At 67.5% G+C, this 110,880-nt stretch carries 108 protein-coding genes, 1 tRNA gene and 2 pseudogenes (1 of these 111 only partly in view); 48 read left to right on the top strand and 63 right to left on the bottom strand.

From position 1 onward, the window contains the following. On the top strand, positions 1-1,103 hold the 3' portion of the coding sequence (locus tag RT97_RS04760) for a phospholipase D family protein (RefSeq protein WP_042577627.1). The gene continues 697 nt to the left of window position 1, outside the view; the window shows 1,103 of its 1,800 coding nt (coding positions 698-1,800); the start codon falls outside the window, past its left edge; the stop codon is at positions 1,101-1,103. Between the two features lie 9 nt (positions 1,104-1,112). Here the strand turns inward: RT97_RS04760 and RT97_RS34065 are convergent, their stop codons facing one another. The 4 genes from RT97_RS34065 to RT97_RS04740 form a co-directional block, all read right to left on the bottom strand. Further along, positions 1,113-2,027 carry a copper chaperone PCu(A)C gene (locus RT97_RS34065; RefSeq protein ID WP_042577626.1) on the bottom strand — a complete coding sequence of 305 codons (915 nt, stop codon included), beginning with the start codon at positions 2,025-2,027 and terminating at the stop codon, positions 1,113-1,115. A 34-nt stretch (positions 2,028-2,061) separates the two neighbouring features. Then, complete coding sequence (locus RT97_RS04750) at positions 2,062-4,353, bottom strand: TonB-dependent receptor (protein ID WP_042577644.1); 2,292 nt, start codon at positions 4,351-4,353, stop codon at positions 2,062-2,064. A gap of 115 nt (positions 4,354-4,468) precedes the next feature. After that, entirely contained in the window at positions 4,469-4,852 is a 384-nt protein-coding gene (locus tag RT97_RS04745) for a DUF2946 family protein (protein ID WP_042577625.1), read from the bottom strand. 11 nt (positions 4,853-4,863) lie between these two features. After that, entirely contained in the window at positions 4,864-6,126 is a 1,263-nt protein-coding gene (locus RT97_RS04740) for a TraB/GumN family protein (protein ID WP_253278125.1), read from the bottom strand. Between the two features lie 64 nt (positions 6,127-6,190). On the opposite strand from RT97_RS04740, the gene RT97_RS04735 reads away from it, so the two are divergent. The 3 genes from RT97_RS04735 to RT97_RS04725 all read left to right on the top strand — a co-directional run bounded on the left by RT97_RS04735 (position 6,191) and on the right by RT97_RS04725 (position 8,513). Beyond that, complete coding sequence (locus RT97_RS04735; protein ID WP_042577624.1) at positions 6,191-6,604, top strand: VOC family protein; 414 nt, start codon at positions 6,191-6,193, stop codon at positions 6,602-6,604. Positions 6,605-6,696: 92 nt separating this feature from the next. Further along, a complete protein-coding gene (locus RT97_RS04730) occupies positions 6,697-7,302 on the top strand; it encodes a MarC family protein (protein ID WP_042577623.1) in 606 nt (201 codons plus the stop codon). Between the two features lie 8 nt (positions 7,303-7,310). Next, positions 7,311-8,513 (top strand): toxin-antitoxin system YwqK family antitoxin, encoded by a 1,203-nt coding sequence (locus RT97_RS04725; RefSeq protein ID WP_042577622.1) that lies wholly within the window; start codon positions 7,311-7,313, stop codon positions 8,511-8,513. A 138-nt stretch (positions 8,514-8,651) separates the two neighbouring features. Here the strand turns inward: RT97_RS04725 and RT97_RS04720 are convergent, their stop codons facing one another. The 3 genes from RT97_RS04720 to RT97_RS04710 are packed head-to-tail and all read right to left on the bottom strand — an operon-like array spanning position 8,652 to position 11,623. Further along, positions 8,652-9,626 carry a Bug family tripartite tricarboxylate transporter substrate binding protein gene (locus RT97_RS04720; protein WP_042577621.1) on the bottom strand — a complete coding sequence of 325 codons (975 nt, stop codon included), beginning with the start codon at positions 9,624-9,626 and terminating at the stop codon, positions 8,652-8,654. A 3-nt stretch (positions 9,627-9,629) separates the two neighbouring features. Next, positions 9,630-9,863, bottom strand: coding sequence for a hypothetical protein (locus tag RT97_RS04715; RefSeq protein ID WP_042577620.1), 234 nt, complete (start codon positions 9,861-9,863; stop codon positions 9,630-9,632). After that, positions 9,860-11,623: an FAD-dependent monooxygenase gene (locus RT97_RS04710; RefSeq protein ID WP_042577619.1), complete on the bottom strand. Its 1,764-nt coding sequence runs from the start codon at positions 11,621-11,623 to the stop codon at positions 9,860-9,862. The genes RT97_RS04715 and RT97_RS04710 overlap by 4 nt, the downstream gene beginning before the upstream one ends. A gap of 78 nt (positions 11,624-11,701) precedes the next feature. Between RT97_RS04710 and RT97_RS04705 the strand changes: the two genes are divergently transcribed. Further along, positions 11,702-12,484 carry a helix-turn-helix transcriptional regulator gene (locus RT97_RS04705; protein ID WP_042577618.1) on the top strand — a complete coding sequence of 261 codons (783 nt, stop codon included), beginning with the start codon at positions 11,702-11,704 and terminating at the stop codon, positions 12,482-12,484. On the opposite strand, the gene RT97_RS04700 is transcribed toward RT97_RS04705, so the two are convergent. The 3 genes from RT97_RS04700 to RT97_RS04690 all read right to left on the bottom strand — a co-directional run bounded on the left by RT97_RS04700 (position 12,481) and on the right by RT97_RS04690 (position 15,225). Further along, on the bottom strand, positions 12,481-13,740 hold the full coding sequence (locus RT97_RS04700) for a HipA domain-containing protein (RefSeq protein WP_042577617.1): 1,260 nt from the start codon (positions 13,738-13,740) through the stop codon (positions 12,481-12,483). The two genes, RT97_RS04705 and RT97_RS04700, sit on opposite strands and share 4 nt — an antisense overlap. Continuing rightward, positions 13,737-13,991: a helix-turn-helix domain-containing protein gene (locus tag RT97_RS04695; protein ID WP_042577616.1), complete on the bottom strand. Its 255-nt coding sequence runs from the start codon at positions 13,989-13,991 to the stop codon at positions 13,737-13,739. The genes RT97_RS04700 and RT97_RS04695 overlap by 4 nt, the downstream gene beginning before the upstream one ends. A 160-nt stretch (positions 13,992-14,151) precedes the next feature. Then, positions 14,152-15,225, bottom strand: a complete 1,074-nt coding sequence (locus RT97_RS04690; RefSeq protein ID WP_042577642.1) for a fumarylacetoacetate hydrolase family protein — start codon at positions 15,223-15,225, stop codon at positions 14,152-14,154. A gap of 132 nt (positions 15,226-15,357) precedes the next feature. Here RT97_RS04690 and RT97_RS04685 point away from each other — a divergent pair, with 132 nt between their 5' ends. Beyond that, positions 15,358-16,542, top strand: coding sequence for a DUF3108 domain-containing protein (locus RT97_RS04685; RefSeq protein ID WP_042577615.1), 1,185 nt, complete (start codon positions 15,358-15,360; stop codon positions 16,540-16,542). Positions 16,543-16,652: 110 nt separating this feature from the next. Continuing rightward, positions 16,653-16,931: a BTH_I0359 family protein gene (locus RT97_RS04680; protein ID WP_042577641.1), complete on the top strand. Its 279-nt coding sequence runs from the start codon at positions 16,653-16,655 to the stop codon at positions 16,929-16,931. Positions 16,932-16,977: 46 nt separating this feature from the next. Here RT97_RS04680 and RT97_RS04675 read toward each other — a convergent pair whose 3' ends face one another. Beyond that, positions 16,978-18,051 (bottom strand): AbrB family transcriptional regulator, encoded by a 1,074-nt coding sequence (locus RT97_RS04675; protein ID WP_042577640.1) that lies wholly within the window; start codon positions 18,049-18,051, stop codon positions 16,978-16,980. 87 nt (positions 18,052-18,138) lie between these two features. On the opposite strand from RT97_RS04675, the gene RT97_RS04670 reads away from it, so the two are divergent. Further along, positions 18,139-18,984, top strand: coding sequence for a ChaN family lipoprotein (locus RT97_RS04670; RefSeq protein WP_042577614.1), 846 nt, complete (start codon positions 18,139-18,141; stop codon positions 18,982-18,984). A 42-nt stretch (positions 18,985-19,026) separates the two neighbouring features. After that, positions 19,027-19,404: a VOC family protein gene (locus tag RT97_RS04665; protein ID WP_042577613.1), complete on the top strand. Its 378-nt coding sequence runs from the start codon at positions 19,027-19,029 to the stop codon at positions 19,402-19,404. Between the two features lie 70 nt (positions 19,405-19,474). On the opposite strand, the gene RT97_RS04660 is transcribed toward RT97_RS04665, so the two are convergent. Continuing rightward, the gene (locus RT97_RS04660; RefSeq protein WP_042577612.1) at positions 19,475-20,809 is read right to left on the bottom strand and encodes an aminotransferase class III-fold pyridoxal phosphate-dependent enzyme; all 1,335 of its coding nucleotides are present in this window, start codon (positions 20,807-20,809) and stop codon (positions 19,475-19,477) included. A 70-nt stretch (positions 20,810-20,879) separates the two neighbouring features. Between RT97_RS04660 and purU the strand changes: the two genes are divergently transcribed. The 3 genes from purU (at position 20,880) to RT97_RS04645 (ending at position 23,756) form a co-directional block, all read left to right on the top strand. After that, complete coding sequence (gene purU / locus RT97_RS04655; RefSeq protein ID WP_042577611.1) at positions 20,880-21,746, top strand: formyltetrahydrofolate deformylase; 867 nt, start codon at positions 20,880-20,882, stop codon at positions 21,744-21,746. A 64-nt stretch (positions 21,747-21,810) separates the two neighbouring features. Continuing rightward, entirely contained in the window at positions 21,811-22,515 is a 705-nt protein-coding gene (locus tag RT97_RS04650; protein WP_042577610.1) for a DUF2846 domain-containing protein, read from the top strand. Then, positions 22,512-23,756: a S1 family peptidase gene (locus tag RT97_RS04645; protein ID WP_052810543.1), complete on the top strand. Its 1,245-nt coding sequence runs from the start codon at positions 22,512-22,514 to the stop codon at positions 23,754-23,756. Before RT97_RS04650 ends, RT97_RS04645 begins: the two co-directional genes overlap by 4 nt. A gap of 40 nt (positions 23,757-23,796) precedes the next feature. On the opposite strand, the gene RT97_RS04640 is transcribed toward RT97_RS04645, so the two are convergent. The 4 genes from RT97_RS04640 to RT97_RS04625 all read right to left on the bottom strand — a co-directional run bounded on the left by RT97_RS04640 (position 23,797) and on the right by RT97_RS04625 (position 30,604). Beyond that, positions 23,797-24,171, bottom strand: coding sequence for a YXWGXW repeat-containing protein (locus RT97_RS04640; protein WP_042577609.1), 375 nt, complete (start codon positions 24,169-24,171; stop codon positions 23,797-23,799). A 130-nt stretch (positions 24,172-24,301) separates the two neighbouring features. Continuing rightward, positions 24,302-25,621 carry a GDSL-type esterase/lipase family protein gene (locus tag RT97_RS04635; protein ID WP_172672153.1) on the bottom strand — a complete coding sequence of 440 codons (1,320 nt, stop codon included), beginning with the start codon at positions 25,619-25,621 and terminating at the stop codon, positions 24,302-24,304. Between the two features lie 65 nt (positions 25,622-25,686). After that, positions 25,687-28,980 (bottom strand): carboxyl transferase domain-containing protein, encoded by a 3,294-nt coding sequence (locus RT97_RS04630; protein ID WP_042577608.1) that lies wholly within the window; start codon positions 28,978-28,980, stop codon positions 25,687-25,689. Positions 28,981-28,990: 10 nt separating this feature from the next. Further along, positions 28,991-30,604, bottom strand: a complete 1,614-nt coding sequence (locus tag RT97_RS04625; RefSeq protein ID WP_042577607.1) for an AMP-binding protein — start codon at positions 30,602-30,604, stop codon at positions 28,991-28,993. Positions 30,605-30,690: 86 nt separating this feature from the next. On the opposite strand from RT97_RS04625, the gene RT97_RS04620 reads away from it, so the two are divergent. The 3 genes from RT97_RS04620 to RT97_RS04610 all read left to right on the top strand — a co-directional run bounded on the left by RT97_RS04620 (position 30,691) and on the right by RT97_RS04610 (position 36,027). Next, positions 30,691-31,401 (top strand): TetR/AcrR family transcriptional regulator, encoded by a 711-nt coding sequence (locus RT97_RS04620; protein WP_042577606.1) that lies wholly within the window; start codon positions 30,691-30,693, stop codon positions 31,399-31,401. 21 nt (positions 31,402-31,422) lie between these two features. After that, positions 31,423-32,679: a branched-chain amino acid ABC transporter substrate-binding protein gene (locus RT97_RS04615; RefSeq protein ID WP_042577605.1), complete on the top strand. Its 1,257-nt coding sequence runs from the start codon at positions 31,423-31,425 to the stop codon at positions 32,677-32,679. A 129-nt stretch (positions 32,680-32,808) separates the two neighbouring features. Beyond that, on the top strand, positions 32,809-36,027 hold the full coding sequence (locus RT97_RS04610) for a bifunctional cytochrome P450/NADPH--P450 reductase (RefSeq protein ID WP_042577604.1): 3,219 nt from the start codon (positions 32,809-32,811) through the stop codon (positions 36,025-36,027). A gap of 191 nt (positions 36,028-36,218) precedes the next feature. Here the strand turns inward: RT97_RS04610 and RT97_RS04605 are convergent, their stop codons facing one another. From RT97_RS04605 to RT97_RS04585, 5 genes are all read right to left on the bottom strand, one after another. Continuing rightward, positions 36,219-36,992 carry an esterase/lipase family protein gene (locus RT97_RS04605; RefSeq protein ID WP_042577603.1) on the bottom strand — a complete coding sequence of 258 codons (774 nt, stop codon included), beginning with the start codon at positions 36,990-36,992 and terminating at the stop codon, positions 36,219-36,221. Positions 36,993-37,087: 95 nt separating this feature from the next. Beyond that, positions 37,088-37,723 (bottom strand): TetR/AcrR family transcriptional regulator, encoded by a 636-nt coding sequence (locus RT97_RS04600; RefSeq protein ID WP_042577602.1) that lies wholly within the window; start codon positions 37,721-37,723, stop codon positions 37,088-37,090. A 22-nt stretch (positions 37,724-37,745) separates the two neighbouring features. Next, complete coding sequence (locus RT97_RS04595; protein WP_042577601.1) at positions 37,746-38,243, bottom strand: phasin family protein; 498 nt, start codon at positions 38,241-38,243, stop codon at positions 37,746-37,748. 54 nt (positions 38,244-38,297) lie between these two features. Beyond that, on the bottom strand, positions 38,298-38,858 hold the full coding sequence (locus RT97_RS04590; RefSeq protein ID WP_042577600.1) for a hypothetical protein: 561 nt from the start codon (positions 38,856-38,858) through the stop codon (positions 38,298-38,300). A gap of 132 nt (positions 38,859-38,990) precedes the next feature. Further along, on the bottom strand, positions 38,991-40,685 hold the full coding sequence (locus RT97_RS04585; protein WP_042577599.1) for a WS/DGAT/MGAT family O-acyltransferase: 1,695 nt from the start codon (positions 40,683-40,685) through the stop codon (positions 38,991-38,993). Positions 40,686-40,864: 179 nt separating this feature from the next. On the opposite strand from RT97_RS04585, the gene RT97_RS04580 reads away from it, so the two are divergent. Together RT97_RS04580 and rocF are read left to right on the top strand one after the other, a co-directional pair. Then, positions 40,865-42,919 (top strand): prolyl oligopeptidase family serine peptidase, encoded by a 2,055-nt coding sequence (locus RT97_RS04580; RefSeq protein WP_042577598.1) that lies wholly within the window; start codon positions 40,865-40,867, stop codon positions 42,917-42,919. A gap of 35 nt (positions 42,920-42,954) precedes the next feature. Then, positions 42,955-43,866, top strand: a complete 912-nt coding sequence (gene rocF / locus RT97_RS04575) for an arginase (RefSeq protein ID WP_042577597.1) — start codon at positions 42,955-42,957, stop codon at positions 43,864-43,866. 10 nt (positions 43,867-43,876) lie between these two features. Here the strand turns inward: rocF and RT97_RS04570 are convergent, their stop codons facing one another. The 3 genes from RT97_RS04570 to RT97_RS04560 form a co-directional block, all read right to left on the bottom strand. After that, on the bottom strand, positions 43,877-44,527 hold the full coding sequence (locus RT97_RS04570) for a DUF2242 domain-containing protein (protein WP_437184089.1): 651 nt from the start codon (positions 44,525-44,527) through the stop codon (positions 43,877-43,879). A gap of 108 nt (positions 44,528-44,635) precedes the next feature. Next, a complete protein-coding gene (locus tag RT97_RS04565) occupies positions 44,636-45,292 on the bottom strand; it encodes a nucleoside/nucleotide kinase family protein (protein WP_042577595.1) in 657 nt (218 codons plus the stop codon). A 124-nt stretch (positions 45,293-45,416) separates the two neighbouring features. After that, positions 45,417-46,688 carry a Glu/Leu/Phe/Val family dehydrogenase gene (locus tag RT97_RS04560; RefSeq protein ID WP_042577594.1) on the bottom strand — a complete coding sequence of 424 codons (1,272 nt, stop codon included), beginning with the start codon at positions 46,686-46,688 and terminating at the stop codon, positions 45,417-45,419. 238 nt (positions 46,689-46,926) lie between these two features. Between RT97_RS04560 and RT97_RS04555 the strand changes: the two genes are divergently transcribed. Both RT97_RS04555 and RT97_RS04550 read left to right on the top strand, forming a co-directional pair. Further along, positions 46,927-47,391 carry a hypothetical protein gene (locus RT97_RS04555; RefSeq protein ID WP_253278124.1) on the top strand — a complete coding sequence of 155 codons (465 nt, stop codon included), beginning with the start codon at positions 46,927-46,929 and terminating at the stop codon, positions 47,389-47,391. 138 nt (positions 47,392-47,529) lie between these two features. After that, the gene (locus RT97_RS04550) at positions 47,530-47,997 is read left to right on the top strand and encodes an Lrp/AsnC ligand binding domain-containing protein (RefSeq protein WP_042577593.1); all 468 of its coding nucleotides are present in this window, start codon (positions 47,530-47,532) and stop codon (positions 47,995-47,997) included. Positions 47,998-48,009: 12 nt separating this feature from the next. Here the strand turns inward: RT97_RS04550 and RT97_RS04545 are convergent, their stop codons facing one another. Beyond that, on the bottom strand, positions 48,010-48,711 hold the full coding sequence (locus RT97_RS04545; RefSeq protein WP_042577592.1) for a YggS family pyridoxal phosphate-dependent enzyme: 702 nt from the start codon (positions 48,709-48,711) through the stop codon (positions 48,010-48,012). 51 nt (positions 48,712-48,762) lie between these two features. Here RT97_RS04545 and RT97_RS04540 point away from each other — a divergent pair, with 51 nt between their 5' ends. From RT97_RS04540 to RT97_RS04530, 3 genes are all read left to right on the top strand, one after another. Beyond that, positions 48,763-49,806 carry a type IV pilus twitching motility protein PilT gene (locus RT97_RS04540; RefSeq protein WP_013543830.1) on the top strand — a complete coding sequence of 348 codons (1,044 nt, stop codon included), beginning with the start codon at positions 48,763-48,765 and terminating at the stop codon, positions 49,804-49,806. A gap of 141 nt (positions 49,807-49,947) precedes the next feature. Beyond that, entirely contained in the window at positions 49,948-51,084 is a 1,137-nt protein-coding gene (locus tag RT97_RS04535) for a PilT/PilU family type 4a pilus ATPase (RefSeq protein ID WP_042577591.1), read from the top strand. A 67-nt stretch (positions 51,085-51,151) separates the two neighbouring features. Continuing rightward, positions 51,152-52,060, top strand: a complete 909-nt coding sequence (locus RT97_RS04530) for an NAD(P)-dependent oxidoreductase (protein ID WP_042577590.1) — start codon at positions 51,152-51,154, stop codon at positions 52,058-52,060. Positions 52,061-52,090: 30 nt separating this feature from the next. Here RT97_RS04530 and RT97_RS04525 read toward each other — a convergent pair whose 3' ends face one another. From RT97_RS04525 to RT97_RS04515, 3 genes are all read right to left on the bottom strand, one after another. Continuing rightward, positions 52,091-52,870 (bottom strand): BON domain-containing protein, encoded by a 780-nt coding sequence (locus RT97_RS04525; protein ID WP_042577589.1) that lies wholly within the window; start codon positions 52,868-52,870, stop codon positions 52,091-52,093. After that, the gene (locus tag RT97_RS04520; RefSeq protein ID WP_042577588.1) at positions 52,867-53,511 is read right to left on the bottom strand and encodes an SIS domain-containing protein; all 645 of its coding nucleotides are present in this window, start codon (positions 53,509-53,511) and stop codon (positions 52,867-52,869) included. Before RT97_RS04520 ends, RT97_RS04525 begins: the two co-directional genes overlap by 4 nt. 86 nt (positions 53,512-53,597) lie before the next feature. Beyond that, the gene (locus tag RT97_RS04515; RefSeq protein ID WP_042577587.1) at positions 53,598-53,972 is read right to left on the bottom strand and encodes a YraN family protein; all 375 of its coding nucleotides are present in this window, start codon (positions 53,970-53,972) and stop codon (positions 53,598-53,600) included. A gap of 48 nt (positions 53,973-54,020) precedes the next feature. Between RT97_RS04515 and rsmI the strand changes: the two genes are divergently transcribed. Beyond that, entirely contained in the window at positions 54,021-54,977 is a 957-nt protein-coding gene (gene rsmI, locus RT97_RS04510; protein WP_042577586.1) for a 16S rRNA (cytidine(1402)-2'-O)-methyltransferase, read from the top strand. On the opposite strand, the gene RT97_RS04505 is transcribed toward rsmI, so the two are convergent. The 5 genes from RT97_RS04505 to RT97_RS04485 all read right to left on the bottom strand — a co-directional run bounded on the left by RT97_RS04505 (position 54,974) and on the right by RT97_RS04485 (position 58,373). Continuing rightward, positions 54,974-55,702 carry a glutathione S-transferase gene (locus RT97_RS04505; protein ID WP_042577585.1) on the bottom strand — a complete coding sequence of 243 codons (729 nt, stop codon included), beginning with the start codon at positions 55,700-55,702 and terminating at the stop codon, positions 54,974-54,976. The genes rsmI and RT97_RS04505 overlap by 4 nt on opposite strands. Positions 55,703-55,774: 72 nt before the next feature. Then, positions 55,775-55,996, bottom strand: coding sequence for a hypothetical protein (locus tag RT97_RS04500; protein WP_042577584.1), 222 nt, complete (start codon positions 55,994-55,996; stop codon positions 55,775-55,777). A 223-nt stretch (positions 55,997-56,219) separates the two neighbouring features. Continuing rightward, the gene (locus tag RT97_RS04495) at positions 56,220-57,440 is read right to left on the bottom strand and encodes an MFS transporter (protein ID WP_042577583.1); all 1,221 of its coding nucleotides are present in this window, start codon (positions 57,438-57,440) and stop codon (positions 56,220-56,222) included. Between the two features lie 144 nt (positions 57,441-57,584). Further along, a tRNA-Arg gene (locus tag RT97_RS04490) sits at positions 57,585-57,659 on the bottom strand. A gap of 42 nt (positions 57,660-57,701) precedes the next feature. Beyond that, complete coding sequence (locus tag RT97_RS04485; RefSeq protein WP_042577582.1) at positions 57,702-58,373, bottom strand: TetR family transcriptional regulator; 672 nt, start codon at positions 58,371-58,373, stop codon at positions 57,702-57,704. Between the two features lie 179 nt (positions 58,374-58,552). Here RT97_RS04485 and RT97_RS04480 point away from each other — a divergent pair, with 179 nt between their 5' ends. The 4 genes from RT97_RS04480 to RT97_RS04465 all read left to right on the top strand — a co-directional run bounded on the left by RT97_RS04480 (position 58,553) and on the right by RT97_RS04465 (position 65,237). Next, complete coding sequence (locus RT97_RS04480; RefSeq protein ID WP_042577581.1) at positions 58,553-59,863, top strand: efflux RND transporter periplasmic adaptor subunit; 1,311 nt, start codon at positions 58,553-58,555, stop codon at positions 59,861-59,863. Between the two features lie 16 nt (positions 59,864-59,879). Beyond that, positions 59,880-63,044: an efflux RND transporter permease subunit gene (locus tag RT97_RS04475; RefSeq protein WP_042577580.1), complete on the top strand. Its 3,165-nt coding sequence runs from the start codon at positions 59,880-59,882 to the stop codon at positions 63,042-63,044. After that, positions 63,037-64,458 carry an efflux transporter outer membrane subunit gene (locus tag RT97_RS04470; protein ID WP_042577579.1) on the top strand — a complete coding sequence of 474 codons (1,422 nt, stop codon included), beginning with the start codon at positions 63,037-63,039 and terminating at the stop codon, positions 64,456-64,458. The genes RT97_RS04475 and RT97_RS04470 overlap by 8 nt, the downstream gene beginning before the upstream one ends. A 116-nt stretch (positions 64,459-64,574) precedes the next feature. Next, a complete protein-coding gene (locus RT97_RS04465; protein ID WP_042577578.1) occupies positions 64,575-65,237 on the top strand; it encodes a c-type cytochrome in 663 nt (220 codons plus the stop codon). A 68-nt stretch (positions 65,238-65,305) separates the two neighbouring features. Here RT97_RS04465 and RT97_RS04460 read toward each other — a convergent pair whose 3' ends face one another. The 3 genes from RT97_RS04460 to RT97_RS04450 are packed head-to-tail and all read right to left on the bottom strand — an operon-like array spanning position 65,306 to position 67,387. Beyond that, positions 65,306-65,869: a DUF2946 family protein gene (locus tag RT97_RS04460; RefSeq protein ID WP_042577577.1), complete on the bottom strand. Its 564-nt coding sequence runs from the start codon at positions 65,867-65,869 to the stop codon at positions 65,306-65,308. Positions 65,870-65,873: 4 nt separating this feature from the next. Next, on the bottom strand, positions 65,874-66,896 hold the full coding sequence (locus tag RT97_RS04455; RefSeq protein WP_042577576.1) for a YheT family hydrolase: 1,023 nt from the start codon (positions 66,894-66,896) through the stop codon (positions 65,874-65,876). Between the two features lie 38 nt (positions 66,897-66,934). Continuing rightward, positions 66,935-67,387, bottom strand: coding sequence for a YybH family protein (locus RT97_RS04450; protein WP_042577575.1), 453 nt, complete (start codon positions 67,385-67,387; stop codon positions 66,935-66,937). Between the two features lie 216 nt (positions 67,388-67,603). Here RT97_RS04450 and rutA point away from each other — a divergent pair, with 216 nt between their 5' ends. The 6 genes from rutA to rutF are packed head-to-tail and all read left to right on the top strand — an operon-like array spanning position 67,604 to position 71,899. Then, the gene (rutA, locus tag RT97_RS04445) at positions 67,604-68,716 is read left to right on the top strand and encodes a pyrimidine utilization protein A (RefSeq protein ID WP_042577574.1); all 1,113 of its coding nucleotides are present in this window, start codon (positions 67,604-67,606) and stop codon (positions 68,714-68,716) included. A 13-nt stretch (positions 68,717-68,729) separates the two neighbouring features. Next, the gene (gene rutB / locus RT97_RS04440) at positions 68,730-69,524 is read left to right on the top strand and encodes a pyrimidine utilization protein B (protein WP_253278123.1); all 795 of its coding nucleotides are present in this window, start codon (positions 68,730-68,732) and stop codon (positions 69,522-69,524) included. A gap of 24 nt (positions 69,525-69,548) precedes the next feature. Further along, positions 69,549-69,941: a pyrimidine utilization protein C gene (gene rutC / locus RT97_RS04435; RefSeq protein ID WP_042577573.1), complete on the top strand. Its 393-nt coding sequence runs from the start codon at positions 69,549-69,551 to the stop codon at positions 69,939-69,941. A gap of 5 nt (positions 69,942-69,946) precedes the next feature. Then, a complete protein-coding gene (rutD, locus tag RT97_RS04430) occupies positions 69,947-70,753 on the top strand; it encodes a pyrimidine utilization protein D (RefSeq protein WP_042577572.1) in 807 nt (268 codons plus the stop codon). Then, positions 70,750-71,346 carry a malonic semialdehyde reductase gene (locus RT97_RS04425; RefSeq protein ID WP_042577571.1) on the top strand — a complete coding sequence of 199 codons (597 nt, stop codon included), beginning with the start codon at positions 70,750-70,752 and terminating at the stop codon, positions 71,344-71,346. The genes rutD and RT97_RS04425 overlap by 4 nt, the downstream gene beginning before the upstream one ends. Before the next feature lie 16 nt (positions 71,347-71,362). Further along, positions 71,363-71,899, top strand: a complete 537-nt coding sequence (gene rutF, locus RT97_RS04420) for an NADH-dependent FMN reductase RutF (RefSeq protein WP_042577570.1) — start codon at positions 71,363-71,365, stop codon at positions 71,897-71,899. 1 nt (position 71,900) lies between these two features. On the opposite strand, the gene rutR is transcribed toward rutF, so the two are convergent. After that, on the bottom strand, positions 71,901-72,608 hold the full coding sequence (gene rutR, locus RT97_RS04415) for an HTH-type transcriptional regulator RutR (RefSeq protein ID WP_042577569.1): 708 nt from the start codon (positions 72,606-72,608) through the stop codon (positions 71,901-71,903). Positions 72,609-72,810: 202 nt separating this feature from the next. Here rutR and RT97_RS04410 point away from each other — a divergent pair, with 202 nt between their 5' ends. The 7 genes from RT97_RS04410 to RT97_RS04380 all read left to right on the top strand — a co-directional run bounded on the left by RT97_RS04410 (position 72,811) and on the right by RT97_RS04380 (position 79,692). Beyond that, positions 72,811-73,812, top strand: a complete 1,002-nt coding sequence (locus RT97_RS04410; RefSeq protein WP_042577568.1) for an isopenicillin N synthase family dioxygenase — start codon at positions 72,811-72,813, stop codon at positions 73,810-73,812. Between the two features lie 13 nt (positions 73,813-73,825). Continuing rightward, positions 73,826-74,212: a VOC family protein gene (locus tag RT97_RS04405; RefSeq protein WP_042577567.1), complete on the top strand. Its 387-nt coding sequence runs from the start codon at positions 73,826-73,828 to the stop codon at positions 74,210-74,212. A gap of 62 nt (positions 74,213-74,274) precedes the next feature. Further along, the gene (locus RT97_RS04400) at positions 74,275-75,378 is read left to right on the top strand and encodes a BMP family ABC transporter substrate-binding protein (protein WP_042577566.1); all 1,104 of its coding nucleotides are present in this window, start codon (positions 74,275-74,277) and stop codon (positions 75,376-75,378) included. 19 nt (positions 75,379-75,397) lie between these two features. After that, positions 75,398-76,933 (top strand): ABC transporter ATP-binding protein, encoded by a 1,536-nt coding sequence (locus RT97_RS04395; RefSeq protein ID WP_042577565.1) that lies wholly within the window; start codon positions 75,398-75,400, stop codon positions 76,931-76,933. Continuing rightward, on the top strand, positions 76,926-78,086 hold the full coding sequence (locus RT97_RS04390; protein WP_080898160.1) for an ABC transporter permease: 1,161 nt from the start codon (positions 76,926-76,928) through the stop codon (positions 78,084-78,086). Before RT97_RS04395 ends, RT97_RS04390 begins: the two co-directional genes overlap by 8 nt. After that, the gene (locus tag RT97_RS04385; RefSeq protein ID WP_042577564.1) at positions 78,086-79,021 is read left to right on the top strand and encodes an ABC transporter permease; all 936 of its coding nucleotides are present in this window, start codon (positions 78,086-78,088) and stop codon (positions 79,019-79,021) included. The genes RT97_RS04390 and RT97_RS04385 overlap by 1 nt, the downstream gene beginning before the upstream one ends. After that, positions 79,018-79,692: a cysteine hydrolase family protein gene (locus tag RT97_RS04380; RefSeq protein WP_042577563.1), complete on the top strand. Its 675-nt coding sequence runs from the start codon at positions 79,018-79,020 to the stop codon at positions 79,690-79,692. Before RT97_RS04385 ends, RT97_RS04380 begins: the two co-directional genes overlap by 4 nt. A gap of 4 nt (positions 79,693-79,696) precedes the next feature. Here the strand turns inward: RT97_RS04380 and RT97_RS04375 are convergent, their stop codons facing one another. After that, positions 79,697-80,446 (bottom strand): hypothetical protein, encoded by a 750-nt coding sequence (locus tag RT97_RS04375; RefSeq protein ID WP_042577562.1) that lies wholly within the window; start codon positions 80,444-80,446, stop codon positions 79,697-79,699. Positions 80,447-80,493: 47 nt separating this feature from the next. Between RT97_RS04375 and RT97_RS04370 the strand changes: the two genes are divergently transcribed. Genes RT97_RS04370 through RT97_RS04360 form a run of 3 tightly spaced genes read left to right on the top strand, consistent with a single transcriptional unit; the run spans position 80,494 to position 82,553 of the window. Further along, complete coding sequence (locus RT97_RS04370) at positions 80,494-81,093, top strand: LemA family protein (RefSeq protein ID WP_371127398.1); 600 nt, start codon at positions 80,494-80,496, stop codon at positions 81,091-81,093. Between the two features lie 12 nt (positions 81,094-81,105). Then, positions 81,106-82,020, top strand: a complete 915-nt coding sequence (locus RT97_RS04365) for a TPM domain-containing protein (protein WP_042577561.1) — start codon at positions 81,106-81,108, stop codon at positions 82,018-82,020. Between the two features lie 2 nt (positions 82,021-82,022). Further along, positions 82,023-82,553, top strand: coding sequence for a TPM domain-containing protein (locus RT97_RS04360; protein ID WP_042577560.1), 531 nt, complete (start codon positions 82,023-82,025; stop codon positions 82,551-82,553). Positions 82,554-82,673: 120 nt separating this feature from the next. Here the strand turns inward: RT97_RS04360 and pdeM are convergent, their stop codons facing one another. Beyond that, positions 82,674-83,357: a ligase-associated DNA damage response endonuclease PdeM gene (pdeM, locus tag RT97_RS04355; RefSeq protein ID WP_042577633.1), complete on the bottom strand. Its 684-nt coding sequence runs from the start codon at positions 83,355-83,357 to the stop codon at positions 82,674-82,676. Positions 83,358-83,434: 77 nt separating this feature from the next. Here pdeM and trxC point away from each other — a divergent pair, with 77 nt between their 5' ends. Further along, complete coding sequence (gene trxC / locus RT97_RS04350; RefSeq protein WP_042577559.1) at positions 83,435-83,881, top strand: thioredoxin TrxC; 447 nt, start codon at positions 83,435-83,437, stop codon at positions 83,879-83,881. A gap of 5 nt (positions 83,882-83,886) precedes the next feature. Here trxC and RT97_RS04345 read toward each other — a convergent pair whose 3' ends face one another. The 20 genes from RT97_RS04345 to RT97_RS04250 all read right to left on the bottom strand — a co-directional run bounded on the left by RT97_RS04345 (position 83,887) and on the right by RT97_RS04250 (position 104,995). Continuing rightward, a complete protein-coding gene (locus tag RT97_RS04345; protein WP_080898159.1) occupies positions 83,887-86,637 on the bottom strand; it encodes a ligase-associated DNA damage response DEXH box helicase in 2,751 nt (916 codons plus the stop codon). Continuing rightward, entirely contained in the window at positions 86,634-88,313 is a 1,680-nt protein-coding gene (locus tag RT97_RS04340; RefSeq protein ID WP_042577557.1) for an ATP-dependent DNA ligase, read from the bottom strand. Before RT97_RS04340 ends, RT97_RS04345 begins: the two co-directional genes overlap by 4 nt. Beyond that, entirely contained in the window at positions 88,310-89,437 is a 1,128-nt protein-coding gene (locus RT97_RS04335; protein WP_437184090.1) for a ligase-associated DNA damage response exonuclease, read from the bottom strand. Before RT97_RS04335 ends, RT97_RS04340 begins: the two co-directional genes overlap by 4 nt. Positions 89,438-89,508: 71 nt before the next feature. Then, entirely contained in the window at positions 89,509-90,030 is a 522-nt protein-coding gene (locus RT97_RS04330) for a DUF3617 domain-containing protein (RefSeq protein WP_042577556.1), read from the bottom strand. 77 nt (positions 90,031-90,107) lie between these two features. Further along, positions 90,108-90,806: a phosphatase PAP2 family protein gene (locus RT97_RS04325; protein ID WP_155403724.1), complete on the bottom strand. Its 699-nt coding sequence runs from the start codon at positions 90,804-90,806 to the stop codon at positions 90,108-90,110. Positions 90,807-90,855: 49 nt separating this feature from the next. Next, positions 90,856-92,022 carry a Gfo/Idh/MocA family protein gene (locus RT97_RS04320; protein ID WP_042577554.1) on the bottom strand — a complete coding sequence of 389 codons (1,167 nt, stop codon included), beginning with the start codon at positions 92,020-92,022 and terminating at the stop codon, positions 90,856-90,858. Between the two features lie 145 nt (positions 92,023-92,167). Beyond that, the gene (locus RT97_RS04315; RefSeq protein WP_042577553.1) at positions 92,168-93,130 is read right to left on the bottom strand and encodes a substrate-binding domain-containing protein; all 963 of its coding nucleotides are present in this window, start codon (positions 93,128-93,130) and stop codon (positions 92,168-92,170) included. A gap of 137 nt (positions 93,131-93,267) precedes the next feature. Continuing rightward, positions 93,268-94,296, bottom strand: coding sequence for an ABC transporter permease (locus RT97_RS04310; RefSeq protein ID WP_172672152.1), 1,029 nt, complete (start codon positions 94,294-94,296; stop codon positions 93,268-93,270). Then, a complete protein-coding gene (locus RT97_RS04305; RefSeq protein ID WP_042577552.1) occupies positions 94,259-95,812 on the bottom strand; it encodes a sugar ABC transporter ATP-binding protein in 1,554 nt (517 codons plus the stop codon). The genes RT97_RS04310 and RT97_RS04305 overlap by 38 nt, the downstream gene beginning before the upstream one ends. Next, positions 95,809-96,978 (bottom strand): ROK family protein, encoded by a 1,170-nt coding sequence (locus tag RT97_RS04300; protein ID WP_042577551.1) that lies wholly within the window; start codon positions 96,976-96,978, stop codon positions 95,809-95,811. The genes RT97_RS04305 and RT97_RS04300 overlap by 4 nt, the downstream gene beginning before the upstream one ends. 228 nt (positions 96,979-97,206) lie before the next feature. Next, positions 97,207-97,626 (bottom strand): F0F1 ATP synthase subunit epsilon, encoded by a 420-nt coding sequence (locus RT97_RS04295; RefSeq protein ID WP_013543863.1) that lies wholly within the window; start codon positions 97,624-97,626, stop codon positions 97,207-97,209. 18 nt (positions 97,627-97,644) lie between these two features. After that, a complete protein-coding gene (gene atpD / locus RT97_RS04290) occupies positions 97,645-99,045 on the bottom strand; it encodes a F0F1 ATP synthase subunit beta (protein WP_042577550.1) in 1,401 nt (466 codons plus the stop codon). A 126-nt stretch (positions 99,046-99,171) separates the two neighbouring features. After that, a complete protein-coding gene (locus RT97_RS04285) occupies positions 99,172-99,555 on the bottom strand; it encodes a hypothetical protein (protein WP_042577549.1) in 384 nt (127 codons plus the stop codon). 88 nt (positions 99,556-99,643) lie between these two features. Further along, the gene (atpG, locus tag RT97_RS04280) at positions 99,644-100,519 is read right to left on the bottom strand and encodes a F0F1 ATP synthase subunit gamma (RefSeq protein ID WP_042577548.1); all 876 of its coding nucleotides are present in this window, start codon (positions 100,517-100,519) and stop codon (positions 99,644-99,646) included. A gap of 33 nt (positions 100,520-100,552) precedes the next feature. Beyond that, on the bottom strand, positions 100,553-102,166 hold the full coding sequence (atpA, locus tag RT97_RS04275) for a F0F1 ATP synthase subunit alpha (RefSeq protein WP_042577547.1): 1,614 nt from the start codon (positions 102,164-102,166) through the stop codon (positions 100,553-100,555). A gap of 48 nt (positions 102,167-102,214) precedes the next feature. Continuing rightward, a complete protein-coding gene (locus RT97_RS04270; RefSeq protein ID WP_042577546.1) occupies positions 102,215-102,745 on the bottom strand; it encodes a F0F1 ATP synthase subunit delta in 531 nt (176 codons plus the stop codon). 8 nt (positions 102,746-102,753) lie between these two features. Then, entirely contained in the window at positions 102,754-103,224 is a 471-nt protein-coding gene (locus tag RT97_RS04265; protein WP_007830193.1) for a F0F1 ATP synthase subunit B, read from the bottom strand. 77 nt (positions 103,225-103,301) lie between these two features. Continuing rightward, positions 103,302-103,565 carry a F0F1 ATP synthase subunit C gene (gene atpE / locus RT97_RS04260; protein WP_007830191.1) on the bottom strand — a complete coding sequence of 88 codons (264 nt, stop codon included), beginning with the start codon at positions 103,563-103,565 and terminating at the stop codon, positions 103,302-103,304. A 70-nt stretch (positions 103,566-103,635) separates the two neighbouring features. Continuing rightward, entirely contained in the window at positions 103,636-104,505 is an 870-nt protein-coding gene (gene atpB, locus RT97_RS04255; protein ID WP_042577545.1) for a F0F1 ATP synthase subunit A, read from the bottom strand. 4 nt (positions 104,506-104,509) lie between these two features. Then, positions 104,510-104,995: an ATP synthase subunit I gene (locus RT97_RS04250; protein ID WP_042577544.1), complete on the bottom strand. Its 486-nt coding sequence runs from the start codon at positions 104,993-104,995 to the stop codon at positions 104,510-104,512. A 157-nt stretch (positions 104,996-105,152) separates the two neighbouring features. On the opposite strand from RT97_RS04250, the gene RT97_RS04245 reads away from it, so the two are divergent. The 4 genes from RT97_RS04245 to lipA are packed head-to-tail and all read left to right on the top strand — an operon-like array spanning position 105,153 to position 108,059. Next, positions 105,153-106,046, top strand: a complete 894-nt coding sequence (locus tag RT97_RS04245; protein WP_042577543.1) for a D-amino acid aminotransferase — start codon at positions 105,153-105,155, stop codon at positions 106,044-106,046. Next, positions 106,043-106,351 carry a YbeD family protein gene (locus RT97_RS04240; protein ID WP_042577542.1) on the top strand — a complete coding sequence of 103 codons (309 nt, stop codon included), beginning with the start codon at positions 106,043-106,045 and terminating at the stop codon, positions 106,349-106,351. The genes RT97_RS04245 and RT97_RS04240 overlap by 4 nt, the downstream gene beginning before the upstream one ends. A 12-nt stretch (positions 106,352-106,363) precedes the next feature. Next, on the top strand, positions 106,364-107,068 hold the full coding sequence (lipB, locus tag RT97_RS04235; protein ID WP_042577541.1) for a lipoyl(octanoyl) transferase LipB: 705 nt from the start codon (positions 106,364-106,366) through the stop codon (positions 107,066-107,068). Between the two features lie 7 nt (positions 107,069-107,075). Then, complete coding sequence (lipA, locus tag RT97_RS04230) at positions 107,076-108,059, top strand: lipoyl synthase (protein WP_042577540.1); 984 nt, start codon at positions 107,076-107,078, stop codon at positions 108,057-108,059. A 96-nt stretch (positions 108,060-108,155) separates the two neighbouring features. Here lipA and RT97_RS04225 read toward each other — a convergent pair whose 3' ends face one another. The 4 genes and pseudogenes from RT97_RS04225 to RT97_RS33585 form a co-directional block, all read right to left on the bottom strand. Beyond that, positions 108,156-108,944, bottom strand: coding sequence for a PoNe immunity protein domain-containing protein (locus RT97_RS04225; protein ID WP_155403723.1), 789 nt, complete (start codon positions 108,942-108,944; stop codon positions 108,156-108,158). Positions 108,945-109,098: 154 nt separating this feature from the next. Further along, the gene (locus RT97_RS04220; protein WP_042577539.1) at positions 109,099-110,070 is read right to left on the bottom strand and encodes a PoNe immunity protein domain-containing protein; all 972 of its coding nucleotides are present in this window, start codon (positions 110,068-110,070) and stop codon (positions 109,099-109,101) included. 133 nt (positions 110,071-110,203) lie between these two features. Beyond that, a pseudogene (locus RT97_RS04215) lies at positions 110,204-110,461 on the bottom strand (helix-turn-helix domain-containing protein); the annotation flags it as partial. Between the two features lie 117 nt (positions 110,462-110,578). Beyond that, a pseudogene (locus tag RT97_RS33585) lies at positions 110,579-110,880 on the bottom strand (type VI immunity family protein); the annotation flags it as partial.

The raw sequence follows: 110,880 nt of genomic DNA, 5'->3' as shown, positions 1-110,880 counted from the left end.
ACAACGAGCGCGCCTATCCGGTGCAGTCGCTGGTCTCGCGCGAGGAGTTCCAGGAGATTCGCGAACGCGCACGCAAGGCCGACAAGGAACTGACCGACGAAGCCGCGGCGACGAAGAAGGACGATCCCGGCGCAGCCGAAAGCAAACCCAAGCCGGACGGGCCGCCGACCGCCGAGCAGCGCGCCCGCGCCTGGGACGAGAAACCGCTGGACCTGCGCACCGCCACCTTCGTGTGGGCGCCGGCCGTGATGCTGGCCGACCAGCCCGGCAAGATCCCGGCCGACTCCGGCCCTGGCGCAACGCGCGACCCCGGCCTCGTGGTGAGCCAGTCCGCCGACGCCGCGCGCACCCCTCGTGCGCCTCGAGCCCCGAACGCGGCGCAGCCCGCGCCGGCCTTGCGCCGCACCGCATCGCTGGAGGCCGCGTCGGACGTGGCTGCCAGCGGCGACACCGTGGTCGAGGGCCTGCTTCAGTTGATCGGCCAGGCGCGCTCCGAGCTCCTCATCATCTCGCCCTACTTCGTGCCCGGGCAGGACATGAAAGACGCCTTTGCCGCGGCCCGCGCCCGCGGCGTGAAGATCCGCGTGCTGACCAATTCGCTGGCTTCCAACGACGCGCCGGTGGCGCACGTCGGCTATGCGCGGCACCGCGAAGAACTGCTCAAGATGGGCGTCGAGCTCTACGAATTGCGCAGCGAGCAGACCACCTTCGGCACGGTCTTCGGCTCCGGCTCCTCGGGCGGCGGCGCCGGCGGCAGCAGCGCCACCGGCGAATCGCGCGCGATGCTGCATTCCAAGGTGCTGGTGATGGACGGGCGGCTCCTGGTCGTCGGTTCGATGAACCTGGACCTGCGCTCGCAGCTTCAGAACACCGAGATCGCGCTGCTGATCCGCAGCGACGAGCTCTCGCGCGTAGCCGGCGAGCAGATCGAGCGCGGCATGCGCGAGCGCTCCTGGCACGTCGAACAGGTCAACGGCGCGCTGGTGTGGCACGCCCCCGCAGGCAGCGGCCTCGCGGACACCACCACCGAGCCCGACGCCAGCGCCACGCTGCGCCTGATGCTCCGGCTCTTCGGCCCGCTGGCGCCCGACCAGTTGCTGTAGCCGACCCCGTCAGTGCTTGTGCTGGTGGGCCGCCCCGCCGGCATCGGCGCCTTCGGGGGCGCCCACGGGCAGCGTCAGGTCCAGCGCGGTCTTCACGCCCTTGGCGTCTTCGAACTTCAGGGTGAACGGCACGGTCGCACCCTTGGCCAGCGCGCCCTTCAGGTCCATCATCATCACGTGGTAGCCGCCGGGCTTGAGTTCGACGGTCTGGCCTGCGGGGAGGTCCAGGCCACCCGCGAGTTCGCGCATCTTCATGGTGTCGCCTTCCATCTTCATCTCGTGCACCTCGGCCACGCCGGCCGCGGGCGTGGAGATGCCGACCAGCTTCGTGCCCGTGGGCGCGGTGAGCTTCATGAAGGCGCCCGTGCCGCTCTGGCCCGGCACCGACTGCCGCACCCAGCCGCCCTGCACGTCGACCGTGGCGACGCCCTGCGCGACCACGTTGAGCTTCGCAGCCGGCGCCTTGAGCCCCGCGGTCGAATTGCCCGACGCGGGCACCTCGGCCCAGTCGGCCGCGCCCACGTCGCAGGTCTGCAGCACCTTGAACCACAGCGTGCCCGGCGTGCCCGGCACCTTGCCGCGCAGCACGAACTCGCTGCGCTCCTTGCCGGGCAGCGCATCCTTCGGGGTTTCGGCGGTCCAGCGCACTTCGCCGTCGCCGGCGTTCTTCTGCACGTCCAGCTTCCAGCCCTTGCGCGCCTGGGCGTCGCTCAGCACGAAGCCCTTGGGCAGCCGCACCGCGAGGCCGGTGGTGGCCGATGCGCCCTCGCAGGCGTGGCCGACGCGGAACGCGGCGTTGTAGTCGCTGCCGACGGTGGCGCCGCCGGGCGGCAGGGTGACGTGGGCCAGCGCGGCGGCGGCGCCGGCCAGCATGGCGCAGGCGGCCAGGGTCTTGAAGGTGAAGGTGGGCGTGAGGATGTTCATGTCGGCATGTCCTTGCAAAGGATGAATGAAAGCGTCAAAGGTCGAACTTGAGTTCGGCCACGTAGGTGCGTTGCGGGTACGGGTGGAAGGCCCAGTACTTGTTGTTGTTCAGGTTGTCGATGCCGAAGGCCGCGCTCCACTGCCGGTCGATCCGGTAGCGGATCCGCGCATCGACCACGAAGAACTTCGAGAAGCCCATGTACGCGAAGCCGTTCGGGTCGCTGTTGTCGAGCGAACCATACTGCTTGCCGCTGTAGCGCATGCCCACGGTGTAGCTCCACTTCGCATCGGGCCGGTAGGTGGCCAGCAGCGCGGCGCGCACCTTGGGCACGCGCGGCTGCTCCCGGCCCACGCTGGCGAAGAAGCCGCTGTTGGCGGTGATCCTCGAGTTCGTGAGCGTGAGGCTTCCGCTCAGGTCGAGCCCCTTCACACCCACGTCGGTCGCGTTCAGCGCCATTTCCAGGCCCCGGGTGCGGATCGCGTCGACGTTCTGCACCGTGCTCACGAGGTTGTTGAGCGCCTGGCTGTACAGCGCATCCTTCGTGTTCTCGAAGAACAACGTGGTGCGCAGCGTGCCGTCCACGCCCCAGCCCGTGAGGTCGCGTTCGGCGGTGAGCTCGGTCGTCCATGAGCGCTCGGGGCGCAGGTTCGGGTTGGTGTTGACGATGCGGTTGCCGTCGATCGAGCCCTGGTAGAGCTCGCTCACCGTCGGCATGCGCACTGCGCGGCCGGTCGAGGCCTTGAGGAGCCAGTCGGGCGTGGCCTGCCAGGCGATGGCGGCCTTGGGCGAGTCGTAGCTGTTCTTGCGCGGCGCGAAATCGAGCAGCCGCGTCGCGTTGCCCAGTTGCCCGCCGTAGGCCTCCCAGCGCTCGTGGCGCAGGCCCAGCGTGGTCTTCCAGTCTTTTGCGAAGCGCCAGGTGTCCTGCACGTAGAGCGACTGCAGCCGCGTGTTGCCGTTGAAGGCGGAGAACGGCGTCACGGCCGGCCCGGCGATCCAGTCGAGCGTGTTGCCGACGCTGGTGCGAAGGCGTGCCGTGTCCTGCTGGAAGCCGAAGTCGACGACGTGCGCGCCTACGCCTTCGGCCGAGCCGGTGGGCCGCCACGTGCCTGCGGCCTTGAAGGTGTTCCAGCCCGAGCCGCCCATGTCGGTGGTGCGCCCCGGGCCGCCGTTGAAGGCGCCGGGCAGCGGGGTCGTCGGCGTGCGCGAGGTGTCGCTCGAATAGTCGAACAGGCTCGCCGCCACTTCCCAGTCGAACACGCCGCCGGTGTGGCTCTTCACCGAGAGGCCGTGCATGTAGTGGGTGAGCGCGGTCTCGGTCGGGGCCAGCGCAGCGCTGGGCGCATCGAGGTTGTAGGTGCGCCCGCCGATGTTCACGCGCCCCGAATACACGGGCTGCCCGGACGCGTTGCGCAAATAGGTGTCGACGCCGCCATGCGTGGTGTTGTTCCAGGCGCCCAGCGTGTAGGTGGCGCGGACGGTGGGCGAAAAGTCGTAGGCCACCTTGAGCTTGGCCTGCTCCTGCGTGGTGTCGTAGATCGTGGAGCCGCCCACCAGCCACCACGGCTGGTTCGACGGGTTCAGCCCGAGCACCGCGCCGGTGACCGGCGTGCCCGCATTGCCTACCGTGCCGGCGCTGAGCAGCCGGTTGCCGAACACCAGCGCCTGCCCCTTGCTGTGGGTGCGCGAGGCGCTCAGCCACCAAGACCAGTCGCCGCTGCGGCTGCCGAGAGACAGGTCCAGCTGCTGGCCCGCGGGCGACGAATGGCTGTTGTACAGGTCGAAGTTCGAGGCGAAGCCGCTCAACTTGACGTGCGCCTCCAGCTTCGTGGGCATGCGCGTCACGTAGTCGACCACGGCGCCCACCGAGTTGCCCGGGTATGCGGCCGAGAACGGGCCGTAGAGCACGTCGACCCGCTCGATCTCTTCCGGCGACACCATGCCCCAGCGCGGCGCGTAGGTGGCGCCGTTGCCCAGCGGGTTCGACAGCATGATGCCGTCCGCATAGACCATCGAGCGCGCGCTGTTGCCCGTGCCCGAGGCGCGGGTGGCGAGCACCGCGTGGTTGAAGTCGCCGATGTAGCGCTTGCGCACGACCAGGCTCGGCAGGTACTTGAGCGCGTCCTCGGCATCGGTCGCGTTGACGGTCTCGGCGATCTGCTCGTGCGTCACGCCCTCGATGGTGGTGGGAATCTGCGCCGGCAGCGAAGTCGGCCGGCCGCCGGTCACGGTGATCGCGCCCAGGGCGCGGCCGGTGCCGGCTTCATGCGCGTCGGCCGCCGGTGGCTGCTGCTGCGCCCACACGGGCGCGCTGAGGGGAAATGCCATGGCGATCGCCAAGGCGCGGGAATGCTTTTTCACTGGGAACCTGCTCCACGAACTTCAAGCCGGACGGGCCGCGGGCGCCCTCGATCGGGCGCACGCGGCTAGGGTTTGGAAAGCGTCAGGAGAGGTTCGGGGGCCCGCGTGCCGGGAGCGGCGCCGCGGTGGCCGCGGCAAGGCGCGCGGCGGGAATCGGCTGGACCACGCGGCCCAGCGGGAGGGGTAGGTCGAAAGCGGCCGCGGCCATGGCCGGCGGCGGTGCGCCGGTCAGCACGCACAGCGGGCAGTCCATGTGCGAGGCGCCCATTTCCTGCGCGCCGTCCTCGGTGTGCACCACCACCTTGATGGAGCCGGCGCTGGAGCACACCAGCTCCATGGCCTGCGGATGCACGACGGGCGAGGCCACCGCCACGCCCAGCGACAGCATGAACCACAGCAGCACCCAACGCCCGACCTGGCCGATCTGGCCAAGAAAGCGGGGGTGGTGGGGGCGCTGCAGGTGCATGGCGGTCGCGATTATCTGCGCACTTTGCCCTTGGGAGCCGCCGCGGCCGCGCGGGGCGCCGCTTTGGCCGGCGCCTTCGCGCCTTTGGGCGCCGGTGCGGCTTTCGAAGATTTCGCCCCGCTCGTCCCCTTCGCGGCCGGCGCGCCCTTCTGGGCTTTCTGCCCCTTCTGGCCCTTGACTGCCTTGCCGCCGCGCACCGCCCGCGGCGCCGGCTCGGGCGCCGAGAGCGCCGGCATCGGCACCGCCGTCTGCGCCTGCGCGCTCGTGAGCACCGGCGTCACGGTGAAGCCGCGCTTGGCCATCAGGGCCGGCAGGCCCTGCGCGCCGATCATGTGCAGCGCGCCGACCGCGGCGAACACGCTCTTGCCGCCCGCATGCAGGCGCTCGATGCCGTCGGCCAGCCCCGGGTTGCGGTCGTCCAGCAGGCGCTTCATGAGCCGCTGCTCGGCGGGCGTGCGAAGGCAGTCGCACCAGTCGGCGTAGCGGGCCAGCTTGTCGGCGTCGCTGCGCGCCCAGACCTCGGCCAGCTCCTTCATCTGCCCGCGCAGCTTGCCCGATTCCAGTTCGTCGAGCGCCGCATCGACCTGCTCGGTTTCTTCCGCTTCGGAATCGCCGGTCAGCGCCTTCACCTGGCTGGCCGCGTCCTCCAGCGCGAAGATCGGCTTGTTGCCGTTGCGGGCGGACACCGCCATCGTCTCGTCGACGCCGAATTCCGGATACAGCCCGTCGGCGCGCGCCACCAGGCCGGCCAGCGCCGACACCTGCAGGATGGGCTGCAGCTTCGCCGTGGCGCCCGCCGGCACGCAGGCCTCGGCGTTCTGGCGCTCGAGCCGGTGCGCGCGCTCGCCGCTCAGCATGCGCTGCAGCAAGGCCGGATCGGCCGGCGCGCCCATCACGCGGGCGGTGGCCTCGTCGCGTGCATCGATCTCCAGCGCGAGCGCGTCGCTCTGCGCCAGCGCCTTCTGCACGGTGGGGCCGGGCCGCACCCATTCGGCGCGGCCGATGTGGATGGTTCCGTAGAGCCAGGACGTGCGCCCGTCGCGCTCGATGCGCCAGAGCATTCCGCGGTCGACGCCGTTGCGCACGCCCGGGCCCAGCTTGGCGAGGCTGGCGATGGCCGAGGGCGGGCAGTCGGCAGCGTGCGCCGCGACCGCGAACACGCAGAGGGCGCCGGCCAGCGCCCGGGAAGCAAGGCGCGCAAGTCGTGCAGGGCGCCCGGGGGTCGAGAAATCGGTGGTGCGCTTCAGCGCGGCGAGGATCCGGCGTATCCGCAAGGCCTGCTCCAGGATGAAAGAAAGTCCGGCATTCTCACAGCACCGCTGCCCATAATCCGAAACCATGCAGAGCATCTTCCACCTTGCCTTTCACGTGCGTGACCTCGACGGTGCGCGCCGCTTCTACGGCGACGTCCTCGGTTGCGCCGAGGGCCGCAGCACCGACACCTGGGTCGATTTCGATTTCTTCGGCCACCAGATCTCCTTGCACCTGGGCGAGCCCTTCGCCACCGCGCGCACCGGCCGCGTCGGCGACGTGATGGTCCCGATGCCGCACTTCGGCCTCGCGCTGGCCCTGCCTGACTGGCAGGCCCTGGCCAGGCGGCTGGAAGCCGCGAACACCGATTTCGTGCTCGCGCCCCAGGTGCGCTTCGAAGGCCAGCCGGGCGAGCAATGGACGATGTTCTTCTGCGACCCCTTCGGCAATCCGATCGAGGTCAAGGGCTTCCGTTCCCTGGCCACGATCTACGACAAGTAAAGCCAAGTGAGCCAGCGCCGGGCCGTCCCAAGCAGGCTCGCAGCCCTTGCGGTGGGCAGCGAGCACACCAAGTGCCTAGCGTGAAGGCCGGCATGAGCTACACCTTCGCATCGGCCACCGTGTTGCTGCTGCTGATCACCGATCCGCTGGGCAACATCCCGATCTTCGCCAATGCGCTCAAGGGCGTGGCGCCCGAGCGGCGCACCCGGGTCATCGTGCGCGAGGTGCTGATCGCCTTCGCGCTGCTGCTGGGCTTCATGTTCGTGGGCGACGGGTTCCTCAGGGTGATGGGCCTGTCGGGCCTGTCACTGCAGATCGCGGGCGGGGTGGTGATGTTCCTGATCGCGCTGCGCATGATCTTTCCGCCGGAGCACGGCGCGGCGCCCGTCGCGGCGCCGACCGAAGAACCGCTGATCGTGCCCCTGGCCGTGCCCGCGCTGGCCGGCCCCTCGGCGCTGGCCACGGTGATGCTGCTGGTGTCGCAGGCGCCCGAACGGCGACTCGAATGGGTGGCCGCGCTCAGCGTCACCATGGCCGTGTGCGCCATCGTGCTGGTGCTGGCCGAGCGCATCCAGCGGCTGGTGGGCGAGCGCCTGGTGCTCGCCTTCGAGCGGCTGATGGGCCTCATCCTGGTGGCCGTGGCGGTCGAGATGATGATTCGCGGCGTCAAGCTGCTGGCTTCTGAAATGGGGAGGTAACTGTCCTCATGCCTCTCTTCGCCGAGCCCCATCCGGCCGCGCGGATCTTCCGGGCCGCGCTGGCCACATTGATTCCGCTGCCTTTCCTCTTCGGCGCGAGCGCCGCCCAGGCGGTGCAAGTCTGCGACCTGAACGGCCAGAGCGTGAGCCCCTCCAACGGCAGCACCACGGCCGGCAAGACCGGCCTCATGCGCTGCAAGGACGCCGCCACCGGCGAGCTCCAGCGCGAGCAGCAGATACAGAACGGCGTCTTCACGGGCCTGGTGCGCTTCTACGAAAAGGGCAAGCTCGCGCGCGAACACACCATCAATGCCAAGGGCAACATGCAGGGGCGCGCCCGCGAGTTCTCGCCCACCGGCCAGGTGCTGCGCGAAGCCGTCTACGACGACGGCCAGGAGCGCGGCCTGGTGCGCAGCTTCTACCCGGGCGGCCAACTGCGGCGCGCCACCTTCTACCCCGACACCGGCGCCGGCCCCGAGCGCGCTTTTGTCGAATTCACCGAGCGCGGCCAGATGGCGATGCTGCGCTGCGGCGAGGCACCCGTGCTCGGGGCCGTGGCCGACGACGCGAAGCTGTGCGGCTTCACCGGCGGAACATCGCAGGTCGACCTGTTCGATGCGCGCGGCACGCTGCGCTCGCGGGTGTCGTACCTGTCGGGCAAGCGCGTGCGCAGCCAGGAGTTCTACGACAACGGCAAGCCCTCGACGCTCGACGAGACCACGGGCAACCAGCGCACCGAGCGCAGCTTTTCGTCCGAGGGCGTCAAGCGCCGCGAGACGGTGTGGCTGCTGGTCGAGCGCACCGCCATCCGCCAGCGCGAGCAGGAGTTCTCCGAAAAGGGAAGCGTGGTGCGCGACCAGCGCTGGACCCCCGCGGGCGAGCCGCTGCGGGACGACAGCTTCTATCTCAACGGCCAGCCGCGCAGCAAGGCGGTGTACAGCGGCACGGGCACCGCGCGCACGGTCGAAGTCACCGAGTTCTACGACAGCGGCCAGCGCGCCGCGCAAGGCCGCTACCTCGCGCAGGGGCGCGGCCGCCAGTTGCCGATCGGCACGCACCAGCGCTTCAGCGAAAAGGGCACGCTGCTGGCCGAATCGAACTTCGACTCGAAAGGCCGGGTCACGCGCGAGCGCGCCTGGGACGAAAACGGCGACCTGCAGCGCGACGACGAAGTCTTCGAAGACGGCTCGCGCAAGGCCTTCACGCAGTAGTTTGGCTCGCCCCCAGGCTTCGCGCACTTCGTGTCGCTTCTCCCACCCCAACGGGGGCAACACCTGAGGCCCGGCAAAGCCGGTTCCTCGGTGTTTCACGAACAGGCGGGCACGGCCGCCCCGGGTTTGCCGTCGGGCTCAGTCCAGCTTGATGCCGGCCTGCTTGATGATCGGCCCCCAGCGCTTGGATTCGGCACGCGACAGCGCCGCGAACTGCGCCGGCGTGCCGGGCATTGCTTCCATCCCGAAATCGTCGAAGCGCTTCTGCACGGCGGGCGTGCCGAAGGCCTTGTTCAGGTCGCCGTTGAGCTTGCTCACCACCGCGGGCGAGAGGCCGGCAGGGCCGAGGATGCCCTGGAATGCGAACACCTCGGTGTTGGGCACGCCCACTTCGGCCAACGTCGGCACGTTGGGCAGCGGCTTGCTGCGCGCGCCCGAGCCGATGGCCAGCACCCGCACCTTGTTGCTCTGCATGATCGGCAGGCCCGAGGCCAGGTCCAGGAACATGCAGGGCACCTGCCCGCCCATCACGTCGGCCATCGCAGGCGCAGCGCCGCGGTACGGGATGTGGGTGATGAAGGTGCCGGTGCGCACCTTGAACATTTCCATCGCCAGGTGGTGCGGCGAGCCGTTGCCGGGCGAGGCGTAGTTGACCTTGCCGGGGTTGGCCTTCACGTAGGCCAGGAACTCCTTGAAGTTCTTCGCCGGGAAGTCCGGATGCACCACCAGCGCGAGCGGGAACTTGCCGATGGCGCCGATGTAGGTGAAGTCTTTCTCTGGGTTGAACGGCAGCTTGCTGAACAGGTGCTCGTTGAAGGCCAGCACGGCGTTGTCGGCCGAGAGGATCGTGTAGCCGTCGGGCTTGCTCTTGGCGACGATGTCGGCGCCGATGTTGGTGGAGGCGCCGGGGCGGTTGTCCACCACGATCTGCTGGCCCAGCGTCTGGCGCATGGCTTCGGCCAGCACGCGCGCGATGACGTCGGTGCCGCCGCCCGCCGGGTACGGCACGACCCACTTGACGAGTTGCGCGGGGTACTCCTGCGCGTGGGCGAAGGGCGAGGCGGCCACGGCGGCGCCGGATGCGAGCGTGGCGAGAAGGGTGCGGCGATCCATGGATCAGTCTCCTGGTTGTAATTGGGTTGCGGAAAGCGATGGTACGGGCAGCGCGCGCAGCGCATCGGCCAGCGCGGCGCGGCAGCGCACCTCGTCGCCGACCTGCTCGAACAGCAGCAGCGCCAGGCGTGCGAGGAACAGCGATTCGCGCTCGGCGCCCGCTTCGGTGATGGCGCGCGCGCACTCGGCATAGAGCCGGTCGCGGGCGTCGGGATGGAGGGATGCGGTGTGGCTCATGCGGCGATGGGCTCCAGTGAAACGGCGGCGCGGGCAAGCGCGCTCAGCAGGGCGCCGCGCGGCATGCGGTGCCAACGCGCGGCCACGTGGCCGTCGGGGCGCAGCAGATAGACGGCACCGTTGCGTGCGCCGAGGGCGTCGAAGACGGCGGGCTTGGCATGCGCGTCGGCGCCATCGATGTCCGGGGCGGCGATGGTGCGGACGGCGAAGGGCAGAACCCCTTGCTGCGCCTGCTTCACATCGTCTTCGGGCAACGGTGCAGCGTCGGCATTCGGCCGCAGCACCAGCAGCGTGAAGACCGGCGCGATCAGGTCGGTCAGATGCCCCTGCTCGAGCTGCTGCTCCGGCATCACCTCGCCCGGCAGCGGGCCTGCGGCGAGCGCATCGCCCTCGCTCGACAACGGCGACGCCGCATAGCGCACCGCCTGCGTCTGCCGCGGATTGATCAGCTGCGCGATGCCTCGGTGTTCTTCCGACAGCGACAGCGCCGCCTCGCGCAGCAGGTCGAAACCGCGCGAAGGCGGCGACATGAATTCCGTGCTGCGCATCGCGTTCTCCGCATTGACGTGGAAGGCCGCGATGCGCTCCTGCGAGTACGAATCCAGCAGCGCGGCATCCGAGGCGCCGCGCGCCACCAGCGCCAGCTTCCACGCGAGGTTGTCTGCATCGTCGAAGCCCGAGTTGAGCCCGCGCACGCCGAAGATCGGCATCGCATGCGCCGCGTTGCCCGCGAACACGACGCGGCCGTGGCGGTAGCTCTCGAGCGTCATCGCGCCGGCACGATAGACCGAGGTCCACACCGTTTTCCAGGGCAGATGCCCTTCGCCGATCGCATCGAGATGGCGCTGCACGAACTCCGCGACGGCCGCGGGCTGCAGCGCCTCCTCGGTGCTCTGGCCGGCGCGCAGCTGGTAGTCGATGCGCCAGATGTCGTCGGGCTGGCGATGCATCAGCACGGTCGAGCCGGGGTTCCAGGGCGGGTCGAACCATGCGCGGCGCTCGGTCGGGTGATCGCTGTGCAGCTCGATGTCGATGATCACGTAGCGGCCTTCGTAGCCCGTGCCTTCGAGCGAGAGGCCGAGCGCCTTGCGCACGAAGCTCTGCCCGCCGTCGCAGGCGGCGAGCCACTGGCACTGCAGGCGGTAGCTGCCCTCGGCGTTGCGCACGTCGAGCATCACGCCGTCGTCGTCCTGCGCGAGCCCCGTGAGCTCGGTGCCCCAGCGGATGTCGATGAGCCCCGGCGTCGCCTCGTTGCGGCGGAATATTTCTTCGAGCAGGTAGTGCTCGGCGTAGTACTGCTCCAGGTTGATCATCGGCGGCAGCTTCTGCTGCGCGTCGTGCGGCATCTCGAAGCGGAACACCTCGGCCGTCTTGTAGTAACTGCGCCCGCCGGTCCACGGCAGGCCCTTGGCCATGAACGCCTCGCGCACGCCGAGCCGCTCCATGATCTCCAGGCTGCGCCGCGAGATGCAGGCCGCGCGGCTGCCGACGCACACCGTGTCGTCGGCCTCGAGGATCACGCAGCGCACGCCGTGGTTGGCCAGGCCCAGCGCGAGTGCCATGCCCACCGGCCCGCCGCCAGCGATCACGACCGGATGGCGGCCGGGCTCGACGCCATCCGCCTCGAGCGGCGGCGTCCAGACCTTGTAGCGGGTGTAGTCGAAAGCGCCGACCGAAGGCGGCAGTTCGGTCGCGCTCGGCGTCGGCGGCACGGGGCCGCTCGCGGCATCGGCGGCGACAACAACGGTGGGGTTCGTCATGCAACGGGATTGTCCCGATGCACGGCTGCCGCCAATGTCATAACTTCGTATGAAGTATTTACCCTATCTCCCGAACGCATGAGACGCTGGCGCATCCACCCCTCCGACGCAGCGCTGGCTGCGGCCGTCGTCGGCGACGTGCTCTCCGGCGTGGGCACGCCACACCTGGCCACGAGCTACCTCAAGGCGATGCAGCGCGTGATGCCGGTCACCTTCTGCACCGTCTTCGCGGTGAGCAGCACGGGCCGCATCGAGGCCGTGTCGGCCGCCAGCAGCTATGGCAGCACGGCCGAGCGCACCACCGAGCGCTACGTGGAGCAACGCTTCGATCTGCTCGACCCCAACATGGCCTGGCTCGCGGCGCGCAAGCTGCCCCAGCGCGCGCAGCTCTGGCTGGGCCACCAGCGCGCCGAGGAAGTGGCCGACCCGGCCTACCGCGCCGCCTGCTACGGCGACGTCGGCATCCGCGAGCGCGCCTCGGTGCTGTTGCTGCTGCCGACCGGCCAGCGCGTGGCGGTGAGCTTCTACCGCAGCCTTGCGCAGCCCGAGTTCGATGCGGGCGACTTCGCGCGGATCGAGGCACATGCAACGCTGTTGGCAGACGCCACCGCGGCGCACGGCCGCAGCGCCATGGCCGTGCGCGAATCCGCAGCGCCCGCCCTCGCCTCGCGGCTGCTGACGCTGAGCCTGCGCGAACGCGAAGTCATCGGCCACCTGATGGCGGGCAAGACCGCGAAGGAAGCGGCGCGGGAGATAGGCGTCGAGCTGACGACGGTGCGGACGCATCAGTACCGTGCGTTCCGGCGGTTGGGGATCAAGACGCAGAAAGACCTGCTGCGCGGGACAGGTCCTTCGCGCTAAGTGGCGCCAGTCATCAAGAGGGCATGCCGCACGTGCAGTTCGAACACCTGCGTCATCTTTTCGAGCACCGCCATCTCGGCATCGTCGGGTTGATGGGATTTGTCGATCGCTGTCCGCACCTTGCCCCATGCATGCAGCAGCGCACGCGCCATCCTGGAGAACTCCGCAAGCGTTTCGTTCAGGCGAAAGCCGCAGTCATCGCACAAGGCTTCCCAGGAATGGCGTCCCACGGCATCGAAGGTCGTCTCATCGCCGATGAACAGGGCGAGGCCGGTGTCGCCATAGGCGCGCACGCACAGCAGGTCATAGAACGGCGCAAGGCGGAAGCCCTTGTCGTCGACCAGCACCGACACGTTCTTGGCGTGGGCGTCCGAATTGCCGACGAGGTAGTTGAACATGACCCAACGCTGGAACTGCAGCAGGTCGATGCCGCGCACGGCGAGCGCGCGCAGCGACTTCACCAGCAGCGGGATGCTGGCCAACCCGCCCGCGCGCTCGTACTTCCAGCCCGGTCCATGCCCCAGTAGCTGGCAGCCGTCGATCTGGTGCACGCTCACGATGTTGCCGGCCGCCAGGAGTCGGTCGTAGCGCTCGACCACATAGGCGGCCTCGGGGATGCGCAGCATCCAGACATCGGGAACCGGCAGCCGGAGCGCCCGCGCCAGCTTCATGCATGCAAATTCGTTGATCGCGCTCGGCCGGTAGCGCGCCTGCCGCGTGTCGGGCTTGAGGATGTGCGTGGTGGGCGAGGGACCCACGCTGTCGCTCAGCCGGCCGGTCTTCGCGTCGAAGCGCAGGCCGATCTTGTCCTGTGCTCCGGCCAGCGACATGGTCGCCTCGGCGTTGGACAGCAGCAGCGGCGTGCGCTCCCGGTCGGCCAACCGGCGGCTCAACACCTCGAACGGCAGCGGCGCGTATTCCTGCGAAGGCGCGGGCCGCGCGTCGGCGGGCAGCAAAGAGAGCACCCCGGGAAGTTCGGCACCCAGGCGCCCCAGCAGATCGAAGAACGACGCCCCCCGCAGATGGATGGCGCTGACGATGTCGTCGAGTGCTTCTCCTTCGGGCAGAAGGTTCTCAAAGAACACGCGCACCGCGTTGCCGGTAAAGGGCTCGGTCCGCAAGGGGAACTGCGGCGCCAGCATATAGCGGCCCGGCTGCTCCAGCCACTGCGGGTCGTATTGGAAGAAGTACTCGCCGGCAGCGTGGCCGAACCACCCCAGGGGACGGGCGTTGGCCCAGATGCGCAGCCGGATCATTCGGCAAGCCCTTGCGACGGTGCTGTCTCCGCGCTTTGCCATCCGCCCAGGTTCGCTTCGAGGCCAAGGCCCGTGGCCAGCAGCAGCAGCTTCTGCAGCGAGCAACGGCCAGGATCGCTCTCGGCATCCCGAATGAACGAGGGGCTGACACCGCAAACCGAGGCGGCCTGGATCCGCGACAACCCTTGACGCTTGCGTTCGGTCTTAAGGCGTGATGCCAGCTCCGGGAGCACTTCAAGGGTTAGCTTCATGAATTTGCCCTCATGAGGGCATTATCACTTTTCAAACAAGCAAAAGGATGAAATTTGCTTCTTTGAGGTCAATTTCGGCAAGGTGAGCTTGTTGCTCCTATGAGGTCAATTACCACGAGATTAAAGCGTTTTAATTGATTTTTGCCCTCATAAGAGCAAATCAATCCTCAGCTGCTTCCTCCGCCTGCGGCTTCACCAACGACACCGGCGCCTCATTCGGCCTTCCATTCGTCGACACGATCTCCTGATCGATCGCCCCGAACAGCGAGCGCCCGTCCAGCCCCTTCATCTCGATGCGGATGGTGTCGCCAAACTTCATGAATTCGGTGACCGGCGCGCCCGTCTGGATCGTCTCGATGCAGCGCTTCTCGGCGATGCACGAATAGCCCTTGGGCCAATCGACCTGCCCGTCTTTTTTCTCGACGCCCTTGTTGCTCACCGTGCCGCTGCCCACGATGCTGCCGGCGCGCACGTTGCGCGTCTTGGCGATGTGCGCGATGAGCTGGCCGAAGTGGAAGGTCATCTCCGGGCCGGCGTCGCACATGCCGACCTTGCGGCCGTTCCAGCTGCTTTGCAGCGTGAGGTGCACGCGGCCGTCCTGCCAGGCTTCGCCGATCTCGTCGAGCGTCACGGCCACGGGGCTGAAGGCGGTGGCGGGCTTGCTCTGGAAGAAGCCGAAGCCCTTGGCCAGCTCGGCCGGGATCAGGTTGCGCAGGCTCACGTCGTTGGCCAGCATGACGAGGCGGATGCCGTCCAGGGCCTGCTCGGGCGTGGCGCCCATCTTCACGTCGCCGGTGATGACGGCGATCTCGGCCTCGAAGTCGATGCCCATGGCTTCGCTGGGCACGATCACGTCGTCGACCGGGCCGAGGAAATCGTCGCTGCCGCCCTGGTACATGAGCGGGTCGGTGTAGAAGCTCTCGGGCACTTCGGCGTTGCGGGCCTTGCGCACCAGCTCGACGTGGTTCAGGTACGCCGAGCCGTCGGCCCACTGGTAGGCGCGCGGCAGCGGCGCCATGCACATCGCGGGGTCGAACGGGAACGAATGCCGTGCGCGGCCGGTGTTGACCGCGTCGTACAGGTCCTGCAGCTGCGGGCTCATGAAGCCCCAGTCATCCAGCACCTGCTGCAGCCGGCTCGCGATGCCGGTGGCGTAGTGGGCGAGCGTGAGGTCGCGCGAGACGACGACGAGCTGGCCGTCGCGCGAGCCGTCCTTCAGGGTGGCGAGTTTCATGATGCGGTGCGTGATGAAGGACACGGCGCGGACACGAAGGCCGGGCGCCGCTCCCACTAAACTGGTTGAACGGGCGGCAGTGTACCGAGGTGGCCCTTCTGAACCTCCGTGCAAACGCCCACTCCACACCTGATGTCGACGCTCGTCGCTCCTTCCTTGCTGTCCACGGGCCTGCCCGGGCGTCCGTCCTGGCGGGCGCTGGTCGGGTTGACGCTGGCGGTAGCGCTGGTACACCTCGTGGTGCTCGGGGTGGCGCCGATGGCGGTCGGGCCGGAGCCCTCGCCGCTGGCGAACAAGTTCATCACCCGCACGATCGTGATCGCCCCTCCCGCGGCGGACAAGCCCGCGGCATCGGCCCCGGCCGCAGCGCCGGTAGAAGCCAAGCCGGCAGCGCCGCCCAAGCCCCGACGCCCGCGCGCCCCCACGCCGCCCAAGCCGAAGCCCTCTCCCGAACCCGACGCGTCCGCACAACCTGCCCCGGAAACGCCCGACCTGACGGCGCAAGCCGCTGCCGATTCAGGAGCAACGCCGCCCGAAACGCCCGCCAGCGCACCCGCCCCGGAAGCTGCACCAGCCACCGCTGCCGGCACCGGAAGCGGCACCCCGGGCGGCACGGCGGCCGCCGGCAGCGAAGCCTCCGGCACCATCGCCGGCACCCAGGCGCTGCGGATTCCCGGCTCCGTCACCCTCGATTTCGAAGCCACGGGCCAGACCGGCGCCTCCCCGCAGCGCGGCGTGTTCGGTGAACTGATCTGGCTGCAGGACGGCACCCGCTACGACGGGCGGCTCACGCTCAAGGCGGTGTTCTTCACCCTGCTGAACTGGCACAGCACCGGCAAGATCGGCCCCTCTGGGCTTGAGCCCGAGCGCTATTCGGAGAGCCGCAAGGCCGAGGTGGCCTCGCATTTCGTGCGCGACCAGGGGCAGATCATCTTCAGCAACAACGCCCCGCCCGTGCCCCTGCAACCCGGCGCGCAGGACCGCATGAGCGTCATGATGCAGCTGGGCGGCCTGCTGGCGGCCAGCCCCGACCGCTACCCGGCGGGCACCCGGATCTCGGTCCAGACCGTGGGCGTGCGCGACGGCGACGTCTGGGTCTTCGTGGTCGGCGACGAAGAGAAACTGCAGCTTCCGGCCGGCGAATACACCGCGCGCAAGCTCACCCGCACGCCCCGCAAGGAATTCGACCGGAAACTGGAGCTGTGGCTCGCGCCGAAGTACGGCTACCTGCCCATCCGCATCAAGCAGACCGAGGCGAACGGCGACTTCGCTGACGCCCAATTGCGCAAACCCCTACCCGAAGGGCCCCCCAATTGAGGCAAAAAGTCTCATAAGTTAACCGTCCGGCGACAACTGTTCTTGAAACTGGCGCGTTGATTGCTATCTAACCCGATATGAACGCCATCGACATCCTCACTGGGCCCGCCATGAACATGCTTTACGACTCGGAGTCCTTCGTCGTCGTGCACGTGCAGCCGAACGACGGCGACGAGCCCGCGAAGCCCAATGTTCCGGTGCTGGAGCGCCACGGTTTCGAAATCGTGGACAAGCGATCGGGCAAGGAGGTGTACCTCGACGGCTCCTGGGCCGAACTGTTCCAGCAGCAGATCGCCGCCTGGCAGCTCAACACCCCGACGCAGGAAGAGGTCGAGGACACCCTCGAGGGCTACGCCGAACTGGCCCACACCCCCGTGCTGGTCCACTGAACGACCGGCCACCCAGCGAAAAAAAGCGCCCCGCGGGGCGCTTTTTTCATGGGGCGCCGGCCTTGCGCCGGTAGATCCACCGGAACATCGGCCCGACCAGCAACAGCACCGCCACCAGCCGGCACACCTGGAAGGCCGTCACCACCGGTACCCCGAGCTGCAACACCTTGGCGGTGATCGCCATCTCCGCGATGCCGCCCGGCGAGGTGCTCAGCAGCAACGTGGCCGGATGCAGCCCGGTCGCCCACGCCAGCAGCCACGCCACCCCGCCGCACAGCACCAGCATGCCGACGGTGCCCAGCGCCACCGAGCCGAGCCAGCGCGGCGCCGTGTGCAGGAATTCGCGGCTGAAGCGCACCCCCAGGCTCACGGCGATCACCAGCTGCGCCGCGTTCGACATCCACGTGGGCACCGCCGACAGCGACTGCCCGGCGATCGTGAACCCCATCGCCACCAGCAATGGCCCAATGAACCACGGGTTGGTTCGGCCCAGCGCGCGCATCGCAAGGCCGCCGAGGGCCGTGGCCAGCGCGAGCAGCGCCAGCCCGCCCGCGTTCACCTCGCGCACGCCGGGCGGGTTGATCTCCAGGCCCTGCAGCCCGCTCCACTGCATCGCGAACGGGATCGTGACCGTCACCACCACCAGCCGCAGGCTGTGCGCGGCCGCCACGAGGTCGGTGCGGGCGCCGGCCGATTCGGCCAGCAGCGTCATCTCCGACGCGCCGCCGATGGCGCCGGCAAAGTAAGTCGTGGCTCTCATGGAACGCGGCGGCACATGCGGCATGCGCGCGGCATGCAGCCCATGCAGCCAGCGCCCGAAGCCCCAGCCCAGCAGCAGCGCCCACGCGATGGCCAGCGCAATCGCCCACCAGACGCCAGCCACCAGTGACACCACATGCGGCGTGAAATAGAGACCGAGCGCGGTGCCGATGGTCCATTGCCCGGCATTGCGCAGCGGCGTGGAACTGGCCGTGGGCGCGCCCGCGATCGAGGCGAGCGACACCGCCAGCAGCGGGCCGATCATCCAGGGCAGCGGCGTGTGCAGGGCGAGACAGGCGCCCGCAGCGACCAGCGCAAGCAACAGCGTGGCTAGCACGCGAACGAGAAAACGGGAACGCACGGACAGGGAAAAAGACGAGGAAAAGGGACAGGAGAAAGCGGATTTGGATGGCAAGCCGCAAGGGCGCCGCGGGCATAGTATGGCCCGATGCCTTTTCAACACTGGCCCGCGCGGGCTCCCCGATTCCTGCTCCCGCTCGTGGCTGCCGCCGCACTCGCGGCGTGCTCCCTCGTGCCGTCCGGCCCCGATGCGCCCGTTGCGGACCGCGTCTCCGCACTGCTGCCGGTCGACGCGCTGCTGCTCGGCGAACAGCACGATGCACCCGAGCACCACGTGATCGAGCGCGAGACCGTCGAGGCGCTGGTGGCGCGCGGCCGGCTCGCCGCGCTGGCGCTCGAGATGGCCGAGGAAGGCCGCAGCACCGCCCACGTCGCCGCCACCGCGAGCGAGGCCCAGGTGCAGGCCGCGCTCGGCTGGAACGACAAGGCCTGGCCCTGGGCCAGCTACGGCCCCGCCGTGATGGTGGCCGTGCGCGCCGGCGTGCCGGTGGTCGGCGCCAACCTCCCGCGTGCGCGCATGAAGGACGCGATGGCCGACGTGTCGCTCGACGCGCAGCTCAACGGCGAGGCCTACACCGCGCAGCAGGACGCAGTGCGCGAAGGCCACTGCAAGCTGCTGCCCGAGTCGCAGATCATCCCGATGACGCGCATCCAGGTGGGCCGCGACCGCGCCATGGCGCAGACCATCGTCAAGGCCCGGCAGCCGGGCAAGACGGTGCTGCTGATCGCCGGCGCCGGTCACGCGGTGCGCGCGCTCGGCGTGCCGCAGCACCTGCCCGACGACGTGAAGATTTCCTCGGTGCGGTTGCTGGCCTCGGCAAGCAACACCACCCCGCCGGGCGAATACGACAAGACCTGGCTGACGCCGCCGCTGCCCGAGAAGGACTACTGCGCCGAGCTGCGCCGGCCCGCCAAGGCCCCGGCGGCCTCCTGAACGAGGCGCCATGAAGCAGGTCGACGGCACAATGCCGTTGCCATGAACCCTGTGTCCTACTTCGAGATTCCAGTGCTGGACATGGGGCGGGCCATCCGCTTCTACGTCGCTGTCTTTGGGTACGCCTTCGAGCGGGCGACTGTCGATGGGAACGACATGGCGTTCTTCCCTCATGCCGACGACGGCAACGGTGCGAGCGGCGCGCTTGCAAAAGGCGACAGCTACCTGCCAGGAAAATCGGGTGCGCGCATCTACTTCAGCGTGTCCGACATCCAGGCGACGCTTGCCAAGGCCATCGAGGCAGGCGGCACGGTGCTCTATCCGCAGACCGAAGTGGACGCTTTCGGCTTTGTTGCGGAGATCGAAGACCCGGAAGGCAACTGCATCGCGCTGCACGCCGCGCCGCGCGCGAGCAGCTGACGCGGGCAAGAAGGCCGGCAACAAGGCCGGCAACAGGGCTCGGCCCTTCGCCGGCTCGCAGCCGATTCGCTCAGGCGTGCTTCTTGATCGAATCCGCCAGCGTGTTGACCAGCGTGTCGATGTGCGACTTTTCCACGATGTACGGCGGTGCCATCACCAACACGTCACCCGCGGGCCGCACCAGCGCGCCCTTGTGGAAGCAGTCCAAAAAGATCTCGAAGGCGCGCTTGCCCGGCGTGCCCGCGATGGGCGCGAGCTCCACCGCCGCGGCCAGGCCCAGGCTGCGGATGCTGATCACATTGGGCAGGCCCTTGAATGCGCTGTGGAACGCATCGCCCAGCACCTTGCCCATGTCGCCGGCGCGGGCGAAGAGGTTTTCTTCCTTGAAGAGATCGAGCGTGGCGATGGCCGCGGCGCAGGCCACCGGATGGCCCGAATAGGTGTAGCCGTGGAAGAACTCGACCACATGCTCGGGCGCGTCGGTCTTCATCATCGCGTCGTAGAGCTTGTCGCGGCAGATCACGCCGCCCAGCGGAATCACGCCGTTGGTCACGCACTTGGCGAAGTTCAGCATGTCGGGCACCACGCCGAAATAGTCCGACGCGAAGTTGGTGCCCATGCGGCCGAAGCCGGTGATGACCTCGTCGAAGATCAAGAGGATGCCGTGCTTGTCGCAGATCTCGCGCAGGCGCTTCAAGTACCCCTTGGGCGGCAGGTACCAGCCGGCCGAACCGGCCACCGGCTCGACGATGATCGCGGCGACGTTGCTCGGATCATGCAGCGGCAGGATGCGCGTCTCGAGCTCGACCAGCGGGTCTTCGGCCCACACCGGCTCTTCGTTGTGGATGTAGGCGTGGTTCACCGGATCGTGGATGAAGCGCATGTGGTCCACGCGCGGAAGGAACGCCGAGCCGAACACCTTGCGGTTGCCCGGGATGCCGCCCACCGACATGCCGCCGAAGCCCACGCCGTGGTAGCCCTTCTCGCGGCCGATGAACACGTTGCGGTGGCCCTCGCCGCGTGCGCGGTGGTAGGCCAGCGCCACCTTCATCGAGGTGTCCGCGGCCTCGCTGCCCGAATTGCAGAACAGCACCTTGTTGAGATCGCCCGGGGCGAGCGCGGCGATCATCTCGGCCGCGCGGAAGGCCTTGTCGTTGCTGACCTGGAAGGCGGTGGCGTAGTCGAGCGTGTCCAGCTGCGTCTTGATGGCCTCGTTGATGGGCTTGCGGTTATGGCCCGCGCCCACGCACCAGAGCGAGGAGACGCCGTCGATCACCTTCTTGCCGTCGTGCGTGGTGAACTCCATGCCGTCGGCCGCCACGAAGACGCGCGGGTCTTTCTGGAAATGGCGGTTGGGGGTGAAGGGCAGCCACTGGTTGCCCATGTCGAAGTCCTGGTAGGCCATGTCTCGCTCCTGCGGTTATCTGTCGAGGGAAAATCGGGATTCTGGCACCCCTGCGACAATCCTGCCCCTGATGACGACCCCAACTCCTACCTCGCCGGCCTACATCCTCAACCTCTCGTGCCCCGACCGCACGGGCATCGTGCATGCCGTCTCGGGCTTCCTGCTCGAGCGGGGCGCCAACATCGAGGAGGCCGCCCAGTACAACGACCACGGCACGGGCCTGTTCTTCATGCGCGTGCGCTTCGCCTGTGGCGACCACGGCGAAGCCGCGTTGCGGGATGAACTCAAGACCTTCGCTGCCGGCTTCGGCATGAACCTGCAGCTGCACGCCGCCACCGTGCCGATGAAGACGGTGATCCTGGTGAGCAAGGAAGGCCACTGCCTCAATGACCTGCTGTTCCGCTGGAAGAGCGGCCTCCTGGCCATCGACGTGCGCGCGATCATCTCGAACCACCGCGACTTCTACCAGCTGGCCGCCAGCTACAACGTGCCGTTCCACCACATCCCGGTGACGGCCGCGACCAAGGCGCAGGCCGAGGCCAAGCAGCTGGAAATCATCGAGAGCGAAGGCGCCGAACTCGTCGTGCTCGCGCGCTACATGCAGATCCTGAGCAACGACCTGTGCCGCAACCTCGCGGGCCGCGCGATCAACATCCATCACTCGTTCCTGCCCAGCTTCAAGGGTGCCAAGCCCTACTACCAGGCGCACGACCGCGGCGTGAAGCTGATCGGCGCCACCGCCCACTACGTGACGGCCGACTTGGACGAAGGCCCGATCATCGAGCAGGACGTGGCCCGCGCCGACCACACCGACACCGTCGAAGACCTCACGGCCCGCGGCCGCGACACCGAGAGCCAGGTGCTGGCCCGCGCGGTGAAGTGGCACAGCGAGCACCGGGTGCTGCTGAACGGGCACCGGACGGTCGTGTTCCGCTGAAGCCGCCCGGCACCCGCCGCTGCGGGCGGGTGTAGCATCCGGCGCCAAAAGAGGAGAAGGCGCGATGCGACGTTGGCTTGGTGGATGCGTGCTGGCTGTTCTTGCAGCCTGCCTGTTCGGATGTTCGGCCACCGGGCCGCGTTTTTCGGAGGTTTCGCAAAACCTCCCCTCTCTCGGCGAGAACGACGGCCGCATCTACTTCTATCGCGACTCGATAGTGGGTATGGCGGTCCAGCCCGAGGTCGTGGTCAACGGCCAGGTCGTCGGCAAGTCGCAACCCAACAGCTTCTTCTTCATCGACAGGCCCGCCGGCACCTACCGGGCCACCGCCCAGACCGAGGCCGAGGGCAGCATCGACATCGTGCTGCGGCCCAAGCAGACCGCGTATGTGCGGATGAGCGTCGGCATCGGCTTTCTCGTCGGCCGCCCGGCGTTCGCGCGGGTCGGCGAAACGGAAGGCCGCGGTGCATTGCCGCCGCTGGCCTACGGCGGCACGGCGCCGGTCTCGACCAAGGCGGGGAGCACGACGCCGGCTGCACCATCGCTCCCTGCAACGCCCACGGCCGCCGCTGCGACTGCGACCGCGACTCCCGTCCGGCAAGCGGCGGTTGCGCCGAATGTGCAAGCGCCTGTGGCCGTTGCCGCTCAACCGGCGGCTGCGCCCGCTCCGAACCCTGTCCCCGCCCCGGTCCCCGTCGCCTCCGAGGCCACGCCTTTCGCCAAGACGCCCGTCAACGATCTCCGACTGCTCCTGCAACCCACCCGATGAGACATCTGCTCGCTCCCTTCGCACTGACCCTGGCGGTCTCGCTTCCCGCATCGGCCCAGATCCCGCTCGCGCCCGATGCGCTCTTCACGCGCGTGTCCCCAGCCGTCTGGGTGGTGCAGGCCAGCGACGCGCAAGGCAAGACCCTGGCCACAGGCAGCGCTGTGGCCACCGGAGCGGGCACGGCCGTCACGAGCTGCCAGTTGCTCGCGAAGGCCAGCTCGGTGGCACTCAAGCGCGACAACGTGAGCTACGGCGCGACGCTGGAATATCCGGATGTCGAGCGCGATCTGTGCCAGTTGCGAATCGCCAACTTCGCGCCGCCCACGCCGGCCATCGCACCGGCGACGGCCTTGCAGGTCGGGATGCCCCTCTACATCGTCGGAGCGCCCAGAGGCAAGGAACTCACGCTCGGCATCGGCATGCTCGCAGGCGTGCGACGCAGCGGCTCAGGCGAACTCGAAGCGCTGCAACTTGCGTCGCCAGCCGAAGCAGGGCTCGGAGGTGCCGGGCTGTTCGACGCCCAGGGGCGGCTGGTGGGGTTGCTTGGCACGACGCCCGCGGCAAATCTCGCGATGCCCTCGGCATGGATTGCCGAACTGCCTGCGCGCGGCCGCGTGGCCATCGAACGCCTGGCCGCATTGCCGCCCACTGCGACAGCAGGCGGCACGACGACGATGGCGACCACTGCAGCGGGCAGGCCGAACATCATCGAGTACCAGTTGCACGACCGGTTGACCAACACCTACCGCAAGGTGTTCTACCGCGCGGACCCAGCCACCGACGACCGCATCAGCTTCAACAATGGCGGCTGGATCGAAAAGCCCGGCGGCGAAGTGGTCAGCGTCACCACGGCCATCGCGGGTGAGTTCGACGCGGCCATGCCGCCCGGCGGTTGGGGCAAGGCGAATCTCAAGGAAGAAGCCGCATGGCGGACGCGCTACGGGTCCACTTTCGGCGGCACGCGCATCAACATGGACCTCGACGCGACTGTGATGGAAGACACCGTGGTGAATGTCGGCGGCAAGGAGATGAAGGCAGTGCGGATCGAGTACCGGGGGTTCACGCAACGCTTCGCGAATGCGGGCGCGGTGGTCGGCAATCAATATGGCGCATACAAGGCCGATGTCTGGTTCTCGCCCGAACTCGGACGCGTGGTCCGCTTCGAGGCCCAGACGCGCGGCGGCACCAGCGGCGGCGCGTTCCAGGTGCGCGAGACCCTCGAGCTGGTCAGCATCCGCTAGAGGGTCTTCGCGACCCCGGCGTCACCGCCGGGGCGCAAGGTCAGTTGCGGTTCGGATTGTTGGGGCGGCTGTCGCGGCGATCGGGCACACCGTCGCCGTCTCGGTCCCAGCGGCCGCGGTTGTATTCCCAACGGCCATTGTTCTCACGCCACTCCGGCGCGCGGTACGCGTAGCCCGGGCGGGCCCGCACATAGACGCCGCGCACCCACACGTGGCGGCCGCCACGCCATTCATAGTGGCCCGGTGCCCACACGTAGCCGCGGCGCGGCGGCGGCACGCGCTCCGAGCGCGGCGGCGGGGGTGCGACCTGGATGACCACGGGCTGCGCTTGCGCCGTCGTGGGAATGGTCATTGCAGCGCCCATCGAGAGCAACGAGGCAGCGCCGACGGCGAAGGAAATTGCGAGTTTTTTCATGGGGGACTCCTCATGAGTGGTTGGAGCCTTCATGCTGATGAGCCCATGTCAACGGCCTGTAAGCCTTACACGAAATCTTGTGTAAAGCTGTATCGCGACTTTTGGGCTGCTTTCGACGCCGCGCCAGCGCTCACTCCTGCAATTCCTTCAGGTCGATGGCGGCTGCCATCGCGGCGTGCCCCGCCTTGTTGGGATGCAGGTGGTCGCCGTTGTCGAACTGAGGGTTCAAGGCCTGAGGGTCCGCGGGGTTGCGCAATGCGGCGTCGAAATCGATCACGCCGTCGACGTCCTGGCGGCTGCGGATCCATCGGTTGACGGCGTTGCGCATGGCCTCGTTGCCATCGTTCCAATAGGGCGTGTTCTTGAACGGCGGCACCGTGCCGATCAGCACCTTGATGCCCTTGGCGCGCGCCTGCTTGACCAGTTGCTGCAGCCCCTCGGTGATGCGCTCGGCAGTCGGAAGATCGCGTGCGGTGTCGGGATTTCCCGGCGCCCCGAGGAACACGCTGCGGCCGATGTCGTTGGTGCCCAGCAGCACGATCGTGTGCGTCACGCCGCTCTGCCCCAGCACATCGCGCGCGAAACGCGAAAGCCCGTGCGGGCCGATGCCATCGACCAGGAGGCGATTGCCGCCGATGCCGGCATTGAGCACCGAGACCTCGTGCGCCGCCTGCGGGCTGTCGCGCAGGCGCGTGGCCAGCATGTCGGGGTACGCGCCGTCGCCGCCCTCGCCGCCGCCCGCGGTGATCGAGTCGCCGAACGCGACCACGGTGCGCACCGACTTCGTGGTCAGCACGTCCAGGCCGGTCACGATGTGGTTCAGCGGCAGCGTCGTCGCGCCCTGCAGTTTCGACGCCGCGACCGCATTGCCCGGAGCGACCCAGCTCGTGTCGACCGAGAGGAGATGCACCGTGCCATAGGGCGTCGCGCGATCGAAGAAGGCGCTCACCGCCACCGTCTGCCCCGCCTCGATCCGGAGGTCCACGCCATCGCTCCACGCCTCGGCGCCGGGCGCGATGGTGAGGCTCGCGCGGCCACCGAAGCGCAGCACCCGCAGCGTCGACGGAGAAATCGCATCGCCGCCCGTGCTGCGCGCCACGCTCGCCGCCGCGATGCGCAGCGGCGCCTTGCCGAAGCGGTTGGATAAACGAATGCGGATGCGATCGCCGCAGAGCGTGGGCGCCAGTTGCTGGCGCAGCGTCTGCCCACGGAACTGATCGCCGCCGGGGGCGGGCTTGTGCTTCACGGCAGGGTTCGCGGCCAGCTCGCGAAAGTCCAGCGGCGCCACGGCCCAGCTGCCGACCCAATGCGCTTCGACGGGCTGCCGCGGCTTGCGGTCGGGCTGCACCGCCTGCACGCCGACGGCCAGCACGGCCAGGCAGAAGGCCGCGACCCAGTGCGCCAGTGCCACTTCGCGAAGGCTCTCGAGCCAGCGGGAGACGAGGTTCATGCGTGCAAAGCGGCCCAGTTTACGGAGCCGCCTTGCCCTCATGCCCGATGAGGTCTAGCGCGTGGTTACCAGGTGTCTACGTAGGGAGAAACCGGTGCTGCTGCACGCGTGGCGGACGCCAGGCCGCGCACCAGCCAGGTGCGGGTTTCGGCCGGATCGATGACCGCATCGATCTCCAGCGTCTGCGCCATGTGGATCGCCTCGCCGTTCGCGTACTGCTGCGCCACGAGCTTCTTGAAGAGCGCATCGCGTTCCGTGCCTTCCGGCACCGCAGCGAGCTCCTTGCGAAACCCCAGGCGCACCGCGCCCTCGAGCCCCATCGCGCCGAACTCGCCGGTGGGCCAGGCCACGGTGAACACGGGCGCATCGAAGCCGCCTGCGGTCATCGCCTGCGCGCCGAGGCCATAGCCCTTGCGCAGCACGACCGCGAAGAACGGCACGCGCAGGTGCGAGGCCACCATGAACATGCGGCATACGTGGCGCACCTGCGCCTGGGCCTCGATCTCGGGGCCGACCATGAAGCCGGGCGTGTCGCACAGCGAGACGATGGGCAAACCGTGCGCATTGCACAGCTGCATGAAACGCGCGGACTTGTCCGCGGCCTCCACGTCGATCGCGCCGCCCAGGTGATGCGGGTTGTTGGCCATGAGCCCGACCGGCCGGCCCTCGATGCGAGCGAGCGCGGTGACGATGCCCGCGCCGAAGCCCGCGCGCAGCTCGAGCAGCGAGCCGGTGTCGGCCACGCCGCGCATCGCGGCGCGCACGTCGTACACGCGCAGGCGGTTCTCGGGCACCACGTGGCGCAGCGTGCGCGCATCGGCGCATTGCCACTCGGCGGTCGGGCCCTGGAAGTACGAGAGATATTGCTTCGCGGCGGCGACGGCCGCGGCTTCGTCCTCCACGAGGATGTCGATCACGCCGTTGCGCGACTGCACGCTGCTCGGGCCGATCTGCTCGGGCGCGAAGGTGCCGAGCCCTCCGCCTTCGATCATCGCGGGCCCGCTCATGCCGATGTTGCTGCCGCGCGTGGCGATGATCACGTCCGCGCAGCCGAGCAACGCCGCATTGCCCGCGAAGCAGCGGCCATGCACGATGCCGACCACGGGCACCTTGCCCGAGAGCGCAGCGAACTGGCTGAAGGTGTGGTTGTTGAGGCCCGCAACGATCGGCATGTCGGTGTCGCCCGGCCGGCCGCCGCCGCCCTCGGCGAACAGCACCACCGGCAGCTTCAGCTGGTGCGCCACCGCCAGCAGCCGGTCGGTCTTGTGGTGGTTGCGCATGCCTTGCGTGCCGGCGAGCACCATGTAGTCGTACGCGAGCACGGCGCAGCGCGATTTCTCGGGGCCGAACTCTCTCGCGTTGATGCTGCCCAGGCCCGTCACCATGCCGTCGGCCGGCGTGTTGGCGATCAGGTCTTCGAGCGTGCGCCGGCGCGTTTGCGCGGCAATGGCGAGGGCGCCGTATTCGATGAAGTTGCCGGGGTCCGCTGCGGTGTCGCACAGGTCGGCGATGTTCTCTCGCGCGGTGCGGCCGCCTTGCGCATGGCGCTTGTCGACGGCTGGCTTGCGGTTGATGTCGAGCGTGGGCGCATGGCGATCGATCACCTTCTGCAGATCGGGGCGGATCGCGTCGAGGTCGTGCTCGGCACGCGCCTCGGCCTCGAGGGCCTGCGCATCGACGGGTTCCAGACGCACCAGCGACTGGCCCTCGACGAGATAGTCGCCGGGCTCCGCGAGCAGCGTGACCACGCGGCCCGCGAAGGGCGCGTGAAGCAGGTGCTCCATCTTCATGGCTTCGAGCACACCAAGCTGCGCGCCGGCCGGCAGCACGTCGCCCACGGCCACTTCGAACTGCACCAGCTTCGCGGGCATCGGCGCCTTGACGGTGAGTTCGTCTGCTTCATCGACAACGCCGGTCGCAGCCTGCGCGCCAGCAGGGACCATTGCCTTCGCATGCGTTTGAAGCGACGCCGCTGCCGCCAGCAGATCACCCAGATGCGCCTCGACGAAGCGCGTGTGCACAGCCTGCGTCGCGAACTCGGGCCGCGCGGCGATGGCGCGCAGCAGCGAGAGATTCGTCGCGATGCCGTCGATGCGGCATTCGTCCAGCGCACGGAGCGAACGGCGCAGGGCATCGGCAAAGTTTGGCGAAGGTGAATGCACGATCAGCTTGGCAAGCAGCGCGTCGTAGTGCGGCGAAGGCGCGAGGCCCGCATAGCCGTGCGTATCGACGCGCACGCCCGGCCCGCTCGGCAGGTCGAAGCGCGCGAGCGCGCCCCCTGACGGCCGCGCGTTGCCTTGCGAATCGAGCGTCTCGGCGTTGATGCGCCACTGCACCGCGAAGCCGCGCTGTGGCGCCGTGCGATCGGCCTCGATACCCAATGCACCCAGCGACTGGCCGGCCGCCACCGCGATCTGCAGTTGCACCAGGTCCAGCCCGGTGACGGCTTCGGTCACCGTGTGCTCCACCTGCAGGCGCGGATTCGCCTCGATGAAGACCAAGGGCAGCGTGGCCGATGCCGCATCGACAAGAAATTCGAATGTGCCGAGCCCGCGGTAGCCGACCGTCTTCGCCATGCGCAAGGCAGCCTGCGTGACCTGCGCGCGCAGCGCCTCGGGCAACGAAGGGCTCGGCGCGATCTCCACGAGCTTCTGGAAGCGCCGCTGCAAGGTGCACTCGCGCTCGCCCAGGCTCGCCACCGCCTGCCCGTCACCCAGCACCTGCACCTCGATGTGCCGCGCATTGCGCATCAGCCGCTCGACATACACGCCCTCGATGCCGAACGCCGCCTTGGCCTCGGACATGCAGCGCGCATGCGCCTCGGGCAGCTCCTCGGCATTCAGCACCGCGCGCATACCGCGACCACCACCGCCGCCGATGGCCTTGACCATCACGCCCGCGCCCTGCGCATGCTGTTCGGCGAAGAAGGCCTGCGCCTCTGCGAGCGTCAGCGCGCCGGCACTGCCGGGCATCACGGGCACGCCGCATTGCGTGGCCAGTTCGCGTGCGCGCGCCTTGTCGCCGAAGAGGCCCAGCTGTTCGGGCGTCGGCCCGATGTAGACCAGCCCCGCGTCCGCGCAGGCCTGCGCGAAATCGGCGCGTTCGCTCAGGAATCCATAGCCGGGATGCACCGCGTCGCAGCCCTGCGCCTTCGCGACCGAGATCAGCGCGGCCACGTCGAGGTACGCGGAGGGCCCGGTCGCATCGAGCGCCACCGCCACGTCGGCCAGCTGCACATGAAGCGCCGACGCATCGTCGCGCGCATGCACCGCCACGCTGGCGATACCCAGGTCGCGCAGCGCGCGCACCAGCCGCACGGCGATCTCGCCGCGGTTGGCAATCAAAACTTTGGAGAACACGCGATGTCTTTCAGTTCTTGTCTTTGAGCAACCGGCGCAGCACCTTGCCGGCGCCGGTGGTGGGCAATGCGTCGATGAAACTCACCGCGCGCGGCGCCTTGTAGCTCGCCATGTTGTCGCGCGACCAGGCGATGAGCGCCTGGGCATCGAGTTGCGCATCCGGCTTGCGCACGATGAACGCCTTCACCACTTCGCCCTTCTCGGCGTCGGGCTGCGCGATCACCGCGGCCTGTGCCACGGCGGGATGCTTGATGAGGATGGTCTCGACCTCTTCCGGGAACACGCTGTAGCCCGAGACCTTGATCATTTCCTTGAAGCGGCCGATGAAGGTGAGGTAGCCGTCGGCATCGAGCTTGCCCATGTCGCCGGTGTGCACCCAGCCGTTGCGCAAGGTGGCCGCGGTGGCTTCGGGCTTGTTCCAGTAGCCCTTGAAGGAGCCCGCGCTGGTGAGCACGATTTCGCCGACCTCGCCGGTGGGCATGTCGGCGCCCGTGTCGGCGTCCACGATGCGGATCGTCACGCCCGGCACCGCGATGCCCTGCGTGCCCCAGCGCGGCGCATGGTGCGGCGTGTAGGTGTCGCAGGTGTGGGTTTCGCTCAAGCCATAGGCCGCCTCGAACGAGCTGCAGCTGGCTGCATGCGAGCGCCACTGCGCGGCGAGCGGTTCGGTGAAGGTGATGCCGAAGCTGGTCACCGGGTTCATCTTCAGGCTCGACAGGTCGAACTCGGCAATGTCGGGCACCTGCATGCACGCCACGTTCATCGGCGCGATGCTGTACCACCAGCTCACCTTGTAGGTGGCGATGGCCTGCAGCACCGTGCGCGGGTCGAAGCGGTGCAGCAGCACCGAGGTGGCACCGCTGAGCACCGGCACGTTCACGCCCATCAGCATGCCGGCGATGTGATACAGCGGCGCGATGGACAGCAGCACGTCGTCCGGCCGAACGCCGTTGCAGTCGACCACGGCGCGCGTCTTGAAGAGCGCATTGCCGTAGCTCAGCATCGCGCCCTTGGGCAGACCCGTGGTGCCCGAGGTGTAGGTCATGAGCGCGACGTCGTCCATGTCGATGGCAACGGGCTCCGGCTTCGCACCGGACCTCATCACCGCCAGGAAGTCTTCGCAATCGGCCGGCACGTTGCGCCCCGCCTTCTGCTCGGCGGCCAGCTCGGCCGGCAGGTCGAGCGCGGCCGGCGCGGGCAGCAGGTCGGCGTAGTGCACCACGAACACATGAGCGAGAGCGCTCCCGGGCTGCACCTTGCGCACCACCGGCAGGAGCGGTGCGGCCGCGACGATCACGCGTGCCTTCAGGTCGTTGACCTGGTAGGACAGCTCGTGTTCCTTGTTGAGCGGGCCGCTCGGGCAGACGATGGCGCCGATCTTCTGGATGCCGAAGTGCGCGACCAGGTACTGCGGGCAGTTGTTCAGGAAGAGCACCACCGGCTCGCCCTTCGCAACGCCGATGGCCTGCAGGCGCGCCGCGAACGCGTCGCTCGCGCGGTCGAGTTCGGCCCAGCTCATCGCGTGTCCGTACCAGATGCAGGCGGCGTGGTCGCCACGCTCGCGCGCGTGGGTGCGCAGGTATTCGTGAAGGGGCTGTTGCGGGCGGTCGGGCAGTGTCTCCATGGCGTCTCTTTCTCAGGGTTATCGATAGCCGCCTGCAGGGGGCAGGCGCTTGCCAATGGGTGCATGGTGCACGAACAATCCTACCCATGGGTATAACTTCCGCGACACGGCACAAACCCTCTGGGTCCGACACCGCCGAGCAGACTGCAACGGCCACCATGGCGCAGCCGCACCTGCCGCAAGGCACGGGCCGCCAGCGCGCGGCCACGCAGAGCACCGACACGCAGCGCGAGCGCATCCTGCAGGCGGCCGCGCAGCTCTTCGCCGCACAGGGCTACGCCAACACGACGATGGCCCAGATCGTTCGCGCGCTCGGCGTGACCAAGCCCTTCGTGTACTACTACTTCCGCGACAAGCAGGAGATCTTCGAGACGCTGTCGTGGCGCCCCGCGGTCGACTGCTTCACTGCGCTCGACTTCGCCGCCGGCGACCCGCGCCGCGCGAGCGAGAAGGTGATCGAAGGCATCGAGCGGCTCATTCGCGCGACCATCGCGCACCACCCGGTCGCCTTCTTTCCGTACCGGGAGCCGCAGGTGTACCGCCCCGAGTACATCGCCGCGCAGAAGAAGCTCGCGCACCACTTCTACGACCTGCTGTGCCCACTGCTCGAAGAGGCGCGCAGCGACGGCGACCTCGACTTCGGCGAGACCAAGATCACCGCGCTCGCGGCCTGCAGCCTGCCGGGCTTTCTCTACAGCTGGTACCGCCCCGGCGGCAGGCTCTCGCCCGACGAGGTGGTGGCCGAACTCACGAAGCTCGCAAGCCGCGTGATCGGGCTGCGCGCCAAAGACAGATAACCCAACCTCCGGAGACACACCATGAAGTTCAAGAAGGCGCCCTCGGCGCGGATCGCCCTTGCCTGCCTGCTTTGCATCGCGGGTGCCGCGCACGCGCAGCAACCCACCTACAAGATCGCCTACATCGATCCGCTGTCGGGGCCGTTCGCCAACGTCGGCGAGCTGATGCTGATGCACACGCAGTACGCCATCGAGGACATCAACGCCAAGGGCGGCGTGCTCGGCGGCACGAAGCTGCAGCTGCTGCAGTTCGACAGCAAGCTCTCGGCGCAGGAGAGCCAGAGCGCACTGCAGGCGGCCATCGACCAGGGCGCCAAGGCCATCGTGACGGGCGGCTCGGGCTCGTCCGTCGTCACGGCGCTGGTGCAGTCGGTGGCGCGCTGGAACCAGCGCAACCCGGGCAAGGAGCTGATCGTGCTGAACCACTCCTCCATCGACCCCGAGATGACCGGCAAGGGCTGCAGCTTCTGGCACTTCCAGACCGAAGCCAACACCGCGATGAAGATGAAGGCGCTGGCCAACTACATCAAGAAGACGCCCGACGTGAAGAAGGTCTACCTCCTCAACCAGGACTACGCGCACGGCAAGCAGTGGGCGAGCTACGGCCGGCAGATGGTCGGTCTCGCGCGGCCCGACGTTCAGTTCGTGGGCGAGGCGCTGCACCCCATCGGCCGCGTGAAGGATTTCGCGCCCTACATCGCCAACATCCGCCAGAGCGGCGCCGACTCGGTCATCACCGGCAACTGGGGGCAGGACATGACGCTGCTGCTCAAGGCCGCGGGCGATGCGGGCTACAACCTGCGCTACTTCAACCACAGCGCAGGCTCGGTGCCGGGCACGGTCACCGCGGTGTCGCAGGCGAAGACCGGGCAGCTCACCTGGGTGGCCGAGTGGCATCCGGGCCAAGCCGACTCACCGAAGGCCGATACGCTGGCCAAGGCCTACAAGGCCAAGACGGGCAAAGACTTTCTTGCGCCGCGCATCGACATGACGCCGCGCCTCCTGGCCGCCGCCATCAACAAGGCCGGCAGCGACGACACGGTGAAGGTGGCCCGCGCGCTCGAAGACCTCGCCTTCGACTCGGTGGTCGGCCCGGTGCGCATGCGCGCCGAAGACCACCAGCTGCTGCTGCCGCAGGTGGTGAACACCATCGCGCCGGTGGACGGCAAGGCGGTCAGGACGGGCTGGGAAGGTACGAACTATGGTTTCCGCACCGATGCGGTCTACACCGGCAACGAGCTTGCGCAAGGCACGGAATGCAAGATGGTGCGGCCCTGAACATCGAATGAGCGACGCAGGCAATTTCTAGGGGAAACCCCGTCCTGCCTGCCCCCTGTGCCATCGGGATACTCCGGGTGATACCTCACGGATTTCCGAAGCGGGTCCATTCCAAAGGCACAACACCAAATGGCAGGCAAAAACTCGCTCTATCCGATCCCGCACCCGGCGAAGAAACCCTTCGTCGGCAACCTGCTGTCGATCGGCTCCGACTCTCCCGTGCTCGACATGTGGAAGATCGCGCAGGACCTGGGCGGCATCTACTGGCTCGACATGCCGGGCATGCCGGTGATCGTGGTGTCCTCGCCCGCGCTGGTGGACGAGCTCTGCGAGGAAGCGCGCTTCGACAAGAGCACGCGCGGCGCGCTGCGCAGGCTGCGCGCCGCATCGCACGGTCTCTTCACCTCCGACACGCACGAGGAGACCTGGTCCAAGCCGCACAACATCCTCCTGGCCAACTTCAGCCAGCGCGCGATGCAGGCCTACCACCCGATGATGCTGGACATCGCGGGCCAGCTGGTCACCAAATGGGAGCGGCTGAACTTCGACGAAGAGGTGGACGTGGTGCGCGACATGACCGCGCTCACGCTGGACACCATCGGCCTGTGCGGCTTCGGCTACCGCTTCAACTCGTTCTACCGCGAGGGCTTCCATCCCTTCGTCGATGCGATGGTGCGCACGCTGGAGACGGTGCAGAACCGCCGCGGCCTCCCGCTGGAAGAGCTGATGCTCAAGAAGGAGCTTGCGCAGCAGCGCAAGGACATCCGCTACATGCACAAGATGGTGGAAGACATCATCCAGGAGCGGCGCGCGAGCGGTGCCGACATCGCCACCAAGCCCGACCTCCTGAGCTACATGATCGCGGGCGTGGACAAGAAGAGCGGCGAGCAGCTCACCGACAAGATGATCCGCGACGAGTGCATCGAATTCCTCATCGCGGGCCACGAGACCACCAGCGGCCTGCTCTCGTTCGCGATCTACTTCCTCCTGAACAACCCCGAGGCGATGGCCAAGGCGCAGGCCGAGGTCGACAGCGTGTTCGGCGGCGACACCTCGCAAAAACCCACCTATGCGCAGGTCAACCGCCTGCAGTACGTGATGCAGGTGTTGAAGGAAGCGCTGCGCATGTTTCCCACCGCGCCCGCGATCTCGATGCGCGCCAAGGAAGACACGACCATCGGCGGCCAGTACACGATCAAGAAGAACAACATGGTCATCATGCATGCGCTCGCGCTGCATCGCGACAAGGGCATCTGGGGCGAGAACGCCGACCAGTTCGACCCCGACAACTTCAGCCGCGAAGCCGAGCGCGAGCGGCCGGTGAATGCCTTCAAGCCCTTCGGCAACGGGCAGCGCGCCTGCATCGGGCGTCAGTTCGCGCTGCAGGAGGCGGTGCTCACGCTGGGCATGATCCTGCAGCGCTTCAACCTGGTGGATCACACGGGCTACAAGCTCAAGATCAAGGAAGCCCTCACGATCAAGCCGGAGAACTTCAAGATAAAGGCGCTGCTGCGCGACCCGGCCTCGCGCCCGCGCGGCAACGGCGAAGCGGCCGCCACGCCGGATGCGCCGGCCAAGCCGGCTGCGCGCAAGCCGCAAGCGGCGCGCCACGGCACCTCGCTGCTGGTGCTGCAAGGCTCCAACCTCGGCACCGCCGAAGACCTCGCGCGGCAACTGGCCGAGGCCGGCGAGCTGCGCGGCTTTTCCACGCAGGTGGCCTCGCTCGACGACTACGCCGAGCGGCTGCCGGCCAACGGTGCCGTGGCCATCGTCTGCGCCTCCTACAACGGCGTCGCGCCCGACAACGCGGCCGAGTTCCACCGCTGGCTCGACAAGGCCGACGATGCGCTCAACGGCGTGCGCTTCAGCGTGTTCGGCTGCGGCAACACCGACTGGGCGGCCACCTACCAGGCCGTGCCGCGCCGCATCGACGAGCGCCTCGAGACACTGGGCGCCACGCGCGTCCATCCGCGCGGCGAAGGCGATGCGCGCGAGGACATGGACGGCGCCTTCCAGGACTGGAGCGATGCGCTCTGGCCGACGCTGGTGAAGGCCTTCGGCATCAAGGCCGGCGCCGACACGCCGACCGAGGCCGAGCCGCTCTACACGCTCGAAGAGCTGCCGCCGCCGCAGAAGAACGCACTGGTCGATGCGCTGGGCGCGGTGGCGTTGCGCGTGGTCGAGAACCGCGAACTGCAAAGCCCCGGCAGCGAAGGCGACAACAGCCGCTCCACGCGCCACGTCGAGCTGATGCTGCCCGAGGGCGTGAACTACGTGCCCGGCGACCACCTGAGCGTGGTGCCGCGCAACAGCCCCGCGCAGGTCGAACGTGCGATGGCGCGCTTCGGCTTTGACCGCTCCGCGCACGTGCGCCTGCAAGCCGTGCCGGGCCGCAAGGCCGCGCTGCCGGTCGATCAGGTAATCGCCGTCGATCGCCTGCTCGGCGACTACGTCGAGCTGCAGGACGTGGCCACGCGCAAGCAGATCGCCACGCTGGCGGCCTACACGGAGTGCCCCTTCACCAAGCCGAAGCTCATGGCGCTCTCGGGCAGCGACGAGGCCTCGCAGGCCGCGTACAAGGCCGAGGTGCTGCACAAGCGCAAGTCGCTGCTCGAACTGCTGGAGGAACACCGCGCCTGCCAGGTGCCGTTCGCGGTGTTCCTGGAAATGCTGTCGCCGCTGTCGCCGCGCTACTACTCGATCTCCTCGTCGCCGGCGATGACGCCCGGCCGCTGCAGCATCACCGTGGGCGTGGTGAGCGAACCGGCGCTCTCGGGCAACGGCACCTTCGAGGGCGTGTGCTCCAACTACCTGGCGCGCGCCGAGGCGGGCGACACGGTGCACGGCGTGATCCGCGAGACCACGGCCGAGGGCTTCCGCCTGCCGGAGGACGCGATGCGTCCGCTGATCATGATCGGCCCCGGCACCGGCCTCGCGCCGTTCCGCGGCTTCCTGCAGGAGCGCGCGGCGCGCATCGAGCGCGGCGAGGCGCAGGGCGATGCGATGCTGTTCTTCGGCTGCCGGCATCCGGAACAGGATTTCATCTATGCCGAGGAACTGCAGGGCTGGTCGCACCGCGGCCTCATGAGGCTGCACACCGCCTTCTCCCGCTCGGGCGAGCGCAAGGTGTACGTGCAGGACCTGATCCGCGAACAGGCCGCGGCCGTGTGGAAGCTGCTCGAAGCCGGCGGCGTGATCTACGTGTGCGGCGACGGCTCGCGCATGGAACCCGACGTGCGCCGCACCCTGACCGACATCGCGCGCGAGCACGGCCACGACAGCAACGCCTGGATGGACCGGATGATTGCCGACCAGCGCTACGTGCTCGACGTGTGGGCCGGTACCTGACTGGCTTGCGCCCCGGAAATAGGGGCATGCGGCCTGGCTTTCCCGCGGTTCCAGCACGCCCAGGCCTCCGCGAAAAAGATCGACCTATGCGAGGAAACGTCGTGCTGCTGCGAAGAGGCCCGCGGCAAAATGCGCCCATGAAAAAAGCCGGCATCTGCCGGCTTTTTTTCATCGAGCGCGCAATCGATCGATCACATGTCGCGGTCGGGATCGGGATACACCAGCGGCCCCAGCAGGCCACGGTTGAAGGGCTTCCATTCGCCCTCGGGCTGCGCCAGCCGGTCGGCCACCGCATAGAGCACCGCGGGGTGCGCACCGAGCCCCAGGTGGCTCGCCATCACCTCGATGTTTTCCGACTTCGGGCCGGTCTTCTCGAGGCTGCAGCGCCAGGCGACGACGCCGTCGGTGCGGCTGAAGATCGAGGTGGTCGGGACGGGCGGCGTGGGCTCGACGAACTTCATGCGGCGCGGGTCGTGCGAGCTCTGGCCGCTCACGCCTTCGTACACGCGCCATGCGTTGGTGGCGCGCGGGCTGCCCGAGAACGGGCTGCCCAGCGTGATGACGTTGCGGATGAGGCCCGAATGCGCCGAGGCCAGCAGCCGCGCATAGACGCCGCCCAGGCTCCAGCCGATCACGCTGACCTTCTGGCCGCTCTTGTCGTTCAGGGTCTTGAGCAACTGGACCATGCCGTCTTCCACGCCCTGGCGCGGACCGAGATTGCGGCCAAGGCCCCAGCCATGCGCGTCGTAGCCGCGGCTGTTCAAGTAGCGGCGCAGCAGCAAGGTGGAAACATCGCTCGCCACCAGGCCCGGCAGCACGAGCACCGGGTGCCCGTCGCCGCGCGGCGTGAGTTGCAGGAGCGGCCACATCGCGATGCCGGCGCCGGTCTCCCAGAGGGCGCGCGCTTCGGCCAGCAGCAGCAGGCGCGAAGGGGGCGCGATGTGATCGTGGGTGGCGGTGGTCATGGGGGCGGCTTCCTTTCGGATCTTTCGAGATTTCTCTTTGATAGGACGAGCATGAGGGGTCATGGTTGCACTCTCCCGTCGGACGACATCGTCATTTATCCGAGGTATTTGCCCCTCAGGTAATCGAGGTAAGCCCTCGATTCGCTGGAAACATACGGCGAAACCAGCGTGAGCGTGTAGAAAGCCGCCAAACCGGGATCGGCCTGCGCCAGGGCGTCACGCCCCGGCACCAGCCGTTCGAACGACAGCCAGCAGGTCGTGGTGAACACCATCTGCAGCGCCAGGATGCGCGCCTGCTCTGCACTGGTCTCGATCACGCCCGAGGCCACGAGCCCTTCGCACAGCGTTTGCGCGGCCAGCAGGTTCTGCGCGGTGAGCGCCTGCGCGCGCTGGCCCAGGGCCGGGTACTCGCTGGCCAGGAAGGCCATGTCGCGGTAGATGAAGCGGTACTCGTCGATGGCCTCGAAGCGCAGGTGCAATGCGAGCCAGAGGTCGTCGATCGCCGAGATCGACGAGGACGAACCGTTGAGCGTTTCGAGCCGTTGCTCGAAGCGCCGGAACAGCCATTCGACGATCAGCTGCTTGGCCTTGAAGTGGTAGTGCAGGTTGCCCGGGCTCATGCCGAGCTCGGCGGCGATCTTGTGCGTCGACACGGCCGCGAGGCCTTCCGCGTTGAACAGCGCGAGGCTGGTCTGCAGGATGCGGTCGCGCGTGGTGTTGGAGCTGGCCACAACCGGGTTGCGTTGTCGTCGCTCAGCGTTGGGTGCTGCGGCGCGGGCTGTCGCTGCCTTCGAGTTGCGCAAGGCGTTCGCGCAATTGCACCACCTCGTCGCGCAGGGCCTGCACTTCTTCGGCACTCGGCATGCCCAGGCGCTGCAGGGCGGTGGCCACGCGCTGGTCGAACACGTCCTCGAACTTGCGGATGCCGAAGGTGTCCAGGCTCGGGAAGCCGCGGGTGAGCGCGGCCTTGGCACCGGCGGCATCGACCTTGCCCTGCCCGATGCCGAGCAGGCCTTCGATCACGTTGGCCTGGCGCTTGGCGACGTCGTTGCGCACGTTGTCCAGTGCCTTGAGGCCGGCACGCAGCAGGCCTTCGGCCTTGCCGGGCGCGTTTGCCGCTGCCTTCTTCGCAGCAGGCGCCGTCTTGCGGGGCGCCGCGGCTTTCTTTGCAGCCGGCGCTTTGGCCGGAGCTTTCTTCGCAGGCGTCGCCTTCTTCTTCAACTTTGCAGTTTCTTCAGTGCGGGTCGCCATTCGGTGATGCTCCAGATGCCGGAAAGAAAAAGAGGCGCCAGGCGCCTCGGGGGATCAGGCGGCCTTGCGGGCAGCAGCGCGGCGAACCGGCTTCTTGGCCACGGCAGCCTTGGCCTTCACGGTGCGCACGGGCTTGGCGATATCGCCGTCCACGCCGGCCACGCGGGTTTCCAGTTGCTTGGCGCCGGCGGCGATGCGGTCGGCGATCTGCACCGAGACGGTGGCGATCGGCTGGTTGATGGCGTTCAGGGTGTTCAGCACCGAGGTGGCGACCGGCGATTCGACGCGGGCCACGCGGCCTGCGACGGTTTCGATGCCGCTGGTGGTGCCGGCGGCCACGCGGTCCATCACCGAGACGATGCGGCTGGTGTCGATGTCCAGGCGGTTGGCCAGGAAGCCGTTGACCTTCTCTTGCGCGCCGATCAGGTTGGCCTTGATCTGTTCGCTCACCAACGGGATCTGGCGGTTGCCCAGGAAGTTGCTGTAGCGCGAAGCGGCGCCGCCCAGGAGGCGATGCACGCCGGTGCGGTAGGCGCCGACCAGGGTCTTGCCCGCGTCGTTGTATTGGCCGACGACGTGGATGGCTGCGGAAGCGAGGGTGGTTTGCGTGGACATGAAGATTTCCTTGAAGTTGAACGGGTCGCTGGATGCGATGGGCCCATCTTCTTCGCAAGGGCCTAGGCCTGCAAAACTAGAAGCGTCGGAAAACTAGTCCAACTGCCCCAATTTTCTGGCCCATGGCCCCCGTCATGCCGCCGCAGCCCTCGAAGCGCTCGCCCGCTTGGCCGGCGCGGCCTTGCGGGTTGCGGGCTTGGCAGTCGTCTTGATCGGTGCGGGCTTGGCCGCCTTCTTCGCCGGGGCCTTCTTGGCCGCGGCCTTGACGGGAGCGGGCTTCTTGACGGCCGCGCTCACCGCCGCCTTCTTGCGCGCAGCCGGCTTCTTCGCAGCGGGGGCGGACTCCTCGACGTCCGGCGCATGTGCCGCAACAGCCGCGGGCCTGGGCGCCGTGACGCCGGCCGCGGACGGGTGCTTCTGCGTCAGTTCCATCAGGAGCTTGTGCTCGGCCAGCATGTAGTCGCCGATCTCGGTGATGTCGGGCACCGCGCGGCGGCAGGCGATGAGGCCGTAGTCCATGCGTCCGTTGTAGCTCTGCACCGTGACGTTGAGCGCCGTTCCGTGGCTGGCGATCGACACCGGGTAGTAGCAGGTGACGAGCGCGCCCGCGAAGTACATCGGGAACGGCGCGCCCGCCACGTTGGAGATGGCCACGTTGGCCGCCGGCGGCAGCAGGTTCACCAGGCCCGAGCGGCCCACCATGGAGGCGATGCCCGACACCAGCCAGGGCGCGGCGAAGGTGGGGAAGTCGTCCAGGATCACGGCCTTGAAGCGGTTCATCGTCGACTTGGAGCTGTTGGACGACGCATTGATCGCCTTCAGCCGCTGGATCGGGTCGGTGATGTCGGTCGCCAGGCTCACCAGGATCATGCTGGCCTGGTTGTTGGCCGTGTCGTCGCCCGCTTCGCGCAGGCTCACCGGCACGCCGGCCACCAGCGGCTTGGCGGGCAGCTCGTTGTTGTCGGCCAGGTAGTGGCGCAGCGCGCCGGCCACGGTGGCCATGACCACGTCGTTGAGCGACACGCCGAAATGCTTGGCGATGTACTTGGTCTCGGCCAGCGAGATGGTGCGGCCGGCAAAGGTGCGCTGGTTGGTGATCGACACGTTCAGCGACGTGCGCGGCGCGAAGAGATTGAACTTCTTGGGCGCTGTGGCCGTGGCCTTCTCTGCCGCCTTCTCGTCGGGCTTTGCGAGGCCGCTGATCGCACGTGCGATGGCCGGCGCCATCTTGAAGAGCTTGACGTACTGCTGCGCCGTGTTGCGCAGCGCGGCGGTTGCGAGTTCGGCCATGCCGAGCTGGTAGTTGTGGTTGCGCGGGCGCGAGCGCGGCGGCTTCACCACGCGGCCCGTGGCCTCCAGGTCGAAGATGGCCTTGCCCACTTCCACGCCGGCCTGTCCGTCGATGCCCGCGTGGTGCACCTTGGTGTAGAGCGCCACCTGGCCGCTCTTCAAGCCATCGATGATGAAGAACTCCCACATCGGGCGGCTGCGGTCGATGAGCGTGGAATGCAGCCGCGCCACGTATTGCTGCAGCTGGCGGTTGGTGCCGGGCTTGGGCAGCGTGATGTGGCGCACGTGGTAGTCGAGGTCGATGTCCTCGTCCTCGACCCACACCGGGTTGGACATGTCGAAGGGCATGAGCGCGAGCTTGCGCGTGAACACGTCGGCCAGGTGGATGCGGCTGGCCATGAACTGCTTGGCGTCTTCGTAGAAATCGCCCTTGTAGCCCTTGGGCAGGTCCAGCACGTTCAGCGAGCCCACGTGCATCGGCATCTCGGGCGTTTCCAGGTGCAGGAAGGTGGCATCAAGACCGCTCAGGTGTTTCATGTGTTGTGTCTCCTTGGTGGGGCGTGCGCCGTTCGGCAGGATACCCCGCACGTGGCGTTCGTGGGCCCCGCCCGCTTCAGTGTTTCCACCGAGGTTTTCGCGAGTAATGAAAAAGTGACCGAGGCCGCAACAACCGCTCACAGGGGCTTTTTTCACAGGGGCTTCGTACACTGCCATCCATGACATCCAACCCCTCCCCGACCCCGCAAGACGATCACCTCTGGTTCGAAGAGATCGACGGCGACGCCCAGCTCGACTGGGCCCGCCAGGAGAACGCGAAGACCGTGCAGGCCTACGCGCAGTCGCCCGCCTTCAAGGCGCTCGAGGCGGGCATCCTCGAGGTGCTCGACTCGGACGACCGGATCCCGATGGTCCGCAAGATCGGCGCGAGCTTCTACAACTTCTGGCGCGACAAGGAGCACCCCAAGGGCCTCTGGCGCCGCACCACGCTCACCGAATACCGCAAGCCGCAGCCCGCCTGGGAAACCGTGATCGACATCGACGCCCTGGCCGCGGCCGACAAGGAGAACTGGGTCTGGCACGGCGCCGATTGCCTGGAGCCCGACTACAAGCGCTGTTTGATTTCGCTCTCGCGCGGCGGCGCCGATGCCGATGTGGTGCGCGAATTCGACCTGCAGAGCAAGACCTTCGTCGAAGGCGGCTTCACGCTCCCCGAGGCGAAGAACCACGTGGGCTGGAAAGACATCGACCACCTCTACGTGGCCACCGATTTCGGCCCCGGCTCGATGACCAGCTCGAGCTACCCGCGCATCGTGAAGGAATGGAAGCGCGGCACGCCGCTCGACGCCGCGGTCACGGTGTACGAGGGCGCGCACGAGGACATGTCCGTGAGCGCCTACCGCGACAACACGCCCGGCTTCGAGCGCGACTTCGTCTCGCGCCAGATCGACTTCTACGAAAGCGAAACCTGGCTGCGCGGCGCCGATGGCGCGCTCGCCAAGATCGACGTGCCGGACGATTCCAACACCGACATCTTCCGCGAGTGGATGCTGATCGAGCCGCGCGAGGACTGGACCGTGGGCGGCGCGACCTACAAGTCGGGCTCGCTGCTGGCTGCGAAGTTCGACGACTACATGGCGGGCAGGCGCGAGCTCACCGTGCTCTTCACACCCGACGACACGACCGCGCTCGACAGCCATTCGTGGACGCGCCACCACCTCATCCTCAACGTGATGCACGACGTGGTGAACAAGCTCGAAGTGCTCACGCCGCAGGACGGCGGTCCGTGGAAGCGCGAGAGCCTGGGCGGCGCGCCCGCGCTCTCCACCATCGCGGCCGGCGGCATCGACGAGGACGAGAACGACGACTACTTCCTCACCGTGAGCGGCTTCCTGCAGCCGACCACGCTCTACATCGGCACCATCGGCCAGGGCGAACCCGAAGTGCTGAAGCACAGCCCCGGCTTCTTCGATGCCTCGCGCTACAGCGTGAGCCAGCATTTCGCGGTGTCGAAGGACGGCACGCGCGTGCCCTACTTCGAGATCGCACCCAAGGACCTGAAAGCCGACGGCACGAACCCCACGCTGCAGTACGCCTACGGCGGCTTCGAGATCTCGCTGCAGCCGAGCTACAGCGGCAGCATCGGCCGCGCGTGGCTGGAGCAAGGCGGCGTCTACGTGATCGCCAACATCCGCGGCGGCGGCGAATACGGCCCGCGCTGGCACCAGGCCGCGCTGCAGGAGAACCGGCTTCGCACCTGCGAGGACTTTGCGGCGGTGTCCGAGGACCTCATCGCACGCAAGATCACCTCGCCCGCGCACCTGGGCGCCATGGGCGGCAGCAACGGCGGGCTCCTGATGGGCAACATGCTCACGCTCTACCCGCAGCTGTACGGCGCGATCGTGAGCGAGGTGGCGCTGCTCGACATGCAGCGCTACACGCACCTGTCGGCCGGCGCCTCGTGGATCGCCGAGTACGGCGACCCCGACCAGCCCGAGGAATGGGCCTTCATCCGGACCTTCTCGCCCTACGAGAACGCGAAGGCCGACGGGCTCTATCCGCCCGCGCTCTTCACCACCTCGACCCGCGACGACCGCGTGGGCCCCGTGCATGCGCGCAAGATGCACGCGAAGATGGTCGCGCTGGGCCACGACAGCAGCCTCTACGAGAACATGGAAGGCGGGCACAGCGCGGCCACGGACAACAAGGAATCCGCCTTCATGGACGCCCTCGGCTATGCGTACCTGTGGCACCACATAGGCAAGCCGGCATGAGCCGCCGGGCCATTCCCCGCACGGAGACCACCTGAATGAACACCACCCTCGAACTGATCGGCGCACCGACCGACATCGGCGCCAGCATGCGCGGCGCGGGCATGGGCCCCGATGCGCTTCGCGTGGCCGGCGTGGCCGAAGCGCTCGCCAGGCAGGGCTTCACGGTCATCGACCGCGGCAACCTCGCGGGCCCTGCCACGCCGTGGGCGCCGCCGGCCAACGGCCTGCGCCATCTCGCGGAGGTGATCGCCTGGAACCGCTCGGTCTACAACGCCGTGGACGCCGCGCTGGGCGCCAACCACGTGCCGCTGATGCTGGGCGGCGACCACTGCCTGGCCATCGGCTCGATCAGCGCCATCGCCTGGCATGCGCGCAAGCGCGGCAAGAAGCTGCGCGTGCTGTGGCTCGATGCGCACTCCGACGTCAACACCGAAACCACCAGCCCCAGCGGCAACCTGCACGGCATGCCGGTCTCGTGCCTGCTGGGCCACGGCCCCGCGGAGCTCACGGGCTGGAGCGGCGAGCGCGCGGCGCTGGCGCACGAGGCGATACGCTTCATCGGCATCCGCAGCGTCGACTCGGACGAGAAAGAGGCCATCCGCACGCTCGGCCTGAACGTGTTCGACATGCGCCACATCGACGAGCATGGCATGCGCACCACCATGACCGAGGCGCTGCAGGACGTGGACGAGGACACCCACCTGCACGTGAGCTTCGACCTGGACTGCCTCGACCCGAACATCGCGCCCGGCGTGGGCACCGGCGTGCGCGGCGGCCCGACCTACCGCGAGATGCAGCTGTGCATGGAAATGATCTCCGACACCGGGCGGCTGTGTTCGCTCGACGTGGTGGAGCTCAACCCCGCGCTCGACGTGCGCAACCAGACAGCGGAAATCGCCGTGGAGCTGATCGAGAGCCTGTTCGGCAAGTCGACGCTGGTGCGCTGACCCCGGGCGCTCAGCCGCGGTTCGGCGAAGGAGCGACCGGGAAGCTGATGGCGGGGGCGGGTGGCGCGGAAGGCGTCGAGGGCGCCTCGGCCGGCATGTCCGGCGGTGCATCGGCGCCGCCGCCTTCGAGGAAGCGGTCCATCAGCGTGAAGAAGCGGTCGTAGAAGCGCTCGTCGGTGAGCGTTTCGCTGGCCACCTTGACCATCGCGTCGTCGCTGCCGGCGAAAGGCAGCGACAGCGACCCGAAGGCGCCCACGCCCACGCTGGCCGAGTTGTTGACCTTCTTGATGCCGTAGCGGTCCTGCAGCGCGGTGGCGAAGGCCACGGTGCTCTGCCTGCCGCCCTTGCCGCCCTCGCGCGCGCAGACCACGCGGAACTCGACCTCGACGTGCACCTCGGCGGCCGGCTGGAAGCTCTTGCGCCCGGTCACCAGGTCGGCATTGGCCGCGGTGACCATGTAGCCCTGGCTCAGGAGCGCGCGGCGTGCCGCCTCGCAGGTCCGGCCCTCGGTGGCCGCGTAGTTGCGCGTGTGGGTGGTGGTGGAGTCGAACTCCTCCGGCTCGTAAGACACGCGCCGCGAGGTGCTGCCGCAGCCGGCGAGCACGAGGGCCGACAGAAGGCCCAGGACGAGGACCGGCGTGCGGAGGGAGGAAAAGGACAAGGAGGAATTGAAGTGGGACGGCATGGCGCGGCGAATGCTAACCGGCGCCTCCGCCGGCAAGGCTTCGAGCGCGGCGGCGCGCCGGCGTTCCCTCGCGGCGGATTTTTTTCAGGACCACATCAGCACGTGATGGGCCCGCGCCTTGGTGGCGGCAATCAGCCGCGCGTTGGGCGCATCGGTGCTGGCCACCCAGTCGCGCGCGGCTTCGGCGCTGCGGCCGAACTGCTGGTGGCGCTGCACCAGGCGCTCTTCGCGCACGGCGTCGTCGATGTCGACGTACCAGACCTCGTCGAGCATCGCCGCCGCACCGGCCCAGGGGCCGGCGTCGTGCAGCAGGTAGTTGCCTTCGGTGATGACGAGCTGCGTCGAGGGCAGCACCGCGATGGCGCCGGCGATCGGCTCCTCGATCTCGCGGCGGAATTCAGGGGCGTAGACGATGTCGCCGTCGGGGCGCTGGTTGCGCAGCCGCTCGAGCAGGGCGACGTAGCCGGCGCTGTCGAAGGTGTCGGGCGCGCCTTTGCGGTCGGCGCGACCGAGGCGCTGGAGTTCGACATTGGCGAGGTGGAAGCCGTCCATCGGCACGACCTGCGCGCGGTCGGCGCCAACGGCCTGAAGCAGCGCCATCGCGAGCGTGGACTTGCCAGCGCCTGGCGCACCGACCAGCCCCAGCAGCTTGCGCTGCCCGCCGGCCATGAGGGCCTGCAGACGGGCAAGGCAGTCCGCGGGAATGGAAGGAAGGTTGATGGACGAAAGAGCTGCAGTCATGCTCGAAGCGTACCAAGGCTTCGTTCCGGAACACCGCGGAACCGGCTTCGCCGGGCCGCTGGTGTTGCCCCCGGTGAGGGTTAGGCAAAGCGACACGAAGTGCGCGAAGCCTGGGGAGAGACCTTTACGGGTACAGGCCGCGCTCCTGGCGCGCCATCAGGATCCGCTCGCAAGCCACCGCATACGTCGCCGTGCGCAGCGTGATCTTGTGCTTGTCGGCCGTGTCCCAGATCTGGTTGAGCGCGTTCATCATGATGCGGTCCAGGCGCACGTTGATCTCGTCCTCGTCCCAGAAGAACGACGAGAAGTCCTGCACCCATTCGAAGTAGCTCACCGTCACGCCGCCGGCGTTGCAGATCACGTCGGGCACCACCAGCACGCCGCGTTCGGCGAGGATGTCGTCGGCCGTGGGCACCGTGGGGCCGTTGGCGCCTTCGAGCACCAGCTTGGCGGTGGTTTTCTGCGCGCGCTCGGCGGTGATCTGGCCTTCGAGGGCGGCCGGGATCAGGATGTCGCAGGCCGTGTCCCAGAAGGCTTCGTTGGGCACCACGTCGCCGCCCTTGAAGGCGATCACGCCGTCCTTGTTGGCGATGGGGATGAGCTTGGCGAGGTCAAGGCCGTTGGTGTTGACGATGGTGCCCGTGTGGTCCTGCACCGCCACGATCTTGGCGCCCGCTTCGGCGAAGAGTTCGGCCGCGACCGAACCCACGTTGCCGAAGCCCTGCACCGCGATGCGCGCACCGCGCAGGTCCATGCCCAGGCGCCGGGCCGCTTCACGGCCGGTGACGAACACGCCGCGGCCGGTGGCCTTGACACGTCCGAGCGAGCCGCCCAGGTGCAGCGGCTTGCCGGTGACCACGCCGGTGGCGGTGCCGCCGACGTTCATCGAATACGTGTCCATCATCCACGCCATGATCTGGCCGTTGGTGTTGACGTCGGGCGCGGGGATGTCGGTGTGCGGGCCGATGATGATGCCGATCTCGCTGGTGTAGCGGCGGGTGATCTTCTCGAGTTCCTGCAGCGAGAGCTTCTTCGGGTCGACGCGGATGCCGCCCTTGGCGCCGCCGTACGGCAGGTTCACCGCCGCGGTCTTGATGGTCATCCAGGCCGACAGCGCCATCACTTCTTCGAGCGTGACGTCGGGGTGGAAGCGCACGCCGCCCTTGCCCGGGCCGCGGCTCATGTTGTGCTGCACGCGGTAGCCCTCGAAGTGGGCGATGGTGCCGTCGTCCATTTCGATCGGCACGTCCACGATCAGCGCGCGCTTGGGGCGCTTCAAGGTTTCGACCCAGCGGGCCAGCGGGCCGAGGTACGGCACGACACGGTCGACCTGGGAGAGGTACGTTCCCCACGGGCTGTTGGCGGTGGGGGAGACGAAGGAGAGTTTTTCACTCATGGGAGATCCCTTGGATTGGAACTGAGGTGGCCGCAACGATAGACCTCTCGCGCCCGTCGCGCCATGGCTTATGCGCGCCGCGCTGACGGTTATGCAAGAGACGTTAGGCCGCGTCGTTCCGGGCGCCGATCGTGCGGGCGACCGGCAGATGACCGAACTGTCATCGACCGGTTATCGATCGTGCAGATCCACTTCATAGAGTTGGCTTCACCAACCCACCACATCAAGGAGCCAGCGAATGATGTCCTCTTCCACCACCTGTACCACCCGCATCCTGGGCACCGCCACCGTCGCCGCGCTGCTGGCCCTCGCCTCGGCGCCGAGCCTTGCCGGCAACTACGCCGAAGGCGATCCGCGGCCGGTGCCGCTCGCCTCGTCCACGACGCGCGCCGCGGTGACGGCCGATGCGCAGCAGTGGCTCCAGCGCGCGCCCACGCAGGGCTATACCGACGGGCTCGCGCAGCAGGCGGCCGTGGTCTCCGCGAACAGCCGCGCCGCCGTGGCGGCCGACACGCGGCTGTGGATCCAGTCCGGCCTCGCCGCACAGCAGAACGGCGAGGCCGGCGGCGACACGACGCGGCCCGCGTACCGCCAGGCGGTGGCCGAATACAACAAGCTGCGGGCGAGTCCCGCCTTTGGAGCGCTGGTCGAGCAGTTCACGAGCCAGCAGGCAGCCGCGCAACTGCACACGACCGTTCGCTGAGCGAAAGGGGCCTGGGTACCCCCAGGGGGGTCGACGCAGGGTAGGCGCAGGGCATTTCCTTGGTTCTATCTCCTATGGCCAACTGCCATAGGGCGCATCTTCTGCAAAGAATCGATGCACGAACCGGATAATTCTCCAATGCTCGACCTGGACCGCATCGACCTGCGCCTCCTGATGATTCTTCAGGAGGACGGGCGCATCACGAACCTCAAGCTGGCCGAGGCGGTGGCGCTCTCGCCCACTGCGGTGCTGGCGCGCGTGCAGCGCCTGACGCGCGACGGGTTCATCCTGGGCTACGAGGCGCGCCTGGACCCCGAGAAGCTGGGCCGGGGGTTCACGGTGTTCGTCGAGGTGCTGCTCGACCGCACCACGCCCAACGTGTTCGACCAGTTCAAGGCCGCGGTGCAGGTGCGCGACGAGATCATGGAATGCCACATGGTCGCCGGCGGCTTCGACTACCTGCTCAAGACCCGCATGGCGGACATGGCCGCGTACCGCGAGTTCGCGGGCACGGTGCTGTGGCAACTGCCCGGGGTGCGCGAGACGCGGACCTATGCGGTGATGGAAGAGGTCAAGAGCAGCGCGCGGCTGCCGCTGGGACTCTGAGGCGCGGGAGCCTCAGGCGGGCTTTCTGGCCCGGCCGCCGAAGATGGCGGTGCCGACCCGCACCATCGTGCTGCCGGCGCTGATCGCCGCCTCGAGGTCTGCGCTCATGCCGAGCGAGAGCGTGTCCAGTTCGATGCCCGCCCCCCTGATCGATTCGAAGACCGCATGCGCGCGCAGGCACAGATCGCGCTGCGCCGCGAAATCCGGCGCCGGTTCGGGGATCGCCATGAGCCCGCGCAGCCGCAGATGTGGCAATGCCGCCACAGCGCGGGCAAGTTCGACAGCCTCTTCCGGAGGCACGCCGGACTTGTTTGCGCCGCCGTCCACGTTAACCTGAAGGCATACGTTGAGCGGCGGCAGATGGGCCGGCCGCTGCGCCGACAGCCGCTCGGCGATCTTGAGCCGGTCGACGCTGTGGACCCAGTCGAACTGCTCGGCCACGGGCCGCGTCTTGTTGCTCTGCAGAGGGCCGATGCAGTGCCATTCGAGGGCGGCGCGCAGATCGGCGAGCGCCTGGATCTTGTCCAGCCCTTCCTGCACGTAGTTCTCGCCGAAGGCCGTTTGGCCCGCCGCGTGCGCCTCGCGCACCGCCTCGGGCCCGAAGGTCTTGGACACCGCCAGCAGCCCGACCCCGGCCGGGTCGCGGCCGGCCGTTACACATGCCTCCACGATCCGTGTCTTTACTTGCTGGAGGTCGTCGCCAATCATCGTCATAATCGTCCAAAATCGTATCAAAACGTCACCGAACTCGAGCCGAGGAGCCCCGTGGACATCACCCAACTGCTGGCATTCAGCGTCAAGAACAAAGCCTCCGACCTGCACTTGTCGGCCGGGCTTCCGCCCATGATCCGTGTGAACGGCGACGTGCGCCGCATCAACGTCGATGCGCTCGACCACAAGGGCGTGCACGCGATGGTGTACGACATCATGAGCGACACGCACCGCAAGCACTACGAAGAGTTCCTGGAGGTCGACTTCTCGTTCGAGATCGACGGCCTCGCGCGCTTCCGCGTGAACGCCTTCAACCAGGCACGCGGCGCGGCCGCCGTGTTCCGGACCATTCCGTCGAAGATCCTCACGCTCGAGCAGCTGAACGCGCCCAAGATTTTCGGCGAACTGGCGCTCAAGCCGCGCGGCCTGGTGCTGGTGACCGGCCCCACGGGCTCGGGCAAGTCGACCACGCTGGCGGCGATGGTGAACTACCTCAACGAAAACGAATACGGCCACATCCTCACGGTGGAAGACCCGATCGAATTCGTGCACGAATCGAAGAAGTGCCTGATCAACCAGCGCGAAGTGGGGCCGATGACGCTGTCGTTCTCGAACGCGCTGCGCTCTGCCCTGCGCGAAGACCCGGACGCGATTCTCGTGGGCGAGCTGCGCGACCTCGAAACCATCCGCCTCGCGATGACCGCGGCCGAAACGGGCCACCTCGTGTTCGGCACGCTGCACACCTCGTCGGCCGCCAAGACCATCGACCGGATCATCGACGTGTTCCCGGGCGAGGAGAAGGAAATGATCCGCGCAATGCTCTCGGAGTCGCTGCAGGCGGTGATTTCCCAGACACTGTGCAAGACCAAGGACGGCCAGAGCCGCGTGGCCGCGCACGAGATCATGCTGGGCACGCCCGCCATCCGGAACCTGATCCGCGAGGCCAAGGTGGCGCAGATGTACTCCACCATCCAGACCGGCCAGGGCTCCGGCATGCAGACGCTGGACCAGAACCTGATGGAGCTGGTTCGCCGCAACACGATTTCCGCCGCCGAAGCGCGCGGAAAAGCAAAGATTCCCGAGAATTTCCCCGGCTAGTCATGATGAAGCCCCCCGGCTTTTCACTTCGCTACGCTTCGTGTAACTCCACCCCCCATGGGGGAGGCACGGCCGCCTTGGGGCGGCCCGGCGGTCGGCCGCCGGCAGGTTCAAACTAAACAGAGATCAAGGAGCGCTCTCATGGAACGCGATCAAGCCAGCCAGTTCATCAACGACCTGCTCAAGCTCATGGTGAGCCGCAACGGCAGCGACTTGTTCATCACCGCCGACTTCCCGCCCGCGATCAAGGTCGACGGCAAGGTCACCAAGGTGTCGCAGCAGGCGCTGGGCGCGCAGCACACGCTGGCGCTCACGCGCTCGGTCATGAACGACCGGCAGGTGGCCGACTTCGAGCGCACCAAGGAGTGCAACTTCGCGATCTCGCCCACCGGCATCGGGCGCTTCCGCGTCAACGCCTTCGTGCAGCAGGGCAAGGTCGGCATGGTGCTGCGGACCATTCCCGCCAAGCTGCCGACGATCGACGGCCTCGGCATGCCGCAGGTGCTCAAGGACGTGTCGATGACCAAGCGCGGCCTCACCATCCTGGTGGGCGCCACGGGCTCGGGCAAGTCGACCACGCTGGCCGCGATGATCGACTGGCGCAACGAAAACTCCTACGGCCACATCGTCACGGTGGAAGACCCGGTCGAATTCGTGCACCCGCACAAGAACTGCGTGGTGACGCAGCGCGAAGTGGGCATCGACACCGACAGCTGGGAGGCCGCGCTCAAGAACACGCTGCGCCAGGCACCCGACGTGATCCTGATGGGCGAAATCCGCGACCGCGAAACCATGGAGCACGCGGTGGCCTTCGCGGAAACGGGCCACCTTTGCATGGCCACGCTGCACGCCAACAGCGCCAACCAGGCGCTGGACCGGATCATCAACTTCTTCCCCGAAGAGCGCCGCGCGCAGTTGCTGATGGACCTGTCGCTGAACCTGCGCTCGCTGGTGTCGCAGCGCCTGGTGCCCACCGAAGACGGCCAGGGCCGCGTGGCCGCCGTCGAGGTGCTGCTGAACACGCCGCTGATCTCCGACCTGATCTTCAAGGGCGAGGTGGGCGAGATCAAGGAGATCATGAAGAAGAGCCGCAACCTCGGGATGCAGACCTTCGACCAGGCCCTCTTCGACCTTTTCGAGAGCCACTCGATCACCTTCGAGGACGCCATCCGCAACGCCGACTCGGCCAACGACCTGCGCCTGCAGATCAAGCTCAACAGCCAGCGCGCGCGCAGCACCGACCTGGCAGCCGGCACGGAGCACTTCGCGATCGTCTGACCGCAGCGCGGGGTGGCTCCGGCGGCCCGCCGCTGACCGTGGGCCAATGGCTTTAAGCTCTCGCCCCATGAGCAGCATCAACACCCGCACCTACGAATCCATCCCCGCCCAGACGGTGGCCTTTCTCGGCCTCGGCGTCATGGGCGGGCCGATGGCCGGCCACCTGGCCAAGGCCGGCCACAGCGTCACGGTCTACAACCGCACGGCCGCCAAGGCCGAGGCATGGGCCGCCGAATTCGGCCCGCCGGGCCGCCATGCCGCCACCCCGCGCGAAGCGGCGGCGGGCGCCGACATCGTTTTCTGCTGCGTCGGCAACGATGAGGACCTGCGCTCGGTGGTGCTGGGCGACGACGGCGCCTTCGCCGGCATGAAGAAGGGTGCGGTGCTGGTCGACCACACCACCGCTTCGGCCGACGTGGCGCGCGAACTGTCGAAGGCAGCCCAGGCGCTGGGGCTTCAATTCATCGACGCACCGGTTTCCGGCGGCCAGGCAGGTGCGCAGAACGGCGCACTCACCGTGATGTGCGGCGGCGACTCGGCCGCCTTCGAGCGCATCAAGCCGGTGGCCGCGGCGTTTTCACGCGCGGTCACGCTGCTGGGCGAGAGCGGCGCCGGCCAGCTCGCAAAAATGGTGAACCAGATCGCCATTGCGGGACTGGTGCAGGGGCTGTCGGAAGCCATCGCCTTCGGCCAGCGTGCGGGCCTGGACATGGAAGCCGTGCTCGGCGTCATCGGCAAGGGCGCGGCCCAGAGTTGGCAGATGGACAACCGCGGCAAGACCATGATCGCGGGCAAGTTCGACTACGGTTTTGCCGTCGACTGGATGCGCAAGGACCTGGGCCTGGTGCTCGACGAGGCCAAGCGCAACGGCGCGCGGGTTCCGGTCACGGCGCTGGTGGACCAGTTCTACGCCGACGTGCAGCAAGCCGGCGGGCGGCGCTGGGACACCTCGAGCCTGATCATCCGGCTCAAATGAAAAAAGCCCGCGGAAGCGGGCTTTTTGATTTCAGCGGACCGGCGAGGTCGTCACCGCGGGCGGCGAGCCCGGCGCGGGCAGCGGCTCCATCGGGGGCAGCGGCACGCGCGAGGAAGAAGACGACGAAGGCGTCGCGTTGCTCACCGGCGCCGGGCCCGTGCCGCCGCGCTGTGCCGCGGACTGGTTGGCCGCCTGGCTCGCGGCGAGGTCGGCCTCGCTCACCACCTCGACCACGCGCACCACCTTCATCACGCCACCCACGCCGCGCGTGATCTCGGTCGCGCGATCGGTCTCGCGCCGCGTGGCGATGCCCATCAGGTAGACCACGCCGCGCTCGGTCGTCACCTTGAACGAGTTGGCGAAGATGTCCTTCGCATCGAGCAGCGAGGCCTTCACCTTGCCGGTGATGTAGAGGTCGTTCGAGCGGTCCTGGAAGGTGCTGGGCGCGCCGAGCGTGAGCTCGTTCACCACGGAGCGCACGTTGACGATGCGGCTCACCTCGTCCTCGACGCGGCGGCGGTCGGCCTCGTTGCCCACCGCGCCGGTCAGGAGCACCTGGCGGTTGTAGCTGGTGACGCTCACGTACATCTGGTCGTTGGCGATGTCGCGCACGCGGGCCGCGGCGCGCAACTCGATGCCCTGGTCGTCGAGCTGGGCGCCCGAGCTGCGGCGGTCGGTCGCCACCATGCCCACGCCCACCACTGCGGCACCGCCCACCACGAGCGGAACGCAAGCGGAGAGACCGGCGACCAGTGCGGCACCCAGGGTGAGTGCGAGGGCAATACGTTGGGTCGGTGTCGTCATGGTCATGAGGAAGCTTCCTGTTCTCCGAGTAACTGGGCATCCACGCCGTCGCACAGGCAGTGCAGCGCGAGCAGGTGGACTTCATGGATGCGCGCCGCACGCTCGTGCGGCACGCTGATCTGGACGTCGGTTTCACGCAGTGCGCGGCCAATGACGCCGCCGGTGCCGCTGCTGCCGCCGCCGGGCGCCGCGGGCGGGCCCGACACGGCGTTGCCGAGCAGGGCGACCACGGTCATGTCGCGCTCGTGCGCGGCCAGCACGGCAGCCAGCACGGCGGCCGACTGCCCGCTCGCGCTCAACGCGAGCAGCACGTCGCCGGCCTGGCCGAGCGCGCGCACCTGGCGCGCGAAGCGGTCGGCATCCATGGCATTGGCGCTGTCGGCATGGGGGTCGGTGGTGTCGCCGGGCAGTGCGATGGCGCCCAGCTCGGGACGCTCGCGTTCGAAGCGGCCGACGAACTGCGCGGCGAATTGCGCGGCCAGCAGGCCCGAGACGCCCGCGCCGCAGGCCAGCACCTTGCCGCCGCTGGTCACGCAGGCCAGGATGGCCTGCATCGCTTGAGAGATGGGTTTGCTGAGGACCGGTCCGGTCTGGTATTTGAGGTCGGCACTGTCGATGAAGTGCTGCTGAATCCGTTGCTCGAGCATGAGGCGGGATGATAACTGGGGGTTGTGAAACAAGACGTTTGAGTTGTGGAGCCTTCATGAAGGCTTCAGTTCCCTCGCAAGGCGCATCAGGCCGCGTCGAACGCCGCCTGCAGCCAGGTGATTTTCTCCTCCACGAGCACCACGTCGAACCGGCAGGGCGGCACAGTGCGCAGCCGGCCCAGGTAATGCTGCGCGGCGAACACGATGCGACGTTGCTTCGGCCCTGTGATGCTGCCGCCCGCGCCGCCATGCGTGCCCGCGCTGCGCTGGCGCACCTCGACGAACACCAGCGTGCCACCGCCGGGGCCGCGCGGATCGCGCATGATCAGGTCGATCTCGCCGCCGCCGCGCCCGGGCGTTCGATAATTGCGCGCGATCAGCGCGAGGCCGGCGTCCTGCAGATGCTCGAGCGCGGCGTCTTCCGCCGCATCGCCGCGACGCTTCGTTGTGGTGGTCTTCATGGCTCCCTGCCGTTTTCTTTTTGTCGTTCGCTCTCACGGAGAAACCTCTTGGCTTCACTCGCCCCTGCTTCTTTCGGCGCCGCCCTTGCGGCCGCGCACGACGCCGCGGGTGCGCAGCATTATCCGCAGGCCACGCTCTACGTGGTCGCCACGCCGATCGGCAACCTGGCCGACATCACGCTGCGCGCGCTGCATGTGCTGCAGCTGGTGGACGTGATCGCCTGCGAGGACACGCGCCACACCCAGAGCCTCTTGCGCGCCTACGGCATCGACCGCCCCGGCGCCCGGCTGCTCGCGGTGCATCAGCACAACGAGGCGGAGGCCGCGCAGGCCGTGGTCGCGCGCCTGGCGCAAGGCGAGCGCATCGCGTATGTGAGCGATGCCGGCACGCCCGGCGTGAGCGACCCCGGCGCGCGGCTTGTCGCTGCGGTGCGCGCGGCAGGCCAGCGCGTGCTGCCGCTGCCGGGCGCAAGCAGCGTCACGACGCTGATCGGCGTCGCCGGGCTTGTGGCTGACGGCGCGGACGGCAACGCGAGCAGCGCCTTCGTCTTCGCGGGCTTCCTGCCGAGCAAGGCCGGCGAACGCGACACCGCCGTGCAGGCGCTCTCGCAGGAGTCGCGCGCCGTGGTGCTGCTGGAGGCGCCGCATCGCATCGAAAGCCTCGCGCGTGCATTGGCCGTGCTGGGCGAGCGCCGCATCACCGTGGGCCGCGAGCTCACCAAGCAGTTCGAAGACATTGCGACGGTGGCGGCCAGCGCCCTGCCCGACTGGTTCGGCGCGGACCGCGACCGCGTGCGCGGCGAATTCGCGCTGGTGCTGCATCCGGTCGCGGTGAGCGGCGACGGCGGCGCAGAAGGCGAGCGCGTATTGCGCCTGCTGCTGGCCGAACTGCCGGTGAAGACCGCGGTGCGGCTGGCGGCCGAGATCAGCGGTGCACCGCGCAATGCGTTGTATGAAACCGCGCTGCGCATCCGCAACGACGGCAACGACGAACCGGCCGGCTAGCCGTCCAGCTCCGCATACCGCCTGAAGATCCCGTCCTCGTTGAACGCGATGCGGCGCGGGCTCTGCAGGTAATCGTGCACGCGCTGGCGGCGCTTGACGTTGGCGTGCAGTTTCTCGACGGCCGGCGTGCGGGCCAGCGCCCTGGCGGTGGCCTTCGGGAATGCGTAATGCAGGCCATCGACCAACTGGAACAGCGAGAGATCGGCATAGGTCAGCATGTCGCCGACCAGGTGCAGGTCGCCCGCGGGATTGCGCTGGAGAACCTGCTCGAACCAGTTCAGGAACTTGGGGATGCGTTCTTCGCGGAAGGAGCGCGCACGTTGGACGGCGGCATCGCGCTGGTCTTCGTAATAGGCGCCGGTCGAGATCGGATGGTGCGTGTCGTGCGCCTCGGCCACCGCGTCGGCGATGGTGAGTTGCAGCTGGTGGGTCCACAGGCCGTCGGACTCGCCGACGCCCGAGAGCCCGAGCCGCGGCCCGAGGTACAGCAGGATCGCGGCGGTCTGGCCGACCACGATGTCGCCGTCGACCAGGAACGGCGGCGCGAAGGCGGCGCGGGCGTTGTTGGGGTCGCCGAGGCGCTCGCCCAATGCGGATTCGCCGCCGCCTTTCGACTCGGGCAGCCGCGCCACATCGACATAGTCGGCACCCGCTGCTTCGAGCGCGAGCCGCACGAATTCACCGCGGCCCTGGATCGTGGGCCAGTAATGGAGTTGATAAGGCATGCGGCCATGGTGTCAGGGTCTTTACAGCCCTGCAACCGCCCCCGGGGTCTTACGCGCCGCGGCGCAGCGGGGTCACCAGAATTTCCACCATGGCCGCGGTGCCAGGCGCAGCGCCTGCGGGCGGGTGTCGAGGTCGATGTTCTGGGTGAGCGTGTCGCCGGAGCGGCGCCGCATCTCGGCTTCGAGTGCGTGCGCGATGCCGCGCGCCTGTTTTTCGCCGCGCAGCGCGCGCCGGCGCCATTCCGCGGCATGTTCCGCCAGGCTGGCCTCGTCCAGATCAGTCAACTCCGTCATCGATGGAAATCTTGCATGTGCGCGTTGGCGAGCAGTCGCCGGCGCGCGATAAATGGTCGTGGGGAGAACGCCCGGAAAGAAAAAGACCGGACGCCTTGGGAGGCTTCCGGTCTTGCAGGGGCCCCGCCACCAGGAGTCTCACCCAACGGGGGAAAGGCATGGTACCGCATCGGGCGCCGATGCCGCCTCGGCCGGCGAGGCGGCTGCCGAGCGGCGTCGGCGATCACTTCCGGACCGCGGCGGCCACCTTGCGCGGCAGCCAATACGCCAGCGTTCCCGCCGCGGCGAAGGCGATCAAGCCGGTCACGGCGATGCCCGCGGCCAGGGACAGGCCGCCCGCCAGAAGGGACAGCAGCGCCGGGCCGCAGGAGGAGCCGATATCCGACATCAGCCGCCATATGCCCAGGAAGTGCGCGCGGCCGTGGCGCGGCGAATGGTCGGCGCCGATGGTCATGATCATTCCGGAGCCGATTCCGTTGCCGAAGCCGATCGCCAGCGACGCGATCAGCAGCGTGACGACGCCGGACGTGAGCGGCATCAGCAGCATCGCCAGCCCCATGATCAGCATGGACGGCACGGCGACCCAGCGCCGGCCCTTCCTGTCCATCACCTTGCCGGCGGGATAGAACACCAGCATGTCGATGCCGCCCGCCAGGCCGTAGATCAGCGAGGCCACCGAGGGCGCCAGCATGAGGTGGTCGGCCCACAGCGGGATCACGGCCTGTCGCGAGGCTCGCACCGCGCTCACCAGCACCACGCCGAGGCCCAGCGTAAGGAACACGTGCCGGTGGTCCCGCAGAGTCGAGATGACGGACGTCGAGGCAGGCGCGGTTTGCCCGGCCGGGACCGGCGGCGCCTCCAGGTCGGGAATGCGCGCGCCGATGGCCGCCGCGCCCATCACCGCCACGATGCCGACCACATAGGCTGCCGAGAGGCCGAACGCATGCACCGCCCCGGCCGCGAGGAAGGGCCCGGCGAACATGCCGATGCGCATGACGCCGCCCAACGTCGACAGCGCGCGCGCACGGTATTCGATGGGCACCGCCTCGGTCATGTAGCTCTGGCGCGCGAGGTTGTAGACGGCCTGCGACATGCCCACCATGAAGCAGCCCGCGGCAAACAGGCCCAGGTGCGTGGTCAGCACGCACAGGAGCATGCCCAGGCCGCTCCACACGCCCGCCGCGACGATGGCCCAGCGCTCGCCCCAGCGCATCGTGATCATCGAGGCCGGGATGTTGTTGAACAGCGAGCCGATGCCGATCATGGCGATCACCAGCGCGGCCATGGGCACGGACGCACCCAGGTCGCGCGCCGTCAGCGGGACGATGGGCAGGATGGCACCTTCGCCCAGCCCGAAGAGCAACGAAGGCGCAAATGCCGGCACGGCGATTCGCCAAAGGGAGAAAGAGGAGGCGGGGGTCGGATCGGGGAGCGGCGATGGCATGCGCGGAAGGGTCGGGTTGCTGCCCCGGCCCGCAGCGCGGACGAGAAGCGGGCGAAGTGCGCGGCGATTGTCTCGCCGATGCCCGGATTCGTCAGACCGCCATGAAAAAGGCCGGAAGCTTTTGCAAGCTTCCGGCCTTGTATGTGGTCCCGCCGCCAGGAATCGAACCTGGATCTCAGCCTTCGGAGGGCCGAATTCTATCCGTTGAAATACAGCGAGAGATGGCTCCGGAAAACGTCCGGAGCCGGAGATTATCGCCTATCAGGCGACGACGGTTTCCGCCTCGTTCGCGGCCACCGCGCCAGACTCCGGCCGCTCGAAGCCGAGCCCCGCCAGATAGACGCGGAAGGTGCGCCGGCCCGTCGGCACCAGGTCGAAGGCCTCGGGGTCGAGCAGCCAGTTCTGGATGAGGCCGCTGATGAGCGCATGCATGCCCTGTGCCGCCACGTGGCCGGGCACCGGCAGCTTGACGTGGGCGCGGCGTGCGGCCAGCCGCAAGGCCTTTTCGAAGTCGACCACGCAGGCATTGCGCGCATCGAGGTGGCGCTGCTGCACCGAGGCCATGTCGTGCGTGTACTCGACCTTGTGGGTGGCCACGTCGAACACGCGGCGCACCTGGGGGTCGGTGGTCATGAGGGTCAGCGCGTGGACCATGCCCTCCTCGATCTCGACCAGCGGGTCGTCGTTGCCGGCTGCGGCACCGCTCTGGGGCGTGGCCTCCAGCGGCAAGATGACGCGCTCCATCATCGCGTTGAAGAGGTCGGCCTTGTCCTTGAAGTGCCAGTAAATAGCGCCACGCGTCGCGCCGGCCTGCTGCGCGATCTGCTGCAGCGAGGTCTGCGAGACGCCTTGCGCCTGAAACAGCAGCTCCGCGGAATCGAGCAAACGATTCCGCGTGGCCAATGCCTCTTCCTTCGTACGACGTGCCACCAAGTCTCCTGATTTGTAAAGCGAACGCCCCTTGCGTATCGAGGGGCCATTTACATTGTCACTATACATCCATGAATGTATGTAGACTACCGGGCTTCCCCGATGGCCCGGCTGTTTATGCTGTCATCCTGTTCGCACCGCGAACACACCGCCATCTCCCGTTTTCGCTTCAAAGGAATCGCATGCCTCTCCTGCATGTCTCGCGCCCATCGTCCTTTTCGCCGCGTCTCGCGACCGTGGCCGCCGTTGTCCTGTTGGTCCTTGCGGGCTGCGGCAAGGGCGATGCACCTGCCGGCCCGGGCGGCGCGGGCGGAGGCGGCCATCCGCCGGCCCCCGAAGTGGGCGTTGTCGTGGCCACGCCGACCGATGTCGGTCTCGTGACCGAATTGCCGGGCCGCCTGGAGGCCTCCCGCATCGCCCAGGTCCGCGCCCGGGCCTCGGGCATCCTTCTCAAGCGCGAGTTCCGCGAAGGAAGCGATGTGAAGGCCGGCCAGCTGCTGTTCCGCATCGATCCGGCGCCGCTGGTGGCCGCTTCCCAGAACGCCCAAGCCACGCTGGCCCGCGCCGAAGCCAACGCCGTGCAGGCCAAGGCACTGGCCGACCGCTACAAGCCGCTGGTCGAAGCCAATGCGGTGAGCAAGCAGGAATACGCCACCGCCGTCGCCTCGCAAAAGACCGCCGAAGCCGACGTGGCCTCGGGCCGCGCCGCAGTGACGACCGCCAAGATCAACCTCGGCTATGCCGACGTGACCTCCCCCATTTCGGGCCGCATCGGCCGCGCCCTCGTGACCGAAGGCGCGCTGGTGGGCCAGGGCGACGCCACCGAGTTGGCCGTGGTGCAGCAGATCAACCCCGTGTACGTCAACTTCACGCAGTCGGCCTCCGACGTGCTGAAGCTGCGCCGCGCGCTGGCCGCCGGCCAGTACAAGCGCGCCGGCGGCGAAGAGGCCGCCAGCGTGAGCGTCGTGCTTGAAGACGGCAGCGACTACCCGCTGCCCGGCAAGCTGCTGTTCTCCGACCTCACGGTGGACTCGACCACCGGCCAGGTCACGCTGCGCGCCGAAGTACCCAATCCCAAGGGCGAACTGCTGCCGGGTCTGTATGTACGCGTGAAGCTGGAGCAGGCGCAGGCCACCAACGCGATCACGCTGCCGCAGCAGGCCGTTACGCGCACCCAGCAGGGCGACACCGTCTCGGTGGTCGACAAGGACGGCAAGATCAGCAAGCGCACCGTGAAGATCAGCGCCGCCAAGGACAACCAGTGGGTGGTGCTCGACGGCCTGAAGGCCGGCGAACAGGTGATGGTCGACGGCTTCCAGAAGCTGCAGATGATGCCGCCCGGAACGCCCGTGAAGGCCGTGCCGTGGAAGAAGCCGGACCCGAACGCGGCTCCCGCCCCTGCGGCCGCGCCGGCTGCAGCGGCACCGGCCGCCGCACCCGCGGCAGCCCCCGCCGCGAATGGCCAGGCCTCCGCCCCGGCCGAGAAGAAGTAATCAGGAGCGCGCCCGCATGGCCAAATTCTTTATCGACCGCCCGATCTTTGCCTGGGTGATCGCGCTGTTCATCCTGGTGATGGGCGGCGTGGCAATCACGCAGCTGCCGATCTCGCAGTACCCGCCGGTGGCCCCTCCTGCCATCGTGATCAACGTCGCCTACCCCGGCGCCTCGGCCCAGACACTCGAGGACAGCGTGCTGTCCGTCATCGAGCGCGAAATGAACGGCTCGCCGGGGCTGATCTACATGGAATCGGTGGCCCAGGCCGACGGCACCGGCTCCATCACCATCAGCTTCGAGGCTGGCACCAACGACGACCTTGCGCAGGTGGACGTGCAGAACCGCCTTTCCCGCGCCACCCCCCGCCTGCCGGCGGCCGTGACGCAGCAGGGCGTGCGCGTGGACAAGTCGCGCAACAACTTCCTGCTGTTCGCGATGCTGTCCTCGGACAACCCGAACTTCGACCCGGTGGCGCTGGGCGACTACGCCTCGCGCAACATCGTGCCCGAGCTGCAGCGTGTCGTCGGCGTGGGCCAGGCGCAGCTGTTCGGTACAGAGAACGCGATGCGCGTGTGGATCGATCCGGCGAAGCTGCAGGGCTTCAACCTGTCGGCCACCGACGTGAACAACGCGATCCGCGCGCAAAACGCGCAGGTGTCCTCGGGCACCCTGGGCGACCTGCCCAACATTCCCGGCCAGGCCATTGCGGCCACCGTGGTGGTGAACGGCCAACTCGCGAACGTGGAGCAGTTCAAGAACATCGTGCTGCGCGCCAACACCGACGGCTCGACCGTGCGGCTCAAGGACGTCGCGCGCATCGAGCTCGGCGGCCAGTCGTACGCCACCTCGGCACGCTTGAACGGCGTGCCCGCGGTCGGTATCGGCGTGCAACCCACGCCCAACGGCAACGCGCTGCAATCGGCCAAGGCGATCCGCGCCAAGATGACCGAGCTGGAGCGCTTCTTCCCGCCCGGCGTGAAGTGGAACATTCCGTACGACAGTTCGCGCTTCGTGCAGATCTCGATCACCGAAGTGGTCAAGACGCTGCTGGAAGCCGTGGCGCTGGTGTTCGTGGTGATGTTCCTGTTCCTGCAGAACTGGCGCTACACGATCATCCCGACCATCGTGGTACCGATCGCGCTGCTTGGCACGTTCGCATCGCTGCTCGCGCTGGGCTTCTCGATCAACGTGCTCACCATGTTCGGCATGGTGCTGGTGATCGGTATCGTGGTGGACGATGCGATCGTCGTGGTCGAGAACGTCGAGCGCATCATGAGCGAGGAGGGACTCTCCCCGCTCGACGCCACGCGCAAGGCCATGAAGCAGATCTCCGGCGCCATCATCGGCGTGACGGTGGTGCTCATTTCGGTGTTCGTGCCGCTCGCATTCTTCGCGGGCTCCACCGGCAACATCTACCGCCAGTTCTCGGCGGTGATGGTGACCTCGATCGCCTTCTCGGCCTTCATGGCGCTGTCGCTCACGCCAGCGCTGTGCGCCACGCTGCTCAAGCCCGTGGAAGCCGGTCACCACCACGAGAAGCGCGGCTTCTTCGGCTGGTTCAACCGAGGCTTCACGCGCACGGCCAAGGGCTATGAAAGCATGGTCGCGCGCATCCTGCGCCGCGCCGCGCGCTACCTCGTCATCTACGTGGCGATCATCGCTGCGGTGGCCTACACGTACACGCACCTGCCCAGCTCGTTCCTGCCGGAAGAAGACCAGGGCAACATCATCGTGAACGTGCAGCTGCCCCCGGGCGCGACGCAGGAACGTGCGCTCGCGGTCATGCAGCAGGTCGAAGGCTTCATCCTGAAGCAGCCCGAAGTGCAGAGCATGGTCGGCGTGATGGGCTTCAGCTTCTCGGGCCAGGGCCAGAACGCGGGCCTTGCCTTCGTGACGCTGAAGGACTGGGAAGAACGCAAGGACCCGGCAAACTCGGCCAGCGCACTCGCGGGCCGCGCCTTCGGTGCGCTCTCGGGCATCCGCGACGCCTTCATCTATCCGCTGAGCCCGCCGCCCATTCCCGAACTGGGCAACGCGAGCGGCTTCAGCTTCCGGCTGCAAGACCGTTCGGGCGCGGGCCACGAGGCGCTCATCAACGCGCGCAACCAGCTGCTGGGCATGGCCGGGCAGAGCAAGATCCTGTCGCAGGTTCGCCCCGACGGCCTGGAAGACGCGCCGCAGCTGCAGATCGACATCGACCGCGACAAGGCCAGCGCGCTGGGCGTCACCTTCGACGCGATCAATGCAACGCTCTCGACGGGCCTGGGCTCCAGCTACATCAACGACTTCCCGAACCGCGGCCGCCTGCAGCGCGTGGTGGTGCAGGCCGATGCGCCGGCCCGCATGCAGCCGGACGACCTGCTCAAGCTGAACGCCAGCAACACGCAGGGCCAGCCGGTGCCGCTGTCGGCCTTCGCGACCACCAGGTGGGTCACGGGCGCCACGCAGACGGTGCGCTACAACGGCTACCCGGCGATCCGCATCAGCGGCTCCGCCGCGGCGGGCTTCAGCACGGGCGCGGCCATGGCCGAGATGGAAAAGCTCGCAGCCCAGTTGCCGCAAGGCTTCGGCTTCGAATGGACCGGCCAATCGCGTGAAGAAAAGCTCGCGGGTTCGCAGGCCATCATCCTGTACGGCTTCGCGATCCTGGCGGTGTTCCTGTGCCTGGCCGCGCTGTACGAGAGCTGGTCGATCCCGCTGGCGGTGATCCTGGTGGTGCCGCTGGGCGTGCTGGGGGTGCTGCTGGCCACCATGTTGCGCGCCTATTCGAACGACGTGTACTTCCAGGTGGGGCTGATCACGATCATCGGGCTCTCGGCGAAGAACGCGATTCTGATCATTGAATTCGCCAAGGACCTGCAGGCGCAGGGCAAGGGAATCATCGAATCGGCGCTGGCCGCGGCCCACCTGCGGTTCCGCCCGATCGTGATGACCTCGCTGGCCTTCGGCCTGGGCGTGGTGCCGCTGGTGATCGCCTCGGGCGCCGGTTCGGCCAGCCAGCGCGCCATCGGCACCGGCGTGCTCGGCGGCATGGTGACGGGTACGGCCCTTGCCGTGATTTTCGTGCCGGTGTTCTTCGTCGTCGTGCGCGGCCTCTTCAAGGGCAGTGCGCGTCAGCGGGAGGCCGACAAGCGGCATGCGGAAGCCGCCGGCATCGTGGAGGAACCCAAGCATGACTAAGAAACTGATTCCAACGGCCCTGGCGGCAGCGATGCTGCTAGCCGGCTGCTCGCTGATCCCGACCTACGAGCGCCCCGCCGCCCCGGTGCCCACCACCTTCCCGGGCGACCCGTCGCAGCCGGCGGGCCCGGCCGCCGCCGCCCTGCCGTGGCAGGACTTCTTCACCGACCCGCGCCTGGCGGGCCTGATCCAGACCGCCCTTGCGAACAACCGCGACTTGCGCGTGTCGGTGCTCAACATCGAACAGGCGCGCGCGCAGTTCCAGATCGAGCGCTCCGCGCTCTTCCCGGCACTGGGCCTCACGGGATCGGGCTCGCGCTCGAGCCCCAACGTCTACCAGGCGATCGACTCGAGCCAGGGCAGCGTGACCTCGCAGTACAGCGTGAACTTCGGCTTCACCGCCTGGGAGCTCGACTTCTTCGGCCGCATCCGCGCGCTGAAGGACCAGGCGCTGGCGCAGTACCTCGCCACCGAGGAAACGCGCAAGGCCGCGCAGATCAGCCTGATCGCAGCGGTCGCCACCGGCTGGATCACGCTCATGGCCGACGACGAGCTGCTGGAAATCACGCGCCAGACGATGGTCACGCGCGAGGAGTCGGTGCGCCTGGCCAAGCTGCGCTTCGACAACGGCGTGTCGTCCGAAATCGACTTCCAGGCCGCGAACACCGCCGCCGAAAGCGCGCGTGCCACCTACGCGCAGCAGCAGCGCGCGCGCATGCAGGACGAGAACGCGCTCGCCCTGCTGCTGGGCGCGCCGGTGCCGGCAACTGCCCTCTCGGGTGGCGCCAAGGGCCTGGACGGCATCCAGCCGATGCCCGACGTGCCCGCGGGCCTGCCCTCGGACATGCTGATCGAGCGGCCCGACATCCGTGCGGCCGAGCAGCAGCTGATTGCCGCCAACGCCAACATCGGCGCGGCGCGCGCGAACTTCTTCCCGCGCGTGTCGCTCACCAGCTCGATCGGCACCGCGAGCAGCGAGTTCTCGGGCCTGTTCGACCGCGGCTCCAAGGCCTGGTCGTTCGCGCCCACGGTCACGCTGCCGATCTTCGATGCGGGCCGCAACTGGGCCACGCTGCAATCGTCCAAGGCCGGACGCGAGATCGCGGTCGCGCAGTACGAGAAGTCGATCCAGACCGCGTTCCGCGAAGTGGCGGATGCCCTCGCCGGCCGCGCCACGCTGGGCGAAGAAGTGCGTGCGCAGCGCGCGCAGGCCACCGCGGAGGCGACGCGCTTCAGGCTCTCCGATCTCCGCTATCGCAACGGCATTGCCAGCGCGCTGGACCTGCTCGACGCGCAGCGTTCGCTGTTCACGGCGCAGCAGTTGGCGGTCAATGCGCGGCTGCTGCAGCTGCAGAACCAGGTCACGCTGTACAAGACGCTGGGTGGCGGCTGGGCAACGCGCGACAAGGGTTGAGGCACCTGGGCGCCCGATATCGGGAGGCCAATCGCCCGCCGGGGCGAGGGGCCTCTCTATAATCGCCGGTTGATCTAGAAAAAGCCCCCCGACGAGCCCCCGTTATTGAGGACGCCATGAGCGCAGACCCGCACTACCAGGCCACAGAAGAAGCCCATACCGGCCCCATCAAGAATCCGAAGCAACTGCTGCTCGCGGTATTTTTCTCCTTCATTGCACCGATCCTGATCATCGTGGGTCTTGTGGCCTACGTGGTCTCGGGCACCAAGCCCGCCGGCACCGCTGAGGGCGAGAACATGGCCCTCTACGGCGTGTCGAAGGAATCGCGCGACAAGGAAGTGGCCGACCGGCTCAAGAAGGTCGGCGCCATCGAGATCCGCGACGCCAACCGCCCTCTCACGGCCGGCGAGGCCGTGTTCAAGGCCCAGTGCGTGGCCTGCCACGGCGCACCGGGCATTCCCGGCGCCCCTCACCTGAACGACGCTGCAGCCTGGGGCCCCCGCATCGGCCAGGGCTACGCCACGCTGCTGGAACATGCGCTCAAGGGCAAGGGCGCGATGCCTCCCCAGGGCGGCGGCGACTTCGAAGACCTTGAAATCGGCCGCGCGGTGGTCTACATGGCCAACGCCGGCGGCGCCAAGTTCCCGGTGCCCGATCGTCCCGCCGCCGCTGCGCCCGCAGAAGGTGCTTCGGGCGCGGCGCCTGCCGCATCGGCGCCTGCTTCCTCCGCATCTGCACCGGCTGCCGAAGCGTCTACCGCTGCCGCCCCGGCCAAGTAACAAGCTTCGCGCCAAAGAAAAAGCCGGCCCAGCGCCGGCTTTTTTGTGGGCGATCCGCAGACCTCGAACTATTGTTTTGATAGCGCCGCAGCGACGCCGGCATGGCGTTCCGCGGGGCTCATGACATGACCGAAGCGCTGCGGCAGTTCGCTGGCCTGCACCGGCTCGGGCGTCCACAGGCCCTGCTCGATGGCGTCGGCCGCGATACCCACGTCCTGCGTGTGCACCAGCCCCAGCCCGATAGGCGCGACCAGATAGAGCCGCCCGGCCTCGTCGAGCAGGCAGCCTGAAACATCGACCGCCTGGCCGGTATGGGCGGTGACGGTGAACTTGCCGCCGCCCTCGTCCGCCACGCGCCAGACCATCGGCGCGGCCTCCAGCTCGACATAGACCCGTTGCGGCCCGTTCTGGAAAAACCACTGCCCGTCGTCGTCGTGCTCGTAGTTGCGGTGGATGAAGTCGATGAGTTTGTCGTGCCGCAGCATCGAGCCCTTGGCCTGGACGAACGGCCCCTCGGCCTGGGTCCGGTCGTCGCGCATGTACCAGTTGCCGCGCGCATCGAGCCCCAGCCAGCCGTAGCAGTGGGGCACGTTGGGCCATTTGGCGAGCGCCTGTTTGACGATGTCGTCCATGAATTCATTCTCCTTCCGGTTGCGGCGCAGGGGCGTCAGCCAAAACGCCGCCGTGCAACTGGAGCCAGTTGCCGACGCGCTCCGGCATCCCACGCACATGCCCCGGCGGCAGGCCCAGCGGAAAGCCGACGTGTCCGCCGTGCGCCGGCTGCCACAGCGTGACGTGCCGGCCGACCTCGCCCGGCCCCGGAAGGCTCCTGGCCGGAATGAACGGATCGTTGAGCGCATTGACCACCAGCGTTGGCACGCGGATCTGATTCAGGTGCGGCTTGGACGAGCCCCGCGCCCAATAGTCGTCGGCATTGCGAAACCCGTGCAGCGGCGCGGTGAACACGTCGTCGAAGGTGTAGAGGTCGCGCGCAGCCAGCAGCCGCTCGCGGTCGAACAGGCCCGGGAACTGCGCGAGCTTGGCCATCGCCTTGGGCTTCATGGTCGCGAGGAACATGCGCGTGTAGACCAGCCTGTTGAAGCCCCGGCCAATCGCCTCGCCGCCTGCGGCCAGGTCGAGCGGTGCGCAGACCGAGGCCACGGCGGCGACCGACTCGCGCGCTGTGTCGCCCGCCTCGCAGGCCCAGCGCAAGAGCGCATTGCCCCCAAGCGAGACGCCCGCGGCCAGCACCGGGCCGCCACCGCGCAGCGTGTGCTGCGCGTGCATTCGCCCCAGGATCCAGCCGATCTCTTCGTAGTCGCCCGAGTGGTAAGCGCGCGGCGCGAGGTTCAGCTCGCCGCTGCAGCCGCGGAAATGCGGCACGGCAAAGGCCATTCCCTGCCCGGCCGCGAAGGCCGCAAAGGCCTCCGCATAGTGGCTGCGCGACGAGCCCTCGAGCCCGTGGAACAGCACCAGCAGCGGCCGTGGGCCGGGCAGCGGTGCATCGATGAAATCGACGTCGATGAAGTCCCCGTCGGGCGCGTTCCAGCGCTCGCGGCGGTACACGGGCGCTGCACCGTCGAAGCGGCGCGCATAGAGCGCGGCCCAGATGGTCTGCAGGTTGCCCCCGGGCAGCCAGCGCGGCGCCGCGTAGTCCATCGACGTTCGAGGAGCGGAAGAAGAATCGGCAGAAGACATCAATGCAGGGTCTGGGGCGGGTCGTTCGCGTCGTCGGGCTCCCGCGCGCTGCCCGGGCTCGCATGGTGCGCCACCATGCGCCAGCCCTGCGCGGTCTTGTGATAGACGTTGGTGGCCAGCACGAAGGCATGGCGCGGGCCTTCGGCGGTGAGCACCTCGATGCGCTCCAGCACGTTGTGCACGGCGCTCGCAAGCGACTCGATCTTGCGCACCCGCGCAGGCATGGCGTGGATCGCGCCGTTGCCGAACATCTGCTCGAACGCCGCGCGGATCGCGATGCTGCCCACCAGCCGCGGGCCGCCGGGGTGCACGCAGAACACCTCGTCCTCGTCGGCCCAGCAGGCCATCAGCGCGTCGATGTCGCCGCGCTGCAGCGCTTCATAAAAAGCCGCCTCGACATCGTCGGCGGTGCCGCCGATGGCCGCGGCGGTGCGGTGTGGGGTCTTGGGCATGGCGTGATTTTGCCGCGCCGTTCGTGACGCCGACGCTGCACCGCTTTGGTCCGGCCCGCACCGCGCCGCCGCAATTTTTTCGGATCGGCTGCTCCACTTTGGACCACATGGTCAAAACACACGCCTCGAAAAAACATAACTCATTGATTTGAAACGATTTATCCGACTGGCACGCGCCATGCATAGGGCTCTCCAACCCCGCAACAGGAGCCCTACATGAACGTCGGCATCTTCATTCCCATCGGCAACAACGGCTGGCTGCTTTCCGAAAACGCACCCCAGTACAAGCCCAGCTTCGCGCTCAACAAGGAGATCACGCTGAAGGCCGAGCACTACGGGGTCGACTTCGCGCTGTCGATGATCAAGTTGCGCGGCTTCGGTGGCAAGACCGAGTTCTGGGACCACAACCTGGAGTCCTTCACGCTCATGGCCGGGCTTGCGGCCGTGACCACGAAGATCAAGCTCTTCGCCACCGCCGCCTCGCTGGTGATGCCGCCGGCCATCGTCGCGCGCATGGCCTCGACCATCGACTCCATCTCCGGCGGCCGCTTCGGCCTGAACCTGGTCACCGGCTGGCAACGCCCCGAGTATTCGCAAATGGGCATGTGGCCCGGCGACCAGTTCTTCGGCACGCGCTACCAGTACCTGTCCGAATACATCCAGGTGCTGCGCGACCTCTGGGGCACCGGCAAGTCCGACTTCAAGGGCGAGCACTTCCAGATGGACGACTGCCGCCTGAGCCCGCAACCGCAGGCCGACATGAAGGTGATCTGCGCCGGCCAGAGCGATGCGGGGATGGACTTCTCGGCGAAGTACGCCGACTACAACTTCTGCTTCGGCAAGGGCGTGAACACGCCCAAGGCCTTTGCGCCCGCGGCGGAAAAACTCATCGAGGCCGCGCGCAAGACCGGCCGCCATGTCACCACCTACGTGCTGATGATGGTGATCGCCGACGAAACCGACGAGGCCGCGCGCGCCAAGTGGGAGCACTACAAGGCCGGCGCCGACCACGAAGCGATCGCCTGGCTCGGCCAGCAGGGCGCGGCCGACACCAGGTCGGGCGCCGACACCAACGTGCGCCAGATGGCCGACCCGACCTCGGCCGTGAACATCAACATGGGGACGTTGATCGGCTCCTACGAAACCGTCGCGCGCCTGCTCGATGAAGTGGCCGAGGTGCCCGGCACCGAAGGCGTGCTGCTGACCTTCGATGACTTCGTGCAGGGCATCGAGGCCTTCGGCGAGCGCATCCAGCCGCTGATGAAGAGCCGCGCGCATGTGCAGAGCCCGGTGCCCTCGAAGGTGGAACCCGAGCGCCTTGCGGCCTGAAGAGGAGACGCGCATGACCACGCCTGCACCGAAGAACACCACGCTCACATCGACCACGCCCGTCGGCGCGCCGCGCCTGCCCGGTGCGCCCGCACCGCTCGTGCTGCCCGCGCGCCCCGAGCCGCTGGCGTTGCACGCCAGCGACTCCGCACTTATCGTCGTCGACATGCAGAACGCCTACGCGTCGATCGGCGGCTACGTCGACTCGGCCGGCTTCGACATCTCCGGTGCGCAGGGCACCATCGCCAACATCGCACGCACCATCGCCGCCGCGCGCGCGGCCGGCATGCTTGTCGTGTTCCTGCAGAACGGCTGGGACGCGGCGTATGTCGAGGCGGGCGGCCCCGGCTCGCCCAACTGGCACAAGTCGAACGCGCTCAAGACCATGCGCGCCAGGCCCGAGCTGCAGGGCAAGTTCCTCGCCAAGGGCGGCTGGGACTACGAACTCATCGACCAGATGAAGCCGCAGGCCGGCGACATCGTGGTGCCCAAGACGCGCTACAGCGGCTTCTTCAACAGCACGCTCGACAGCACCCTGCGCGCACGCGGCATCCGCCACCTGGTGTTCACCGGCATCGCCACCAACGTGTGCGTCGAATCGACGCTGCGCGACGCGTTCCACCTCGAGTACTTCGCCGTGATGCTGGAAGACGCGACGCATGAGCTGGGCGGCGCGGCCATCCAGAAGGCCTCGGTCTACAACGTCGAGACCTTCTTCGGATGGGTCTCCACGGTGGACCAGTTCTGCAGCACTTTCGCACCGCCGTCCGTCACCCCATCTGTTCCGGCCGACGCGGCCATCGCCTGATTTTTTTCTTTCGAAGGAGTCCCCATGCCCAAGCAAGCCATCATCCCGCCCGGTACCGGCGTGCCGCTCGCTCCCTACGTTCCCGGCACGCTCGCCGACGGCGTGCTCTATGTGTCGGGCACGCTGCCCTTCGACAAGGACAACAACGTGGTCCATGTCGGCGATGCGAGCGCGCAGGCGCGGCACGTGCTTACCACCATCCAGGGCGTGGTCGAGGCCGCGGGCGGCACCATGGACGACGTGACCTTCAACCAGATCATGCTCAAGGACTGGGCCGACTACGCGAAGATCAATGCGGTGTATGCCGAGTTCTTTCCCGGCACCAAGCCCGCGCGCTACTGCATCCAGTGCGGCCTCGTGAAGCCCGATGCGCTGATCGAGATCGCATCGATCGCGCACGTCGGCAAGAAGGCCTGACCCGCATGACGTCGCTGCACTACGAGGTGCATGGGCCGTCGGATGCGGCGGCCACCGTGCTGCTGTCGTCGGGCCTGGGCGGCTCGGCCGGCTTCTGGCAGCCGCAGCTCGGTGCGCTGGTCGAGGCGGGCCATCGCGTCGTCGTCTACGACCAGCGCGGCACGGGCCGCAGCCCCGACGTATTGCCCGGCGACCACGCCATCGCCCACATGGCGCGCGACGTGATCGAGATCCTCGATGCCGCGGGCACTGCAAGGTGCCACTTCGTGGGCCATGCGCTCGGCGGCCTTGTCGGCTTGCAGCTCGCGCTCGACGCACCCGATTGCGTGGCGAGCCTCGTGCTCATCAACGCATGGTCGAAACCGAACCCGCATTCGGCGCGCTGCTTCGATGCGCGCCTGGCGCTGCTCGGGGCGCTGGGTGCGCGCGCGTATGTCGAAGCGCAGCCGATCTTCCTGTACCCCGCCGCGTGGTGCGCCGAGAACGCCCGGCGCGTGGCCGACGAAGTCGATCACGCGTTCGCGCATTTCCCGGGCGAAGCCAACATGCGCGCGCGCATCGCCGCGCTGCGTGCCTTCGACATCGACGCGCGCCTGGGCGCCATCACGGCGCCGACGCTCATTGCAGCCGCCAAGGACGACGTGCTCGTGCCCTGGACCTGCTCGCAGCGCCTGGCCGACGGCCTGCACGACGTCACGCTCGACTTCATGCCGCACGGCGGCCACGCGCACAGCGTGACCGAGGCCGCCGCCTTCAACCGCAGCCTGCTCGACTTTCTCGCGCGGGTCAGCACACCCGCAGTTCCCGCATGACCTCCTCGCAGATCCTCGATGAAGCCGCGCTGGCGCTTCTCTTCACCCGCGCGCGCAGCCACAACGGCTGGACCGGCGAGCCCGTGTCCGATGCCCAGCTGCAGCGCATCCATGCGCTGGCCAGCCTGGGGCCGACCTCGGCCAATTGCTCGCCCGCGCGCTTCGTGTTCGTGCGCACGCCGGAGGGCAAGCAGCGCCTTGCGCCCGCGCTCTCCAAGGGCAACCTGGACAAGACCATGTCGGCCCCCGTCACCGTGATCGCCGCGTGGGACCGCAAGTTCTACGACAAGCTCCCCACGCTGTTCCCGCATGCCGATGCACGCAGCTGGTTCACCGGCAGCCCGGAAGCCGCGCACGAAACCGCTTTTCGCAACGCCAGCCTGCAGGCCGGCTACCTGCTGCTCGCCGCGCGCGCGGTGGGCCTGGACGCAGGGCCGATGTCGGGCTTCGACAAGCCGAAGGTCGATGCCGCGTTCTTCGAAGGCACCGACTGGACCACCAACTTCCTCATCAACCTCGGGCACGGCGATCCGTCGAAGGTGTTCGGCCGACTGCCGCGCCTGCCCTTCGACGAAGCCTGCATCCTGGCCTGATCTTCAGGAGCCTTCCATGCTGAACGCCATTGCATCTCCTGTCCCCCCGAGCGGCCTGCCGCCGGTGTTGCCCAAGGCCGACTACCGCAACGCGATGGCGCGGCTGGGTGCGGCGGTGAACATCATCACGACCGACGGCCCCGCGGGCCGCGCCGGCTTCACCGCCTCGGCCGTGTGCAGCGTGACCGACGAGCCGCCGATGCTGCTCGTGTGCCTGAACCGCTCGGCCTCGGTGTACCCCGCGTTCACCGCCAACGGCGTGCTCTGCGTGAACGTGCTGGCCGCGGGCCACCAGACGCTCTCGGGCCTGTTCGGCGGCAAGACGCCGATGGACGAACGTTTCGCCGCCGGGCGATGGAGCCGCAAGACCACCGGCTCTCCGGTACTCGACGATGCGGCCGCGTCATTCGACTGCCGCGTGGTGAGCGCCACCCGCGCCGGCACGCACGACGTGCTGTTCTGCGAAGCGGTGGCGATCGCCATCGGCGGCGCCGCGCAAAGTCTCATCTACTTCGATCGGCGCTATCACGAGATCGCCGCCCCGCCGCACTGAATCAACGCACGGTGATGCCCTGGAGAACGATGCGCTGCACGTTCTCCACCGTCTGCTCGAAGAACGCCGCATCGTCCAGCGTGTGCCCCGACAGCGCATGCACCTGCACACCGAAATCGGCGTAGTGCTGCGTGATCGCCCAGAGCGCGAAGATCAGATGGTGCGGATCGACCGGAGCGAGCTTGCCGGCCTCCACCCAAGCGCGAATCACCTCCGATTTACGTTCCACCAGCGTGCGCAGTTCGCGGTCGAGTTCATCGCGCAGCAGCGGCGCGCCCTGGATCATTTCAAGACAGAACAGGCGTGATGCATCGGGCCTGTCGCGCGAGATCACGAGCTTGCGGCGGATGTAGTCGCCGATGGCCTCGCCCGGGTCCTGCTCGGCGCTGAAGCCGCGCAGCGGTTCGAGCCACAGCGCGAGCAGGTCGCGCAGCACGTTGACGTACAGCTCCTCCTTGTTCGCGAAGTAATAGAGCAGGTTGCTCTTGGACACATCGGCGCGCGCCGCCACCTGGTCGATCGATGTGCCATGCAGCCCGAAGCGCGAGAACAGCCCCAGCGCGGCACCGAGAATCGCGCTGCGCTTGTCCTCGATCTGGCGCAGGCGCCGGCTCACGGCGGAGGCGCTGCGCACCGCGGGTTTCGCGCGCTTTCGCGCCGGGCTCTTGTCGGTGCTGCTGGCTGCGGCCAGCGCCTTGGTCTTCGGCATCTTCCCTCGCTCTTCGTCAATGGATTGCAGGTTCTCTGAACGGCGCACCACTGTAAGGCCGCGGTGCATCGCGTTGCGCCACGGCGGCCCCGAGGCCCTCGCGGCGCGCACCATGCTGACGCGACAAATGCGATTTGTCCATTTGGTCCAACTGGCACAGACGTTGCATGGCGAAAGGCATGCCAAGCATGAGGACCCGCCCATGACCCTGCTGTCCGTACCCATCATCGATCTCGCGCCCTACTTCGCCGGCACGGCCGAAGGCAAGGCGGAGATCGCGAAGAAAGTCGACGAGGCCTGCCGCAGCATCGGCTTCCTGGTCATCACCAACCACGGCATACCAGCCGAGCTGGTGTCGCGCGTCTCCTCGCTCTCGCGCGAATTCTTCAACATGCCGCTGGCGGAAAAACGCAAGGTCGACCGTCCGCGCGAGGACGCGGTGCGCGGCTACAGCGCGGTCGGCGAAGAGGGCCTCTCGTACAGCCTGGAAGAAGCGGCGCCCGGCGACCTCAAGGAGTCGTTCTCCATCGGCCCGTCGAACGTGCCCGACGACGACTACCACCACGGCCCCGCCGCCGGCCCGCACTTCGAGCCCAACAGCTGGCCGCCCATCGAGGGCTTCCGCGAAGCCTATGAAGGCTACTTCGAGGCAATGAGCGACCTCTCGCGTTCGCTCATGCGCATCTTCGCGCTCGGCCTCGAACTGCCCGAGACGTTTTTCGACGACAAGATCGACGAGCACATCAGCATGTTCCGCGTGCTCAGCTATCCACCGCAGCGCGAAGCGCCGCTGCCGGGCCAGCTGCGCGCAGGCGCGCACAGCGACTACGGCAGCCTCACGATCGTCTTGCCCGACGACAAGGGCCTGCAGGTCTTCAACAAGGCCGGCCAGTGGGTCGACGTGCCGCAGGTCGAGGGCGGCATGGTCGTCAACATCGCCGATCTCATGATGCAGTGGACCAACGACCTGTGGGTGTCCACGCTGCACCGCGTGGTCAACCCGCCCTTCGAGGTGGCGAGCACCAACCGCCGGCAGTCGCTGGTGTTCTTTCACCAGCCCAACTACGACGCGATGGTCGAGTGCCTGCCCAGCTGCCTCGCGCCGGGCGAAGCGCCCAAGTACGCGCCCATTTCGTCGGGCGACCACCTCACCTCGAAGTTCGTGAAGCAGACGACCTTCGGCGGCACCAAGGCGACAGCCTGAGCTGGAGCACGGCATGGCTCATCTCTCCTACGTCAACGTGTTCGCCAAGGACGTGGTCGCGCTCAGCGGTTTCTACCAGCGCGTGTTCGGCTTCTCCGAGATCGAGGCGATCCGCTCGCCCATCTTTCGCGGCCTGGACACCGGCAAGTCGAGCCTGGGCTTCAACGCGCTCGATGCCTACGAGCTGCTGCACCTGGCCGAGTTCTCCGACACGCGCGGCGTGAAGTTCCTGCTGAACATCGACGTCGACAGCCAAGCCGATGTCGACCGCATGGTGCCCGTCGCGCTCGAGGCCGGCGCCACATTGATCAAGCCGCCCTACGTCACTTACTACAACTGGTACCAGTCCGTCTTGCTGGACCCCGAGGGCAACGTGTTCCGCATCAACTTCATGATGTGACGCGCGCGACCTCTCTCGTTTTTCTTCCGTCCCACTTCCTGCTTCCCATGAAAGGTCGCTCCATGCTGCGCACACCCACCACCGGCTTTCTCGGCCTTGCACTGACGCTCGCAGCCGGCGGCGCGTTGTTCACGCTGCCCGCGGTGGCGGCCGACGGCTTCACCCTCAAGGACAAGCCGAAGATCGCGATGCTCTACTTCGGCCCGAAGAACGACGGCGGCTGGACGCAGGCCTTCGACGAAGCCCGCGTGAAGATCGAGAAGGAGATCGGCCAGAAGATCCAGTTCGTCGAGAACGTGCCCGAGGACGCCTCAGCCATCAAGCCGGCGGCCGAGAAGTTCATCCAGCGCGGCGCCAACATCGTGATCGGCACGGCCTTCGGCTACTCCGACAGCTTCAAGGACCTGGCCGCCAAGTATCCCGACGTGGCCTTCCTCAACGGCTCGGGCACGACCAACGGCACGAACCTCGAATCGTTCTACGGCCGCACCTACGAGAGCCAGTACCTCTGCGGCATGGCCGCGGGCGCGGCATCGAAGACCGGCAAGCTCGGCTTCGTCGCGGCCAACCCCTTCGGCGTGGTGAACTGGACCATCAACGCCTTCGCGCTCGGCGCGCAGAAGATGAACCCGAACGCCACCGTCAACGTGATCTACACCGGCGCCTGGAACGATCCGGTGAAAGAGCGTGCCGCCGCGGCAGCCCTCATCGACCAGGGCGCCGACGTCATCGGCCAGCACGTGGACAGCCCCACGCCGCAGATCGTGGCGCAGGAGCGCGGCGTGTACGGCACCGGCCACCACCGCGACCTGCGCCAGTTCGCGCCCAAGGCCACGCTGTGCTCGTCGGTGTGGGTGTGGGACCGCTTTCTCGTGCCTGAGTTGAAGAAGGTGATGGCCGGCGGCTGGAAGCCCGCGCAATACGGCGCCTTCATCGAGATGAAGGACGGCGGCACCGACATCGCGGGCTTCGGCCCCGCGGTTCCAAAAGACAAGGCCGCGGCGATCACCGCGGAACGCGAAGCCATCCTGAAGGGCAAGCAGATCTACGCGGGCCCGCTTGCCGACCGCGATGGCAAGGAGCGCGTGGCCAAGGGCGCGGTGCTCTCCGATGCCGACCTCTGGAAGATGGACTGGTTCGTCAAGGGCGTGGTCACGCAGAAATAGACAGCCGGACAGACAGGCCATGCCCGCCAACGCGCTCGAACTCAGCGGCATCCGCAAGACCTTCGACGGCTTTGCGGCGCTGACCGACGCCCACTTCGCCGCGCGCTGGGGCGAGGTGCATGCGCTGCTCGGAGAGAACGGCGCGGGCAAGTCTTCGTTGATGAACATCGCCGCCGGTCTCTATGCGCCCGAGGCCGGGCAACTGCTGGTGGACGACAACGTGGTGCGCCTGGCCGGTCCGCGCGATGCGGCCCGGTACCGCATCGGCATGGTCCACCAGCACTTCAAGCTGGTGCGGCCGTTCACGGTGGCGCAGAACATCCTGCTCACCGCGCCGCCGCCGGCCGAGTTTCAAAGCCATGGAGAGCGGCTGCGCGAGATTTCGCGCGACATCCGCAACAAGGCGTCGGAGCTGGGCTTCGACATCGATCCCTCCAGGCGCATCGACGCACTCTCGATTGCCGAGCAGCAGCGCGTAGAGATCCTCAAGGTGCTGCTCGCGGGCGCGCGCATCCTGATCCTGGATGAACCCACGGCGGTGCTGACCGATCAGGAAGCCGCACGCCTCTTGCAGACGGTGCAGGGGCTTGCACGCAGCGGTTCTGCCGTGGTGTTGGTCACGCACAAGATGGCGGACGTGAAAAAGTATGCCGACCGCGTGACGGTGATGCGTGGCGGGCGCACGGTGGCAACGCTGGAGCCCGGCGCCACGTCGGTGGGCGAACTCGTGAGGCTCACGGTAGGTGAATCCATTGCCGCGCCTTCGTCGCAACCGGCAAAGGCGCCGCGCGGGCCGGTGCGGCTGTCAGTGCGCGGGCTGCGCTCCTCGGCGTCGCCGCAAGGCCGCCGCGTGCTCGACGGTGTCGACCTCGAACTGCACGCCGGCGAAATCTACGGCCTCGCCGGCGTAGGCGGCAACGGGCAGAGCGAACTGGCTGGCGCCATCATGGGCCTGCCCGAAGTCAGCGGCGGCCTCGAAGGCGAGATGCATCTTGAAGGCCATGGCGATCTGAAGACCATGTCCGCACCCGCGCGGCGCAATGTCGGCATTGCCGCGATCCCGGCCGACCGCTACGGCCTCGCGCTCGCAGGCGGCCTGTCGGTCGCGGAGAACTACGCCATCGGCCGCGTGCACAGCGGGCGCTACGGTCCCGTGTGGCACTTGCGCCGCAACCGCATCCAGGCCGACACGCAGGAAGCCGTGCGCGCCTTCGACGTGCAGGGCGTGCGCTCGGTGTCGCAGAAGGCCGCGCTGCTCTCCGGCGGTAACGCGCAGAAGCTGGTGCTGGCGCGCGAGTTCGGCAAGTCGCCGACGCTGGTGCTCGCGCACAGCCCGAGCCGCGGGCTCGACGTGCGCGCCAGCGCCGAGGTGCATGCGCGCCTGCGCGCCGCGCGCGATGGCGGCGCCGCGGTGCTGCTGATCAGCGAAGACCTCGACGAGGTGCTGCAGCTGGCCGACCGCGTGGGCGTGATGACGCGCGGACGCATCGCCGGAGAGTTCGCACAGCCGGCCGACCGGCAGGCCATCGGGCAGGCGATGGTGGACCATGGCTGACGCATCGCTCGCAGCCATGGCGCATTCACCGGCGGCAGACATGAAAACACCCACGCCCGCGCGAGCGCCGCAGCCGCTCGCGAGCCGCCGCTACGCGCTGGAGATCCGCCAGCACATGGCACGCCGGTGGCAGGCGCTGATCCTGGCGATCGCGCTGCTGGCGGGCCTGGCGATCTCCGCTGCGATCCTCGTGGCCGCGGGCGTGCCGGCCGGCGAGCTGGCCAACGAGTTCGTGATGCAGACCTTCTTCGACGCGCAGAACCTGCGCGCCGTGCTGTTCCAGGCCGCGCCGATGATCCTCGTGGGCCTGGCGGGGTCGATGGCCTTCCGCGCGCGCTTCTGGAACCTCGGCCTCGAGGGCCAGATGATCTGGGGTGCGATCGGCGCCACCGCCGTCTCGATGTGGCAGGTCGGCCCCGAGAGCCTGCGCCTGCCGCTGATGTTCGTCGCGGCCATCGGCTGCGGGCTGCTGTGGGTGCTGGGCCCCGCATGGCTCAAGCTGAAGCTCGGCGTGAACGAGATCATCTCGACGCTGATGCTCAACTACATGGCGGCCAACTTCCTCCTGCACCTGGTGTACGGCAACTGGAAGGACCCGAAGGACAACTTCCCCTACTCGCCGCAGTTCCGCGCCTTCGAGCGGCTGCCCGAGCTGGGCGCGGGCGTGGGTAGCGCGATCCTGCTGGCGGGCGTCGTCGCGCTGGCCGCCTGGTGGCTGGTGGGCGTGAGCCGCGCCGGGCTCTACCTGCGCTTCGTCGATGCGAACGCGCGCGTGGCGCATGCGGTGGGCGTGCCGGTGCGCCGCACCATCTACGGCGCCGTGCTGCTTTCGGGCGCGATGGCGGGGCTCGCGGGCTTCGCGGTGGCCTCGGGGCAGGAGGGCCGGCTCACGCAGGCCTTCTACCAGGGCTATGGCTTCTCGGGCATCCTCATCGCCTTCCTTGCGCGCAACAACCCGCTGGCCGCCGCCGTGGTGGCGCTGCTGGTCGCGGCACTGTTCGTGACCGGCCGCAGCCTGCAGGTGTTCTACCAGGTGCCTTTCTCGATGGTGCAGCTGATCCAGGCAGTGATCGTGGTGTGCGTGGCGTCGAGCGATTTCTTCATTCGCCATCGCATTCGGCGCATCGGCACCGGCAACGCGGAGGCCGTGTGATGGACGGCGGCATCGTTCTCAACTGGCTCGCGAGCACGCCGGACTTCGCGGTGCCGTATGCGCTGGCCGCGCTAGGCCTGATCATTTGCGAACGCGCGGGCGTGCTCTCTCTGGGCGCCGAGGGGCTGATGCTGGTCGGCGCGCTGGCCGGCATCGGCGCGCAGCTCACGCTCGGCCAACCGGTCGTGTCGCTGGTGCTGGCGATGCTGGCGGCCAGCGCGGTGTCGATGCTGTTCGCGGTGATGGTGATCTGGCTGCGCGTGAACCAGGTGATCGCGGGCCTGGCGCTGGTGTTCTTCTGCCAGGGCCTCACGGCGCTGGTCGGCTCGGTGGCCGAATGGACCAACCACGCGACCGGAGGCATCGGCACGATGGCGCTCTGGCCGCTGTCGCTGCTTCCCGGCGTGGGCCGGCTCTTCGAGCAGAACGCGATGGTCTGGCTCACGCTGCCGATCTTCGGCGCGGTGGCCTGGTTCTTTACGCGCACCTCCAGCGGCCTGCGCCTGCGCGCAGTGGGCGAGAACCCGCAGGCGGCCGATGCGGCGGGCATCCGCGTGGCGGCATGGCGGTTCGTTGCGGTGCTCGCGGGCTCAGCGCTGGTCGGGCTGGCGGGCGCCTACATCTCCGTGGTCAGCACCAAGCTCTGGATCGCGGGCATGACCGGCGGACGCGGCTGGATCGCGGTGGGCCTGGTGATCTTTGCGCGCTGGTCGCCCTGGAAGGCGCTGGCGGGCGCGCTGCTGTTCGGCTGCATCGAAGCGCTGATCCCGCAACTGGCCGCGGCCGGCGTCCAGCTGCCGCAGTACTTCGTGATGATGACTCCGTATGCCGTCACGCTCGGCGTGATGATCTGGGTCGCGCTCGGCAAGAAGCGCGGCGGCGACGACGAGCCCGGCGCGCTGGGCCAACCCTACGTGAGAGAAGAACGCCGATGAAGGCCTGGGTCTATAACGAGGAGCGCGAACTCGACACGGCGCAGTTCGCCGACTACCTGAACCCCGCCACCACCGCGGTCGTTTCCATCGACATGCACCGCGGGCACCTGGACGACAGCCCCGACTGCCCATGCCCCGCGCCGCGGGCACGCGACGTGGTGGCACCGATCGACAGCTTTCACGACGAGGTGCGCGCGCTGGGCGTGCGCATCGTGCACATCAAGTCGGTGCTGCGGCCGGGCGGCGAAGACGACATCCACGGCATTCCCGCTGCGTGGCGGCGCACCTTTCCCTTGCATGTGGGCGCGATCCCGAATGCCGACGCGCACGCCATCGAAGGCTCGCGCTGGACCGAATGGGTCACGCGCGTGGAACCCGGCGACATGCGCGTGGACACCAAGCGCCGGCTCTCGGCGTTCTACCCGACCGACCTGGACTTCCTCTTGCGCAACCAGCGCATCGAGACGGTGGTGCTCAACGGCGGCTTCACCGACTGCTGCGTGCTCAATACCGCCTTCGACGCCAACAACCGCAACTACCGCGTGGTCGTGCTGCGCGACCTGGTGCGCGGCACGGACGCGCACCTGGAGAACGCGGCGCTCGCCATGGTGTCGCTGCACCTCGGGCTGGTGGTCGATTCGGCAGAGATGCTGCGCCAGTGGCGCGGCTGATGCGCTAGCTCAACCAGCGCTGCGCCACGGCCTGCATCTGGCCCTGCGAAGCCTCCCACACCATCTCTGGCGCGGCCACGTGCACACCGGCCGGCGCGATGCGCAACGCGATGTCGACGAGTTCCGCCACCTTGGAGGCGCGCACCGGCTGTTCGCTGCTGGGCACCATGAAGCGCACGATCGACAGCATCCAGGCGGCCAACCGCTCGGCGGGGTTGGCGAATTTCGCATGGAGCGGCTTGCGCGCCGAGCGCACGAGGATCACCCGGTCGAAGCCGTTGGCGACCACCGACTGCTCGTCCAGGCTCGCGAGCCCGCGCTTGAGCGCCTCGGGCAATTTGCCCTGGTCATGCGGCTGCACGATGGCCAGCGTCTGCACGCCGCAGGCCCGCAGCCATTTCGCAAGCTCGGGCAGGTCGGAAGGCTGCGGCACCCACAGCGCACGCTCGCGGTCGTGATAGAGCCGGGGCGGGTCGAAAGCGATGACCGCGGTGTCGGCCGAGGTCAGCGGCCATTGCGCGATCGGCAGGTCCGGGCTCAGGTACGTCTCGACGCCGCGAAGTCCGTCGCGGATCGGCTCGCGCGACAGCACGCGGGCATGGGCAAAACGATGGCGCCCGGCCAGCTTTCGGAGCAGCTCCTGCCCCAGGGCACCCGTCGCACCCGCGATCAGCAAGGTGCCGGCGTTCGCCGCATGGATGGGCGATACCGCGCGGTTCGCGGCCTGCAGTGCCTGTAGGGGATCGAGGGACATGGAGCCACCTATGCTACCTTCCGCTTCTTCTCGCGGAGGTAATGCAAATGATGATGAAGCGCTGGCTCTTGATTCTCGCGGCGGTCCTGTCCCTGAGCGGATGCGGCTACAACCAGTTCCAGTCCCTCGACGAGGCCAGCAAATCGGCCTGGAGCGAGGTGCTCAACCAGTACCAGCGGCGCGCCGACCTCGTGCCCAACATCGTGGCCACCGTCAAGGGCGAGGCCAGCTTCGAGCAGGACACGCTCACCAAGGTGATCGAGGCGCGCGCCAAGGCCACCTCGATCCAGGTGACGCCCGAGACGCTCAACAACCCCGAGGCCTTCAACAAGTTCCAGCAGGCGCAGGGCGAGCTCTCCTCGGCACTGTCGCGGCTGATGGTGGTGTCCGAGCGCTACCCCGAGCTCAAGGCGAACCAGGCATTCCGCGACCTGCGCGTGACGCTGGAAGGCACCGAGAACCGCATCACCGTCGCGCGCAACCGCTACATCGAGAGCGTGCAGGAGTACAACGTGCTCGCGCGCAGCTTCCCCACCAACATCACCGCCAAGATCTTCAGCTACGCGCCCAAGCCCAACTTCTCGGTGCAGAACGAAGCGCAGATTTCGACGCCTCCGACGGTCGACTTCAGCGCACCCAAGAAGTAAGAAGCCGCATCGATGGTTGCAGCCCTGATCCGCCGCGCGCTGGCTGCAGTCTTCGTCGCAGCGCTTGCATGGGTCGCCTTGCCCGCGCTGGCGCAAGGCCTGCTGCCGGTGCCCACGCTCACCGCGCGCGTCATCGACCAGACCGGCACGCTCGACGCCGCGCAGCGCTCGGGCCTGGAGACGAAGCTCGCGGCTTTCGAGCAGCGCAAGGGCTCGCAGATCGTGGTGCTGATGGTGCCCACCACCCAGCCCGAGGACATCGCCAGCTATGCGCAGCGCGTGGGCGACGCCTGGAAGATCGGCCGCAAGGACGTGGGCGACGGCCTCCTCGTGATCGTCGCCAAGGACGATCGCAAGATGCGCATCGCCACGGCCAAGGCGCTCGAAGGCGCCGTGCCCGACCTCGCGGCGGTGCGCATCATCGACGAGGAGATGAAGCCGCGCTTTCGCAACAACGACTTCGCGGGCGGGCTGAATGCGGCGGTGGACCGGCTCATCGGCCTGGTCGACGGCGAGCCGCTGCCCGAGCCTTCGCGCAACGACGGCGGCAGCAGCTCGGGCGGCGACTTCGACTGGGAGAACCTCGCGATCTTCCTGTTCGTCGGCGTCTTCGTCGGCGCGCCGATCGTGCGCGCCATCCTGGGCAAGACGCTGGGCTCGGTCGTCATGGGCGGGGGCATCGGCGCAGTCGCGTTCTTCCTCACGACCAGCACGGTCATCGCGGTGATCGCCGGGCTGATCGCGCTGATGGTCTCGCTGTTCTCGGGTCTCGCCGGATTCGGTGGGGGTCGCGGCGGCAGAGGCGGTGGCGGCTGGACCAGCGGCGGTGGCGGCGGATGGGGCGGAGGCGGCGGGGGTGGCGGCGGCGGCTTCAGTTCCGGCGGCGGTGGCAATTTCGGCGGCGGCGGCGCTTCGGGAGACTGGTGAACATGGCAACTGCACAACCGTCGCACTTCTCGAAGCTGGGCCGCATCTGGCGCCACCGCTGGACCGACGAAGCCGCCGTGCGGCGCGTGCTGCCGGCGGACGCCATGCAGCGCCTGGCCGCCCGTGTGGCGGCGAGCGAGCGGCGCCACAGCGGAGAGATCCGCATCTGCGTAGAAGCGGGCTTGCCGATGTCGTACCTCTGGCGCCATGCGCCGCCGAGGGAACGCGCCGTCACGCTGTTCGGCAAGCTGCGCGTGTGGGACACCGAGCACAACAACGGCGTCTTGATCTACCTGCTGCTGGCCGAGCATGCGATCGAGATCGTGGCCGACCGCGGGATCGACTCGCGCGTGGACGATGCCGAGTGGGCCGCGATGGCGCAACGCATGGGCACGGCGTTCCGCGAAGGCCGCTTCGAGGACGGGCTCACGCAGGCGCTGGAAGAAATGTCGGCCCTGCTGGTCGCGCACTTTCCGCTGGCCGAGGACCAGGCCGACACGAACGAGTTGCCGAACGAGCCGGTGGTGCTCTGACTTTTTCTTTCTCCCTCCCCCGCTGGGGGAGGGCTGGGGTGGGGGCAAGCGGCGTGGCCATCGGGCGCTCTGCCTGCCCCCATCCCAACCTTCCCTCAGAGGGGGAAGGAGCCAAGCACTTCAGTCCGAGGACGGCAGCGCCCACACGGTCTCACCGCCCACCGCGTAGAAGCGCCGCTCCGGCGCCCGCTCCATCAGCCACCCACCCGTGAACTCGCCGAAGGCGGGCAACACCGCCTGCCGCGCATCGCTCACGAAACAGGGCAGCCGCACGCTGTCGCGGCCCGGTCCGAAGAGCCTGCACACCGGGTGCAGGTGGCCCGCGAGCACGAAGTGCGTCGCATGCGACTGCGGATGGTGGCAGCAGGCGAACGGTCCGAGCAGGAAAGGCTCGTCGACCACCTCTATGCCCAGCGCGGCCGGCGGATCGCCTGCGCGGCTGTCGTGATTGCCGCGCACCAGCGTCATGGCAACGGCTGCATGCGTTGCACGCCAGGCATCGAGCGCGGCCAGCACCTGCGGCGTGCGGGCCTGCACCGCATGCATGAAATCGCCGAGAAAGACGATGTGCCGCGGGGCGTGCGTGGCGACCAGAGCGTCGAGCCGCGCGAGGTTCTGCTGCGTGGTGCCGCCCGGCACCGGCTGGCCCAGCGCGCGATAGGTCGCGGCCTTGCCGATGTGCAGGTCGGCAATGAACAGCACGCGCTCGCCGGGCCACCAGAGCGCGCGCTCGGGCAGCAGGTGGAGCCGCTCGCCGGCCCATTGGACAGCGAGCGTGGACGCGGTAAGGTGCGAAGAGGTCACGGCCGACGAGTGTCGCAAAAGACGCCCGGCCCGGCGGCGGCCTTGCAATTCAACCGTGCGAGCCCCAGTTTTCCCCCATGACCGAATCGCCCCCGAAGCTCATCGTCTGTCCGCACTGCCACACGACCAACCGCGTGCGCGCGGAGCAACTGGGCAGCGCGCCCGACTGCGGCAGTTGCCATAGGGCGCTGTTCGCCGGCCATTCGACCGCGCTGCCCGACGAAAAGACCTTCGACCGCCACATCGCACGCAACGAAATCCCGGTGCTGGTCGACTTCTGGGCGCCGTGGTGCGGCCCCTGCCGCCAGATGGCGCCGGGTTACGAACAGGCCGCGGCCCAGCTTGAACCCCATGTGCGCCTGGCCAAGGTCGACACCGAGGCCGTGCCCGCGCTCGGCGCGCGCTTCAACATCCGCAGCATCCCGACGCTGGCGCTCTTTCGCGGCGGCCGCGAGGTGGCGCGGCAGGCCGGCGCGATGGGCGCGGCGGACATCGTGCGGTGGGTGAAAGCGCACGGCGGCTGAAAGACTCACAGCGGAGGTAGCGGCCGAGAAGGCCGCCTGCGCTCGCGCGGTGGCCTGGGCGGCTTGCCCGGCCCTTCCTGCCCGAACGCCAGCGTGCTCTTCACACGCTCCACGCCGCCGGCCGTGACCACGCCGCCCGCGGCTTTTTCCAGCTGCTCGACCATGCGCGCGATGCGGTCGGCCACGTTCTCGTTCGACAGCTTCTCGCGGAACAGCTCGACCATCAGCGGAAACGAAAACGGTGTCGGCCGCTCGAGCGGCTTGAGCACGAGCTGCTGCGTGGCCATGCGCTCCAGGCTCGCACGCAGGCGCCCGATCTCCAGCTCCTGCGACAGCAACTCCTGCTCGGCCTGCTGCAGCAGCTTGTTCGCCGGGTCGTATTTGCGGAACACCTCCCAGAACAGCGAAGACGACGCCTGCAGCTGCCGGCTGCTGCGCTTTTCGCCCGGATAGCCCTGGAAGATCAGCCCCGAGACGCGCGCGATCTCGCGAAAGCGCCGCTGCGCCAGTTCGCCCGCATTGAGCGAGGCCAGCACCTCGTGCAACAGCACAGTGCGCGCATCGGTGTCGCCCTCGCCTTCCGGCAGGCGCAGCACCTGCGGCAGCAGCGCGGGCCAATCGACCTCGGTCGCGCTCAGCAGCTCGAAGCCGTAGTCGTTGACGGCGATCGAGAAGGTGCGCGCCTCGTGCTGCGCCACGCGCCAGGCCAACAGGCTTGCAAGCCCCAGGTGTACATGGCGACCGGCGAACGGATAAAGGAAGAGGTGCGAGCCCTCGCGCGTCTTCAGCGTCTCTGCGAGCAGCGTCTGCGGCGTCGGCAGAGCGGACCACTGCTGCTGGATCTCCAGCAGGGGCCGCACGCACTGCAGCTCGGGCGAGTCGTAGTGCCCCTCGCCCGCCAACGCGAGCTGCTGCACGACCGCATCGGCCAGCGTGTTCGACAGCGGCATGCGCCCGCCATTCCAGCGCGGCACGGCAGCGCGCTTGCCGCTGGCGCGGCGCACCCAGGCCGTCATGTCGTGGATGCGCACCAGTTCGAGCAAGCGGCCGCCGAAGAGGAAGCAGTCGCCGGGCTTCATGCGCGCGACGAATCCTTCCTCGACGCTGCCGATCTTCGCGCCGCCCAGGTACTGCACCGCCATGCTCGCATCGCTCACGATGGTGCCGATGTTCATGCGATGGCGCCGCGCGAGCCGCGCATCGGGCACGCGCCACACGCCTTCCGCATCGGGCACGGCGCGCTTGTAGTCCGGGTACACGGCGAGCGATGGGCCGCCTTGCGAGACGAAGTCCAGGCACCACTGCCAGCTCTCGCGCGAGAGCGATTCGTAGGCGGCCGTGCCGCGCACCTCGTCGTAGAGATCGTCGGGCACGAAGCCGCCACCGAGCGCCACCGTCACCAGGTGCTGCACCAGCACGTCGAGCGGCTGGTCGGGCGAATGGCGCGCCTCGATGTGCCCCGCCGCAATCGCCGTGCGCGCCGCGGCGCCCTCCACCATCTCGATGCTGTGCGTGGGCACGAGCGTGATGCGCGACGGCCGCCCCGGCGCATGGCCCGAGCGGCCCGCGCGCTGCAACAGCCGCGCCACGCCCTTGGGCGAGCCAATCTGGAGCACGCGCTCCACCGGCAGGAAATCCACGCCCAGGTCCAGGCTCGAGGTGCACACCACCGCCTTGAGCTCGCCGCTCTTCAGGCCCAGCTCGACCCATTCGCGCACCGCGCGGTCGAGCGAGCCGTGATGCAGCGCGATGGTGCCGGCCCACTCGGGCTTCGCCTCGAGCATCGCCTGGTACCAGATCTCGGCCTGCGAACGCGTGTTGGTGAAGACCAGCGTCGTGCTGCTCGCGGCGATCTCCTCGATCACCTGCGGCAGCATCGTGAGGCCCAGATGTCCGCCCCACGGAAAGCGCTCGGCGCGGCCGGGCAGCAGCGAATCGATGACGAGCTTCTTGGGCACCTGGCCCTGCACCAGCACGCCGTCTTCGTGGCCCAGCAGCGAATGCATCGCTTCCTGCAGGTTGCCGAGCGTGGCCGACATGCCCCAGATCGCGAGGCCCGCGTTCCATCGCTTGAGTCGCGCGAGCGCCAGCTGCACCTGCACGCCGCGCTTGTTGCCGAGCAGCTCGTGCCACTCGTCGACCACGACCATCTTCACGCGGCCCAGCACCTGGCTCGCGTCCGCACGCGCGAGCAGCAGCGACAGGCTTTCGGGCGTGGTGACGAGCACGGTCGGCAGCCGCTCGTTCTGTGCGCTGCGCTCGGCCGAGGTGGTGTCGCCGCTGCGCGCGCCGGCGCTCCACGGATGCACTTCGGCGCCGAGGGCTTCGAGCGGCTGCTTGAGCGCGCGCAGCGTGTCGGCAGCGAGCGCGCGCATCGGCGTGAGCCACAGCACGGTGAGCGGCGGGGCCGAAGGGCGAGCGGTTTCCTTGCGCGCCTGCGAGAAGACCTGCAGCGCGCCGAGCCATACCGCATAGGTCTTGCCCGCGCCGGTGGTGGCATGCAGCATGCCGGACTTGCCTTCAGCAACAGCCTTCCACACGTCGCGTTGAAACCTGAACGGCTTCCACCCGCGCGAGACGAACCACGCATCGAGCGCAGCCTTGACTTCAGTCTTGCTCCTTCCCCTCCCGGGGGAAGGTTGGGATGGGGGCACGCGGCCTTCGATGGGCAGTCGGTTCTTGATACGCCGCTTCGCCCCACCCCCGCCCTCCCCCGGGAGGGGAGGGAGGAATGCGGGGTCCGCCGGGTCGGTCATGACGGCAGCAGCGCAGCCAGCGTCTGCAGCGTGTCGGCTTCGGCCACCGGCTTGTCCTCGCGCCAGCGCAGCATGCGCGGAAAACGCACCGCGATGCCGCTCTTGTGCCGCGTGCTGCGCGCGATGCCTTCGAAGCCCAGCTCGAACACCAGCGTCGGCTTGACGCTCTTGACCGGGCCGAAGGTCTCGACCGTGGTCTTGCGGATGATCGCGTCCACCCGCCCCATCTCCGCGTCGGTGAGCCCAGAGTAGGCCTTGGCGAACGGCACGAGCTTGCGGTCCGCTTGCTCGGGCGGGCCGTCCCACACGGCGAAGGTGTAGTCGCTGTAGAGGCTCGCGCGGCGCCCGTGGCCGCGCTGCGCGTAGATGAGCACGGCGTCGATGCTGAGCGGCTCGATCTTCCACTTCCACCACACGCCCACGTCCTTCGTGCGGCCCACGCCGTACTGCGCGTCGCGGCGCTTGAGCATCATTCCTTCGACGCCCATGGTGCGCGCGGCCTCGCGCTGGCGGGCGAGGTCGCTCCAGTCGAGGCCGGTGAGCATCGGGCTCGGCAGCAGCGACGGGTGCTGCATGCGCGTGACGAGTTCATCGAGCAGCACGCGGCGCGCCGACTGCGGCTCCGCGCGCAAGTCGCGTCCCTCCCATTCGAGGAGGTCGTAGGCCAGCAGCACCACGGGGATGTCGCGCAGCAGCTTGGCGCCGAGCGTCTTGCGGCCGATGCGCTTCTGCAGCTCGGCAAAGGGTTGCACCTTGCCTTCGCCGTCGGGTGAAGACTCGTCCTTGCGCCACACGGCGATCTCGCCGTCCAGCACCGTGCCGTCGGGCAGCGCCTCGCCGAGCACCGCGAGTTCGGGGAATCGATCGGTCACAAGCTCTTCACCGCGCGACCACAGCCACACCACGCCCGCGCGCTTGACGAGCTGCGCGCGGATGCCGTCCCACTTCCATTCGACGATCCAGTCGGCCGGCGGCCCCAGCACCGCATCGAACTGCGCGAGCGGAATGTTGAACGGATGCGCGAGGAAGAAGGGGTACGGCTGCCCGCTGGTCTTTTGCACCTGCTCGGCATCGGACTCCGGCGCGATCAGCGTGGCGTAGTCGCCGGCCCGCGGCCGCGCACCGATGTGCGTGTAGCCCATGAGCCGCTGCGCGACGCGCTTGGCGTCGATGCCGCCCACGGCCGCGAGCGCCTGCGTGACCTGCAGCTTCGACACGCCGACGCGAAAAGCGCCCGTGATGAGCTTGAAATACACCAGCCGCTCCTCGGCCGCGAGTTGCCGCCACTGGGCACGCAGCCGGCCCGCCAGTTCCTCGGGCGCGGTCTTGGCAGCTTCGCGCAGCGGCAGCAGGTGCTCCTCGACCCAGGCTGCGAGCCCGAGGTCGTGTACCTCGGTCGGCGGTGGCAGCAGGAGCGCGATGGTCTCGGCAAGATCGCCGACCGCGTCATAGCTCTCGTCGAACAGCCACTCGGGCAGGCCCGCCGATTCCTGTGCGAGCAGGCGCAGCAGCTTGGTGGGCACGAGCTGGCGCGGCTTGCCGCCTGCGAGGAAGTAGACGGCCCATGCGGCATCGGCCGCGTCGGCGTCGCGCAGGTAGCGCTGCAACGCGGCCTGCTTCACCAGGTTCGAGGTGCTTGCGTCGAGTTCGCGATAGAGCGCGGCGAAGGCTTTCATGTCTTGGCTCCTTCCCCCTCCGGGGGAAGGTCGGGATCGGGGCTGGCAGCGTCTCCATCGAGCGCCGCTTGCGCCCTCCCCGGCTCTCCTCCGGCGGTGGAGGGAGCTTCCTGGTCGTCCTCGTCGCCGTACTCGGTCTTGAAGCCCTGCGCATCGAGCCCGTTTTCCGTGAGCCACCGCACCATCACCTGCACGCTGCCGTGCGTCACGAACACGCGCTCGGCACCGGTGCCCGCGATGGCCTGCTGCAGGCCGGGCCAGTCGGCGTGGTCGGACATGACGAAGCCGCGGTCCACGCCGCGCCGGCGGCGCGTGCCGCGCAGCTGCATCCAGCCGCTCGCGAACGCATCGGCGTAGTTGCCGAAACGCTTCATCCACGGGGTGCCCTGCGCCGAAGGCGGCGCCAGAACGAGGGAGCGTTTGAGCAGCGCCGCATCGACGCCCGGATCGCTGACGCGCAGCGTCTGCGGCAGCGCCACGCCGGCCGCGCGGTACACCGCATTGAGCGGCTCGACCGCGCCGTGCACGACGATGGGACCGATCGACGCATCCACGCCGTGCAGGATGCGTTGCGCCTTGCCGAAGGCATAGCAGAACAGCACCGAGGCGCGCCCGGCTTCCGCATTGGCGCGCCACCACGCATCGATGTCCGCGAACAGCACCGCCTGCGTGGGCCAGCGGTAGATCGGCAGGCCGAAGGTCGACTCGGTGATGAAGGTGTCGCAGGGCACGGGCTCGAACGGCGGACAGGTGCCGTCGGGCTCGGTCTTGTAGTCGCCCGAAGCGACCCAGACGCGGCCGCCGTGTTCGAGCCGCACCTGCGCCGAGCCCAGCACGTGGCCGGCCGGGTGCAGCGAGAGGCGCACGCCGTGGTGCTCGATGGCTTCGCCGTAGGCGAGCGTCTGCAGGTTGATGTCGGCGCCGAGACGCGTGCGCAACGTGCCGGCGCTGTCGGTATGCGCGAGGTAATGCGCGTGCCCGATGCGGGCGTGGTCCGAATGCGCGTGCGTGATGACCGCGCGCCCCACCGGCCGCCACGGGTCGATGTAGAAATCGCCGGGCGGGCAATACAGGCCTTCGGGCCGGGCGACGACGAGATCCACCTTGTCGGGCATGGCCGCCATCGTAGGGCCGGCCATGCGGCGGCGCTGCCGAACGGCCGCCCCGAAGCGGTGTGGGCCGGCGCCTACTTGGGCTACTTCTTGCCGCGCCCGCCGATCATGTCGTGCACGTTCATCTTCATGCCGTTCATCACCATGTCGCCGGGCTTCTGGTCGGCCTTGCACGGTCCGACCCAGCGGGCCTCCACGACGGTGGTGGCCCCGGCGCGGCCCATGAGCGGCGGGCTGTAGGTCGACTTGCTCTCCAGGCGGTAGCCGGTGCTGAAGTCGCCGGTCATCACGGCCTGCGAGGTGGCCGTGGTCTGGCCGATCTTGCAGACCGAGTCGATCACCATCTTGCCGCCCTCCATGCGCATGTCCTGCTTGGCGCACATGTCCTTGCCCATGCCCTGGCCCATTTCGCGCAGCATCTTGTCGGTGGCGGCATCGATGCATTGCTGGATCGCCTCGGGCTTCGCCTTGCTGCCAGCGCCGTCACTGGTCTGCATTTCCCAGAGGCCGGGTTTGCGCGCGGGATAGTCGATGGCGAAGGCGGGGCCGGCGTAAATGCCGGCGGCCGCCAAGCAGGCAGCGGCAACGGTCGAACGGATCTTCATGAGGGCTCCTGCATCGGGGTGGACGGCGATGCCAGTTTGTACCGCAGGCGCCGCGCCCGACCAATACAACGGCCGGCCTACACCGCGCGCGCGCCCACCGGCGGCGCGGCCGCGCTGCGCTCCCGCGATACGAAGCCGAGCGCGAGCCCCAGCACCAACCCGCCGAGCACGTCGATCAGCACATGCTGGCGCACCGCCATCGTCGAATACACGATGGCCACGGCCCACGCCACGTTGAAGAGGCGCAGCCATGCGGGCGCGCCGGCGTCGCGCAGTTGCCGCGCGAGCACGATGCAGGCGAACACCGAGAACGACACATGCAGCGACGGAAAGGCATTGCCGGCCGAGTCGACCGTCTTCAGGAAATGCAGCGAGGTGCCCGGCGTGGCATCGATCGTGAAGTTCGGTATCGCCGTGGGCATGAACCAGAAGACGACCAGCGCGAGCGCCGTCATCGCCGCGCACCCGAAAGAGAAGCTCCAGAGCTCGCGCCTGTCCTTGGCCAGCAGCACCGGCAGCGCGATGTAGCCCCAGAGCGAAAGATAGATGGGAAGCACCGCCGGCCAGAACGCGATCAGGCGGTCGAACGCGGTAAGCGGCAACACCCACGCCTGGCCCGCGTTCTTCATGATCCAGAAGTACAGCGGAAAGAAGCCGATGGTGGCGACGGTGTTGCCCACCAGCTTGAGCGGCCACAGCGTCTTGCAGCGCAGCCACAGGGCGCGCAGCCATCGCGTCGAAGGAAGCGGTGAATCGTCGAAGGAAGGGTGCGTCATGGATGCCGGCGGCAACGCGGCATGGCCTCGCGGGTGCGAGGCCGGCGCATCACCAGGGCGTCCACTTTAATTGGCTTTGGGCCGAAGCCACCGTGCGCTCGATGAACCGCACGCCGCGCGCACCGTCTTCCACGCGCGGGTAGTCGGCCGCCAGCGGATCGGCCGTCTGCCCCGCGAGGCGCGCGCGGATGTCCGCCGCCACGCCCGCATAGATGTTGGCGAAGGCCTCGATGAAACCTTCTGGGTGGCCCGTCGGCAACCGGCTCGCGCGCTGCGCCGCCTCGCACAGCCAGGGACCGCCGCGCGTAAAGATGCGCTTGGGCCCGTCGTGCGGCAGGTGCACCAGCTGGCTCGGCTGCTCCTGGTGCCATTCGAGCGTGCCGAGCGCGCCGGAGATGCGCAGGCGCAGGTCGTTCTCCAGGCCCGTGCTGATCTGCGAGGCGATCAGGACGCCGCGCGCGCCGCCCTTGAAGCGCAGCAAGAGGCTGCCGTCGTCGTCGAGCATGCGGCCCGGCACGTGCGCTGTGAGGTCTGCGCAGAGGCTTTCGATTTCGAGGCCCGTGATGCTCGCCACGAGGTTCTCGGCGTGCGAGCCGATGTCGCCGATGGCGCCTGCGGCGCCGCTGCGCGCGGGGTCGGTGCGCCAGTCGGCCTGCTTGTTGCTGCCGCTGCCCTCGACGTGGCTCGCGAGCCAGCCCTGGTTGTATTCGACGACGATCTTGCGGATGTCGCCCAGCTGGCCCGAGCGCACCATCTCGCGCGCCTGCCGCACCATCGGGTAGCCGGTGTAGTTGTAGGTAACGCCGAACACCGTGCCCTGCTTCGCGACGGTGGCAACCAGTGCATCGGCCTGGTCGCGCGTGTGGACGAGCGGCTTGTCGCACACGACGTGGAAGCCTGCGTCGGCGAAGGCCTGCGCGACGGGAAAGTGCACGTGGTTGGGCGTGACGATCGAAACGAAATCGATGCGCTGGTCCGCCGGGCGCCGGAGCTCGTCGGCCAGGAGCGTCTGCCAGTCGCCGTGGTTGCGGTCGTCGGCCAGGCCCAGGTCGCGGCCCGAGGCGCGTGCCTTGTCGGGGCTGGACGAGAGCGCGCCGGCGACGAGTTCGATCTGGCCGTCCAGCGCCATGGCCTTGCGGTGCACGGCGCCGATGAAGGCGTCGCGGCCGCCGCCGACCATGGCGTAGCGGAGCTTGCGAAGAGGTATGGAGCTCATGGGTAGTTGGCTTCCGTGTTGTCCCCGCTCCCCTTGGGGAGAGGGTTAGGGTGATGGCTGGGGCGGCTGCATGCGCACTGCTTTGCAATCGATGCCGCCCTCACCCCCGCCCTCTCCGATGGGGAGAGGGAGCAAGACCACAAACTCAGAAAGGCGAGTTGGGGTGGTAGAAGTCCTTGGCGTTTTCCTTGGTGATCAGCACCGAAGGAATGATCGTCGTCGCCGGCAGCTTCTCGCCCTTCAGGCGCGCTTCGGCGGTGAGCTTGATCGCGTCGTAGATGAACTTGGGCGAGTAGCTCACGTCGGCGCCGATGCGCTTGTCCTTGCCGTCCATGATGGTCTTGACCATGTCCTTGGCGCCCGCGCCGCCGAACACGATCTTGATGTCGTCGCGCTTGGCCTGCGAGATGGCCTTGAGCACGCCCACGGCCATGTCGTCGTCGGCCGCCCAGATGGCGTCGATCTGCTTGAAGCGCGTGAGGTAGTCCTGCGTGACCTTGAAGGCGTCGTCGCGGTTCCAGTTGGCGTACTTGGCATCGAGCAGCTTGATGTCGGGGCTGCCCTTGAGCACCGCGTTGAAGGCGTCCATGCGCTCGTTGTCCAGCGTGGTGGCGATGCCGCGCAGCGCGACCACGTTGCCCTTGCCGCCCAGCGTCTTCACGATGTATTCGGCGGGGATCTTGCCGAAGGCGGTGTTGTCGCCGGCCACGTAGGCGTCCTGCGCGCTGGTGTCGGTGAGACCGCGGTCGACCACGGTGACGTACGCACCCTTGGCCTTGACCTGCGCGACCGGCTTGGTCAGCGCGGCCGATTCGAACGGGAACACGACGAGCGCGTTGATCTTGGTGACCGTCGACAAGTCCTGCAGCTGGTTGGCCTGCTCGGGCGCGTTGGCGGCGGTCTTGATCGTGATCTTCAGGTCCTTGTGTTCCTTCTCCAGGTCCTTCTTCGCCTGGTTGGCCCAGTAGTTGATGCCGCCCATGAAGCTGTGCGTGGCTGCAGGAATCGAAACGCCGAGATTGACCTTTTCCGCGGCGAGCGCGGGCAGGCTGGCAAACGCTGCCGCGGCGACGGCCGTGAGTGCGATGCGACGAGTGAAAGTTGTCATGCTGGATGTCTCCTCTTGGTGGGTGGAATGAAACGGGAAAAACATTTGCGGCCGAGCGCCGGGCCGCCCCAAGCCGGCCGCGCCTCCCCCTCGGGTGGTGGAGTTGCGCGAGCGGCGAGTGAAAAGCCGGGGGGCCATCATCTGCGGCCGCGTTGAAGGAACGCGACGATGATGATCACGAAGCCCTGAACTGCAGCATTCAGGTACACGCTGATGATGCTGGTGAGGTTCAGGATGTTGCTGATGACCGAGAGCAGGATCGCGCCCACCACCGTGCCGGTGATGCTGCCCGCGCCGCCCTTCAATGCCGTGCCGCCGACGATCACCGCGGCGATCGCCTCGAGCTCCCACAGGAGGCCCGTGGTCGGCGAGGCGGAGCCCAGCCGCGGCACGTACAGCAGCGTCGCGATGCCCACGCACACGCCCAGCAGCACGTAGGTCATGATCTTCACGCGGTCCACGTCGACCGCCGCATAGCGTGCCACCTGCTCGTTCGAGCCGATGGCCTGCACATAGCGCCCGTAGGCCGTGCGGTTGAGGATGACGCCGCCGATGATCGCGACGATCACGAACACCCACACCGGCACCGGGATGCCCGCCAGGCTCGCGTAGTACACCGGCGCATAGAGGTCCGACAGTTCGTTGTCGAGCGTGAGCGCGCCGCCGTCGGCGAAGTACGTGAGGTACGCCCGAAAGATGCCCAGCGTGCCCAGCGTCACGATGAAGGGTTCGATGCGCCCCTTGGTGATCAGCAGGCCGTGCGCGAGGCCGAACACCGCGCCGAGCACCACTGCGAGCACAGCGCCCATCACTACCGCCAGCAGCGGCGAGCCCGAGGCCGGTCCGGCCCAGTTGATGAACATGATCACGCTGCCGGCGATGAGCGCGGCCATCGAGCCCACCGACAAGTCGATGCCGCCCGAGATGATCACGAAGCACATGCCCACGGCGATGATGCCGATGAAGGCCGTGCGCGTGAGCACGTTCATCGCGTTGTCGACGGTGGCGAAGTCGCCGTTGAGCAGCGTGCCCGCGATGCACAGCAGCACGAGGCCGATGACCGGACCGAGGCCGTGCAGGCGCGCCATCCAGCCTGGCTTGGCTTCGCCGCGATGCGCCGCGGCGTCTTCAGGCAGCGACGGGGGAGTTTGCTGTTCCGGTGGCATGAGCGATGAGCTCCTCTTCAGTCAAATGGTCCGCGTCCAGCGTGGCGACGAGCTTGCCTGCGCGCATCACCGCGACGCGGTGGCACAGGCCGATCAGTTCCATCAGCTCCGACGAGACGACGATCACCGCGAGCCCTTCGCGGGCGAGTCGCTGGATCAGGAAATAGATGTCGCGCTTGGCGCCCACGTCCACGCCGCGCGTGGGCTCGTCCAGCACCACCACCTTCGGTTGCGGCTGCAGCACCTTGGCGAGTGCGAGCTTCTGCTGGTTGCCGCCCGAGAGCGACGAAGCCTTGACGTCGAGGGAGCCGGTGCGGATGCCGTAGTCCTTCACCGCCTCGGCCAGCGCGCCGCGCTCGCCTTCGGGCTGCAGCCACGGCTTGGCGTAGCGCTCGAGCGCCATCAGCGTCAGGTTCTGGCGCAGGCCGAAGTTGACGTGCAGGCCCTTGCCCTTGCGGTCCTCGCTCAGGTACGTGAGGCCGTTCTTGGCGGCATCGCGCGGATTGCGCCAGCCCTTGTTGTGCGGCACGGGCTTGCCGAGCATCTCGACGCTGCCGCTCGCGGGGCGCAGGCCCAGCAGGCCTTCGAAGAGCTCGGTGCGGCCGGCGCCGACGAGGCCCGCGAAGCCGAGGATCTCGCCGGGGCGCACTTCGAAGCTCGCGTCCTGCGCCCAGCCGGGCACGGTGAAGTTGCGCACGCGCATGGCGGGTGCGTCGGCGGCCACGACGAGGTCGCGCGGCGGGTAGAGGTCGGCCAGTTCGCGGCCCACCATCAGGTTGGCCATCTGGTGGCGCGTGACATCGGGCGTGAGCGCGCGGGCGACGAAGCGGCCGTCGCGCATGACGATCACCTCGTCGGTCACCTGCTCCACCTCGTCGAGCTTGTGCGAGATGTAGACGATGGTCACGCCGTCTGCGCGCAGCTGCGCGATGAGCTTGAACAGGCGCTCGGTCTCGCCGGGCGTGAGCGTGGCGGTGGGCTCGTCCATGATCAGGAGACGCGCGCGGCGGGCGATGGCCTTGGCGATTTCGACGAGCTGCTTCTCGGCCACGATGAGCTTGCGCACCTTGGTGCGCGGATCGACCTGCAGGCCGACGGCGGCAAGCGCAGTGGCGGCGTCGCGCTCCATCGAGGCGTCGTCGAGCAGCCAGCCTTTTTTCTTTTCGTGGCCGAGGAAGATGTTCTGCGCGACGCTCAGGTCTTCGGCGAGGTTGAACTCCTGGTGGATCAGCACGATGCCCAGCGCTTCGGCATCGCGCGAGCTCGTGAACTGCTGCGGCTGGCCGTTGATGCGCAGCCTGCCGCCGGTGAGCTGTTCGTAGCCCGCGAGGATCTTCATCAGCGTGGACTTGCCCGCGCCGTTCTCGCCGAGGAGGCCGTACACGCGGCCGGGTGCGAGCTCGAAGCTCACGCCGTGCAGCACCTGCACGGGGCCGAAGGCCTTCACGACGCCGTCGAACTCGACGGCGACGCTGCCCTTGGGACTGGCGTGGTCGTGGGTGTTGTCTGCACTCATGGCGCGACTCCGCGAACTTTCAGGGTCTCGTGCATCGCGAGCACGCCGGCGCCGACGAGGCCGCCCTGCGTGCCGAGCGGCGTGTACTGGATCTCCAGGTGCCGCGTGGAGAGCGCGAGCGAGCGCTGGTACACGCTCTGCCGCACGGCCGCGAGAAACAGCGGCCCGATGCGCGTGATGCCTCCGCCGATGAACACGTGCGACGGATTGAAGAAATTGACGACCGACGCGAGCATCTGACCGATCAGGCTGCCCGCGCGCTGGATGATCCCGTTGGCCGCCGTGTCGCCGCCGCGGCTGGCCTGGCCCACGTCGATTGCGTCGATGCGGCCGTGCACGCGCAGGCATTCGGCCAGTGCTTCGCTCTCGCCCGCCTCGGCCGCCTGCATCGCCATGCGCGTGATCGCAGGGCCGGCCGCCATCGCCTCGACGCAGCCGAGATTGCCGCAGTGGCAGCGCGGGCCTTCCTGGTCCACGCAGATGTGGCCCACGTCGCCCGCGGAGCCCGCCGCGCCGCGGTACACCTCGCCGTGGCAGACGATGCCGCAGCCGATGCCGGTGCCGATCTTGATGACGAGGAAGTTGGTGAGCGAGCGCTTGAGCCGCCACAGCTCGCCCAGCGCCATGAGGTTCACGTCGTTGTCGACGAACACCGGCGCGGCGTAGTCCTCGCGCAGGTAGTCGCGGATCGAGAAGCTGTCCCAGGCCGGCATCAGCGGCGGGTTCACGAGCTGGCCGATCTCGAAGTTGACGGGGCCGGGCACGCCGATGCCGATGCCCAGCACACTCTTGGCGCTGTGGCCGCAGCGGGCGAGCAGCTCGCGCATCAGCATGCGAACGCGGGCAAGAACGACCGCGGGGCCGTCGCGCACGTCGGCCGGCTCGTCGTGCTGCGCGAGCACGGTGAGGTCGGGGCGCAGCACCGCCACGTCGAGGCTCGTGGCGCCGATGTCGATGCCGATGAGCACGCCGAGGCCGGCATGCAGCTGGAGGTTTTCGGCGCGGCGTCCGCCCGAGGAGCGCTGGAGGCCCGCTTCGGCCAGCAGCCCCTGGTCGACGAGACCGGCGATCAACGCATTGGCCTTGCTCTTGGAAAAGCCGAGTTGTTCGGCCATGGCATGGCGCGAGCCGCCGGCCGACCAGAAGGTCGTTTCCAGCAACTGCATTTCGTCCGCAGTGATGCCACTCCAGGGTGCCACGCGCTTGTCTCCGTGTTCTTTTGCTGCCATCCCGCAGTCTGGGGCTGTCGGGCGAACGCGAATACTAGGGGCAGGGCTTCAGCCGGACAAGGCCTAACTTCGACCAAGTTCAGATCGAAGATGGCTGGATGCACCCATCCAAGCGCAAAAAAGCCGCCCGAAGGCGGCCTTTTCTGGAGGCAAGAGCCCGGGCTCTTATTTTTTCTGGCGGTACTTGCGCAGCGCAGCGATCTGCGCGGCCATCACGGCCAACTCGGATTGCGCCATCGCGATGTCGATGTCGCTCTTCGCGTTCTTGAGCGCTTCCTCGGCTGCCGCCTTGGCCACGTTGGCCTTCTCGTCATCGAGGTCCTTGCCGCGGATCGCGGTATCGGACAGCACGGTGACCGCGTTCGGCTGCACTTCGAGAATGCCGCCGGCCACGAAGACGAACTCTTCGCCGCCGTCGGCGGTTTCGATGCGCACGGCACCGGGGCGGATGCGCGTGATCAGCGGGGTGTGGCGCGGATAGATGCCGAGCTCACCGGCTTCACCGGGCAGCGCGACGAACTTGGCTTCGCCCGAGAAGATCGACTCTTCCGCGCTGACCACGTCGACGTGAATGGTGTTTGCCATCTGAGTTCCTATGCCGCCTTAAGCGACCTTCTTGGCTTTTTCGAACGCTTCGTCGATGGTGCCCACCATGTAGAACGCTTGTTCCGGCAGGTGGTCGGCTTCGCCGTTCACGATCATCTTGAAACCACGGATGGTTTCGGCCAGCGGCACGTACTTGCCAGGCGAGCCCGTGAACACTTCGGCCACGTGGAACGGCTGCGACAGGAAACGCTGGATCTTGCGGGCGCGGGCCACGGCGAGCTTGTCGTCGGGAGCCAGTTCATCCATGCCCAGAATCGCGATGATGTCGCGCAGTTCCTTGTAGCGTTGCAGCGTGCCTTGCACGGCGCGGGCCACGTTGTAGTGCTCTTCGCCGACCACGTTCGGGTCGAGCTGGCGCGAGGTCGAGTCCAGCGGGTCCACGGCGGGGTAGATACCGAGCGAGGCGATGTCACGCGACAGCACCACGGTCGAGTCCAAGTGGGCGAAGGTCGTGGCGGGCGACGGGTCGGTCAAGTCGTCGGCGGGCACGTACACGGCCTGGATCGAAGTGATCGAGCCGACCTTGGTCGAGGTGATCCGCTCTTGCAGGCGGCCCATTTCCTCGGCCAGCGTGGGCTGGTAGCCCACGGCGGAAGGCATGCGGCCCAGCAGCGCCGACACTTCGGTACCGGCCAGCGTGTAGCGGTAGATGTTGTCCACAAAGAACAGCACGTCACGGCCTTCGTCGCGGAACGACTCGGCGATGGTCAGGCCGGTCAGCGCCACGCGCAGGCGGTTGCCCGGCGGTTCGTTCATCTGGCCGTAGACCATGGCCACCTTCGACTCGGGGAGGTTGTCCAGGTTCACCACGCCGGAGTCGGCCATCTCGTGATAGAAGTCGTTGCCTTCGCGGGTACGTTCACCCACACCGGCGAACACCGACAGGCCCGAGTGAGCCTTGGCGATGTTGTTGATGAGTTCCATCATGTTCACGGTCTTGCCCACGCCGGCGCCGCCGAACAGGCCCACCTTGCCGCCCTTGGCGAACGGGCACACCAGGTCGATCACCTTGATGCCGGTTTCCAGCAGGTCTTGCGAAGGCGACAGTTCGTCGTACGCGGGGGCCTTGCGGTGGATGGAAGCGGTGAGGTCCTGGCTCACTTCGCCGCGCTCGTCGATCGGACGGCCGAGCACGTCCATGATGCGGCCGAGCGTGGCCTTGCCGACGGGCACCGTGATGGGGGCACCGGTGTTGGTCACGATCAGGCCGCGACGCAGGCCGTCGGACGAGCCCAGCGCGATGGTACGCACCACGCCGTCGCCCAGCTGCTGCTGAACTTCGAGGGTCAGTCCGCCGCCTTCGAATTTCAAGGCGTCATACACCTTGGGCATCTGGTCACGCGGGAACTCCACGTCGACCACGGCGCCGATACATTGGACAATTTTTCCTTCAGCCATGGCGTTTCCTTCTGGATGGATCTCAATAAATTTGCGACAGGTTCTTGCAGAAGCGTCCTGGTGCCAAAACGGGCCGCTTTTGCAAGAATGCCGGACGGGCCGGCACCCTTGAACTACTTCTTCAGATCAGCACTTCATGGCCGTCGCTTGTGCAGCGAAAGCGTCCGAAGCAGCCTTGCAGGCCTGGCCCAGGGCAGCCTTGTCGGTGCCCATCGAAGCCCAGGTCGCCTTGGTCTGGTCGAGGCTGGCCTTCATCGCATCGGCGGCAGCGCCGCTTTGTGCGCCCACGCAGGTCTGGACCTTCGTCAGGTAGTCGTTGCACTCTTGCGGCAGGTCCGCGGCCGATGCCGTCGGGGCTGCAGCAGGTGCTGCGGCCGGAGCCGGTGCCGGAGCGGCAGGAGCGGGTGCAGGTGCGGCGGCGGGAGCCGGAGCAGCGGCAGGCGCTTCTTCCTTCTTGGAGCAAGCAGTCAGAGCGGCAGCAACAGCCACCAGAACGAGAAGTTTCTTCATTTGCGCAAAGTCCCCTTAAAAGTAGGCCTGTGTCATCAGACGCGCAGAGCGCGCCCGTTCGGCAATGTGGCCCGATGCACTGCCTCTATCAAACGCCGGCGGCTGCCGCCGCACCCGACACGATTTCCGACAGCTCTTTCGTGATGCCGGCCTGCCGAGTCTTGTTGTAGACGAGCTTGAGCTCGCTGATCACGTTGCCTGCGTTGTCGGTGGCAGCCTTCATGGCCACCATCCGCGCCGAGTGCTCGGACGCCATGTTCTCGGCCACGGCCTGGTAGACCAGCGACTCCACATAGCGAACCAGCAGCTCGTCGATCACGCTTTGCGCATCGGGCTCGTAGATGTAGTCCCACGAATGCTGGCCTTCCTCGACCTTCAGCGAGTCTGCGGCCAGCGGCAGCAGCTGCTCGACGAGCGGCTCCTGCTTGATCGTGTTGATGAACTTCGTGTAGCACAGGTACACGGCCGAGAGCTTGCCTTCCGCATAGGCGTCCAGCAGCGTCTTGACCGGGCCGATCAGCTTGTCCAGGTGCGGCGTGTCGCCCAGGTGGGTGACATGCGCGACCACGCGGGCGCCGATGCGGTTCAGGAAGCCCAGGCCCTTGCTGCCGATGGCCACCGACTCGATGGCAACGCCAGCGGACTGCGCCTCGCGCAGCTTGGTCGTCACGGCGCGCAGCAGGTTGGTGTTCAAGCCACCGCACAGCCCCTTGTCGCTCGTCACGATGATGAAGCCGATCGCTTTCGCGTCGCTCTTCTTCATGAATGCGTGCGTGTACTCGGGGTTCGCCTTGCCGAGATTGGCCGCGATGTTGCGGATCTTCTCGCTGTAGGGGCGGGCGGCACGCATGCGCTCTTGCGCCTTGCGCATCTTGGAAACCGAGACCATTTCCATGGCCTTGGTGATCTTCTTGGTGTTTTCCACCGATTTGATCTTGCCGCGGATTTCCTTACCAGCTGCCATATGAACTCCTTCTTGCGTCGGTCAAGGGGTCGATCAGGCGAACGACTTCTTGAACGAGGTGGCGGCTGCCAGCAGTTCGGCTTCGGCGTCCTGGCAAACCTTCTTGAAGGCTTGCTTCTCGGCGCTGTCGTCCGGCTTGGCGGGCTTCACATCCCACTTGGCGCCATTCTTTTCCATGGTCTCGAGCAGAGCCGCGTGGCTCGTCTTGAGCAGCTGATGGAAGCCGTGTTCGAACGAGAGCACCTTCTTGACGTCGATGTCGTCCATGAAGCCCTTGTTCACTGCGAACAGCGTGGCATTCATCAGCGAGATCGGCAGCGGGCTGTACTGGGTCTGCTTGAGCAGTTCCGTCACGCGCGCACCGCGGTCGAGTTGCTTGCGGGTCGCTTCGTCGAGGTCGGAAGCGAACTGCGCGAACGCGGCCAATTCACGGTACTGGGCCAGGTCGGTACGGATACCGCCCGACTGGTTCTTGATCAGGTTGGTCTGCGCCGACGAACCCACGCGCGACACCGAGATACCGGCGTTGATGGCGGGACGGATGCCGGCGTTGAACAGGCTGGTTTCCAGGAAGATCTGGCCGTCGGTGATCGAGATCACGTTGGTCGGAACGAAAGCGGACACGTCGCCGGCTTGCGTCTCGATGATCGGGAGAGCCGTCAGCGAACCGGTCTTGCCCTTGACTTCACCCTTGGTGAAGGCTTCGACGTAGTCGGCGTTCACGCGGGCTGCGCGCTCGAGCAGACGGCTGTGGAGATAGAACACGTCGCCGGGGTAGGCTTCGCGGCCTGGCGGGCGGCGCAGCAGCAGCGACACCTGGCGATAAGCCACGGCTTGCTTGGACAGGTCGTCATAGACGATCAGCGCGTCCTGGCCGCGATCGCGGAAGTATTCGCCCATCGTGCAGCCCGAGTAGGCCGACACGTACTGCATGGCTGCCGATTCGGACGCCGATGCGGCCACCACGATGGTGTAGTCCATCGCACCGGCTTGTTCCAGCGAGCGCACCACGTTCTTGATCGACGAAGCCTTCTGGCCGATCGCAACGTAGACGCAGGTCATGTTCTGACCCTTCTGGTTGATGATCGCGTCGATCGCCACGGCGGTCTTGCCGGTCTGGCGGTCACCGATGATCAGCTCGCGCTGGCCACGGCCGACGGGCACCATCGAGTCGATAGACTTCAGGCCGGTTTGCATCGGCTGGTCGACGGACTTCCGTGCGATCACGCCCGGAGCAACCTTTTCGATCACGTCGGTCATTTTGGCGTTGATCGGACCCTTGCCGTCGATCGGCTGGCCCAGGGCATTCACCACGCGGCCGATGAGCTCGGGGCCCACAGGCACTTCCAGGATGCGGCCCGTGCACTTGACGGTGTCGCCTTCGGAGATGTGCTCGTACTCACCCAGAATCACGGCGCCGACCGAGTCGCGCTCCAAGTTCAGCGCGAGGCCGAACGAGGGGGTGCCGTCAGCCGTAGGCGGGAACTCGAGCATTTCGCCCTGCATCGCGTCGGACAGGCCGTGCACGCGCACGATGCCGTCGGTCACCGAAACCACGGTGCCCTCATTGCGGATGTTAGCGCTGACCCCAAGGCCCTCGATGCGGCTCTTGATCAGTTCGGAAATTTCTGCGGGATTGAGTTGCATGACTCTTTCCTTCTTTCTTTGAGGCTACAAGTAGAGGGCTGAAGACCGTCAGGCCGCCAGCGCAACTTTCATTTGTTCAAGGCGCGCTTTGACGGAGGTGTCGAGCACCTCGTCGCCGACCACCACACGAATGCCGCCGATCAGTTCCGGGTCCTGCTGGACCGTGACCTGCAGCTTGCGGCCGAAACGCTTTTCAAGCGCAGCCGACACGTTGGCCAGAGCCGCGGCATCGATCGGGAAGGCGCTGTAGACCACGGCGTCGGACGAACCGCTCTTCACGTTGGCCAGTGCCCGGAACTGCTTCGCAATTTCCGGCAGCACCGAAAAGCGCCCGTTCTCCAGGAGCGCACCCAGGAAGTTCTGGGCGTGGGCGGCCAACGGCGCACCGAAGGCGCCGGCGACCACACCGAGAACCTGTTCGGCCGTGGCCTTGGGGTTGTCGGCGAATTGCTGGAGCTCGGGGCTGGCCGCGATGGCGGCAACCTTTTCGAGCCAGGCGCTGGTTGCGGCGACGTCGGACGACGAGGCCTTGAAAAGCGCCTCCGCGTAGGGACGTGCAATGGTGGCGAGTTCTGCCATGGCTTCTATCAGAGTTCGGTCTGCAGACGGGCGAGCAAATCGGCGTGAACGCCTGCATTCACTTCCTTGCGCAGAATCTGCTCTGCGCCCTTGACGGCCAGCGCGGCAACCTGCTCGCGCAGGGCTTCACGGGCCTTCAGTGCCTGCTGGTCGGCTTCGACGCGGGCAGCTGCAACGATCTTGTTGCCTTCTTCGGTCGCACGGGCCTTGGCCTCTTCAACGATGGCCTGGGCGCGACGTTCGGCGTCGGCAAGACGTTGCGCGGACTCGTTGCGTGCCTGGCCCAGTTCGGCTTCCACGCGCTTGTTGGCGGCGGACAGTTCGGACTTGGCCTTGTCGGCGGCAGCGAGGCCTTCGGCGATCTTCGCAGCGCGGTCGTCCAGCGCCTTCGCGATCGGCGGCCACACGAACTTCATCGTGAACCCGACCAGGATCAGGAACACGATCATCTGAACGATCAGGGTACCGGTAATGCTCACTTTTCACCCTCTCTTTGGGATTGAATGCGAAGCCATTCCACAGAGGGGAACGACGACACGGGTCCGACGAGAAAGACTTACTTCGGCAGGTTGGCGATCTGAGCCAGGAACGGGTTGGCCGTTGCGAACCACAGGGCGATACCGGTACCGATAATGAAAGCAGCGTCGATCAGGCCAGCCAGCAGGAACATCTTGGTCTGGAGTTCGCCCATGAGTTCGGGCTGACGTGCGGCCGACTCGAGGTACTTGCTGCCCATGATGCCGATGCCGATACATGCGCCCACAGCGCCCAGACCGATGATCAGGCCGGCGGCCAGTGCAACAAAGCTAATAACTTCCATGATGACTCCTAGAGGACTTTGGTTGAAGAGAAAACGAAAAACAGAAACGAAACGGGGGTGATCTGCGCGATCAGTGGTGATCGTGAGCCTGGCCGATGTAGACCAGCGTCAGCATCATGAACACGAAGGCTTGCAGCGTGATGATCAGGATGTGGAAGATGGCCCAGGCCGTGCCCGCGATGATGTGGCCGATCGCCAGGCCGATGCCGGTGGCCGACAGCGTGAAGGCGCCGCCCATCAGGGCGATCAGCAGGAAGATCAGTTCGCCAGCGTACATGTTGCCGAACAACCGCATGCCGTGCGAGACGGTCTTTGCGATGAATTCGATCATCTGCATGGCGAAGTTGAAGGGGTACAGCGCCCAGTGGTTGCCGAAAGGTGCGGTGAACAGCTCGTGGATCCAGCCGCCGGCACCCTTGATCTTGATGTTGTAGAAGATGCAGATCAGCAGCACCGCCACCGACATGCCCATCGTCACCGAGAGGTCGGCCGTAGGCACGACGCGCAGGTAGGCGTGGTGCGGGTCGGCGCCGGCGATGCCGAAGATCTTGGCCCAGATCGCCGGGAACAAATCGACCGGGAACAGGTCCATTGCGTTCAGCAGGAAGATCCAGACGAAGATGGTCAGTGCCAGCGGAGCGACGAACTTGCGGCTCGTGGCGTTGTGCACGATGCCCTTGGCTTGCTGGTCGACCATTTCGACCAAGAGTTCGACGGCGGCCTGGAAGCGCCCCGGAACGCCCGAGGTGGCCTTGCGTGCAGCCAGCCAAAGCAACCAGCAACCCAGGATGCCCAGGGAGATGGAGAAAAACAGCGAATCGAAGTTGAAGACCGAAAGATCGGCCACACCTGCGGGCTTGGAGCTTTGCAGATGCGTCAAGTGGTGAACGATGTATTCACCAGCGGTCTGACCATGTTCCGCAGCGTTTTCAGCAGCCATTCCGTTACTCGTCTCGTTGTTGCCGGCGCCGGGGCGAGAACATCACCGCCAACCAGGCCGCCTTCATTGTCACCACTAAGCCGACCAGCATTGCGGGCCAGCTCAGCGCCGTTATCAGCCTTGGCGCGGCGATCAGCATCGCCACGGACAAGGCCATCTTGACCATTTCCCAGAGGAAGAACCCAAACACCGCAGTGCCCGGATTCAGGGAAGAGAACCTGCCGGTCAACCCGCGTGCGAACACCGCCGCCGGAATGACCACTGCGATCGCGCCGTAAGCGGCGGACCAACCCAGATTTTGCCTCCCCGTCAGTCCCCAGATGGCCAGAGCCACCACCAGACCGACAACCAACTGACCCGCGACCACCCGCCAAGGGGAGACCGAAGGGTTCTTTGCTCGCAGTTCACGCGCCTCATCGGCGGTCAACGGCTTGAATTCTGCGTCGAGGTCTTCAGCGACCTCCGTGTCTTGCCGGGCGATTGTTTTCATGTCGAATGAAGCCCGGATGACGACCCAGAATTTCTACAAAGCCATTGATTATAAGTAAAAACCCAGCCACTCCCGCCAGATCCGCGTTGCAGTTGCAAATCGATGGCCACAAGACCTGACGTGAACCCGACTCGGCGCACGCAACCATAATTCCTTCATGCACCCTATCACCGACGCCCTGCCCGCCACGCTTTGTTACCTCGATGGCGAGTACACCGCCCTGCGCGACGCGAAGATCAGCGTCCTGGATCGCGGCTTCATTTTCGGCGACGGCATCTACGAGGTCGTTCCCGTCTACGGCGGCCAGCCCTTCTGCTTCGAGGAGCACATGGCGCGCCTGGACCGATCGCTCGCCGAGTTGCAGATTGTCAATCCGCTCTCCCTCGCCCAGTGGCGCGACATCGTGATGCGCCTGATCGCCCCGGGCGGCAACGCACCACAAGCCGTCTACTTCCAGGTCACCCGCGGCGTCGCCCCGCGCGACCACGCCATGGTCAGGGGCCTCACGCCCACGGTCTTCGTGATGGTGAACCCGCTCCCCCCAGTGGCCGACGCGGTGCGCGCCAAGGGCGTGGCCTGCGTCACCGCAGACGACTTCCGCTGGCAGAAGGCCCACATCAAGAGCACCAGCCTCCTGGGCGCCGTGCTCTCCCGGCAGATCAGCGTCGAGGCCGGCGCGGCCGAGACCGTCATGTTCCGCGGCGATTGGCTGAGCGAAGCCTCGTCGAGCAACGTGTGGATCGTGAAGGACGGCGTGCTCATCGGCCCGCCCAAGGACAACCTCGTGCTCACCGGCATCCGCTACGGCCTCCTCGAGCGCCTGTGCCGGGAAGGCGACATTCCCTTCGCGCTGCGCCGCGTGTCGCGCGACGAAGTGTTCGGCGCCGACGAACTCATCCTGTCCTCGGCCAGCAAGGAAGTGCTGCCCGTCGTGACGCTCGACGGGCAGACCATTGGCAACGGCCAACCCGGCCCCATCTACAAGAGCTTGTATGCCGCCTACCAACAGGCCAAGCAACGCAACGCTGAGAAGCAAGGAGCCACTGCATGACCGAGAACACCACCGACGCAGTCACCACACCCATTCCCGATCCGCGCAAGGAGTCGCTGATCGAGTACCCCTCGCAGTTCCCGATCAAGGTCATGGGCGCCAAGACCGATGGCCTGGTGCACGCGATCACGCAGATCGCCGAGCAGTTCGATCCGACCTTCGACGCCACCACGGTCGAGCTGCGCGACAGCAAGGCAGGCAACTACCTGGGCGTGACGATCACCGTCACCGCCACCAGCCGCGAACAGCTCGACGACCTCTATCGCGCGCTCTCGGGCCATCCGTCGGTCAAGGTCGTTCTTTGAGTTGAGCCCCGGATGACCACGGTCGCAGAGCTCCCCGTGAACACCGCCATCGCCCCGCAATGGCTGGGCCGCGTCGACTACGCCGGCACCTTCGCGGCGATGAAGCAGTTCACGCTGGAGCGCGCGCCCGGAACGCCCGATGCGCTGTGGATCTGCGAGCACGCCCCCGTGTTCACGCAGGGCATCGCCGGCAAGCAGGACCACATCCTGAACCCCGGCGACATCCCCGTGGTGCAGACCGATCGCGGCGGCCAGGTCACCTTCCACGGCCCGGGCCAGGTGGTGGCGTATCCGCTGATCGACCTGCGCCGCGCCGGCTACTTCGTCAAGGAATACGTCTACCGCATCGAGGAATCGGTGCTGCGCACGCTCGCGCACTTCGGCGTGACCGGCCACCGCGTGCCGGGCGCGCCGGGCATCTACGTGCGACTGGACGACCCGTTCTCTCATGCGGCACTGACCGGCCCGTTGCCCGCCAGCGACCCGTTCCGCGGCCTCGGCAAGATCGCCGCGCTCGGCATCAAGGTGAGCCGCCACGCCACTTATCACGGCGTTGCGCTCAACGTCGACATGGACCTCGAACCCTTCTCGCGCATCAACCCTTGCGGCTACGCGGGGCTGCAAACGGTCGACCTTTCTACAATCGGCATCCAAACCACATGGGAAGAAGCTGCCGGCGTGCTGGGCCAAAAGCTCACCGCCTTCCTGGCACCTTAGCAATCCAATGAGCACCACCGAAGTCGTCCGCGACGCGCAAAGCGCCGAAACCTACAACCCCCTGGCCAAGCAAAAGGCCGCGGCCAAGCTCTCGCGCATACCCGTCAAGGTCGTGCAGACCGGCGAAGTGCTCAAGAAGCCCGAGTGGATCCGCGTGAAGGCCGGCAGCCCCACCACGCGCTTCTACGAGATCAAGCAGATCCTGCGCGAAAGCAACCTGCACACCGTCTGCGAAGAAGCCTCCTGCCCGAACATCGGCGAGTGCTTCGGCAACGGCACGGCCACCTTCATGATCATGGGCGACAAGTGCACCCGCCGCTGCCCGTTCTGCGACGTGGGCCACGGCCGCCCCGACCCGCTGGACAAGGACGAGCCCCTCAACCTCGCCAAGACCATCGCCAAGCTGCGCCTGAAGTACGTGGTGATCACCAGCGTCGACCGCGACGACCTGCGCGACGGCGGCAGCCAGCATTTCGTCGATTGCATCCGGAACATCCGCGAGCTCTCGCCGATGACGCAGATCGAGATCCTCGTGCCCGACTTCCGCGGCCGCGACGACCGCGCCCTCGAGATCCTGAAGGCCGCGCCGCCCGACGTGATGAATCACAACCTGGAAACCGCGCCGCGCCTTTACAAGGAAGCGCGCCCCGGCAGCGACTACCAGTTCAGCCTGAACCTGCTCAAGAAGTTCAAGGCGCTGCACCCGAACGTGCCGACCAAGAGCGGCATCATGGTGGGCCTGGGCGAAACCGACGAAGAGATCCTGCAGGTGATGCGCGACATGCGCGCCCATGACATCGACATGCTGACCATCGGCCAGTACCTGTCACCGTCAGGCTCGCACCTGCCAGTGCGCCGCTATGTGCACCCGGACACGTTCAAGATGTTCGAGGAGGAGGCCTACAAGATGGGCTTCAGCCATGCGGCCGTGGGAGCGATGGTGCGGTCGAGTTATCACGCAGATCAGCAGGCGCACGCGGCTGGGGTGTGAGGCAGCGCGGGGCGAGTGCATCGCACCGTTCGTATTGCATAGCGAGGCTGCGTTCGGCGATGCAGTGATGCACATCGCTCGCGAGCCTGCATCCGGTCACGCGCTCGTTCGATACGCGCGTGCCCGATCTGCAAGGTCCGTTGGGTAGACCAAGTGGTCTCGATAGCTGCTGTCGTCGATATCCCAGAGCACCGTAACCAGCGCAGCTTCGAAAGCCCAATAGCCAAAGTAGGACGGACCTTCCTTGCCAGTGTGCGTGCCGTGCCAGTAGCAGTCCGCCATGTTCTTGTACCAGCCGTCCAGGAATTCCTTGACCAGTGCGGGCCGATCCTGCGCATCGGGTGCAGTCGCCCTGGCGAGCGGGCGATAGGCAATGGGGTGCAGCAGCACGCGTTCCACAGGCTCATTTTTTCCTGTCAGCTTCTCGACGACGGCTTCAAACAAGCCGTCGCGTCCCCGGTTGTATTCGGCGTTGCCGTCGATCCAGCCCGTGACGGTCGGGATCAATTCCGCACGGCCGAGCAAGCGGCATAAAGCCAGGAGCCACATGATGTAGACATAGGCCTCATGCTGCGTGATTTCGAGTGTGTCGGCCTCATTGCGCGGTGGGTCTTGCAAGCGAGGAGAAACTTCACTGCCAATGAAGTCATCAAAGTTCTCGACCACGCTCGGTAGTTGAGTCCTCAATTCCTCTATCGAATGCCCTGCCGTGTAGCGAAGTATCAATAGTTCCAATCCGCCCGTGGCGATCGACCACCGATAGTCGGAGACCGCTTCTTTGACCAACTCGGTCTCGGCAACGTGCCTGCGATCGCCATCGATTCGATGCTTCAGATCGTCATCGAGTTCGCGAGCATTGATCTCGTTCAAGAATTTTTGCCGCATCGTTTTGGATCCATCGTCTCCGTACATTGCATTTGCCCGACCCAATTTGCGCAGATTCCAGTTCAGGAGCGATACCAAATCATCGACTTCATCGGACTCCGCGAACTCAGGGCACATCAAGCTTCGCCCGTCCCCAGAGTTGCAGAAATGAGCCTCAGAGCTTAGGTGTGGACTGGTTAACGTCCCATTGCCAGAACGTCGAACCGTAGTCACTGCCCCCGATGACCGGCATCGCTTCACCCTGTTTGAGATAGCGCCGACTTCCCTTCAGCGCAGGCGTGAACCACCAACCTGCCTGCGGGCACGACTCCCCTCCCGGCGTGCGACTCGGGCCTGACGTTAAAGCTTCTGCTTGATGCTCACGAGCCCAATCGACAAGGTCCTTCGGGTAAACCAAGTGGTCTCGGTAGCTGCTGTCGTCGATATCCCAGAGCACCGTAACGAGCGCAGCCTCGAAAGCCCAGTAGCCGAAATAGCCAATTTGATCTGTGTGAGTGCCGTGCCAGTAGCACTCTTTCAGGCCCTTGTACCAACCGTCCAGGAATTCCTTGACCAATGCGGGGCGATCGTCGGCATGCTCTGCGATCACGGCTTTGCCCAACGGGGCGTAAGGCGCAAGATGCAGGATGTAGCGCCCCGGATCTTCCATCGCGCCCGTGAGCTTGCCCACGACCTGTTCGAAAAGGGTGTCACGGCCTCGGCTGAATTCACGGCCAATGTTCAGCCAACTCAGAACCTTGGATACTAGATCGGCATGGCCTAGCAGCTTGCACAGGGACAGAATCCACATGACATACACGTAGGCCTCGATCTGCGTGATGGTGAGGGTGCGAGCTTCGCTTGGAGGCGGATTGTCGAAAGGGATGTATCGGTCAAATGCTTCGATGACGGAGGGAAGCTCGCGTGACAAGCTCTCTACAGGACGGCCTGCGGTGTAGCGGAGGATAACGAGCTCGAGCGAATACGTTGCGGCCATCCAAGCGGATTTGCTTCGCGCTTCCTCGCGGAGATCCGGGTTGCCAGCCCTCTCGGTGTAGCGTCGAATTCCGAATGTCAGATCGTCATCCCGTTCATTTGCGTGCGACTCGCTCAGGAATTTTTGTCGTCGCATGTCCTTGAATGCCATGTCGCAGTGTGCCCTTTCAGATATTGTTGGATTCCGCCGATCTCTGACCCTAGATTTCCATTGAATACTGACCCACCCGCTTTATGAGCCTGAAGGCTTCACGGTGTGGATAAGTGCTTGGTGTTCTCCTTGTGTGGATCTGCCGCAGATTGCGCCGCTGTTTCCGCGATTTGGTGGCCTCGATCGCGAGCCAGGTCGCGAGCTTCTCGGCATAGGGATCGAGCTTGCTTGAGCTCTCCCGCTTGGCGTAGCGCGGCATTTCTTCGCCCGCACGCAGGTATTTCTTTACGGTGTTGCGAGACAGGCCTGTACGCCTGGCTATCTCGCGAATGGACATCTGCTCTCGCAGGGCCCAGCGTCTGATGACACTCAATGTCGCCACGTCTATCACTCCTAGGATCCCCTGCTTTAAAAATGAGCAGGGTAGGGTTTTAGGTGGGTCAGTCTTAGACGGAAATTACTGCGTTAGCTGGGTCAATTTTCGACGGTAACCAACAGCCCGGATATCTCAGAGTTTCGGCGCAGACTGATCAACGTACCAATGCCAGAACGTCGAGCCATAGTCACTGCCCTCGATGGCAGGCATGACATCGCCAACTTTGAAGTACCGGCGACTGCTCGTCTTGGCCGGCGTGAGCCACCAGCCCGTTCGAGAGCAAGGCTGACCACCGGGTACAGAAGCAGGTGGTTTCTGTTCGTCGCTCTCAGGCGAGAGCTTGCCTCTTTGCTCAGCACTGGGCCAGTCGCCGTCGTCGTCGAAGCGACGCATCCAGCGCAGTGAGCTCTCGTAACCAAACCGCGGGTTGGGAT

The organism is Variovorax paradoxus (assembly GCF_000834655.1).
Classification (GTDB): Bacteria; Pseudomonadota; Gammaproteobacteria; order Burkholderiales; family Burkholderiaceae_C; genus Variovorax; species Variovorax paradoxus_F.
This window is presented reverse-complemented; position numbering and strand designations above follow the sequence as displayed.

Bases quoted from the DNA above. Each gene is read 5' to 3' on its own strand.
- RT97_RS04500 (WP_042577584.1), bottom strand. From the start codon at position 55,996: ATGACGGAGTTGACTGATCTGGACGAGGCCAGCCTGGCGGAACATGCC.
- rutA (WP_042577574.1), top strand. From the start codon at position 67,604: ATGAACGTCGGCATCTTCATTCCCATCGGCAACAACGGCTGGCTGCTT.
- RT97_RS34065 (WP_042577626.1), bottom strand. From the start codon at position 2,027: ATGAACATCCTCACGCCCACCTTCACCTTCAAGACCCTGGCCGCCTGC.
- RT97_RS04635 (WP_172672153.1), bottom strand. From the start codon at position 25,621: ATGAACCTCGTCTCCCGCTGGCTCGAGAGCCTTCGCGAAGTGGCACTG.
- RT97_RS04295 (WP_013543863.1), bottom strand. From the start codon at position 97,626: ATGGCAAACACCATTCACGTCGACGTGGTCAGCGCGGAAGAGTCGATC.
- lipB (WP_042577541.1), top strand. From the start codon at position 106,364: ATGACCACGGTCGCAGAGCTCCCCGTGAACACCGCCATCGCCCCGCAA.
- RT97_RS04685 (WP_042577615.1), top strand. From the start codon at position 15,358: ATGTCGACGCTCGTCGCTCCTTCCTTGCTGTCCACGGGCCTGCCCGGG.
- lipA (WP_042577540.1), top strand. From the start codon at position 107,076: ATGAGCACCACCGAAGTCGTCCGCGACGCGCAAAGCGCCGAAACCTAC.
- RT97_RS04220 (WP_042577539.1), bottom strand. From the start codon at position 110,070: ATGGCATTCAAGGACATGCGACGACAAAAATTCCTGAGCGAGTCGCAC.
- RT97_RS04745 (WP_042577625.1), bottom strand. From the start codon at position 4,852: ATGCACCTGCAGCGCCCCCACCACCCCCGCTTTCTTGGCCAGATCGGC.
- purU (WP_042577611.1), top strand. From the start codon at position 20,880: ATGACGACCCCAACTCCTACCTCGCCGGCCTACATCCTCAACCTCTCG.
- RT97_RS04730 (WP_042577623.1), top strand. From the start codon at position 6,697: ATGAGCTACACCTTCGCATCGGCCACCGTGTTGCTGCTGCTGATCACC.
- RT97_RS04680 (WP_042577641.1), top strand. From the start codon at position 16,653: ATGAACATGCTTTACGACTCGGAGTCCTTCGTCGTCGTGCACGTGCAG.
- RT97_RS04270 (WP_042577546.1), bottom strand. From the start codon at position 102,745: ATGGCAGAACTCGCCACCATTGCACGTCCCTACGCGGAGGCGCTTTTC.
- RT97_RS04330 (WP_042577556.1), bottom strand. From the start codon at position 90,030: ATGAAGATCCGTTCGACCGTTGCCGCTGCCTGCTTGGCGGCCGCCGGC.
- RT97_RS04285 (WP_042577549.1), bottom strand. From the start codon at position 99,555: ATGAAGAAACTTCTCGTTCTGGTGGCTGTTGCTGCCGCTCTGACTGCT.
- RT97_RS04370 (WP_371127398.1), top strand. From the start codon at position 80,494: ATGATGATGAAGCGCTGGCTCTTGATTCTCGCGGCGGTCCTGTCCCTG.
- RT97_RS04240 (WP_042577542.1), top strand. From the start codon at position 106,043: ATGACCGAGAACACCACCGACGCAGTCACCACACCCATTCCCGATCCG.
- RT97_RS04585 (WP_042577599.1), bottom strand. From the start codon at position 40,685: ATGAAACACCTGAGCGGTCTTGATGCCACCTTCCTGCACCTGGAAACG.
- rutC (WP_042577573.1), top strand. From the start codon at position 69,549: ATGCCCAAGCAAGCCATCATCCCGCCCGGTACCGGCGTGCCGCTCGCT.
- atpD (WP_042577550.1), bottom strand. From the start codon at position 99,045: ATGGCTGAAGGAAAAATTGTCCAATGTATCGGCGCCGTGGTCGACGTG.
- RT97_RS04410 (WP_042577568.1), top strand. From the start codon at position 72,811: ATGACCCTGCTGTCCGTACCCATCATCGATCTCGCGCCCTACTTCGCC.
- RT97_RS04590 (WP_042577600.1), bottom strand. From the start codon at position 38,858: ATGTCCACGCAAACCACCCTCGCTTCCGCAGCCATCCACGTCGTCGGC.
- RT97_RS04380 (WP_042577563.1), top strand. From the start codon at position 79,018: ATGAAGGCCTGGGTCTATAACGAGGAGCGCGAACTCGACACGGCGCAG.
- RT97_RS04645 (WP_052810543.1), top strand. From the start codon at position 22,512: ATGAGACATCTGCTCGCTCCCTTCGCACTGACCCTGGCGGTCTCGCTT.
- RT97_RS04225 (WP_155403723.1), bottom strand. From the start codon at position 108,944: ATGCGGCAAAAATTCTTGAACGAGATCAATGCTCGCGAACTCGATGAC.
- RT97_RS04400 (WP_042577566.1), top strand. From the start codon at position 74,275: ATGCTGCGCACACCCACCACCGGCTTTCTCGGCCTTGCACTGACGCTC.
- RT97_RS04505 (WP_042577585.1), bottom strand. From the start codon at position 55,702: ATGCCTTATCAACTCCATTACTGGCCCACGATCCAGGGCCGCGGTGAA.
- RT97_RS04300 (WP_042577551.1), bottom strand. From the start codon at position 96,978: ATGCAGTTGCTGGAAACGACCTTCTGGTCGGCCGGCGGCTCGCGCCAT.
- RT97_RS04530 (WP_042577590.1), top strand. From the start codon at position 51,152: ATGAGCAGCATCAACACCCGCACCTACGAATCCATCCCCGCCCAGACG.
- RT97_RS04750 (WP_042577644.1), bottom strand. From the start codon at position 4,353: ATGGCATTTCCCCTCAGCGCGCCCGTGTGGGCGCAGCAGCAGCCACCG.
- RT97_RS04320 (WP_042577554.1), bottom strand. From the start codon at position 92,022: ATGAGCTCCATACCTCTTCGCAAGCTCCGCTACGCCATGGTCGGCGGC.
- RT97_RS04305 (WP_042577552.1), bottom strand. From the start codon at position 95,812: ATGAGTGCAGACAACACCCACGACCACGCCAGTCCCAAGGGCAGCGTC.
- RT97_RS04660 (WP_042577612.1), bottom strand. From the start codon at position 20,809: ATGGCCTACCAGGACTTCGACATGGGCAACCAGTGGCTGCCCTTCACC.
- rutR (WP_042577569.1), bottom strand. From the start codon at position 72,608: ATGCCGAAGACCAAGGCGCTGGCCGCAGCCAGCAGCACCGACAAGAGC.
- RT97_RS04385 (WP_042577564.1), top strand. From the start codon at position 78,086: ATGGACGGCGGCATCGTTCTCAACTGGCTCGCGAGCACGCCGGACTTC.
- RT97_RS04475 (WP_042577580.1), top strand. From the start codon at position 59,880: ATGGCCAAATTCTTTATCGACCGCCCGATCTTTGCCTGGGTGATCGCG.
- RT97_RS04375 (WP_042577562.1), bottom strand. From the start codon at position 80,446: ATGTCCCTCGATCCCCTACAGGCACTGCAGGCCGCGAACCGCGCGGTA.
- RT97_RS04550 (WP_042577593.1), top strand. From the start codon at position 47,530: ATGCTCGACCTGGACCGCATCGACCTGCGCCTCCTGATGATTCTTCAG.
- RT97_RS04250 (WP_042577544.1), bottom strand. From the start codon at position 104,995: ATGAAAACAATCGCCCGGCAAGACACGGAGGTCGCTGAAGACCTCGAC.
- RT97_RS04395 (WP_042577565.1), top strand. From the start codon at position 75,398: ATGCCCGCCAACGCGCTCGAACTCAGCGGCATCCGCAAGACCTTCGAC.
- RT97_RS04425 (WP_042577571.1), top strand. From the start codon at position 70,750: ATGACCTCCTCGCAGATCCTCGATGAAGCCGCGCTGGCGCTTCTCTTC.
- RT97_RS04580 (WP_042577598.1), top strand. From the start codon at position 40,865: ATGACATCCAACCCCTCCCCGACCCCGCAAGACGATCACCTCTGGTTC.
- trxC (WP_042577559.1), top strand. From the start codon at position 83,435: ATGACCGAATCGCCCCCGAAGCTCATCGTCTGTCCGCACTGCCACACG.
- rutF (WP_042577570.1), top strand. From the start codon at position 71,363: ATGCTGAACGCCATTGCATCTCCTGTCCCCCCGAGCGGCCTGCCGCCG.
- RT97_RS04325 (WP_155403724.1), bottom strand. From the start codon at position 90,806: ATGACGCACCCTTCCTTCGACGATTCACCGCTTCCTTCGACGCGATGG.
- RT97_RS04610 (WP_042577604.1), top strand. From the start codon at position 32,809: ATGGCAGGCAAAAACTCGCTCTATCCGATCCCGCACCCGGCGAAGAAA.
- atpB (WP_042577545.1), bottom strand. From the start codon at position 104,505: ATGGCTGCTGAAAACGCTGCGGAACATGGTCAGACCGCTGGTGAATAC.
- RT97_RS04715 (WP_042577620.1), bottom strand. From the start codon at position 9,863: ATGAGCCACACCGCATCCCTCCATCCCGACGCCCGCGACCGGCTCTAT.
- atpA (WP_042577547.1), bottom strand. From the start codon at position 102,166: ATGCAACTCAATCCCGCAGAAATTTCCGAACTGATCAAGAGCCGCATC.
- RT97_RS04450 (WP_042577575.1), bottom strand. From the start codon at position 67,387: ATGCCCAAGACCCCACACCGCACCGCCGCGGCCATCGGCGGCACCGCC.
- RT97_RS04515 (WP_042577587.1), bottom strand. From the start codon at position 53,972: ATGAAGACCACCACAACGAAGCGTCGCGGCGATGCGGCGGAAGACGCC.
- RT97_RS04725 (WP_042577622.1), top strand. From the start codon at position 7,311: ATGCCTCTCTTCGCCGAGCCCCATCCGGCCGCGCGGATCTTCCGGGCC.
- RT97_RS04700 (WP_042577617.1), bottom strand. From the start codon at position 13,740: ATGATCCGGCTGCGCATCTGGGCCAACGCCCGTCCCCTGGGGTGGTTC.
- RT97_RS04390 (WP_080898160.1), top strand. From the start codon at position 76,926: ATGGCTGACGCATCGCTCGCAGCCATGGCGCATTCACCGGCGGCAGAC.
- RT97_RS04405 (WP_042577567.1), top strand. From the start codon at position 73,826: ATGGCTCATCTCTCCTACGTCAACGTGTTCGCCAAGGACGTGGTCGCG.
- RT97_RS04720 (WP_042577621.1), bottom strand. From the start codon at position 9,626: ATGGATCGCCGCACCCTTCTCGCCACGCTCGCATCCGGCGCCGCCGTG.
- RT97_RS04525 (WP_042577589.1), bottom strand. From the start codon at position 52,870: ATGACCATGACGACACCGACCCAACGTATTGCCCTCGCACTCACCCTG.
- RT97_RS04465 (WP_042577578.1), top strand. From the start codon at position 64,575: ATGAGCGCAGACCCGCACTACCAGGCCACAGAAGAAGCCCATACCGGC.
- rutD (WP_042577572.1), top strand. From the start codon at position 69,947: ATGACGTCGCTGCACTACGAGGTGCATGGGCCGTCGGATGCGGCGGCC.
- RT97_RS04245 (WP_042577543.1), top strand. From the start codon at position 105,153: ATGCACCCTATCACCGACGCCCTGCCCGCCACGCTTTGTTACCTCGAT.
- RT97_RS04480 (WP_042577581.1), top strand. From the start codon at position 58,553: ATGCCTCTCCTGCATGTCTCGCGCCCATCGTCCTTTTCGCCGCGTCTC.
- RT97_RS04470 (WP_042577579.1), top strand. From the start codon at position 63,037: ATGACTAAGAAACTGATTCCAACGGCCCTGGCGGCAGCGATGCTGCTA.
- RT97_RS04560 (WP_042577594.1), bottom strand. From the start codon at position 46,688: ATGAGTGAAAAACTCTCCTTCGTCTCCCCCACCGCCAACAGCCCGTGG.
- RT97_RS04545 (WP_042577592.1), bottom strand. From the start codon at position 48,711: ATGACGATGATTGGCGACGACCTCCAGCAAGTAAAGACACGGATCGTG.
- rutB (WP_253278123.1), top strand. From the start codon at position 68,730: ATGACCACGCCTGCACCGAAGAACACCACGCTCACATCGACCACGCCC.
- RT97_RS04625 (WP_042577607.1), bottom strand. From the start codon at position 30,604: ATGGAGACACTGCCCGACCGCCCGCAACAGCCCCTTCACGAATACCTG.
- RT97_RS04365 (WP_042577561.1), top strand. From the start codon at position 81,106: ATGGTTGCAGCCCTGATCCGCCGCGCGCTGGCTGCAGTCTTCGTCGCA.
- RT97_RS04520 (WP_042577588.1), bottom strand. From the start codon at position 53,511: ATGCTCGAGCAACGGATTCAGCAGCACTTCATCGACAGTGCCGACCTC.
- RT97_RS04495 (WP_042577583.1), bottom strand. From the start codon at position 57,440: ATGCCATCGCCGCTCCCCGATCCGACCCCCGCCTCCTCTTTCTCCCTT.
- RT97_RS04340 (WP_042577557.1), bottom strand. From the start codon at position 88,313: ATGAAAGCCTTCGCCGCGCTCTATCGCGAACTCGACGCAAGCACCTCG.
- RT97_RS04650 (WP_042577610.1), top strand. From the start codon at position 21,811: ATGCGACGTTGGCTTGGTGGATGCGTGCTGGCTGTTCTTGCAGCCTGC.
- RT97_RS04565 (WP_042577595.1), bottom strand. From the start codon at position 45,292: ATGACTGCAGCTCTTTCGTCCATCAACCTTCCTTCCATTCCCGCGGAC.
- RT97_RS04345 (WP_080898159.1), bottom strand. From the start codon at position 86,637: ATGACCGACCCGGCGGACCCCGCATTCCTCCCTCCCCTCCCGGGGGAG.
- RT97_RS04535 (WP_042577591.1), top strand. From the start codon at position 49,948: ATGGAACGCGATCAAGCCAGCCAGTTCATCAACGACCTGCTCAAGCTC.
- RT97_RS04605 (WP_042577603.1), bottom strand. From the start codon at position 36,992: ATGACCACCGCCACCCACGATCACATCGCGCCCCCTTCGCGCCTGCTG.
- RT97_RS04335 (WP_437184090.1), bottom strand. From the start codon at position 89,437: ATGGCGGCCATGCCCGACAAGGTGGATCTCGTCGTCGCCCGGCCCGAA.
- RT97_RS04705 (WP_042577618.1), top strand. From the start codon at position 11,702: ATGAGACGCTGGCGCATCCACCCCTCCGACGCAGCGCTGGCTGCGGCC.
- RT97_RS04595 (WP_042577601.1), bottom strand. From the start codon at position 38,243: ATGGCGACCCGCACTGAAGAAACTGCAAAGTTGAAGAAGAAGGCGACG.
- RT97_RS04665 (WP_042577613.1), top strand. From the start codon at position 19,027: ATGAACCCTGTGTCCTACTTCGAGATTCCAGTGCTGGACATGGGGCGG.
- RT97_RS04690 (WP_042577642.1), bottom strand. From the start codon at position 15,225: ATGAAACTCGCCACCCTGAAGGACGGCTCGCGCGACGGCCAGCTCGTC.
- atpG (WP_042577548.1), bottom strand. From the start codon at position 100,519: ATGGCAGCTGGTAAGGAAATCCGCGGCAAGATCAAATCGGTGGAAAAC.
- RT97_RS04710 (WP_042577619.1), bottom strand. From the start codon at position 11,623: ATGACGAACCCCACCGTTGTTGTCGCCGCCGATGCCGCGAGCGGCCCC.
- RT97_RS04670 (WP_042577614.1), top strand. From the start codon at position 18,139: ATGCCTTTTCAACACTGGCCCGCGCGGGCTCCCCGATTCCTGCTCCCG.
- atpE (WP_007830191.1), bottom strand. From the start codon at position 103,565: ATGGAAGTTATTAGCTTTGTTGCACTGGCCGCCGGCCTGATCATCGGT.
- RT97_RS04555 (WP_253278124.1), top strand. From the start codon at position 46,927: ATGATGTCCTCTTCCACCACCTGTACCACCCGCATCCTGGGCACCGCC.
- RT97_RS04460 (WP_042577577.1), bottom strand. From the start codon at position 65,869: ATGGACGACATCGTCAAACAGGCGCTCGCCAAATGGCCCAACGTGCCC.
- RT97_RS04620 (WP_042577606.1), top strand. From the start codon at position 30,691: ATGGGTATAACTTCCGCGACACGGCACAAACCCTCTGGGTCCGACACC.
- RT97_RS04310 (WP_172672152.1), bottom strand. From the start codon at position 94,296: ATGCCACCGGAACAGCAAACTCCCCCGTCGCTGCCTGAAGACGCCGCG.
- rocF (WP_042577597.1), top strand. From the start codon at position 42,955: ATGAACACCACCCTCGAACTGATCGGCGCACCGACCGACATCGGCGCC.
- RT97_RS04360 (WP_042577560.1), top strand. From the start codon at position 82,023: ATGGCAACTGCACAACCGTCGCACTTCTCGAAGCTGGGCCGCATCTGG.
- RT97_RS04455 (WP_042577576.1), bottom strand. From the start codon at position 66,896: ATGGACTACGCGGCGCCGCGCTGGCTGCCCGGGGGCAACCTGCAGACC.
- RT97_RS04615 (WP_042577605.1), top strand. From the start codon at position 31,423: ATGAAGTTCAAGAAGGCGCCCTCGGCGCGGATCGCCCTTGCCTGCCTG.
- RT97_RS04695 (WP_042577616.1), bottom strand. From the start codon at position 13,991: ATGAAGCTAACCCTTGAAGTGCTCCCGGAGCTGGCATCACGCCTTAAG.
- RT97_RS04315 (WP_042577553.1), bottom strand. From the start codon at position 93,130: ATGACAACTTTCACTCGTCGCATCGCACTCACGGCCGTCGCCGCGGCA.
- RT97_RS04640 (WP_042577609.1), bottom strand. From the start codon at position 24,171: ATGAAAAAACTCGCAATTTCCTTCGCCGTCGGCGCTGCCTCGTTGCTC.
- RT97_RS04735 (WP_042577624.1), top strand. From the start codon at position 6,191: ATGCAGAGCATCTTCCACCTTGCCTTTCACGTGCGTGACCTCGACGGT.